We start from the raw sequence: 114,495 nt of genomic DNA, 5'->3' as shown, positions 1-114,495 counted from the left end.
GCGCGGGAGAAAATTCCCGGACCGCCCCGAAGTCGAGCAGGACGAGGCGCTGCGTGGCGATGTCGTATCGGTAGTTCGCAAAGTTGGGGTCGGTCTGCATCAGCCTGAATTCGAACAGTTCGCGGAGCACCAGAGCGATCAACAGCGTGACGATGCGGTCGCGCAGCGCCTGCGGCGCGGCTTCCAGATCGTCCAGGCTCGCACCCTCGACATACGACATGACAAGCACGGTCATGCGGGTCAGGTCGGGATAGACCTCGGGCAACACGTAGTCCGGGCTGTCGGCCAGCAGAGCCGCGAACCGCGCGAGGTTTCTGCTCTCGCGCTCATAGTCGGCCTCTTCGTGCAACTGCTGCTTGGCCTGTCTGAGCAACGGAGATAGATCCAGCCCTACCGGCAGAAGGCCGGATATCCGAAGCAACGACGAAACATTGTCGACATCGCTGTCAATGCTGCCGCGGACGCCGGGATACTGGATCTTGATCGCAAGCTCGCGGCCGTCCGTGGTCCGCGCGCGGTGCACCTGGCCGATCGAGGCCGCCGCGATCGGATCGAAGGAAAACGAAGCGAAACGCCGCTCCCAATCCCGGCCCCACTGGCGCTCGAGCGTCGCGCGCAACTGGCTGCGCGGCATCGGCTGCGCTTCCGATCGCAAACGCCCGAGAATATCGGCCAGTTCGCGGGGCAAGATCTCGCCGGCGTCCATCGACAGCAGTTGCCCCACCTTCATCGCCGCGCCGCGCAGATGCGCGAGCCGGTGCATCACCTTGAAGGCATTGGCAGGTGTCAGCAGCAGGTCGCCCAGGCTGGGACGTTTGCCGGCGACGAACTGCCTGGCGCCGTCGAGCACGATTCCGCCGGCGACATCCGAGGCCAGCGTGACCAGACGCGCCAGTCTGGAGACGCGCCCCGTGGGAACCGGCAGGCCTCGCGGTGGAAACTTGTCTGGCAAACCGTGCCTACCTCTCGCATGGGCCGTCCCCGCCCCGACTATCGCACCAAATGCCGGGTGTCTTGCGAAAATCAGCAACGCACAGGCATCCGGCCCTGACCTGACACTCGAACACCACTTCAGGGCGCATCGTCGGCATGCAGCGACCACGCCGATGCTCCGTTCGTTCCGGCTTAGAGGGATTCAAGCCGCCCGGCGGTTACCCCGGCTTCGACCGGCTGTTAGACGTCGCAGCCTGTTTCGCCCACTGGAAATAAGCCGACGTGACAACAGCCGAATTTTGCCGATCCGCCACGCGCCGCGGCAGACGACCTTTTCGCGCGACCTGGATGATCGGGGCCGCGCTGTGGCTTTGTGATTTCTCGACTGCCGCTTACGCCCAGTCCGACACCGTGCTGCCCGCCGTCACGGTCGATGCCCCAGGTCAGGCGCGACGGGCCGCGCGTGTGGCGGCGACCGTGAAGTTCTAAGGCACGACTTCGAATGTTCATCCCTTCAACGCATAAACGACCCGTCAAGGCCGCGCTGCTGCAGGTGCATTCGCTGATCGGCCTTGCCGTCGGACTGGTGCTGTCGTTGATCGGATTGACCGGCGCGATCATGAGCTTCGAAGACGAGATCGGGAACGCCCTGAACGCGGGGATCATGCAGGTCGAGCCGCGTCAGGCGCCACGGCTGACGCCGGAGCAACTGGTCGCGCGGCTACAGTCCACGCCGGAACTCGGCAAGGTTTCCGGCCTGACCATGTCGATCGATGCTTCGGCGGCGACGCGCATCCGCTTTGCGCGCGACGACGATGGCGCCCGTCCCGCATCGATCTATGTCGATCCCTATGACGGCCGCGTGCTCGGGGCACCGCGCGGCGAGCAGTTCTTTGCCACGGTGCGCCAGTTGCACCGCTGGCTGCTCATCCCCGGCGACGGCAAGGGCTATGGCAGACAGATCACCGGCATCGCCGCCATCGGCCTTGCGGTGTTGTTGATCTCCGGCCTCGTGTTGCGATGGCCGCGCCGGGCGCGCAGCATCAGAACATGGCTAAAGCCGAACCTCGCTTTGCAGGGCCGCAGCTTTCACTGGTCGCTGCATTCCGTCGTCGCGACATGGCTGTTGCCGATCTATCTGGTGATGGCGCTGACCGGCCTGTGGTATTCCTTCGACGGGTACCGCGACGCCGCGACATGGCTGTTGGCTCGCCCATTGGTTGCCGAAACCAGAATGAAGCCGAAAGGCGCGATGCGCGACCGCCCCGGCGACGCGGCGCCGCCATCGCTCGACCGGGCCTGGTCGGTATTTCTGCGCGAACAGGGCCACCGTTACGAGCGCGCGCAGTTGCAGCTTCCAAACGGCGCCGGCACGATCGTGCGGATCCGGTCCTGGGTCCGCAATGCCGGCGACGAAGGCCGCGACGAACTTCGCATCGATGCGGCATCGGGCCGGTTGGTGTCGGCGGAAATTTATGCCGACAAGACGCTGGGCGAGCGGGTGCTGGCGCGCGTGCTGGATATCCACCGCGGCAGCATCCTTGGATGGCCCGGCAAGCTACTGTTCATGCTCGCCGCCGCGCTGATGCCGTTGTTCATGGTCACCGGGTTTCTGCTGTATCTGTCGCGGCGAAAGCTCCGCCCGCAGAAGCGGCCCGCCATCGGGCGCCTCGTGCCGGGCGAATGATCGGGCGGCCAGCCTAGCCGTCGAACACCACTTCGGCTTCGCCCAGCCCGTCGAACCGCACCAGGCAGTGATCGTCGGGCTTGAGGAAGTCCATGCCGGTCCAGCTGCCGGTGGTGACGATCTGGCCGGCCTTGACGCCATCCGGCAACATGTTGGCGAGCGTGACCGCAGCGGCGAGCGGATCTCCGGTTGGATGGCCACCCCGCTTTTGGAAAACCTGCTCGCCGTTCACCAGCATGGTGATGCGCAGGTTCGGCAGATCGAGATGCGACCAGTCGGCGATCTCCTCGCCGAACACCAGCCCGCCATTGATGGTGCAGTCGGCAAGCTGCTCCAGACCCGGCCGGCCGCGCGGGTCGCGATAACGGCCCGACACGATCTCGATGGCCGGCGATACCGCAACGGACTGCGCCACCTGTCCGCGCGTGTACGGCCGGTCGGCGGCTGGCAGATCTCGGGTAAAACGGAAGGCGATCTCGCCCTCGACGCCGAGATGCGGCACCTCGGCCTCGGACATCTGCGCCGGGCTCGGGCGGATCATCGGCGCAAAGATCAGCCCGCGCGTCGGTTCGCCCGGCGCGCCGCCTATCTTGAAGCCGCCCACTTGCTGGCCGATAAGCGCAGCAACCCGATCCTGGATCGCATGCGCCTCGGCCACCGACGACGGCACCACCGGCAGCGCATCGATCAGAACCCCGCTCCGACGTGCCTCGGCGAGCAGCTGCGCTGCGGTTTCGATTTCGGATTCGGTCATGGCGTGGGCTCCCTTTGACGATGCCTTAGCGGATTCGGAGCTGGCCCGCGACGATACACAACAGCAACGAAAAGCCCGGCCTTCTTTCGAAGGCCGGGCTCCAATCTCGCACAGCCTTGCTCAGGCGCGTGTGCGCGAGCGGATCATGAAGCTGTCGAAGCTGTATTCCGCGACCTGCCACCAAGTGTACTGATCGCCGCGAAACGCCACCATGCTGTCGTACAGCTTCTTGAAGCCGGGATTGCTCGCGGCGGTTTCCGCATAGACCTCGTTGGCCGCCTTCAGCGACGCATCCATGACGACCGCCGGAAACGCGCGCAACTGCGTTCCGCCGGCCACCAGCCGCTTCAGCGCCGGCGGATTATAGGCGTCATAGCGCGCCTGCATGGTCTCGTTGGCGAGCGACGATGCCGTCCGGATGATCGACTTGTAGGCGGGCGGAAGCTGCTCCCATTTTGCGAGGTTGACGAGATTGTGCAGTGACGGCCCGCCCTCCCAGAAGCCCGGGTAATAATAGTGCTTGGCGACCTTCTGGAAGCCGAGCTTCTCGTCGTCATAGGGGCCGACCCATTCCGCGGCATCGATGGTGCCTTTCTCGAGCGAAGGGTAGATGTCACCGGCGGCGACCTGTTGCGGTACAACGCCAAGCTTGGTCAGCACGCGTCCGGCAAATCCGCCGATCCGCATCTTCAGGCCGCTGAGATCCGCGACCTCCTTGATCTCCTTGCGAAACCAGCCGCCCATCTGGCATCCGGTGTTGCCGGCGACGAAGCCGATGACGTTGTGGGGCTTGAGAAACTCGTTGAAGAGCTCGGCGGCGCCGCCGACCTGCAACCAAGAGGTCTGCATCCGGCTGTTCAGGCCGAACGGCACGGCGGTGCCGAAAGCAAAGGTCGGATCCTTGCCGACGTAATAATAGGTCGCCGTGTGGCACATCTCGACGGTGCCGTTGGAGACGGCATCCAGCGCCTGAAGCCCGGGCACGATCTCGCCGGCGGCGAACACCTGGATCTGAAACTTGTTGTCGGTGGCTTCGGCGACGGCTTTCGAAAACACCTCGGCTGCGCCGTAGATGGTGTCCAGGGATTTCGGAAAGCTCGACGTCAACCGCCACTTGAGCTCCGGCGACGATTGCGCAATGGCCGGTGCGGCGATGACGGCGCCTGCGGCCCCGAGACCCGCAGCCCTGATGAACTCACGACGCTTCATGATATTCTCCCTGGATGTGAATGTGCCGGTCGCCCTTCTTGTCGAGGGCGTTGCGACAGCATGATCCAGGTTCCATCGGGAATCCACGACGATTCGAACGACGCAACGCAAAAAACCCGGCCTCTCGCGAGGCCGGGCCTGTTTCGGTGTCTGGTTACGTCGCCGCTAGCCGCGGGTGCGCGAGCGGATCATGAAGCTGTCATAGGTGTATTCGGCGACCTGCCACCACAGATATTGATCGGAGCGGTAGGCCTGCATGGCGTCGATCGACTTCTTGAAGTCGGCGTTCTTCGCGGAGATCTCGCCCCACAATTCGTTGGTCGCCTTCAGGCAGGCATCCAGCACCTCGTTGGTGAAGGGGCGCAGTTGCGTGCCGCCGGCGACCAGGCGCTTCAGCGCGCCGGGGTTCTGCAGGTCGTAGCGTGCCGCCATCCAGCTATTGGCGTTGTTGCAGGCATTGGTGAGAATCGCCTGGTAGTTCTTCGGCAGCGAGTTGAACTTTTCCAGATTGGTGAAGGCATGCACCGTCGGGCCGCCTTCCCAGAAGCCGGGATAATAATAATACTTCGCGACCTTCTGGAAGCCGAGCTTCTCGTCGTCATAGGGGCCGACCCATTCGGCAGCGTCGATCGTGCCCTTCTCCAGCGACGGGTAGATGTCGCCGCCGGCGAGCTGCTGCGGCACCACGCCGACTTTCTGCAGCACCTGGCCGGCGATGCCGCCGATCCGCATCTTCAGGCCGGACAGGTCGGCGACGGTCTTGATCTCCTTGCGGAACCAGCCGCCCATCTGCGTGCCGGTGTTGCCGCACGGCATGCCGATGACGCCGAACTTCTTGTAGAACTCATTGGCAAGCTCGATGCCGCCGCCCTGGTACAACCAGGAATTCTGCTGGCGGGCGTTGAGGCCGAACGGCACCGAGGCGAAGATCGCGAAGGTCGGATCCTTGCCGACGTAGTAGTAGGACACGGTGTGGCACATCTCGACGGTGCCGTTGGAGACCGCATCCAGCGCCTGCAGGCCGGGGACGATTTCACCCGCCGCGAACACCTGGATCTGGAATTTGTTGTCGGTCATTTCGGCGACCTGCTTCGCCATCTGCTCGGCGCCGCCATAGATCGTATCGAGCGACTTCGGGAAGCTCGACGTCAGGCGCCATTTGACCTCGGGCATCGACTGCGCAATCGCAGGCGACGCCACCGCAGCTACCGCTGCTCCGGCCGTCGATACTTTCAAAAATTCACGGCGCTTCATTCAACTCTCCTGTTGCAGACGTTCTTCCCTAAATCCCCGGGAGCATGTTCAGCGGCTCAATCATCGTGCGATTCAGCCGAAGACGCTCTGGTAGGAGGGGTCTGTAGCATGGATCGTCGGCCGCGGAAAACGCGGCATGCACCCTCGCAGCCCCAATTAAACGAAAGTTCTATGCGGCATACACGACAAGGGCTTGTGGAGTACCGGATCAGGCGGCGGCGGTGACACCCTGCAACTGGTCGCGCACCTGGGCCGCGATGGAGCGGTAGATCGCAGCATGCGGACCGTCCGGCTCGCTGTTCACGACCGGAGTGCCGGCGTCCGACATCGCGCGGATCGACATGTGCAGCGGCACCTCGCCGAGGAACGGCACGCCGAGCCGTTCGGCCTCGTGCCGCGCGCCGCCGTGGCCGAAGATGTCGGAACGCGTGCCGCATTCCGGGCACTGGAAATAGCTCATGTTCTCGATGATCCCGAGCACCGGCACGTTGACCTTGGTAAACATCGCAAGTCCCCGGCGGGCATCGATCAGCGCCAGGTCCTGCGGCGTCGAAACGATCACCGCGCCTTTCAGCGGCACGTTCTGCGCCAGCGTGAGCTGCGCGTCGCCGGTGCCGGGCGGCATGTCGACGACCAGCACGTCGAGCGTGCCCCAGGCGACATCGCGCAGCATCTGGGTGATCGCCGACATCACCATCGGGCCGCGCCAGATCATCGCGGTCTCTTCCTCGACCAGGAAGCCAATCGACATGATCGACAGACCGAATTTCGCGATCGGGATCATCTTGCGATCATCGTTGAGAACCGGCTTGTCGCGAATGCCGGTGAGCCGCGGCACCGAGGGGCCGTAGATGTCGGCATCCAGCAGACCGACGCGAAGCCCGAGATCACGCAGCCCAAGCGCGAGGTTGAGCGAGGTGGTCGACTTGCCGACACCGCCCTTGCCGGACGCCACCGCGATGATCGAGGCGATGCCGGGGATCACGGCCTGCTGAGCCATCGGCGAACCGTTCGGATTGGCCGGCGGACGATGCGCCGACACCGGCTGCACGCCGGGCTTGGGGGCGTGGCTGTGCGGCGCCGGCGCGGCGGCGCCGGGCTTGCGCTCGGCGGTCAGCGCGACCATCGCGCCGGTGACGCCAGGAACCGCGCGCACGGCGGCCTCGGCCTGGGCCCGCACGCTCTCCCAGGCGCGAGCTTCGGCGGCATCGACATTGATCGAGAACATGACCTTGCCGTCCGTCACGGCAATCTCCGACAGCACATTGGCCTGCGGCAGCGCCACGCCGCGCGGCGACATCACCTTGGCCAGACCGTCTAGAACCTGCTGTTTTGTCACGCTCACTGGAACTCTCCCGGCCGTCGATTTCACACCGGAGACATAGAGCTATTCGGTGCCGAGTGCATGCTCATTCTCGCGCGGCCGGACGGCCATTATGCTGCATCGCACCACGTCATGCGGTCGGGACTTGCGGCACCGACTTCAGCCTCTATGCTGCCGCTCGAACTCCCCGCAGCCTTCGGTAGCGAAGGCGCCCTCCCCTCTCCCCACAGCACGTTCGGCGCTCAAGCCGACATATCAAAGGGCACGGACATGGCCAAAATTGCTTTCATCGGTCTCGGCGTCATGGGTTTCCCGATGGCGGGTCACCTGGTGGCCAAGGGCAAGCACGACGTCACCGTCTACAACCGCAATTCGGCCAAGGCCAAGGCGTGGGCGGACAAATTCGGCGGCAATACCGCACCAACCCCTAAGGCCGCCGCCGAAGGCCAGGATTTCGTCATGGCCTGCGTCGGCAATGACGATGATTTGCGCGCCGTGACCATCGGGCCGGACGGCGCCTTTGCCGGCATGGCCAAGGGCGCGATCTTCGTCGATCACACCACCGCCTCCGCCGAGGTCGCCCGCGAACTCGACGCCGCCGCGACCAAGGCCGGGTTCCACTTCATCGACGCCCCGGTGTCCGGCGGCCAGGCCGGTGCGGAGAACGGCGCGCTGACCGTGATGTGCGGCGGAACCGACGCCGCCTATGCCAAGGCCGCCCCGGTCATCGAATCCTACGCCAAGATGCAGAAGCTGCTCGGCCCCGCCGGCTCCGGCCAGCTCACCAAGATGGTCAACCAGATCTGCATCGCGGGCCTCGTCGAGGCTCTGTCCGAGGGCATTCATTTCGCCAAGAAGGCCGGGCTCGACGTCAATGCCGTGGTCGAGGTGATCTCGAAGGGTGCCGCGCAATCCTGGCAGATGGAGAACCGCTACAAGACCATGAACGACGGCAAGTTCGATTTCGGCTTCGCGGTCGAGTGGATGCGAAAGGACCTTTCGATCTGCTTGGCGGAGGCCCGCCGCAACGGCGCCAGCCTGCCGGTCACGGCCGTGGTCGACAACTTCTACTCGGAAGTCGAGACGATGGGCGGCAAGCGCTGGGATACGTCGAGCCTGCTGGCGCGGCTGCAGCGCTAGGCCCGGCGCTCGACGTTTCAGGCGGGGCCTGCCGCCCCGCCTGACTTCCATTCGTCATCAAAAATTAACTGAAATCCGGCGTTTGTTAAGGCACCTCTTAATGATTGTGCGGCACTGATAGAGACCGTGAAAACCCGCGCGTCCGGGTGCAGGATTTGTGTTGTTGTGATGAGTAAGCCCGCCAACAGGCCTGAAGTGGTCGATCTTCCGGCCGAAAGCCCGGTCGAGGCGCCGGTGCGCGACCGCCGCGTGGCGCAAAGGCGCGTGCGAGAGGCGCGCGACCGGTTAACGTCTACGTCCGGAACAAGGCCCGCGTTCGACCGCGAATTGCTGCGCCAATACGCCCAGACCCGGCTGTCGGCCTCCCTCGTCGTGACGCTGCTGGTGATCGGAACCGGCTTCCTGTTCGGCTTCTGGGCACAGCCGCTCGATGCCGCGATGTGGGCCTGCGGGATGTTCTGCATCCACGCCATGATCATCCACGCCTGCAAGCGTTACCTAGCCGAGCCGCCCTCGGCGCAGGGCGCGCGGCGCTGGCGGATGAAGTTCATCCTGTTCGACCTGCTCTACGGCATGTGCTGGACGGTGGTGCTGGTGCACCCGACCGGCGTCGATCTCGTCTCCAACTCGCTGATGATGTTCCTGATGCTGCTGGTGGTCGCGGTGTCCAGCATGCTGGCCGCCAGCCTGCCGATCGCCGCCTTCGCCGCCACCGCCCCGGTGACGCTCGGCGTCGCCTTCAATTTCGCGATGCGCGGCTCGCTCGACAATTACGTGCTGGCGGCATTGGCGATCGCCGCCGAAGGCTATTTCGCGCTGCTGGCGCACCGGTTGCACTCGACCACGCTGGCGACGCTGGAAGCGCGCGCCGAAAAGGACGCGCTGATCGGCGAACTCGAACAGGCCAAGGCGATCTCCGATGAAGCCCGCCACCGCGCCGAGGCCGCCAATGTCGCCAAGTCGCGCTTTCTCGCGCAGATGAGCCACGAGCTGCGCACCCCGCTGAACGCCATTCTCGGTTTCTCCGAAGTGATGAAGAGCGAGATCTTCGGCGGCCATGCGGTGCCGGTCTACAAGGACTATTCCGCCGACATCCATAATTCCGGCGTACATCTGCTCAATCTGATCAACGAGATCCTCGATCTCAGCCGCATCGAGGCCGGCCGCTACGAGCTCAATGAGGAAGCCGTCTCGCTGGTCCATGTCGTCGCCGATTGCCATCATTTGTTGAAGCTGCGCGCCTCCAGCCGCGGCATCACCATCCACGAAGTTTTCGAACTGGGCATGCCGCGGATCTGGGGCGACGAGCGCGCGGCGCGCCAGATCGTGCTGAACCTGCTGTCAAATGCGATCAAATTCACGCCGCAGGGCGGCGAGATCTGGCTGAAGGTCGGCTGGACCGCCTCGGGTGGGCAATATCTCTCCTGCAAGGACACCGGCTCGGGCATCGCCGAGGACGAGATCCCGATCGTGCTGGCCTCGTTCGGCCAGGGCTCGAATTCGATCAAATCCGCCGAACAGGGCGCCGGCCTCGGCCTGCCGATCGCGAAAAGCCTGATCGACATGCACGGCGGCACGTTCACGCTGAAATCCAAGCTGCGGGTCGGCACCGAGGTGATCATCACCTTCCCGCCGGAGCGCGTGATGTCGGCGCTGGCGCCGTTGACCGACGATGGCCCGCCGCTGCAGCCCGATTACACCGCCAATGCCGCTGACGAACGGCACCGTCCCCGTAACAAGCCGATCATGAGCGCCGGCACCGGACTTTAGACAAGGCTTGCGAAACCGCTGCAAACCGCTTCACTGTCGAACCATGAGCCAGGAAACGCTGTGCATCGCCGTCTGCATCATCGATCCCAAGACCAGACTCTGTCTGGGGTGCGGACGCACGCTCCCGGAGATCGGCAGCTGGTTCAAGATGCCAAGCGCCGAGCGGCAGGCCGTCATGGCGCAGCTCGACGCGCGCATGGCGGAGGCCGGGCTAGCGCCGTCCTCGACCTACGCCCCGAAGAAATCCGCCACGTCCTGAACGGTGCGCTTTGAGCCGGGTGATGCTGCTGATCGTGCTGGTCGCGGCCACCGCCGGCGCGGCCTGGGCCTATGGCGATCCGGTGCAGATCTCAAAAGCCGGCGCGCTGGTCTCCGACCTGCTGCGCAAGCAGATGCCGCCGCCGCCCCGCGCCGTCGAAGTGCCGCGCGGCAACACCGGCGAGTTCGGCCTGCAGGCCACGATCAACGGCGTCACCGCGCCGATGGTAATCGACACCGGCGCGACGTCGGTGGTGCTGACCTGGGAGACGGCCCGGGCGCTCGGCCTGCCCTTGGAACTGCTGGTCTACAATGTCGAGGTCGAAACCGCCGCCGGCCACACCCGCGCTGCCCGCCTGACGCTGGACCGCCTGGCCGTCGGCAAGCTGGTCGAACGCTCGGTCCCGGCGCTGGTGGTGCCGCGCGGCCAGATGAAGACCAACCTGCTCGGCATGAGCTTCCTCGACCGGCTGGAGAGCTGGGAAGTCCGGCCGGAAAAGCTGATGCTGCGGGGATATCCTTAAGCCGCGACCTCTTCCAGCGCGTCGACCTCGACCAGTGCGATCGCCTCGCGCAGCACCTCGATGCCGGCGCCGTGCTTCGTGGCATTCTCCGACAGATAGCGCCGAAACGCGCGCGCGCCGCGCACGCCGTGGAATGCGCCGACAAAATGCTTGGTCATCGAATGCAGCCGGGTGCCCTGCGCGAGCTGGTCGGCGATATACGGCATCATCGCCTCGAACACGTCTTTCATCGACGCAAAGGGTGCTGCCTCGCCGAACAGTTCGGGATCGACCGCCAAGAGCCGCCACGGCTCCTGATAGGCGGCGCGTCCCAGCATCACGCCATCGACGCGATCGAGATGCGCCTTGGCTTCCGTAACGCCAACGATGCCGCCATTGATCACCACCGGCATGTCCGGCAATGACGCCTTCAGCCGATAGACGCGGTCGTAATCCAGCGGCGGGATGTTGCGGTTCTCCTTCGGCGACAACCCGTTCAGCCAGGCCTTTCGCGCATGCACGACGAGGCCGTCGGCGCCGGCCGCGACCACCGCGCGCGCCAGCGTGTCGAGCGCCACTTCGGGATCCTGGTCATCGATGCCGATCCGGCATTTCACCGTGACCGGCACGCGCACCGCCGCCTTCATCGCCGCGACGCCCTGCGCCACCAGCTCCGGCTCGGCCATCAGGCAGGCGCCGAACCGGCCGTCCTTCACGCGATCCGAGGGGCAGCCGACATTGATGTTGATCTCGTCATAGCCAAAGTCTTCTCCGATCTTCGCGGCTTCCGCGAGATGCGCCGGATCGGAACCGCCGAGCTGCAGCGCCACCGGATGCTCGCTCGCGTCATAACCCAGCAGCCGCTGCCGGTCGCCATGAATGATCGCGCCGGTGGTCAGCATCTCCGTATAGAGCAGCGCCTGCCGCGTCATCAGCCGGTGAAACACGCGGCAGTGGCGGTCGGTCCAGTCCATCATGGGGGCGACGGAAAATTTTGAATTAGCGATCAATGACTTACACCATAACTGCGATCTTGCGACCGATTTGCCAGCCCATTGTAGCGGAATTCGGGACGCCGCGCGCCCCGTCACCGCAAGGCTCCTGCCCTGCCCGGCGCAACGTCCCGCTACGCCTCATCCGCAACCTTGAGCCCCGCGCCTTTCACCAGCGCAAAGATCGCCGGGATCACCATCAGCGTCAGCAGCGTCGAGGAGATCATGCCGCCGATCATCGGCACCGCGATGCGCTGCATGATCTCCGAGCCGGTGCCGGTGCTCCACAGGATCGGCAGCAGGCCCGCCATGATCGCCACCACCGTCATCATCTTCGGACGAACCCGCTCGACGGCGCCTTCCATCACTGCCTCATAGAGATCGCCGCGCGTCAGCGGACGGCCTTCGCTGGCGCGCTGCGCCTGGATCGCCGCCAAAGCATGGTTCAGATACATCAGCATGACCACGCCGGTCTCGGCGGCGACGCCGGCCAGCGCGATGAAGCCGACCGCGACCGCCACCGACAGGTTGAAGCCGAGCGCCCACATCAGCCAGAGCCCGCCGACCAGCGCGAACGGCAGCGACAGCATCACGATCAGCGTCTCCGCGATCGACCGGAAGTTCAGGTACAACAGCAGAAAGATCAGCAGCAGCGTCACCGGCACGACGATCTTCAGCCGCGCGGTGGCGCGTTCGAGATATTCGTACTGGCCGCTCCACGTCACGTAGTAGCCGGCCGGAAAGTTGATGCTGGCCTGCACGGCGCGCTGCGCGTCCGCGACGTAGCCGCCGAGGTCACGGTCGCGGATATCGACATAGATGTAGGTCGCGAGCTGTCCGTTCTCGGTGCGGATCGCGGTCGGTCCGCGCGTCGGCGCGATCTTCGCGACCTCGCCGAGCGGCACGGCACCGCCATTCGGCAGCGGCACCAGCACATCGCTGGCGATCGCCTGCGGGCTGTCGCGGAGATCGCGGGGATAGCGCATGTTGACGCCGAAGCGCTGGCGGCCTTCCACCGTGGTGGTCACGATCTGCCCGCCCAACGCCGTCGCGATCACATCCTGCACGTCCTGGATCATCAGGCCATAGCGCGCCAGCCCGTCGCGATCCGGCGTGATGTCGAGGTAATAGCCGCCGAGGCTGCGTTCGGCATAGGCCGACGACGTGCCGGGCACCACCTTCAGCACCTGCTCGATCTGCCGGGCGAGTCTGTCGAGTTCGACCAGGTCCGCCCCCATCACCTTGACGCCGACCGGCGTGCGGATGCCCGTCGACAGCATGTCGGTGCGCGCCTTGATCGGCATCGTCCAGGCGTTGGACACGCCGGGAAATTGCAGCGCCTTGTCCATCTGGGCGACCAGGCCGTCGATGTTCACGCCCGGCCGCCATTCCTGCTTCGGCTTGAGGTTGATGATGGTCTCGAACATCTCCGACGGCGCCGGATCGGTCGCGGTCGCGGCGCGTCCCGCCTTGCCGTAGACCGACGACACTTCCGGGAAAGACCGGATGATACGGTCCTGCATCTGCAGCAACTCGCCGGCCTTGGTGACCGAGATTCCCGGCAGCGTCGTCGGCATGTACAACAGGGTGCCCTCGTTGAGGTTCGGCATGAATTCAGTGCCGAGTCGGCTGGCCGGCCAGATGCTGCCCGCCAGTATCGCGATCGCGAGAGCCACGACGACGAGCTTCGCGCGCATCACGGCCTTGATGACGGGCCGATAGACCCAGATCAGGAATCGGTTGATCGGGTTCTTGTGCTCCGGAATGATCCTGCCGCGGACGAACAGCACCATCAACGCCGGCACCAAGGTCACCGACAGGATCGCCGCCGCCGCCATCGCAAAGGTCTTGGTGAAGGCCAGCGGGCTGAACAGCCGGCCCTCCTGCGATTCCAGCGTGAAGATCGGCATGAACGACACGGTGATGATCAGCAGGCTGAAGAACAGCGCCGGCCCCACCTCGGACGCCGCCTCGATCAGGATTTCGACGCGCGGTTTTCCCGGCGGTGCGCGTTCCAGATGCTTGTGGGCATTCTCGATCATCACGATGGCGGCGTCGATCATCGCGCCGATCGCGATCGCGATGCCGCCGAGGCTCATGATGTTGGAGCCGATGCCGAGCAGCTTCATCGCGGCGAAGGCCAAAAGCACGCCGACCGGCAGCATCAGGATCGCCACCAGCGCGCTGCGGACATGCAGCAGGAACACGATGCAGACCAGTGCGACGACGACGCTCTCTTCCAGCAGCGTGTACTTCAGCGTGGCAATCGCCGCGTTGATCAGGTTCGAGCGATCGTAGACCGCGACGATCTCGACGGATTTAGGCAGGCCGCTGGCGATCTCCGCAAATCGCTTCTTGACGTTGTCGATGACGTCGAGCGCGTTGACGCCGAAGCGCTGCAGCACGATGCCGCCGGCGACCTCGCCCTCGCCGTTCAGTTCGGTGATGCCGCGCCGCTCATCCGGGCCGAGCTCGACGCGCGCGACGTCGCGCAGCAGCACCGGCGTGCCGTTGTTGGTTTTCAGCACGACATTGCCGAGATCGTTGATCGATTTGAGATAGCCCTTGCCGCGGATGACATATTCGAATTCGGACAGTTCGACGGTGCGACCGCCGACATCGGCATTGCTGGCGCGGATCGCGTCGCGCATCTTCGGCATGGTGATGCCGAGATCGCGCATCCGCTGGGGATCGAGCACGACATTGTACTGTTTGACGAAGCCGCCGACCGAGGCGACCTCGGCGACGCCTTCCGCCTTGGCGAGCGCGAATTTCAGATTCCAGTCCTGCAGCGTGCGGGCGTCGGCGAGGTTCAGCTCCTTCGACATGATCGCGTATTGGTAGACCCAGCCGACGCCGGTGGCGTCCGGCCCCATGGTCGGCACAACGCCGGCCGGCAGCCGCGCCGCCGCGCCGTTGAGGAATTCCAGCACGCGCGAGCGCGCCCAGTAAATGTCGGTGCCGTCCTCGAAGATGACATAGACGAACGACACGCCGAAGAACGAGAAGCCACGCACAACCTTCGACTTCGGCACCGTCAGCATCGCCGTAGTCAGGGGATAGGTGACCTGGTCCTCGATCACCTGCGGCGCCTGCCCGGGATATTCGGTGTAGACGATCACCTGGGTGTCGGAGAGATCCGGAATGGCGTCGAGCGGCAGATGGGCCAGCGCGTAGATTCCGGCGGCGGCCGCGAAGCCGGTGCCGAACAGCACCAGCAACAGGTTGCGCGCCGACCAACTGATGATACGGGCGATCATTGCGCGCTTCCTTCGGAAAAGCCCTTCAGCGCGGCCTTCAGGTTGCTCTCCGCATCGATCAGAAAGTTCGCCGACACCACCACCGGCTCGCCATCGTCGATCCCCTCGCGGATCTCGACATAGCCGTCGCTGCGGCGACCCAGTGTGACAGCGCGCGGCTCGAAGCGGCCTTCCCCCTTGTCGACGAACACCGCCTGTCGGCTGCCGCTGTCGAGCACCGCACTCTCCGGAATGGCGACCACCGGATCGGGGCTACCGGAGCCGATCACCGCGTCGATATACATATCCGGCAGCAATGCCAGATCGGCATTCGCCAGTTCGATGCGGATACGTGCAGTACGGGTGTCGCGGTTGACCTGCGGATAGATCACGCTGATCACACCTGCGAATTCGCGCCCGGTGAAACTGCGCGCGCGCACATTAACGTGTTGTCCGACGGCGATGGCGCCGAGATCGCGCTCGGCGACATCGACCAGCGCCCACACCGCCGAAACATCGGCGATGCGGAACAACACGTCGCCGGGTTGCGCTCGCATCCCCTCGATCGCGTTGCGCTCCAGCACAATGCCGTCGCGCGGCGCGGTCCAGGCGATGGCGAGCGGGACCGCGCCGCTCTTCTCGATATCGACGATCACCGGCTCCGGTACGTCGAGATTGATCAGGCGCAGGCGGGATCCCCGGCCGTAGCCCGCTTCGCCGGCCGGCGTCTTCAATCTCAGCGTCGCGACATATTCGGCCGCCGCGGACGCGACCGCGGGGCTGTAGATGTCCATCAGCGGCTGGCCCTTGCGGACCCTGGTGCCGGTGGTGACATCGGCGACCTTCTGCACCCAGCTCTCCGAGCGCATCGAAATCACCGAAACGCGCCGTTCGTCGAGCTGGATGGTGCCGGGCGCGCGGATCACGGTCTGGATCACCCGCCGCGCCGCCGGCTCGGACTTGACGCCCGCCCGCTGGATCTTGCCCAGCGACAGCCGCACCACACCGTCGTCGGAATCCTCGCCGTCGAGCACCGGGATGTAGTCCATCCCCATCGAATCCTTCTTCGGCACCGGCGAGGTGTCCGCAAGCCCCATCGGATTGCGGTAGTATTTGATCTTGCGGTCGCCGGGGGGGGCAGCATGCGACGCTGGCGGTCTGGTCGGGCTCGGTTCGGGTTCGCTGGCGGCGAAGACGGGACGGTAGTCGCGCCCGTCCGCGGTGGTCTTCGGCACCGGCGAGTAGTCCGGCTTGCCGTCGGGATCTTCGTAATACAAAACCGCGCCGGCCTGCTGCGCGGCGGCGGGGGTGACGATGGCGGCGACGCGCGCAAAAGGACGCCACGCGTAGCCGCCACCCGCCACCGCGATCAACGCGGCGGCGGTGCAGGCGAGCAAGGCGCGGGTCATTTCTGCGCCGTGATGACGAGCTTGCTGTCGACCGAACCGGTCTCGCCCTGGATCTTCGCGCCCAGCGACAATTGCCAGCGGCCGGCCATGCCGAACGTCGCCTTGAACTTGTAGGTCCCCGGCTCCGCCCCCGGCACCGGCGCGATCTTGGTGGCCATTTCCGGCATGCCGTCCGTCGACATATCCAGACGTGTCGCGAAGACGACGGCGTCCGGCACCGGCTTGCCGGTCTTCGTGTTGACCAGCCTGACGGTGAAGACCCTGTCGGTCGTACCGGCCTTCACGGTCTGGTCGACAAGCTCGAACTTGTAGTCCTTGATGTCGGCGCGCGCCGTCGTTGCGATGCCGGCCATGGCGATAGCGAGCGCGAGCGGCATCGCCCGCGCGAAGTGAAACGCTTTCATGTGAAGTCCTCGAATGATCTGATCCGCCGCAAAGCGGCACGCGTCTCCACGCGGAAAGCGCGGAGCCGATGGCGTTAACCGGTCAGATCAGACGCGAGGGGGATGGTCGGGAGGGGGACGCGCGACGCCGTCCGCTAGCATGTCGTCCATGAACAGATGCGACGTCCGCACCGCGTGCCGAACCACCATCGCGGGCGCCGGCGAGGGGCCGGCCTGCACGGTCTTCATCACGCAGATCGCCATCAATTGGCAATCCGGGCAATTCTTGCTCTTCGGCTCGGACGGGCAGCACGGCATGTCCGCGGACATGGTGCCCGAAGACATGGTGTCCGAAGACATCGTCGACATGTCGTCCATCGCCATCGACGCCTGCATGGCCGCCGCAGGCGTCACCACGGGCCCCATCGCGAGACCGAAGGTCACGCAAAGAGCCAAAGCCAGGTTGATGAGCCGACGCAGCGCCATCCCCCATTATCCCACCAACGCGGGCACGGGGAAAGCACCTTGTGCTTGAAAAGTTCGCCACCTCCTCCGTCAGGCCTGACGCGTCGCCGTCGGCGTGGCCATGCCCTGCCATCGAAGGCGCCAGACGGCGCCCTGCCGCAGGTTCTGGACGAGGTCGGGCCGGAAGGCGACGAGGCAGGTGCCGCCGGCTTGGCGAACCGTCGGATAGACGATGCCGTTGCCAAAGGCAGGCGGTGCAAAGAACCGATCGCCAATCCGCAAATTGACGTGCGAACGGCCCGGTTGCGCAGGGCTGGGGGTCCGTCAGAGCCTGATAGTCATCGTTTTCACTTATATTTTGGTGATGCCATTTCCGACCTTGATACCGACACGACCGAGCAAGCGGATTTGCGCGGCGGCTGTTCGCCGTGGTTCAGCGCGACTTCGTTCGTGCGTCGTCCGTTCACGCAGGACACAATTTGCGACGTGCTGATCGTCGGCTGCGGCATCACCGGATCGCTGGTGGCCGAAGAACTGACGCGACAGGGGCTCGATATCGTCCTCATCGACCGCGAACTGCCGGGCCGCGGCAGCACCGCGGCCAGCACGGCGATGCTGCTGTGGGAGATCGATCGATCGCTGGTCGAATTGACCAACCTGTACGGCTTTGAGCGCGCTATGCGCGCCTATCGCGCCAGCTACGAGTCTGTACATGGGCTGAAGGCGCTGGTGCAGCGCCTCGCGCTGCCCTGCGAGATGCGCGACAAGGATTCGCTGTATCTGGCTGCCGGCGAGAGCGCCAAAGACCTGATCGAGGAGCAAGCGCTGCGGCAACGCGCCGGCCTGCCCGGCGCCTTTCTCGACCATCCCCGACTGCTGTCGGAATACGACATCGCCCGCGCCGGCGCGCTGCTGTCGCCGGGTTCTGCGGACGCCGATCCGTTGCAACTGGCGAGTGGACTGCTGAAGGTCGCGGTCGGCCGCGGCGCCCGGCTGTTCGAGGGCGAGGCGGTCGCCTATGATTCCTCAGCGCATACAATCGGCGTGCAGCTGAAGGACGGCGGCACCATCGAGGCGCGCCACGTCGTGCTCGCCACCGGCTATGTGATGCCGGACATCGTGCACACGAAAGTGCAGACGCCGTCGTCGAGCTGGGCGGTCGCCACCAGGCCGCAGCCCGGTAACATCTGGCGTGACGGCGCGCTGATCTGGGAAGACAGCAAGGACTATCTCTACGCCCGCTCGACCGCGACCGGCCGCATCATCATCGGCGGCGAGGACAGCGACGAGATCATCGATCCCAATACGCGCGACGCGCTGATCCCCGCCAAGACGCAAGCGCTGGTCAAGAAGCTCGCGGCCCTGTGGCCGCGCGCCGAGCTGGACATCGAATTCAGCTGGGCCGGCACCTTCGACACCACCAGCGACGGCCTGCCGCTGATCGGGCCGGTGCCGCAGCATCGGAGCATCTACGCGGCCTATGGCTATGGCGGCAACGGCATCACCTTCAGTTACATGGCAGCGCAACTGATCTGCGGCGCCATCGCCGGTGAACACGCCGCACTGCTCGACGACTTCGCGCTAGACCGCGACGGGACGTGAAGCCCGGTTGCGCCTGCATCCGGGCGTAAGATCAAAATCCGGCTTGCACCGCTTGCCAAAACCGCCGCCAATGGAGGCAGCAAAAGCCCCGATTTGCGCCAGCGCGTTACATTGACATCCAGCGACCGATTGTTAGCATACAAGCGATTTTCAGCCCACCTGCATGGGGTTTCCGATGAAGCCGGCACCGTTCACCCGCCACGTTCCGCGCACCGTCGACGAGGTCGTCGCCGCGCTGGCGGAGTTTGCGCCGCAGGACGGCCGCATCCTCGCCGGCGGTCAGAGCCTGGTGCCGATCATGGCGTTTCGCATGGCGCGGCCGGTGCATCTGATCGACATCAACGAGGTCGAGGGGCTCGACCGCGTCGCGATTGACGGCGACTACTTCTCGATCGGCGCTCGCGCCCGCCATGGTGCGTTCGCCAAGCCGGTCGTTGACGGCGTGCTGGGCAAGCTGCTGTCGTTCGTCTGCGGCCACATCGCGCATTATCCGATCCGCACGCGCGGCACCTTCTGCGGCAGCCTCGCGCATGCCGACCCGTCGTCGGAATGGTGCCTGGTGTCGGCAACGCTCGGCGCGAGACTGGTGGTCAAGAGCGTGCGGGGCGAGCGCATCGTTGCAATCGAGGATTTCCTCGAAGGCATCATGTCTACCTCGCTGGCCGAAGACGAATTCCTCGCAGAGGTGCGGCTTCCGCTGCTGCCGGACGATACGCAATTCGGCTTCTACGAATTCAGCCGCCGCGCGGGCGATTTCGCGATGGCCGCGGCGCTCGTGACGTATCGGCTGGTCGATGGCGTGATCGCGGACGCCCATGTCGGCATCGGCGGCGCCGAGGACCGCCCGCGGCGTATCGCTGAGGCCGAAGCCGTACTCAATGGCCAGCCGCCCTCGGTCGAACTGTTCGTCGCCGCCGGCGAAGCCGCGGCCCAGGCGGTCGATCCGCTGGAAGACATCCAGACCACGGCCGAATATCGTTGCGACCTTGTGCGCGCGGTGACGCGCCGCGCGCTGGAGCACGCTGCGGGATGACGGTGCACCAGAAGGGCTCCGGCACCAGCTGGGTCGGACGTTCGCTGCGGCGGGTTGAAGACCCTGCCCTCGTCACCGGACAGGGCCGGTTCACCGCGGACCTCCCGGCGGTGCACTGGGTCCGCTTCGTGCGCAGCCCTGTCGCGGCCGGGACCATTGAGAACATCGCCGCGCCGGACGGCGCCACCGTCATCACGGCGGCCGACCTCGTTGCGCTGAAGCCGATCCGGCCGATGCTGAGCAAGTTCGCTTATGTCCCGGTCGGCCAGCCGATCCTTGCCGATGGCGTGGTGCGCTTCACCGGCGAGCCGATCGTCGCGGTCTATGCGTCGGCCAAGGACCTTGCCGAAGACATTGCGGACCAGATCGAGGTCGAGATATCCGAGACGCCGGCGCTGGTCGATGGCATGGACGCGCTCGCCGACGGCGCGCCGCTGGTGCATGCCGAAGCTGCCGGCAATGTCATCGTCGAGGGCCGCATCACCACGCCGGGTTTTACCGAGGTCTGGAACAGCGCGCATACCATCGTCCGCGTCGATGGCCGCTCGCGCCGGCAGAACGCCACGCCGATGGAAGCCCGCGCCGGCCACGCCGCCTATGATGCCGCGACAGGAAGGGTCACGCTGACCTGCACGACGCAAATGCCGCATATGGTGCGCACCGCGATTTCCGATATTCTCGGCATGCCGGAATCCGATTTGCGCGTGATCGCACCGGATGTCGGCGGCGGCTTCGGCCAGAAGATGTCGCTCGGTCCGGAATTCGTGTTGCTGGTATGGCTTTCGCGAAAACTGCGCAGCTCGGTGGCGTGGACCGAGGACCGCCGCGAAAACCTGATCGCGAGCTATCACAGCCGCGACCAGCATATCGATATCGAAGGCGCGTTCGACGCGACCGGCAAACTGCTGGCGCTGCGCGGCGACATCGTCGCCAATATCGGCGCCTATTCCTGCTTCCCGACCACGTCGGGCGTCGAGCCGCTGATGGCGTTGGCCGAACTGCCCGGCCCCTATAACGTGCAGGCCTATGACTGCCGGTCGCGCGGCGTGCTGACCCACACCTGCCCGATGGCGCCGTATCGCGGCGTGTCGCGGCCGGTGATCACCTTTGCGCTGGAACGGCTGATGGACAAGGCCGCGGCGAAATTCTGCATCGAGCCGACCGAGCTTCGTCGCCGCAACCTGATCGATGAATTCCCTTACACCTCCGCCACCGGCCTCGTGTTTGACGACGGCTCCTACAGAGCGACGATGGAGATGGCGATTGCCGCCATCGACCTCACTGCATTCCGCGAACGCCAGAAAAAGGCGCGCGATGCCGGCCGCTATCTCGGCATCGGCTTTGCGACCTTCTCCGAGCGCACCGGCTACGGCACACCGGCTTTCGCCGCGCGCGGCATGGCGATCTCGCCGGGTTTCGAGACGGTGCATCTCACCATCGATCCCTCCGGCTTCATCGAGGCGCGGATCGGCTCGTCGCCGCACGGTCAGGGCCTACGCACCTCGCTGGCGCAGATCATCGCCGACGAGCTCGGCGTCGATCCTGCTATCATCAAGGTCGTGCATGGCGACACCGATCGCTCGCCCTATGGCTGGGGCACCTTTGCCAGCCGCTCGATGGTGCTGACCGGCGGCGCCAGCCTGATCGCCGCGCAAAAAATCCGCGCCAAGCTTATCAAGATGGCGAGCCACCTGCTCGAGGCATCGCCCGAGGACATCACGCTGCACTCCGGCGCCGCGCATGTCATCGGCACCGATCGCACGATCACCATCGCCGCGCTGTCGCGCGCCGCCTATCACTCGCTGCAGGTCTTCAACGGTACGATCGAGCCGGGCATGACCGAGACCGGCACCTACGATCCCTCCGGCACCTTCTCCAACGCCTGCCATGTCGCCATCGTCGAGGTCGATATCGAAACCGGGCGGGTCGAGGTGCAGAAATTTCTAGTCGCCGAGGACGCCGGCCTCATCATCAATCCGATGATCGCCGACGGCCAGGTGCATGGCGGCGTCGCGCAGGGCATCGGCAACGCCATTCTCGAAGAGATCATCTATGACGAGACCGGCAACATCATGAGCAGTACGCTCGCGGACTTCCTGCCGCCGACGTCGCATGAAATTCCCGAAATCGAGCTGCATCACATCGAGACGCTGACCGGCAACACCATCACCAGGGCCAAGGGCCTCGGCGAAGGCGGTGCGATCGGCGCGCCGGCAGCGGTGATCTCGGCGATCAACGACGCGCTCTCTTCCTTCGGCGTCTCGATCGACGAGATGCCGGCCACGCCGCAACGGATACGCGCGGCCCTGCGCAGCAGCGGAAAATCGACATGACCGACAAGACCAGTATCACGCTCACCATCAACGGCCGCGACCACGCCATCTCCGTGGAATCGCGCCGCACGCTGGCGGATGCGATCCGCGAGGAGTGCGGCCAGACCGGGACCCATATCGGCTGCGAGCACGGCATCTGCGGGGCCTGCACCGTATTGGTGGATGGCGAGCCGGTGCGCTCCTGCCTGATGTTCGCGCAGCAGGCCGCGGGCAAAGAGATCCGCACCATCGAAGGGCTTGCCCGCGGCGACGAGATGCATCCGATGCAGAAGGCCTTCATGGAGCACCATGGCCTGCAATGCGGCTTCTGCACGCCGGGCTTCCTGATGCTCGCGGTCGGCGTGCTGGAGAAGGAGCCGGACATTTCCGACGACGATCTGGTCGACGTACTGTCGTCGAACCTGTGCCGCTGCACCGGCTATCAGAACATCATCAAGGCGGTGCGCGCTGCCGCCATCGAGATGCGGCAGCCGTGAACGCCCCGGCCAAACCGAAGCTGATCGGCCAGTCGGTTACCCGCAAGGAAGACGGCCCGCTGCTGCGCGGCCAGGGCCTGTTCGCCGCCGACGTCAACTTCCCGAACCAGCTCTACATGCGCGTGGTGCGCTCGACCTATGCCCACGGCAACATCCTGTCGGTCGATCTGGCGCCGGCACTGGCGATCCCCGGCGTCGTGGCGGCGTGGTCCTTCGCGGAGGTCGCCGACGTGCCGCCGATCGATTTCCGCCTGACAAAACTCGAAGCGCTCGCCGCCTACCGCCAGACCATTCTGGCCAAAGACCGCGTGCGCTATGTCGGCGATCCCGTTGCCGTGGTGTTCGCCGAGAATGCCTATCTCGCCGAAGACGCCGCCGAACACGTCGTCGTCGAGATCGAGGAATTGCCCGTCATTCTCGAGGCCGATGGCCCGACCGGCGAATTCCGCGATGGTCTGCCGACCGAGCCCGCGGTGATCCGCAAGGGCTATGGCGACGTCGACGCGGCGTTTGCGAAAGCGCATGCCACCGTCAGCCTGTCGCTGTCGATCGGCCGGCACTCCGGCGTTCCCCTGGAAACGCGCGGCGCGATCGGGCGCTATAATGCGGTGAAAGACGTGCTGGAAATGTACGGCGCGGCGAAAGTGCCGCACTGGAATCGCGACCAGCTCGCGACAATGTTTGGCCGGCCACAGCTCTCCATGAACCTGTTCGAGGGCCATGTCGGCGGCGGCTTCGGCATCCGCGGCGAGCTGTATCCGGAAGACGTGCTGGTCTGCCTCGCCGCGCTGCGGCTCGGCCGTCCCGTCAAATGGATCGAGGACCGCCGCGAGCACCTGATTGCCGCCAATCATTCGCGGCAGCAGACCCACCACATCCGCGCCGCCATCGATAGCGAAGGCCACATCCTGGCGATCGACGACGAGTTCTATCACGACCAGGGCGGCTACATGCGCACCCATGCCGCCACCGTGCCGGATCTCGCCGCGGCGATGCTGCCGGGTCCCTACCGCGTGCCCGCCTATCGCGCCGCCGGCCATATCCGCCTCACCAACAAGACGCCCGGCGGCACCTACCGCGCCCCCGGCCGCTATGAAAGCACGTTTGTGCGCGAGCGATTGCTCGACGCGATCGCGGCCGAGATCGGCATCGACACTGTCGAGGTGCGCCGGCGCAATTTGATCGACAAGAGCGAGATGCCGGTGACGCGCGCGCTGGAAACGCTCGGCACCCACATCGTGCTGGATTCCGGCGACTATGCCGGGCTGCTCGACAAGGCGTTGAACGGCGTCAGCTGGGACGCCTTGCAGGCTGACATCAAGCAGCGCCGTGAAGCTGGCGAGTTGGTCGGCGCTGGCGTGGCGATGTTTGTCGAGAAGAGCGGGCTCGGCCCGTTCGACGACGTCCGCATCACGATCGATACGACGGGGCATGTCGAGGTCGTGACCGGTGCGGCGTCCGTCGGCCAGGGCGTCGAGACCGTGATCGCGCAGATCTGCGCCGACACGCTCGGCGTCGGCTATGACCAGATCAACGTGATCCACGGCCAGACCAACCGCATCGGGCGCGGCCTCGGCGCCTTTGCCTCGCGCGTCACCGTGATGACCGGTGAAGCGACGCGGCTCGCGGCGATCAAGCTGCGCGACAAGGTGCTGACCACCGCCGCCGAACTGATGCAGTTGCCATCAGGCGAGCTCGACATCGTCGACGGCCAGATCGTGCAGACCGGCAACGCAATCGGCCCGTCGGTCGGGCTCGGCCAGATCGCCGCAGCACTCGCACCGGGCTCGAAACTGCTCGGCGACGAGGCGCCCGGCCTGTCGGCCGAGGCTACCTTCGAGTCCGCGCACATGACCTATCCCTACGGCGTGCATGTCGCCGTGGTCAGCCTCGCGCGCGACACCGGCGGCATCGATATCGAGCGCTATCTCGTCGCTTACGATGTCGGTCGCGCCATTAACCCGATGCTGGTCGAGGGCCAGATCGTCGGCGGCGTGGCGCAGGGCATCGGCGGCGCGCTTTATGAGGAGTTCACCTATGACGACCGCGGCGAGCCGCTCGCCGTGACCTTTGCGGACTACCTGATGCCGACGGCGCGCGAAGTTCCTGACGTCGATGTGATCGTCTCCGAGGACGCGCCGAGCCCGCTCAATCCGATGGGCGTCAAAGGCGCCGGCGAAGGCGGCACCAACGCGGTGGGCGCGGCATTGGCCGCCGCGATCGACGACGCGCTTCAAATGCCCGGCGCGATCTCGCAGCTCCCGGTGTCGCCGCAGACAATCAGGGCGTTGTTGCGACCTTAGTTTCTGCGCGCCGCAGCCGGGTGGCGGAGGATCTCGCGGCAGGCCAGCCGATCCGCGCCGGTGGCACGGCGGATGAAGCGCCGATAAAAATCCGACTGTTTCGCCCGAAAGCCCGCCAGAGCCCCGGCGCCGAAGCGCCGTGCTGGCGTCCGCTTCAGCCGAAGAACGCCGTCAGCTCCGCGACGGTCTCCTCCGGACGCTCTTCCTGCAGCGTATGGCCGCAATCGAAGGCGCGGCCGGAGACGTGCAGCGCTTTCTCCCGCCACGTCTCGAGCACGTCGTACAGCGCGCCGACGGTGCCCTTGCCGCCCCAGATCGCCAGCAGCGGGGCGGTGACGCGGCGGTCGGTGTCGGCCTCGTCATGCTCGAGATCGATGGTCGCGGCCGCGCGATAGTCCTCGCAGATCGCGTGCCGCGTCGCCGGATCGTTGTAGCAGCGCAGATACTCCGCGAAGGCCGCGGGTTCGGTCGCGCCAGGCGTCTTGACCTGGCCATCAATGTGCGTGCGCAGGAAAAACTCCGGATCTGCGCCGATCATCCGCTCCGGCAACGGCGCCGGCTGGATCAGGAAGAACCACCAGAAGTAACGCGTCGCGAAGGCCTTGTCGGTGCGCGCATACATGGTGGCGGTCGGCGCGATATCGATCAGCGCGACGCGCGACACGGCTTCGGGAAAATCGAGCGCCATGCGATGCGCGACGCGCCCGCCGCGGTCGTGGCCGACCACGTCGAACTTGTCATGACCCAATGCCCGCATCACCGCGACCTGGTCGCGCGCCATGGCTCGCTTCGAATAGGCCGCATGGTCGGCGCCGCTTTCGGGCTTGCTGCTGTCGCCATAGCCGCGCAGGTCGGTCGCGACGACGGTGAAGCGCAGCATCAGCGCGCCCACCACCTTGCGCCAGGTCACATGGGTCTGCGGATGGCCGTGAAGCAGCAGGAGCGGCGGCCCGTCGCCGCCCACCGCGGCGCGGATTCGGACGCCGTCAGGCAAGGTCCCGTCGAGCAAACGAAAGCCCGCGAGGAACGGCGACGGGCCAAGGTCGGCAAAGGTCGCGCCGGATTCGGGAAGGGTCAGGCCAGCCATGAATTTTCCGCCAGGTAGAAGTGTTGAAGGGATGTGATGGCCGCGTTATGCTGCAGCGTCGCGCCGACCGCGTCGCGGCCGGGGACCACCGCCTGACTGCGACGAGCCGTCGGCAAGCTCGATGCCCTGCCCCGTCGGTTCGACCGTCAACTCGCACGCCGAGGCATCCGAGGCAAGATCGCCGATCCGGCGTACGAAAGCTTATTCCAGCTCGATGCCGAGCTGGCCGAGTCGAGCGCCATCGCGACAGGGAGCTTCCGTCAAATGCCGCGATTTTTGGCTTGCCTGCGGATCGGTCTTGCCGCGGCGGCGCTGGTGCTGCTTTCCGATGTGCGTAGCTCCAGCGCAGCGCCCGAGAAGAGCAATCTCGGTAAGGCCGAGGGTTATCCGGTCGCTCCTGCGCTCAGCAGAAGCCGCGAGGAACGTTACCGCGCCGGCTCTTTCAGCGCGCTCGATACGCTGGTCCCTCCTGCAGCCTGGCCCCCGCATCGATCCCGCTGCCATTGTCGATGCCAACGCCGGTCCGGCGATGCCAGCGGGACACATCTAGGCGCCGAACGTGACGCGCTGTTTCGAGGAATTGTCGCGCACTACGGCCGCTGTTGATTGCGAAGCGAAGCGCCGAGCGCATTGAAACCGATGGATCACCGCCTCGCTACGACCTGCGCGGAAGTATTCCGCGCTACGTGATCTTCTTCAACAACCGCACCAATGTCCGCTGCTCCTCCGCCGTCAGCGGTCGGAGCGTCTTGACGCTGATCTCGGCGGCGACGCGGATCGCGGCGTCCATCAGCTCGGTGCCCTGCTCGGTCAGCGACACCGCGCGCCGGCGGCGGTCGGTCGGATCGCTCCCGGTGGTGATAAAGCCCCGCAGGCCCAGCCGATCGACCACGCCCTTGATGGTGGCGGCGTCGAGATAGACGAGGCGCCCGAGATGGTTCTGCGAGCAGGGTCCGACCTCGTGCAGCTTGGCCATCACGGCGAACTGCGTCTGCGTAAGGTCCGCGATCATGTTGGCCATGAAGATCGAGGTGTGGCGTTGCATCGCCACCCGCATCAGGAAGCCGACCTGATAGTCGACGACATAGTCCGACGGCGGCTCCGCGCCCGGCAGGACCTTCAGCTTTCCCGGCTTCTGCATCGCACTACCCCTGACGACCCGCGAAGTATGTACGATCTTCGGTTGCATTAAAAGGCGAACCTATACTTTCACACCGTCAGGTAGGCCCGCTGGATCTCGATGTTGTCGGCCAGCGCACCCATGCTACCACTCCACTGGATCTGGCCCTTTTCGAGAATGTACGCCCTGTCCGATACCAGTTCGGCGAAATGAACGTTCTGTTCCGACAGCAGGATCGAAACGCCGGCCTTCTTCAGTTCGAGGATGGTGTTGGCCATCAGTTCGACGATCAGGGGGGCTACGCCTTCCGAGGGCTCGTCGAGCAGGATCAGGAGCGGATTGCCCATCAGCGTGCGCGCCACCGTGAGCATCTGCTGCTCGCCGCCGCTCATACGGCCACCCGGCCGGTGCGGCATCTCGCCTAGATTGGGAAACAGTTTAAGCAACTTGTCTTCAGTCCACACTGGCGCCGCAACGCCGTCACTGAATTTGCGCGGCGGCTGGCGGCCGATGTCGAGGTTTTCCATCACCGTGAGGTCGGAGAAGATGCGACGGTCTTCCGGCGTGAATCCCAGCCCCAGCCGCGCGATCTCGAAGGGTTGCTTGCCGGAGATGTCCGTGCCGTTGAACTGGATCTTGCCCGACGACTGCGCCATCAGGCCCATGATCGCCTTCATGGTGGTGGTCTTGCCGGCGCCGTTGCGGCCCATCAGCGCCACCACTTCGCCGCGCCCGACTTCGAGGTTCAACCCGTAAAGGATCTGCGCGGCACCATAGGAAGCGCCGAGATTATCCACCGTCAGCATCGGCGTGCTCATGAGGAAGCCTCCGCTTTGGCAAAGGTCTTGCCGGTGCCGAAATACACTTCGCGAACCTGCGGGTTGTCGCGAATGGATTTGGCGTCGCCGTCAGCAATCAGCCGTCCCCGCGCCAGCACGATGATGCGATCGGCAAAGGCGAAAACCACATCCATCGAGTGTTCGGTGAACAGCACCGAGATGCCGCGCTCGATCACCAGCCGCTTGACCAGCGCGATCAGATCGTTGCGTTCCTTCGGCGCCATGCCGGCGGTCGGCTCGTCCATCAAGAGCAGCCGCGGATCGTTGGCGAGCGCAATGGCGAGTTCGACGCGCTTGACGTCGCCATAGGCCAGTTCGCGACTCGGCCGGTCGGCGGCGTCGGCCATGCCGACCTGCGCCAACAGTTCGAGCGCGCGCTCGCGATGCAGCGACGCCGCCGGCTTCCACAATTTGTAGATCTGGTGGGCGTGCGAGATCAGCGCCATCTGCACGTTCTCGACGACGGTCATCGAATTGAAGGTGGCCGCGACCTGGAAGGTGCGGCCGATGCCGAGCCGCCAGATCTCGCGCGGCTTCCGGCCGATCAGCGAGGTGCCTTCGAACATGATGTCGCCGGAGTCGGGGGCGAGCTGGCCGTTGATCATGTTGAAGCAGGTCGACTTGCCGGCGCCGTTGGGCCCGATCAGCGCCAGAAACTCGCCGCGCTTGATATCGAACGACACGTCGTTGACGGCCTTGACGCCGCCGAACGATTTGCAGAGTTGGCGGATGCCGAGATCGCTCATGACGACACCTTCCGTCGCGACACGAGTTTCAGGAAGCCGCCGACGATGCCGCTCGGGAACGCCAGTACCAGCAACAGAATGACGCCGCCGAGCAGTGCGCGCCAGTATTCGGTGGAGCGCATGATGGTGTCCTGAAGAACGGCAAAAACAGAGGCGCCGACGATCGGACCGCTCAGGGTCTGGATGCCGCCAAGCAGCACCATCACCAGGCCATCGATCGAGCGGCTGACGCCGATCGTCTCCGGCGAGATCGAGCCCTTGGCGAAAGCGAACAGCCCGCCGGCGACGCCGCACACCGCGCCCGCAATCGCAAAAGCCAGCCAGTGCACGCGCTTGACGTCGAGGCCGATCGCCTCCGCGCGCAACGGAGAGTCCCGCCCTGCCCGCATCGCGTAGCCGAACGGCGCGAACAGGAATTTTCGCAGCAACAGCACGCCGGCCGCGGCCAGCGCCAGCGTCAGGAAATAAAACGGCCCGCGTGTGTCGAACGGCGCCGACGGCCAGATGCCGAGCACACCGTTGGAGCCGCCGGTCAGCGTCTCCCACTGGAACACCGCGGCCCAGACGATCTGCGCGAACGCCAGCGTCAGCATTGCCAGATAGACGCCGGACAGACGCACGGCGAACCAGCCGAACAGCAGCGCGCCGAGCAGCGCCAGCATCGGAGCGGCAGCCAGTGCCACGCCCATCGGCGCGGCAAAGAATTTCACCAGCAGCGCCGCCCCATAGGCGCCGAGGCCGAAATAGGCTGCGTGGCCGAACGAGTGCATGCCGCCGGGGCCCATGATGAAATGCAGGCTGGCGGCGAACAGCACGGCGATGAGCACGTCAATGCCGAGCACCAAAGTATAGGGCGAGTTCTTCGCCAGCAGCGGCAGGCAGACCAGCACGACCAGCAGCACGAGGCCGGCGATCTTGGTGGCCGGCGACGCCGGGCGCATCGGCTCTTCCGGCTCCGCGACGCTGCGCACCACCACCTGCTCGCGGCCGAGCAACCCGTAAGGCCGGAAGATCAGCACGGCGGCCATCACCAGGAATTCGGCCACCAGCGTCAGCTTGGAGAAGTTCACCGAAAAGCCGCCGAAATCAACGACGCCGAGACCGATGCACAGCGCCTTGACTTCGGCGATGATGACGGCGGCGAGATAGGCGCCGGAGATCGAGCCCATGCCGCCGACCACGACGACGACAAACGCGTCGCCGATCACGATCAAATCGGTCGCCAAAGTCGCCGGTTCGCGCGCGATCTGCAGCGCGCCGCCGAGACCGGCGAGCAGCGCGCCGAGCGCAAACACGCCGGTGAACAGCATGGCCTGGTTGACGCCGAGCGCGCCGACCATCTCGCGGTCCTGCGTGGCGGCGCGCATCAATCGCCCGAAGCGCGTCTTGGCCAATGCCAGATGCAGCATCCACAGCACGAACGGGCCGACAAAAATCAGAAAGATGTCATAGGTCGGCAGCCGCCTGCCGAGCAGTTCGACCGAGCCGGTAAGGCCTGGCGCGCGCGGGCCGAGCAGGTCTTCCGGTCCCCAGATCCACAACGTCGCGTCGTTGATGACCAGCACCAGCGCGAAGGTGGCGAGCAATTGAAACAGTTCGGGCGCGCGGTAGATCCGGCGCAGTAGCAGTATTTCGATGATCGCGCCGATCACGCCGACCAGCACTGCTGTGGCGACGATGCCGCCCCAGAAGCCGAGCGGACCGCCAAGTTTGGTTGCGATCGTGTAGGCGATGTAGGTCCCGATCATATAGAGGGACCCGTGCGCGATGTTGACGATCCGGGTGACGCCGAAGATCAGCGACAGCCCGGCCGCCACAAAGAACAGGCCGGACGCCGAAGACAATCCGTTGATCGCCTGGAAGAAGAAGGAACTGAGGGTCATCGTGGATCGACCTCTCCCCGCCTGCTGTCAGCGGAGAGAAACACCTTTTCATTTGGAGTTGTGTGAGCCATCAGGGCGGTATCGGCTTGTGGAATTCAGAACCTCTCCCCGTCATTGCGAGGAGCCTCTTGGCGACGAAGCAATCCAGTTCTTGCTGAGCCTGTGGCCTCTGGATTGCCGCGTCGCTTCGCTCCTCGCAATGACGAGCTTGTTGTCCTGTTCAACCCCATCACACTTTAATCAGTGGCGGGACGAAGCTTCTTCACTTCGGCATCGCTCGGCAGCACGCTGGCGCCATCGACATATTTGAAGTCGACCATGGTGCCCTTGCCGTTTTCCAGCGCGATCTTGCCGACATAAGCGCCCATCGTCGCTTGATGGTCGGAAGCCCGGTATTCGAACGGACCGAACGGGCTGCCGAGCTTGAGGCCCTCGAATGCCGCGATCAGCTTGTCGGTGTCGGTCGAGCCCGCCTTGGCGATGCCGGCGGCCAGCGACTTCATGGTGCTGTAGCCGACGATCGAGCCGAGGCGCGGATAGTCGTTATACTTCTTCTGATAGGCGTTCAGGAACGCCAGATATTCCGGGGTCTTGATCTTGTCCCAGGGATAGCCGGTGACGATCCAGCCGACCGGGGCTTCTTCCTTGACCGGATCGAGATATTCCGGTTCGCCCGACAGCAGGCTGACCACGGTGCGGTCCTTGAAGGTGCCGCGCGTAGTGCCTTCGCGCACCAGCTTGGAGAAGTCGGCGCCGAACAGCACGTTGAAGATCGCGTCCGGCTTGGCGTCGTCGATCGCCTGCGCCACGGCGCCGGCATCGACCTTGCCGAGCGGCGGCGCCTGCTCGGTGACGAATTCGACGTCGGGCTGCTTGGCCTTCAGCATTTCCTTAAAGGTCGCCGCCGCCGCCTGGCCGTATTCGAAGTTCGGATAGACCAGCGCCCAGCGCTTCTTCTTGGCGGCCAGCGCATCCGGCATCAGCATCGCGACCTGCATGTAGGTCGTGGCGCGCAGCCGGAACGTGTATTTGTTGCCGTTGGCCCAGGTGATCTTGTCGGTCAGAGGCTCGGCGGCGAGGAAGAACACTTTCTTCTTGCCGGCGAATTCGGTGACGGCGAGGCCGATATGCGAAAGAAACGTGCCGGCGAGGATGTTGACGCCCTCGCGCGTCACCAGCTCGTCCGCGACGCGCACCGCATCGCCCGGCGTCGAGCCGTCGTCGCGCGAGATCACTTCCAGCTTCTTGCCGAGCACGCCGCCGGCCGCATTGATCTCCTCGATCGCCAGTTCCCAGCCCTTCTTGTAAGGGTCGAGAAACGCGGTCTGGGTCTTGTAGCTGTTGAGCTCACCGATCTTGATCGTGCCCTGCGCGAAAGCCGCAGAACCGAGCGAGACCGCCAGCGAACCGGCGATGGCGAGTGAGCCGAAGATACGAGCCGTCATCATGATCGAACTCCGTTGTGATCGTCGATTTCAGGGATCGACGATTGCGATGAAATTATCCGTCGCCGTCCATTTCGCAAACAGAAGACCGGCCCCTGCGGCGTTACGTTCGGCCTGAACGCTGTTCGAATTAGTTTGTACGCAAATAGTCCGGCGCACCCGGTTTGTTGTCAAGACTGGTTGTGGTGCAAGGTGCCTAGCACATCACTGAATGTTTGATCACCACGAACGCGACGCGATGATGAAGTCGGTAGCCAAGAACTCGGCTCTTCCCTCTCCCCTTGTGGGAGAGGGTGGCCGCGCGCAGCGTGGACGGGTGAGGGGTGCCACAAACGCTGTCGCCTCGTCACCCCTCATCCGTCACGGCCTTCGGCCGTGCCACCTTCTCCCACAAGGGGAGAAGGAAGAACGACCGCGTCATTGTAGATGCGTGAAGACTACCGGTCGCGGAAGCGGTCCATCAGGGCCTTGTCCTGGCCGCCATCGATCTCGATCATCGTGCCGTTGGCCATCTGCACCAGCGGCGACGCCAGCATGACGACGAGGTTGGCGACTTCCTCCACTTCAGCGATGCGGCCGAGCGGAATCGAGGCCGGCGCCAGCTTGTCGGCTTCCTCATAGGAGATGCCCATGTCGCGCGACATCGCGCCGACCAGACCCGCCCAGCGCTCGGTGCGCACCGGACCGGGATTGACCGCGCAGAACGAGATGTTGTGGCGGCCGTACTGGCCGGCGAGCGACAGCGTCATGTTCTGGCCGGCGGCGTTGGCGGCACCCGGGGCGATTTCCCAGTAGGACGGCTTGACGCCGTCATTGCCGATCAGGTTAACGACGCGACCGCCGCCCTGCTTGACCATGATCGGCAGCGCGTAGCGCAGGCAGCGCACATAGCCCATGAATTTGAGCTGCATCGCCTGCTCCCAGTCTGCCTCGGTCAGCGTCTCGATGACGCCGCCCGGGGCGGAGCCGGCATTATTGATCATCAGATCCAGGCTGCCGAGCTCCTTGGCGGCCTTCTCGACAAAGTTCTTGGCTTCCGCGTCCTTGGTGAGATCCGCGGTGATCGCGACGACCGTGACGCCGTAGGCGTTGCGGATTTCCTCGGCGGTTTTTTCCAGCGGCTCCAGGCGGCGCGCGCAGATCGCGACGTTGACGCCCTCCTTCGCCAGCGTCATGGCGATCGCCCGGCCGATGCCCTCGCTGCCGCCGGTGACGAGAGCGCATTTGCCTTTGAGTTGCAGATCCATCTGGAGCTCCTTGTGTTGCAGGATAAAAGAAAGAGATCGGGTGATTAGCTCCCGGTGAATACCGGGGGTCGTTTTTCGGCAAAGGCCTTGCGGCCTTCGGCGTAGTCGGCGCTGGCATCGGCCGCGGCATAGAATGCCTCCGCCTGCGCCAAGAGATCGGCGTTGTCGGTCGTGATGGCGGAGATCGCCGCCTTTGCCGCCTTGATGGTCAGCGGCGCATTGCCGGCGATCTGTTTCGCCAGCGCCATCGCGCGCGCCTCCACCTCGCTGGCCGGCGCGATCAGATGCACGGCGCCGAGCGCGAAAGCGCGCGTCGCCGGCAGCCGGTCGGCAGTGAACAGCACCTGCCTTGTCGCGCCCGCGCCGAACACGCGGATGAAGCGCACGATGCCGCGCGGATCGTAGCCAAGCCCGAGTTTTGCCGCGGGCACCGCGAAGAAGGCATCGTCGGCAGCGACGCGAAGATCGCAGCTTGCCGCGACAGAAGACCCTGCCCCCATGCAGCCGCCAAAAATCAGTCCGATGGTCGGCTGCGGGATCGCCTCGATCGCCCGGCAGGTGTTTTCTACCAGATCGTCATAGGCCCGCGCCTGCCCCTCGCCCGAGCGCGCGGTGGCAAAGTCCGAAATGTCGGCGCCCGCGGAAAACATCTGCTCGCCGCCGCCGCGGATGATGACGACGCGCACGTCCTTTCGCGTCGGCACCTCGGCGGCGAAGGCCGCGAGCTTGTGCCACATCACGGTCGACATCGCGTTGCGCCGCGCCGGATTGGCGAGCCACAGCGTTGCGATACCGTCCGCTATATCGATCTGGATATCGCCGGGCGTTTTCATCTCAGGCCTGCTTGCGGTGCGACATCCAGGTGCCCGCCGCGGATGCGGCGAACAGCTCGGCAAGCGCCGCGTTGAACGCCGCCGGCTCTTCCGAGGTGATGGTGTGGCCGGAGCGCGGGATCACCAGCAGCCCTGCGGTCGGCACCGCGCGCTTCAGGAAGACCGAGGGATCAAGGCACCAGTCGTCCTCGTCACCGACGATGATCAATAGCGGCACCGAGAACGCCTTCAGTTGCGCCTCCATTTCCCACAGCATCGGTCGCTTGGCCTGCAGCTCGCGCATGGTGAGCGCGTGGCCGACGGGTGAATGGTCCGCCAGCATTTTTGCGAATTCGGCGAAGCCGCGCGGGTCCTTGTTCTTCTGCGTCTGCCTAGTTGCGCCATCGGCGTAGCGCGCCGCCGCGGTCGGGAAGTCCACCGTCTCGAACATTTTTGCGGTCTCGCGCGACGCGGCGCGGCCCTGCTCGACGAATACCGGATCGGGGCTCGAGCCATAGCCGCAGCTCGCCGCCGTCACCGATAGGCAGCGCTCGGGATAGTTGATGCCGACATGCAGCGCGGTGGAGGCGCCCATCGAGTGGCCGACGATGTGGGCCTTGTCGATACCGAGCGCATCGAGAATGGCGATGATATCATCGCGCGCGATATCCTGGCCGTAGCGCGAAGGGTCCGTCGGCACGTCCGACGGCAGATAGCCGCGCTGGCTCAGCGTGATGCAGCGATGCGAGCGCGTGAAGTAACGCATCTGCGGCTCCCAGGTGCGGTAATCTCCGGCATATTCATGCACGAAAACCACGGGACTCCCGAACCCCGCCTCTTCATAATAAAGCTGCGTTCCGTCGGGCGTCGTCACATGCGGCATGCAAGCCTCCTGCGCTCGAGCACATTTCGTTTGTGCACATACGAAAGCTAGAGCGGTTATTTGTTTGCTGCAAGAGAATTTAGTGAGTTATGTTTTGGCATATCGCTTGCTTGCAAACGAATATCGCCGCACCGTTTGATGCCTGAAAAGACTGTCTGCGCTGCACCGCAACGTTGCCTGAGGAGAAGTGCCGATGACTATTGTAACACGCCGTGCATTTACATTGGGCAGCGCATTGGCGCTCGCAGGCACTGCGCTCGCGACCCCGTCGCTGGCGCAGGCCAGGCCCAAAATAAAGGTCGGCAGCCTGACCCTGCCGGTGTTCGCGCCGATCATCATCAACATCATGAAGGCGAAAGGTTTTGACGCCAAGAACGGCTTCGACGCTGACGTCACGGTCTATCCAGGCTTCGCGGCCTATTATGCCGGCCTTGCCACCGGCGAAGTCGATACGCTGATCGGCGGACCCACCTATTTCCAGAAGCTGCGCCTCGAAGGCGTGCCGCTGCAGATCATCGCCACCGGCGCCACCTTGGCCGACCTCGTCATCATCACCAAGGACCCGGCGATCAAGGGCATCAGCAATCTCAAGGGCAAGCAGCTCGCCGCCGACATGGGCAGCGGCCAGTTCCAGATCCTCTCGATCATCGCGAAATCGCAGAAGATCGACATGGCCAAGGACATCACGGTGGTGAACGCCAATTTCGCGATCGCCCGCGCGCAGCTCGCTGCCGGCCGCGTCGAGGCCGCGATGATCATCGAGCCGATCGCTACCATGATGATCAAGGAAGACCCGTCGCTGAATATCATCTTTAATGCCAACGACGAATGGAAGACGCTGACGGGCTTTCCCGGCTGGGAGCTGGTCTATGCGATGCGCGAGGACGCCATCAAGAAAACGGCAGCCGCGCCAAAAATGTTTCTGGCAGCACTGGAAGACGTCAGCAAATTCCTGGTCAGCGATCCCGACGCCTGCGACAAGATTGCGACCGAGACCGTCAAGCTGCCGCCCGGCATCCTGAAGGAAGCCGTGCTCGCCAAACGCTGGGAGTTCGACGCCAAGCCCGCCTGGGGCGCCGAGCGCAAGGGCATCTGGGACACGTTCGAGCGTGCGGTCGCCGCCGGCTTCCATCCAAAACTGCCGGACGAAGCGATCATCTATGCCCCCTGATGACGTGCATGCCGACACGCCGTTCGAGGAGCCGCGTCGTTCGCTGATCTCCTCCAGCCTGCCCCGTGAGGCGATCGGGTCGATCGCCATCTTCCTGTGCCTGTGGCAGGCGATGTCGTATCTGGCGCCGACCCTGGGCATTCCCGCGTTCGCGATTCCCGGCCTCGGCCGGATCGCGCAGAGCCTGACCAAGATCACCTTTGTCGATGTCGCGGTGACGCTGGCCCGCGTGCTCGGCGCGCTGCTGCTGTCCTTCGTCATCGGGCTGGCTTTCGCCATCGTGATGTATCTCTCCGAGACTCTGGAGAAATATCTGCGGCCGATGGTGCGCGTGCTGATGGCGGTGCCGGTGGTGTCGTGGATTCTGTTTGCGGTGCTGTGGTTCAAGGGCGTCGAATTCCGCATCGCCTTCGTGCTGATCGTGGTCTGCGCGCCGGTGTTCACGGTGGACGCGCTCGACAATATGCGCGAGGTCTCGAAAGAGCTGCGGCAGATGATCCGGTCGTTTCGTCCGACGCCGCTGCAGTTTTTCCGCAAGCTGATGTTGCCGGCGATCACGCCGGGCCTGATCACCTCCTGGAAGATCACGCTCAGCCTCGCCATCCGCGTGGTGACGATCGCCGAACTGGTCGGCGCCGTCACCGGCATCGGCCATCAATTGTCAGTGGCGCAGGAGCTGTTTTCGGTGGCGGATGTATTCGCCTGGACTCTGGTGCTGGTGGTGCTGCTGTTCATTCTGGAAGCCCTGCTGGTCCGGCTCGAGACCCGCGTGCTGCGGTGGCGGGCATGACCGGCGCGTCGGCGGCGATCGAAATCGCCAACTTACGAAAAGTGTTTTGCCAGACCACCTCCGGGCAATCGGTGGTGGCGATCAACAAATTGACGCTGCGCATCGAGCCCGGCGAGATGGTCGCCATCGTCGGCCAGACCGGCTGCGGCAAGTCTACGCTGTTCGATCTGCTGATCGGACTGGAGTACCCGACCGAAGGCAGTATCAGCATCGGCGGCAAGACGCCCTATGACGACTTCAACGCATTCCGCGGCAAGATCGCGACCATCTTCCAGCAGGACAGGCTGTTTCCGTGGCGTTCCGCGCTCGACAATGTGAAACTGCCGCTCGAACTGATCGGCGTCGGTGAGGACGAGCAGGAAACGCGCGCGATGGACTGGCTGCGCCGGCTCGGGCTGGAGAAGTTTTCCAACGCCTACCCGCGCGAATTGTCCGGCGGCATGCGCCAGCGCGTCGCGATCGCGCGCGCCTTTGCCGTGCAGCCGGAGATCCTGCTGGCGGATGAATCGTTCAGCGCGCTGGATGAAGTCACGGCTGGCGAGCTGCGCAAAACCTTCGTGGCCTTGGCGCGGGAGTTCAACTCGACCGCGATCCTGATCACGCATCAGCTCGAAGAAGCCATGAGCGTCGGCGATCGCATCATCGTGTTCGGTAAATCGGCGGCGTTGCTGGCCGACGTCCGCGTCGCCGACTGGACGGAGGCGGATTATCCGCTGCTGCGCGCCGCGATCCAGAACACGCTGCAGGCGAATGCGATGGATGCAAGGTTGGCGCGAAGCTAGCGAAAAGCGCTGATCTTTTGCCCTCTCCCCTTGTGGGAGAGGGTGGATCGAACGCGAAGCGTTCGAGACGGGTGAGGGGGCGCCACGAACTCTGTCGCCAAGAAGCCCCCTCATCCGACCGCGCTACGCGCGGCCACCTTCTCTCACCTAGCGAAGCTTCGCTCCGCGCGGGGGAGAAGGAAGAAGCGCGCGGCTTCTACCTCTCCATGATCGCCTTGGCGGCATTGCCGAATGCTTCGACACTCGCATCGCCGGTATCCGTGAAGCACAAAATCCGGCACGGGCAGGATTCCAGCCCGTCATAGCGCCACGGAAACGCGCCGATCAGGCAGCGCTGGTTGAGCATCAGCTCGATATCGCCGCCGATATTCTCGGCATGTAGCAGGCCTTCCTGGAAGGCGTAGTTGTGGAACGGGAACATGTCGGCGGTGACGTGGCGGCCGGACAATTTATGCTTGTATTCGAAGCTGCCGAAGAACTCCGCTGGCGTCTTGCCATGGCGGCGGGTGAATTCCGCGGCGATGTCCGGCCGCATGTTGCGGATCGAGGTGTTCATGGAATGGTCGCAGGAGCCGGTGTCCATGCCGAACCACTTTATCTTTTTCTCGAGCATCCAGTGCAGGGTGTCGAGGTTAGGACCCGGATGATAGCAGAAGTACTTCACCAGATCCTGCTGCGGCTGGCCCTCATAATGCTTGTGCCAGCCGGTGTGCAAAATCAGGATGTCGCCCTCGCGGATGTCGGCGCCGGATTTCTCGATCATCTCCGGCGTGATCACCGACCAGTCATCGACCTGGTCCGAGATATCGACCACCACGCCCTTGTTGAACAAATAGTCCAGCGGCAGGGACGCCATGTCGCCCTTGCGGCCGTCGGTGGCGTGCATCGCGCCGTCGAAATGCGTGCCGGCATGCAGAGCGGTTTCGATCCGCTGCGCCACGATCATCTGGGTCTGAAGGTTTTGCGCATAATACATCTTGTTGCCGGCGTAGCCGACCCAGCCCGGCGTATGGATGTTCATGACATGCGAGAGATCGATGACTTTCATGGACGCTTCCCTGATCGGTGATAGCCGCGGATTTCTATAAAATGCAAACAATTTTAAGCACATTCAACTGGCCGGCAGCAAGGCCAGACGGCGGCAGGCGGTCCGGCCTTGCGCCGGGACGGCGGTCGTGCCGCACACCCGTTTTATTGACATCGCCAAACCCGCCGGATACCTCCCTTGCGTGGATCTGCCGTTACGGCGCCACCGCTGCGGAACCGCCGCGTCGATTGTGCCGGTCGCCGGCACCTCATCAGGATTGGCGTCGCCATGATGGATTTCGCCACCCGGGTCCACAATCACAATTACCGGCTCGATCCGATTATCCGGTCATTGCTGGATACCGACTTCTACAAATTCCTGATGCACCAGTTCATCTGGATGCTCTACGCCGACGTGCCGGTCACCTTCAGCCTCATCAACCGCACCAAAAAGGTCCGGCTGGCGCAGATCATTCCCGAGGCCGTGCTGCGTGCCCAGCTCGACCATGCGCGCACACTGCGATTTCGCGAGAACGAGCTGATCTGGCTGGCCGGCAACCGCTTCTACGGCCGCCGCGACATTTTCCGTCCCGAATATATCGAATATCTGCGCAGCTTCCGGTTGCCCGACTACCAGCTCGACACCATCGATGGCCAATATGTGCTGACCTTCGAGGGCCCGTGGGCCGAGGTCACGATGTGGGAAATTCATGCGCTGGCCATCGTTAGCGAGCTGCGCACCCGCAGCGCGATGTCGACGCTCGACAAGTTCGAGCTCGACATCCTCTACGCGCAGGCCAAGACCAAGATCTGGGGCAAGATCCAGCGCCTGCAGGCGCACCCCGACCTGCGGCTCGCGGAATTCGGCACCCGCCGCCGCCACAGCTACCTGTGGCAGGAATGGGTCACCGACGTGATGGCCAACGAGCTCGGCCGCACCTTCGTCGGCACCTCCAATGCCCTGCTCGCTTTCAAACATTCGTTCGAGGCGATCGGCACCAATTCGCACGAATTGCCGATGGTAGCGGCCTGCCTTGCGGACAGCGACGCGGATCTCAAACGCGCGCAATATGACGTGCTGGCGAAATGGCAGGAGGTCTATGACGGCGAGCTCCTGATTATCCTGCCCGACACTTTCGGCATGACGCAGTTCTTGCGCGACGCGCCGGAATGGGCCGGGCACTGGACCGGCATGCGGATGGACAGCAAGGAGCCGGTCGCCGCCGGCGAGGAGATCATCGCCTGGTATGCGTCGCGCGGCGAGGATCCGCGCAAGAAGCGCGCGATGTTCTCCGACGGGCTGGAGGTCGATTCGATGATCGACCTGCACCAGAAATTCCGCGGCCGGATCCGCGAAAGCTTCGGCTGGGGCACCATGGCCACCAACGACTTCCGCGGCGCCCACCCGCGCGGGCTGGACACGCTCGACCCGATCAGCCTGGTCTGCAAGGTGACCTCGGCGAACGGGCGTGCGGCGGTGAAGCTGTCGGACAACCCGGCGAAGACCACGGGCAGCCCCGCCGAGATCGAACGCTACACGCGGATCTTCGGCGAAGAGGGGTTTGCCAAGCAGGCGGTGGTGGTGTGATGTTCGTCATTCCGGGATGCCCATCAGCCGGCGTAGCCGGATGATGGGCATCCCGGAATCCCGAAATGTTTTGAACACGTCGGGATTCCGGGTTCGCTCGCGGCTGGCGCCCCTCGCGCCCCGGAATGACATGATAGTCTAAGAAGACGAAAAAAACGCCGCCCGGTTTCCCGGACGGCGTTTCCTTCGATTCGATGAAGTCAGCGTCGCTTACAGCAGACCCGCGCCGCGCGCCCACTTGTACTTGGCGCCCAGCACTTCCACCGGCAGTTCGGTCGAGTACGCATAGGCCGGGATGCCGTTCTGATAGAGATATTCCGCGGCCTCCTCGACCTCAACGTCGCCGGCGAGCGAGGCGACCATCGGCTTCTCGATGCCCAGCTTCTTCATCTCGTTCTTGATCTCGACCATGTTGCGCGCAAACACCATCGGCGGGGTGACGATGGTGTGCCAGTAGCCGAGGATCAGCGAATGCACGCGCTCATCCGTGAGGCCGAGCTTGACCGTGTTGACATAGGTGATCGGCGGCTCGCCGCCGGTGATGTCCACCGGGTTTCCAGCCGCGCCGAACGGCGGGATGAATTTGCGGAATGCGGCGTCGAGATCCGGCGGCATCGCCATCAGACCCATGCCGTTGTCCACCACCGCATCCGACAGCAGCACGCCCGAACCACCGGCGCCGGTGATGATCAGCACGTTCTCACCCTTCGGTGTCGGCAGCACCGGAATACCCCGGGCGAATTCGAGCAACTGCCGCAGCGAGCGGGCGCGGATCACGCCGGACTGCTTCAGCACGTCCTCGTAGATCTTGTCGTTGCCGGCCAGCGCGCCGGTATGCGACGACGCCGCCTTGGCGCCGGCCGAGGTGCGGCCCGCCTTCAGCACCACCACCGGCTTGATTTTTGAGACGCGCTTGGCCGCTTCGGCAAAGGCGCGACCGTCTTTCAAGTCTTCACAGTGTTGCGCGATGATCGTGGTGTTGGGGTCCTGCTCGAAGAACGCCAGCAGATCATCCTCGTCGATGTCGCTCTTGTTGCCGAGGCCGACGATCGCCGAGACGCCCATCTTGGCCGAGCGCGAGAAGCCGATGATCGCCATGCCGATGCCGCCGGACTGCGACGACAGCGCCGCCGAGCCCTTGACGTCATAGGCGGTGCAGAACGTCGCGCAGAGGTTCGCGGGGGTGTAGTAGAAGCCGTAGATGTTCGGCCCCATCAGGCGGACGTCGTACTTCTTGCCGATCTCGACGATCTCTTCCTGCAACTCGGGCTCGTTGGCTTCGGCAAAGCCCGACGGGATCAGCACGGCACCGGGAATTTTCTTCTCGCCGCATTCGATCAAGGCGCCGGCGACGAACTTCGCGGGGATCGCGAACACCGCGGTGTCGATCACGCCCGGAACGTCCTTGACGCTCTTGTAGGCCTTGCGGCCCATGATCTCGGTGGCCTTCGGGTGGATCGGATAGATCTCGCCCTTGTAGCCGCCGTTGATGAGGTTCTTCATCACCGAATTGCCGATCTTGCCGTCCTCGGCGGAGGCGCCGATCACGGCGACCGCCTGCGGCATCATGATGCGCTTCATCGCGGTGACGATTTCGGCGTTGGAGCGCGGCGCCGGGCGCGGTCTGTAGTCGAAGTCGACGACGATGCGGACGTCGGCGGCGATCGCATCCTTCTTGGTGGCGAACACCGGGTTGAGATCGAGCTCGACCATTTCCGGGAAGTCGGAGACCAGTTCGGAAACTTTTACGATGATGTCGGCCAGCGCCTCGCGGTTGGCGGGGTCGCCGCCGCGCACGCCCTTCAGCATCTCTGCGGCCTGGATGCCGTCGAGCATCGACATCGCATCGTCGTTGGTGGCGGGCGCAAGGCGGAAGGTGACGTCCTTCAAAACTTCGACCAGCACGCCGCCGAGGCCGAAGGCGACCAGCTTGCCGAACGAGCCGTCGGTGATCGAACCGATGATCACCTCGGTGCCGCCCATCAGCATCTGCTGCACCTGCACGCCTTCGATCTTGGCGTCGGCCTTGTACTTTTTGGCGTTGGCGAGAATCGTGTCGTAGGCCTTCAGCGCCTCTTCGGCGGTCTTGACGCCGACGATCACGCCGCCGGCTTCGGTCTTGTGCAGGATGTCCGGCGAGACGATCTTCATCACCACCGGGAAGCCCATGCTGCCGGCCAGCTTGGCGGCGTCGGCGGCCGAGGTGGCCACGCCTTCGCCGGGCACCGGAATGCCATAGGCGTCGCAGACCAGCTTGCCTTCCGGCGCGGTCAGGCTGGTGCGGCCGTCGGCCTTCACCGCATCGAGAACTTTGCGAACGGTGTCTTTCGCGGACGGCTGGGCAACCTGCTTGGCGAGATTCGTGGGGGACATGAGCTTCCTCTCCTTGACGACGTCTGTTTCGGATGCGACGTGGTTGATGGCATTTGGTATGCCAGAGAAAGCAAAGTCAAGCGCGTGTGCACTGCAAAAATGCGGCAATCGTAGTCAGCTTGACACCGTGGTATTTGGTATGCCAAAAATCTGGTACTAATTATTCTGTTATACGAACATCTCCCAATGGAGATGATTCATGCCCGCTCGAAAACCAATCAAGGCGCGGACGACGATGGCTGAGGCAGATATTGCGATCGTTCGGATCGCCCCGGAGACCAGCTTCAAGAACAAGGCCTATGATGCCTTGAAAGAAGCCATTCTCAAAATGGATATCTACACTTCGCCGGATCCGGTGATGCTCGACGAGCGCGCGCTGTCGGAACGTCTCGGCGTCAGCCGCACGCCGATCCGCGAAGCCATCGCGATGCTGGAACAGGACGGCTTCGTCAAGACGATGCCCCGCCGCGGCATCGTGGTGGTCCGTCGCACCAAGGTCGAGATCGTCGACATGATCCGCGCCTGGGCCGCACTCGAGAGCATGGCGGCACGCCTCATCACCACGACGGCGCGCAAGAAGGACATCTCGGCGCTGCGCGACTTCTTCAAGGATTTCGGCCCCGACCGGCTGCCGCAGGATCACGTCGAGGAATATTCCAAGGCCAATATCGCCTTCCACCAGGCGCTGATCTCGCTCAGCGAATCGCCGGTGCTGGTCGACATGACCAACGACATCCTGCTGCATGTCCGCGGCTACCGGCAGCTCACGATCGGCCGCACCGACCGCACCGAAGTATCCCTGCCCGAGCATCTGGCGATCATCGAGGCGCTCGAGGAGCGCAACACCGAACTCGCCGAAAAGCGCGCGCGCGATCACACGCTGGGGCTTGCCGCCTATGTCGAGGCGCACGGCCAGGAGCTGTTCACCAAGCCTGCCGAAATCAAGGCGTCCTGATTTCCGGTTTCATGCGAGAAGCCGCCCGACTCCATCGCAACATGCAAACAACAACAATGTCACTTCAAGAAAAGAACAGGGAGAACGCGGAATGACCGCTCTGGCACAGAACATCGCTGCAGTCGAAGCCGAGCCGGAACTGACGGATGGCTTTCATCTGATCATCGACGCGCTCAAGCTGAACGGCCTCAACACGATCTACGGCGTGCCTGGCATTCCGATCACCGACTTCGGCCGCATGGCGCAGGCCGAGGGCATCCGCGTGCTCTCCTTCCGCCACGAACAGGCCGCGGGCTACGCCGCCTCGATCGCCGGCTACCTCACCAAGAAGCCCGGCGTCTGCCTCACCGTGTCGGCCCCCGGCTTCCTCAACGGTCTGACCGCTTTGGCGCATGCCACCACCAACTGCTTCCCGATGATCCTGATCTCCGGTTCTTCCGAGCGCGAGATCGTCGACCTGCAGCAGGGCGACTATGAGGAGATGGACCAGCTCGCGATCGCCAAGCCGCTGTGCAAGGCTGCGTTCCGCGTGCTGCACGCCGCCGACATCGGCATTGGCGTGGCGCGCGCGATCCGCGCTGCGGTGTCCGGCCGCCCCGGCGGCGTCTATCTCGATCTGCCCGCCAAGCTGTTCGGCCAGGTGATCGACGCCGCGGCCGGCGAGAATTCGCTGGTCAAGGTGATCGACGCGGCGCCTGCGCAGATCCCCGGCCCGGACTCGATCAAGCGCGCGCTCGACGTGCTGAAATCGGCGAAGAAGCCACTGATCATTCTCGGCAAGGGTGCGGCCTACGCGCAGGCCGACGACGCCATCAAGGCGCTGGTCGAGACCTCCGGCATTCCGTTCCTGCCGATGAGCATGGCCAAGGGCCTGTTGCCCGACACCCATCCGCAGTGCGCGGGCGCGGCACGCTCCACCGTGCTGAAAGACTCCGACGTCGTGATGCTGATCGGCGCGCGGCTCAACTGGCTTTTGTCGCACGGCAAGGGCAAGAGCTGGGGCGATAGCCCGAAGAAGTTCATCCAGATCGACATCGAGCCGAAGGAAATGGATTCCAACGTCGAGATCGTCGCGCCCGTCGTCGGCGATATCGGCTCCTGCGTCGCCGCTTTGCTCGACGGCATCGGTAAGGGCTGGACCAAGCCGGCGGCCGACTGGACATCAGCGATCACCAAGAAGCGCGACGACAACATCGCCAAGATGGCGCCGCGGCTGATGAACAACAACTCGCCGATGGACTATCACGGCGCGCTGGGCGTGCTGCGCACCATCATCGCCGAACGCCCCGACGCCATGCTGGTCAACGAAGGCGCCAACACCCTCGACCTCGCCCGCGGCATCGTCGACATGTACAAGCCGCGCAAGCGCATCGACGTCGGCACTTGGGGCATCATGGGCATCGGCATGGGCTATTGCATCGCCGCCGCGATCGAAACCGGCAAGCCGGTGCTGGCGATCGAGGGCGACTCGGCGTTCGGCTTCTCCGGCATGGAGGTCGAAACGATCTGCCGCTACAATTTGCCGGTCTGCATCGTCGTGTTCAACAATGACGGCATCTATCGCGGCACCGACGTCAATCCGACCGGCGGCGACGATGTGGCTCCCACCGTGTTCGTCAAGGGTGCGCGCTACGACAAGATGATGGAAGCCTTCGGCGGCATCGGCGTCAACGTGACCTCGCCGGACGAGTTGAAGCGCGCCGTCAACGAAGCCATGGATTGCGGCAAGCCGACGCTGATCAACGCGGTGATCGATCCCGCGGCCGGCAGCGAGTCGGGCCGCATCGGCAATCTCAATCCGCAGAGCCTGCTCAAGAAGAAGAAATAACTTCCACGGACCGACGGGGTCGCAAGGCCCCGTCCCTTTCAATCCGCGCAAGCGGCACACCACGATACGGGAGCAAGACCATGACCCAGGCGCTAAAGGGCGTTCGCATTCTCGACTTCACCCACGTCCAGTCCGGACCGACCTGCACGCAGTTACTGGCGTGGTTCGGCGCCGACGTCATCAAGGTCGAGCGACCGGGCGTTGGCGACATCACGCGCGGCCAGTTGCAGGACGTCCCCAACGTCGACAGCCTGTATTTCACCATGCTGAACCACAACAAGCGCTCGATCACGCTGGACACCAAGAACCCGAAGGGCAAGGAAGTCCTGACCGCGCTGATCAAGAACTGCGACGTGCTGGTGGAGAACTTCGGCCCCGGCGTGCTCGACCGCATGGGCTTCCCGTTCGAGAAGATCCAGGCGATCAACCCGAAGATGATCGTCGCCTCGATCAAGGGCTTCGGCCCCGGTCCCTATGAGGACTGCAAGGTGTACGAGAACGTCGCGCAGTGCACCGGCGGTGCGGCCTCGACCACCGGCTTCCGCGACGGTCTCCCCCTCGTCACCGGCGCGCAGATCGGCGACTCGGGTACCGGCCTGCACCTCGCGCTCGGCATCGTCACCGCGCTGTACCAGCGCACCGTGACGGGCCGCGGCCAGAAGGTCACCGCCGCGATGCAGGACGGCGTGCTGAACCTGTCGCGCGTCAAGCTGCGCGACCAGCAGCGCCTCGCGCATGGCCCGCTGAAGGAATACAGCCAGTTCGGCGAAGGCATTCCGTTCGGCGATGCCGTGCCGCGCGCCGGCAATGATTCCGGCGGCGGTCAGCCCGGCCGCATCCTGAAGTGCAAGGGATGGCAGACCGATCCCAACGCCTACATCTACTTCATCGCGCAGGCGCCAGTGTGGGAGAAGATCTGCGACGTCATCAACGAGCCGGAGTGGAAGACCAATCCGGAATACACCAAGCCGGCGGCGCGCCTGAAGCACCTCAATTCGATCTTCGCCCGCATCGAAGAATGGACGATGACCAAGACCAAGTTCGAGGCGATGGAAATCCTCAACAAGGACGACATCCCGTGCGGCCCGATCCTGTCGATGAAGGAACTGGCCGAAGACCAGTCGCTGCGCGCGACCGGCACCGTGGTCGAGGTCGACCATCCAGAACGCGGCAAGTACCTGTCGGTCGGCAACCCGATCAAGATGTCGGATAGCCCGACTGTGGTGGAACGTTCGCCGCTGCTCGGCGAGCACACCGACGAGATCCTGCGCCAGGTGCTCGGCTTCAGCGACCACCAGGTCGCCGAGATCCACGACTCCGGCGCGCTCGATCCGCCGCGCAAGGTGGCCGCGGAGTAAGCGGCGGGGCTGACACTCCGTTGAAGACCAGAGGCCGCCTCCGGGCGGCCTTTTTGCGTCAGCCGCTCTACCCCCTCGATCGACATTGCGAGGAGCCCTTGCGACGAAGCAATCCAACTCTTTCCGCGCTCGCGGCATCTGCATTGCCGCGTCGCGGAGCCTGTCATCGGGCCGGCGAAGCCGGACCCGGTGGCTCCTCGCAATGACGGCGGGTAGTCACGTTCAGCAGCGAACAAAATGGAACTTTGATAAGGAAAACGTATCGATCGATTTTGCACTGCAAAATCATCTTCGCTGCCATGCAAACAAAGCCCTATTCGCTGGCATCTGGTATACGTAGATTAGCCCTCAGACGACCACGGCGCCCCGGCGCCAAACCTGAGGGATGACCATGTCCAACACTGCTTCGCTCGGCTTCACGCCGTCCACCTCGCTGTTCGGCCGCCTGATGGCGCAGATCGACCGGCTCTTGATGACCAGCGCTCGTATTTCGGCCCGCAACGGCGACCTGCCCCGCTTCGGTCTCTGACCCCCGATTTTTGGCCGGCGCGCTGGCGCGCCGCCGCTACGTTTCCTCCCAGACTGGCCCCGGATTTCCGGGGCCTTTTTTTTGCGTGCGCGTGGCGCTGCCATCGACTGCGACATTTCAGCCCGCGGCCGGATTGGCACCGGGTAATCTCTTGCAGGGTGGCATATCGCATACCAAACTGGCCGAAAGGTAATGCTTCGCGCTTAGATAGAAAGCATGCCGGGGAGGAGAATGGCCGACCGCCCTGACAGGGCCGAGGCCGCAATTGCCATGATGCATGCACCCGCCCTCACATTTTCGCCGATCGGCCAAACAACCAGCTTGTCGGCTCGCCGGCCCCGCGCCACGCAGACGTGTGGCGCCCTCTGGCGACCATCCGAACCTTTGAAGGAATGCCGCCGCTCGGTCACACCGATTGAAAGTCGACGCACGATCGACGCGATCAAAACGAATGGGAGAGAAACATGAAGCTTTATGCCTCTTGTCTAGCAGTTGGCGCGGTGGCGACATGTGTCGCGGCCCTGATCACCCCGGCCCAAGCGGCCTGGGAGCCGATGCGCCCGGTGGAATTCATCATCCCGGCCGGCACCGGCGGCGGCGCCGACCAGATGGCTCGCACCATTCAGGGCATCGTCACCAAGCATAATCTGATGAAGCAGCCGCTGGTGGTGATAAACAAGTCCGGCGGCGCCGGCGGCGAAGGCTTCCTCGACGTCAAGACCGCCAACAACAACCCGCACAAGATCATCATCACGCTGTCGAACCTGTTCACGACGCCGCTGGCCACCGGCATTCCCTTCAACTGGAAGGATCTTACCCCGGTCGCGATGCTGGCACTCGACGAGTTCGTGCTCTGGGTCAATGCCGAAAAGCCCTACAAGGACGTCAAGGAATTCGTCGCCGCGGTGAAGGCCGCGCCGGCAGGCACCATCAAGATGGGCGGCACCGGCTCCAAGCAGGAAGACCAGATCATCACCGTCGCGCTGGAGAAGGCCGTGGGCAGCAAGCTGACCTACATCCCCTACAAGGGCGGCGGCGAGGTCGCGGTGCAGCTGGTCGGCAACCACGTTGACGCCACCGTCAACAACCCGATCGAGGCGGTGGCGCAGTGGCGCGGCGGCAAGGTGCGGCCGCTCTGCGTGTTCGACGAGAAGCCGATGGATTATTCCGAACCGGTCGCCGACGGCAAGACCTGGAAGGACATCCCGACCTGCAAGTCGCAGGGCCTCGACATCGAATATGTCATGCTGCGCGGCATCTTCATGTCGCCCAAGGCCACCAAGGACCAGGTCGCCTATTACGTCGACCTGTTCCAGAAGGTGCGCGCCACGCCGGAGTGGCAGGACCTGATGAAGAACGGCGCCTTCAATACCACCTTCATGACCGGCGGCGATTACACCGAATGGGTCGAGAAGGAAGAGAAGCGCCACGAGACTTTGATGAAGGAAGCCGGCTTCCTCGCCCAGAGCAACTGACGGCGCGTCGCTGACAATCGACGGACATCTCCCCGGGCCTGCAAGTGCCAGGCCCGGGGCGCCCTGTGATCGCATCCAATCTCGTCCATCAGGAGCTCTCATGACAGCGCGTCCCTCCCGCCATGCGGGCCCTTCTCACAAGGCTGTGGAGTCCGGCGTCACGCTGACGATTGGCCTGCTCGGCGCCGTCGTCGTCTATGGCAGCATCAAGGCCGGCATTGGCTGGGGTGCGGAAGGCCCGCGCGCCGGCTTCTTCCCGTTCTATGTCGGGCTATTCATCATCGTCTCCAGCGCGGTCAATCTATGGCACACGATCCGCGACGACGACGGCGCGCTGTTCGCCGAATGGGGCCAGTTGCGCCAGGTGTTCAGCGTCATGATCCCGACCGCGATCTATGTCGCGGTGCTGCCCTATAGCGGCCTGTACCTCGCCTCCATGGTGTTCATCGCCGGGTTCATGCGCTGGCTCGGCAAGTATCAATGGCCCGCCATCGCCGCGATCGCGCTCGGCATGCCGATCGTGACCTATCTGATCTTCGAACGCTGGTTCCTGGTGCCGTTGCCGAAGGGGCCGATCGAACACTGGATCGGCCTGTAACCGTCGCAATCGTCAGAAGAATTCCGGGGAATTTTCGACATGGAAGAAATCGCCAATCTGTTTGCCGGCTTTGCCGTCGCCTTGCAGCCCTTCAATATCGCAGTGATGATCCTCGGCATCGTGCTCGGCGTGGTCATCGGCGTGTTGCCCGGCCTCGGCGGCGCCAACGGCGTGGCGATCCTGCTGCCGCTGACCTTCAGCATGCCGCCGACCTCCGCCATCATCATGCTGTCATGTATCTACTGGGGCGCCCTGTTCGGCGGCGCAATCACCTCGATCCTGTTCAACATCCCCGGCGAACCGTGGTCGGTCGCGACCACCTTCGACGGCTATCCGATGGCGCAGCAGGGCAAGGCCGCCGAAGCCCTCACCGCCGCCTTCACCTCGTCCTTCGTCGGCGCGCTGTTCGCCGTCATCATGATCACGCTGGTCGCGCCGCTGGTGGCGAGCTTCGCCCTGCAATTCGGGCCGGCGGAAAAATTCGCGGTATATTTTCTGGCCTTCTGCAGTTTCGTAGGCTTGAGTAAGGAGCCGCCGTTCAAGACCATCGCCGCGATGATGATCGGCTTTGCGCTGGCCGCCGTCGGCCTCGATTCCATCACCGGCCAGTTGCGCCTGACCTTCGGCTTCACCGAAATGCTGAACGGGTTCGACTTCCTGATCGCCGTGATCGGCCTGTTCGGCTTGGGCGAAATCTTCCTGACGATGGAGGAAGGCCTCAACTTCAAGGGCGGCAAGGCCAAGATCGATTTGCGCGTCGTGCTGAAAACCTGGAAGTCGCTGCCGCGCTACTGGATGACCTCGTTGCGTTCCTGCGTGATCGGCTGCTGGATGGGCATCACGCCGGCCGGCGCCACGCCCGCGTCGTTCATGAGCTACGGCATCGCCAAGCGCGTCTCCAAGCAGGGCAAGAACTTTGGCAAGGGCGAAATCGAAGGCGTGATAGCGCCGGAAACCGCCGCGCACGCGGCCGGCACCGCGGCGCTGCTGCCGATGCTGTCGCTGGGTGTCCCCGGCTCGCCGACCGCCGCGGTGCTGCTCGGCGGGTTGCTGATCTGGGGCCTGCAGCCCGGCCCCATGCTGTTCGTCGAACAGAAGGAGTTCGTCTGGGGCCTGATCGCCTCGATGTATCTCGGCAACCTCGTCGGCCTAATCGTGGTGCTGACCTGCGTGCCGCTGTTCGCCGCCATCCTGCGGGTGCCGTTCAGCATTATCGCGCCGCTCATCCTCGTGCTGTGTGCGATCGGCGCCTATTCCGTGCACAACTCGACCTTCGACGTGGTGATGATGCTGGTGTTCGGCGTGGTCGGCTACGCGCTGAAGAAGTGCAATTACCCGCTTGCGCCGCTGGTGCTGGCGATCGTGCTCGGCGACAAGGCGGAGGAAGCGTTCCGCCAGTCGCTGCTGGGGTCGCAGGGGTCGCTCGGGATCTTCTTCTCCAACGGGCTGGTCAGCACGATCATGATCCTGGGACTCATTGCACTGTTCTGGTCGGTGATCTCGAATGGCATCGCCCGCCTGAGGCCGGCGCAGCCGCAGGCCGCGCAATAGGCTTCCCAAACCGTTCTTTGCTACTTAACAAGCGACAGGCCGGCGGCCACCACCGCCGGCTTTGTCGTTTGTGTTGCAGCACAGCAATGCGAAATTTACTGCGACAAACCGTCAAAATACTGCTTGTGCACTGGCATATCATATACCAAACTGCCGGGAGTAGAGCGCTACAAAAAACAGAATGGCGCCTCGGGAGAAACTAATGACGGATGCAGTTCACGGAGTTACTCCAGCGACCGCGCGGGTCAGTGATGCGTATCGCTGGACACAATTGGCCATCGGCGTCGGCGCGATGGTGATGATTGCGAACTATCAATACGGCTGGACGTTTTTCGTCCCCGACATCCAGAAAAAATTCGGCTGGGACCGCGCCTCGATCCAGTGGGCGTTCACCCTGTTCGTGCTGTTCGAAACCTGGCTGGTCCCGATCGAGGGCTGGTTCGTCGACAAATACGGCCCGCGGCTCGTCGTGCTGATCGGCGGAATCCTGTGCGGCATCGGCTGGGCGATCAACGCGCAGGCCGAGACGCTGAACGGCTTCTATCTCGGCATGATCGTCGCAGGCATCGGGGCCGGCGGCGTCTACGGCACCTGCGTCGGCAACGCGCTGAAGTGGTTTCCCGACAAGCGCGGCCTCGCCTCCGGCATCACCGCCGCCGGCTTCGGCGCCGGCTCCGCACTGACCGTGGCGCCGATCCAGGCGATGATCGCCGGCTCCGGCTTCCAGACCGCGTTCCTGTATTTCGGTCTCGGCCAGGGCATCGTGATCGTCATCCTCGCGTTCTTCCTGTATGCGCCGAAGGCCGGCCAGACGCCGCCCGTGACGGTGAATCCCAACGTCATCCAGACCCGCCGCAACTACACGCCGACCGAAGTGATCCGCCATCCGATCTTCTGGCTGATGTATTTCATGTTCGTCATCGTCGGCGCCGGCGGCTTGATGATCACAGCCAACCTGAAGCCGATCGCGGCTGACTGGAAAATCGACAACGTTTCGGTGACGATCATGGCCATCACGATGACGGCCGTGACCTTCGCGGCTACCATCGACCGCGTGCTCAACGGCCTGACCCGGCCGTTCTTCGGCTGGATCTCGGACAAGATCGGGCGCGAGAACACCATGTTCATCGCCTTCGGCATGGAAGGTGCCGGCATTTACGCGCTCTACGTCTGGGGCCACGATCCGCTGTGGTTCGTGCTGCTGTCGGGCTTCGTGTTCTTTGCCTGGGGAGAGATCTATTCGCTGTTCCCCTCGACCTGCACCGACACCTTCGGCTCGAAGTTCGCCACCACCAATGCCGGCCTGCTCTACACCGCGAAGGGCACCGCGGCGCTGCTGGTGCCGGTTGCGAACTACATGCAGCAGTCGTCGAACTCCTGGGACAACGTGTTCCTGATCGCCGCCGGCGCCAACATCCTGGCCTCGCTGCTCGCACTGTTCGTGCTCAAGCCGTGGCGCAAGGTCGTCGTCGCGAGAGCGCAGGCGTAACGACTGCCACGACACACCGGCAAAAGCGCCCGTTCTCCGGAACGGGCGTTTTTTTGTGCTCTGGTTGCTTCCGCGATTCCGCTGTTCGCAGTGACGCTCCCAACTCTCCCGTGTCGTCCTCGCGAAAGCGGGGACGACACGGGAAGTCCAAGCGTCACTTCTGGCATGCCAGATAATGGGAATGCCGACTCACTGTCCAACGAGCTATGCAAACCCGTTAAGTCACGGTGATCACGTCAGTAATCCTGTCCTTTAAACCGCCCTACCTCGCAGAAGCTCCGCAACATTCCCGTTGACAACTGGCATTACGTATACCAACCTGAGCAGACAAGATTGGTCCCATACCAACTCATTCTCAGGGAGGCTGCCATGAACGTCGGAGATATTCTGCGCACGAAGAGTACCCGCCTCGCCACCGTCCGCATGAATGAGACGGTCGCGATCGCCGCCCAATTGCTGCGCACCGGCAATATCAGCGCGCTGGTCGTCAAGGACGTCTGCCGCACCGAAGGCAATACGGCCGTCGGCATGTTTTCCGAACGTGACGTGGTACGCGCGGTCGCCGAGCATGGCGCGGCCGGTCTCAATCTCAAGGTCGCCAACCTGATCTCGGTGCAGCAGCTGATATCCTGCCGCTCCGCCGACACGCTCGAGCACGTCCGGCACTTGATGAACGTCAACCACATCCGCCACGTCCCGGTGATCGACGACTACACGCTGATCGGCGTCATCAGTATCCGCGATATATCGACGGCGCTGGAGCATGACAGCGTGGAAGCGAAGCACGCCGCAGTGGCGTAGCCCCTCTCACTGTCGTTCCGGGGCGCGAGCGCATCAACGCGAGCGAACCCGGAACCTCGACATGAGACGATGAACATTTCGGGATTCCGGGCCTGCGCCATCCGGCTGCGCCGTCTGCCGCATCCCGGAATGACAGCCTAGGGCAACCGCCATTCACGCATGGCGCACCGCCTGCCCTCCCGATGGACATTCGCGTGCCGCGGCGGCATCCTCTCCCCAAAGAACAACGTGCGCCTCCGGCGCCGGAAAATTGGGGGAGACACCATGATCAGGACCCGCTTTACCGACCTCGTCGGCGTCGAACATCCGATCGTGCAGGGCGGCATGCAGTGGGTCGGGCGCGCCGAACTGGTCGCCGCCGTCGCCAATGCCGGCGCGCTCGGCATGATCACCGCGCTGACCCAGCCGACGCCGGAAGACCTGACGAAGGAAATCGCGCGCTGCCGCGACCTCACCGACAAGCCCTTTGGCGTCAACCTCACCATCCTGCCCTCGATCAAGCCGCCGCCCTATGCGGAATATCGCGCCGCGATCATCGAGAGCGGCATCAGGATCGTCGAGACCGCCGGCAACAAGCCGCAGGAACACGTCACCGAGTTCAAGAAGCACGACGTCATCGTCATCCACAAATGCACCAGCGTGCGCCACGCGCTGTCGGCCGAGCGGATGGGCGTCGATGCAATCTCGATCGACGGCTTCGAATGCGCCGGCCATCCCGGCGAGGACGACACGCCGGGCCTGATCCTGATCCCGGCCGCCGCCGACAGGATCAAGATTCCGATGATCGCCTCCGGCGGGTTCGGCGATGGCCGCGGCCTCGTCGCAGCGCTCGCGCTAGGGGCCGAGGGCATCAACATGGGCACCCGCTTCATGTGCACCAGGGAGAGCCCGATCCACCAGGCGGTGAAGGAGCGCATCGTCGCCAATGACGAGCGCGAGACCGATCTGATCTTCCGCACCATGCGCAACACCTCGCGCGTCGCCAGGAACGCGGTGAGCCAGCAGGTGGTGGCGCTGGAAAAACAGGGCGCCACCTTCGAGCAGGTCCGCGACCTCGTCGCCGGCTCGCGCGGCAAGCAGGTCTACGCCACCGGCGACGCCGAGGACGGCATCTGGTCCGCTGGCCAGGTGCAGGGGCTGATCCACGATATTCCCACCTGCGGCGAACTGGTGTCGCGCATCATCCGTGATGCCGAGGCCATCATCCGCTCGCGGCTGGAAGCCATGCTGTCCGGCGCGCAGCGCCAGGCCGCCGAATAACCACAGAAACGAGAATGAAGATGAAAGCCTATGTCTACGGCGCCAACGGCGCTGCGATCACCGATGTCGCCAAGCCCTCCCCCACCGGCACGCAAGTACTGGTCCGCGTCCGCGCCAATGGCCTCAACCGCGCCGACCTCGGCATGACCCGCGGCCATGTCCACGGCAGCGCCGGCGGCGCCGGCACCGTGCTCGGCATGGAATGGTCCGGCGAGGTCGCCGAACTCGGCCCGGACGCCCGGGGCGTCGAGGTCGGAGACCGCGTGATGGGCTCGGGGGCTGCCGCCTTTGCCGAGTACACGCTGGCGGATCACGGCCGGTTGTTCAAGATTCCGGCGGCGTCCAACATGAGTTTCGAACAGGCCGCCACCCTGCCCATCGCACTGACCACGATGCACAATGCGCTGATGACCAACGGCGCGCTGCAGCCCGGCCAGTCGGTGTTGATCCAGGGCGCCAGCTCCGGCGTCGGGTTGATGGCGCTGCAGATCGCCAAACTGAAGGGGGCGAAGACGGTGATCGGCTCCTCGACCAATGCGGAGCGCCGCGGCCGGCTGCGCGAATTCGGCGCCGATCTCGCGATCGACTCGAAGGACGCGGGCTGGGTCGACGAGGTGCTGAAGGCCACCCATGGTAACGGCGTCGATCTGATCGTCGACCAGATCTCGGGCCCGGTCGCCAACCAGAATTTGCAGGCGACCAAGGTGCTCGGCCGCATCGTCAATGTCGGCCGGCTCGGCGGCACGCATGGCGATTTCAACTTCGACCTGCACGCGGCGCGTCGCATCTCCTATATCGGCGTCACCTTCCGCACCCGCTCGGTGCAGGAGATCCGCGATATCTTTGACGCGGTGCGCGCCGACATCTGGCCGGCGGTGGAAGCGGGCACGCTGAAGCTGCCGATCGACAAGGTCTATCCGTTCGCCGAGATCGGCGCCGCGTTCGACCGCATGGATGCCAACCAGCATCTCGGCAAGATCGTGGTGACGCAATAGAGCCTTGCTTCACAGGTGGTATCGCGTCGGCAAGAACGCCGTGGCGATACCACCGCCTGGCCTATACGACCTTGCCGAACACCGCGCCGATCGCGGCCGTCAGGCCCATCGCGAAAGCGCCCCAGAAGGCGACGCGCAGCGTCGGACGCAGCAGGCCGGCGCCTCCCGCTTTGGCGCCGATGGCGCCGAGCAGGCACAGGAACAGCAACGCTCCGGCGAAGACGGCTGGAACCAGATAGGCGGCCGGTGCGATCAGCACCAGAAGCAGTGGCGCGGCGGCGCCGACCGTGAAGGTCGCGGCCGACGCCAGTGCGGCCTGGACCGGACGCGCCGTGCTGATCTCGGAAATGCCGAGTTCGTCGCGCGCGTGGGCGCCCAGCGCATCCTTGGTCATCAATTGTTTCGCGACGTCGCGGGCGAGACCGAGGTCGACGCCGCGCGCGACGTAGACCTGCGCCAATTCTTCCTGTTCGAACACCGGATTGGTGGAGAGTTCGAGACTCTCGCGCGCAAGGTCGGCCTTCTCGGTATCCGACTGCGAACTGACCGAGACATATTCACCGGCCGCCATCGACATCGCACCCGCGACCAGCCCGGCGACTCCGGTGAGCAGCACGTCGCTCTGGGCCGCGTTGGCCGACGCCACGCCGACGATCAGGCTCGCGGTCGAGATGATGCCGTCATTGGCCCCGAGCACGGCGGCGCGCAGCCAGCCGATGCGGGAAACGAGATGGTTCTCAGCGTGACTGCGGCTCATGGATGACCTCGTTCGCCTGCGTCAGCCGGCATGCTGATCGAATGATATCGATATTGAGCACATTCCTGGCGACCCGGGTTGACATTAATCAGATCAAGGACGCGCAGTCTTGCTAGCCTACCAGCCGAGCCCGGGCAACGTCGCGCGTCCGAGCCATCGACGTACGCGGAGAGGTTTCCATGAACGTCCAGCCTGCCGACGCCACGTCGGAGCCGCGGCATCTGCTGCAATCCCTGACATTGACCCATGCGGTGCTCTACGGCCTCGGCGTCACCATCGGGGCTGGAATTTACGTCCTGGTCGGCGCGGCGGCCGGGCGCAGCGGCATGCACGCGCCGCTGGCCTTCGTCGGCGCCGCCCTGATGATGTCCTTCACCGCTGCGTCGTTCGCCGAACTGGGCACGCGGATGCCGGTCAGCGCCAGCGAGGCGGCCTATGTGCAGTCCGCCTTCCAGCGCAACTGGCTCAGCCTGACGGTCGGGCTTCTGGTCGTGGCAGCGGCCACCGTATCGGCGGCCACCATCAGCGCCGGCAGTGCCGGCTATATTGCGGTCTTCGTGCCGCTCCCGGCGGGCTGGATCATCGCCGGCGTCGTGCTGGCGATGGGCGCGGTGGGCTGCCTCGCCACGGTGCACTCGGTGACCTTCGCCGGCCTGATGACGATCATCGAGGTGGGCGGTCTGGTCCTGATCATCATGGCCGGCATGACGCGCGGCACCGAAGTGATCGACCGGCTGCCCGAAATGTGGCCCGCGGCACGGGACGCTGCAGCCTGGGCGGGCGTGGCCGGCACCTCGCTGACCGCGGTGTTTGCGTTCATCGGCTTCGAGCATCTGGTCAACGTGGCCGAAGAGATGAAGCAGCCGGGGCGAACCCTGCCGCGCGCGCTGTTTCTGACGCTCGGCCTGACCGCGCTGATCTATGGCGCCATCGTCTGGATTGCGGTGATCGCCGTGCCACCGGCCGAGCTCGCCCGCTCAATGGCGCCGCTGGCGCTGGTATTCGAACGCCTGACTGGCTTCCCGCTGGTGACGATGAGCGCCATCGCCGTCGTGGCGACGCTGAACGGCGTGATCGTTCATGTGATCATGATCGGGCGGGTGCTCTACGGGCTGGCCAGCCAGGGCAACCTTCCGAAAATTCTCACGCAGCTCAACCCGGTCACGCGCACGCCCGTGCTGGCCACGGCGATCGGCGTCAGCGTTATCCTGATCCTGGCCCTCACCGTTCCCCTCGTCGGCCTCGCCGATTTGACGTCGCGACTGACGCTGGTGATTTTCGCCGTCGTCAATGCCGCGCTGATCCGGATCAAGCTTCGCGGCGATCCGGTGCCGGAAGGCGCGTTCACCTGCGCGCGGTGGGTGCCGTTCGCGGGCCTGATCTCCAGCATCGCCTTGCTGCTCGCCGACCAGTTCGCGGGGTGATCGCGACTATTAAACCGCAACGCGATTCCGGCATCATCGCGCGCAAATGGCGCCTTTCGAATCGCGCCGTTCCTGTTTCGGACTCATGCAAGATCAAACTTTCTTTGGGGATAGAATTTATTTCGCGTTAACGTTTCGTTGACTCTCGACACCCCTCGCAAAGTGGATTCATATCACTTCATGATTCGAGGCGGCGGGGCAGTCTTTTCGAGCATGTGCGACGATACATTCCGAGGGGACTAGAGGCATGGCGCGTTCACACGCGACGAGCGCGTGCGGCCAATCCGATTCGATCAAAGGATTGGCGCAGTCGATCGCGAAACCGGCATATCACCGGCTGCTGATTGCGGAGCCCGCGCTGCGCCGCGCCGTCCCCACCCTGATCATCGCTTTTCTCATCACCATCTTCTTCGGCGCCTTCGTGCAGGTCGTCGACCAGAGCCGGCAGAAGCAGAACGCGATGAAGCGCGATCTGTCAGCGTTGGCCGACCTGCTGGGTGAGCGCCTCGAACGTAGCGCCAGCGTGCGCCTCGACCGGCCGGGCGCCGTCGAACGGCTGCAGGCATTGCTGCCGGGCCTGATCCCCGCCTGGGGCATCGCGTCCGGCCGCCATGTCATCGTGCTCGGCGCCGACCAGAGCATTCTCGCCCGCGTGCCGATCGAAGTGCCGGTCAGCGACACGCAGCGTATTCTCGACGTGCTGAGCGTGACGCAGTCGGTCACCGCGAGCCAGCGTGCCGACGTCATCGATGTCAAGCTGCCCGGCGGCAGCCATGCGCTCGCCACCCAGCGCATCGTCAAATCGCTGCCGGGGCAACTCGTCATCATCCAGGAAAACAACGAGGCGATCTGGCGCTCGGAATCGGCGCTGTCGATCACGCTGTCGGCCACCACTGGCTTCGTCGTGCTGATCCTCGGCTTCGCGTTCCACTGGCAGTCGACCCGCGCCCGCGAAGGCGACGCCATCAACGACGCCGTGCGCGGCCGCATCGACACCGCGCTGAACCGCGGACGCTGCGGGCTGTGGGACTGGGACCTGTCGCGCGGCCGCATCTTCTGGTCGCAGTCGATGTTCACCATGCTGGGACTCGACAGCCGCAGCGACCTTCTGACGTTCGGCGAGGTCAACGCGCTGGTGAAATCCGACGACATCGACCTGTTCGCGATCGCCGACCGGCTGATCTCCTCGAAGCTCGACTATATCGACCAGACCTTCCGCATGCAGCATGCCAACGGCCACTGGATCTGGCTGCAGCTGCGCTGCGAGCTGACGCTCGGCCACAGCGAGGGCAAGGGCGACGGCGGCCAGCACCTGATCGGCATCGCCGTCGACATCACCGAGCAGAAGAGCCTCGCCGAACGCACCGTGGAAGCCGACGTGCGGCTGCGCGACGCCATCGAGACCATCCCCGAAGCCTTCGTGCTGTGGGACGCCGAGGATCGCCTGGTGCTGTGCAATTCGCACTTCCAGCGCCTGCACAAATTGCCCGACACCGCGGTGGCACCCGGCACTTCCTACGAGACCGTGCTGGAAGTGGGCTCGATGCCGGAAGTGCGCTCGCGGCTGGCCGAGAGCAGCGCGCACGCGCCGGGCGCACGCACCTTCGAGGCGCAGATCGAGAACGGCAACTGGCTGCATATCTCGGAACGCCGCACCAAGGACGGCGGCTACGTCTCGGTCGGCACCGACATCACACGCATCAAGGAGCACGAGCAGCGACTGGTCGACAAAGAGATGCGGCTGACCGCCACCGTCATCGACCTCAAGCAGTCGCAGACCGCGCTGGAGCAGCAGGCGCTCGAACTCGCCGACCTCGCGCAGAAATATTCCGACGAGAAGAACCGCGCCGAGGAAGCCAACCAGACCAAGTCGAAATTTCTGGCCAACATGAGCCACGAGCTACGCACGCCGCTCAACGCCATCATTGGTTTCTCGGAAATCATGGGCAGCGGCATGTTCGGCACGCTCGGCTCCGACAAGTACCAGGAATACTGCACCGACATTCTGACCAGCGGGCACTACCTGCTCGAAGTCATTAACGACATTCTCGACATGTCGAAGATCGAGGCTGGTCGCATGAAGCTCGACCTGGAGCCGCTCGATCTGGCGCAGACGCTGGCGGAGTCGCTGCGCGTGGTGTCGGGCCGCGCCGACGACAAGAACCTGACACTCTCCGCCGACATCCAGGAAGACACGCCGGTGGTCGCCGACCGCCGCGCCATCAAGCAGATCCTCGTCAACCTGTTGTCCAACGCGGTGAAGTTCACGCCGGATGGCGGCCGCATCACGGTACGCAGCCGCGTGCTGCGCGACTCGGTGGTGCTGATGATCGCAGATTCAGGCATCGGCATCGCGCCGCATTCGCTGCGCCGGCTCGGCCGGCCGTTCGAGCAGGTCGAGAGCCAGCTCACCAAGACCTATCACGGCTCCGGCCTGGGGCTGGCGATCGCCAAGTCGCTGACCAGCCTGCATGGCGGCACGATGAAGCTGCGCTCCCGGCTCGGCATCGGCACCGTCGTCTGCGTCTCGCTGCCCCGCCAGGGCGCGAAGAAGCCGGGCAAGGTTTCGGCGGCGGCGTAAGCCATTTCTCCACCCTCGCCCCGCAAGTGCTGGGAGAGGGAAGGAAGCGCACCGCAGCCCTACCCCTCGCCCACCACGATCATCCGGAACACCCGCCGCACTTCGCCCTGAGTTTCGCGCAACTGCGCTTCCAGCGAGGAGAAGTCCGGTGCGTCGCCGGCGCGGGTCAGGATGCGCAACAGGTCGGCGCCGGCGCTCTCCGGTTTGAACTTGCTGCTGACGCACAGCCGGAGGATCTGCGTGAGGTCGTGATACAGCCGCGCCGCCGGGCGCAGCACGTCGGCAGCCGCCGGCGGCAACACGCCGAGGCGCGCGGCATTCTCCAGCACCTGCTGAGTCGAGACGCTGAGAAGCGCAGGCGTCTCGGCGGCGTGCACCAGTTGCAGATATTGCGCGATGAATTCGATATCGACCATGCCGCCGGCGACATATTTGAGGTCCCAGATATCGCCGTCGCCCTTTTCCTCGGCGATGGCGTCGCGCATTTCGGCGACGTCGGTGGCGATCACCGCAGCGACGCGCGAGCGCGTCAGCACGTCACGGATCACACCCTCGATCCGGGCGCGGAATTCCGGCAGCGCCGAGATCACCCGCGCGCGAGTCAGCGCCATGTGCTCCCAGGTCCAGGCCTCGCTCTGCTGGTAGTCGGCGAAAGAATCGATCCGCGATGCCAGCGGACCGGCGCGGCCCGACGGGCGCAGCCGCATGTCGACATCGTACAAGACGCCGTAATTGGTCTTGATGCGGAACGCCGAGATCAGCCGCTGCGTCAGCCGCGCGAAATATTGCGAGCCGTGCAGCGGGCGCGGCCCGTCGGAGTCCGGCGCCTCGCTGTCGAAATCATAGATCAGGATCAGGTCGAGATCGGACGATGCCGTCATCTCGCGGCTGCCGAGCTTGCCCATCGCCAGGATCGCGGTCTGCTGACCCTTGACGCGGCCGTGCTGGGTGGCGAACTGATCGACCACCAGACCGTGCAGCGTATGCGCGATGCCCTCCGCAACGTCGGCAAAGGCGAGACTCGCCTGCGGCGCCGTGACCGTGCCGGACAGGATGCGGGTGCCGATCAGGAACAGGCTCTCCTGCCCGAACAATCGCAGCCGGTCGAGAAATTCCTCGTAGGAATTGGCGTCCTGCAGGGTGGCCGCTAAGCGCAGCGACAGTTCATGCTGGTCGGGCATCGCGCCGAAGAAGCGCGGATCGATCAGCCCGTCCAAGATCTGCGGCTGCCGCGCCAGCATGTCGCCGAGCCGGGGGGCGGCGCCGAGCACGAGAGCCACCAGCGCCACCAGGTCGCGGTTCTGGCTGAGTAGCGAAATGAGCCGGCCGCCGCGGTGCAGCGCCTGCAGCAGCTGGTCGAAGGCGATCAGCGCGTTGTCCGGCTCTTCGGCCTTGACGAGGCCGGCGATCAGCGCCGGGATGAAGTCGATCAGCGCCTGCCGCGTCGTCTCGATCTTCAGCACGCGGTACTCGCCGGCGGTCCAGTGCTGCAGCGTTTCCGCCACCATCAGCGGCTTCTTGAAACCGAGTTTTGCGAGATGGTCGAGCAGTCGCGGGTCGGTCGGCCCGGTGCTGTAGTCGATGTCCGGCAACTGCATGTCGCCGGCCGGGTCGCCCTCGAACAGCCGGCTGTAATGGCCCTGCACGCAATCGAGCCGCTTCAGCAATTCGCGCGCGAACGAGGCGCGGTCGGTATGGCCGAAAAAGCGCGCGAAGCGCTCCATCGCCTCGGCGCTGTCCGGCAGCGTATGGGTCTGCTCGTCGGCGACCATCTGCAAGCGGTGCTCGACGCCTCGAAGGAAGCCGTAGGCCTCGGTCAGTTCGTCGCGGGCCGCAAAGGTGATCCAGTTACTCTCCGCCAGGATCGCCAGGGCCTCGAGCGTCGGGCGCACGCGCAGTTCCGGATGCCGGCCGCCGGCGATCAATTGCTGGGTCTGCGCGAAAAACTCGATCTCGCGGATGCCGCCGCGGCCGATCTTGACGTTGTGGCCCTCGACAGAGATCTCGCTCTGGCCGCGAAAGGTCTGCATCTGCCGCTTCATGTCGTGGACGTCGGCGAGCGCGGCAAAGTCGAGATGCTTGCGCCACACGAACGGCGCGATCTCCGACAGCAGCAACGCGCCCGCTGCCTCGTCGCCGGCGCACAGCCGCGCCTTGATCATCGCCGCGCGCTCCCAGGTGCGTCCCTCGCGCTCGTAGTAGTGCAGCGCCGAGGCGGTCGAGACCGCCACCGGCGTCGAGGCCGGATCGGGGCGCAGCCGCAGATCGACGCGGAACACGTAGCCGTCGCCGGTGCGCTGCTGCAGCAGCCGCGACAGGCCCTGCGCGACGCGAACGAAGAACGGCTGGGGCTCGACGTCGGGGCCAAGCGCATGCGCCTCGAGATCGAAGAACACGATCAGGTCGATGTCGCTGGAATAGTTCAGCTCGCCGGCGCCCATCTTGCCCATCGCCAGCACGATCAACCCGCTGCCGGCTTCCGGCTGTTCGGTGTCGCGCGGCAGCAGCCGGCCGCGCGCCGCCTCCTGGCACAGCAGATAGCGCAAGGCGGATTGCACGGCGATGTCGGCGAGGTCGGTCAGCGCCCGGGTCACCCGCATCACCGGCCAGAGGCCGCCGATGTCGCACAAGGCGATCAGCAGCGCGGCCTCGGCCTTCAGCCGCCGCAGCGACTGCATCACACGCGCATCGTCGCCGCTTGCGGCAACGTCACGCGCGGTCTGCGCGATCAGCGCGGCGAGATGGGCGTCGGGTTCGCAGCGCAGCAGCCGCAGCGTACGCGCGGGATCGGCGCGGATCAGGTCGAACAGATACGGAGACGCTTCGGCAATGCCGAGCAGGATCGCGCGGGCGACGGGGAATGACACGACGGCGGCACGCAACTCTTCGGCCTGCGCCGGCTCGATGTCATCGAGCCAGGCCGCAAACCGTTGCTCGGCGGCATCGGGTGCAGACAGTTGAGGTGCGCTGACGAAATGCGCGGCCAGATGGAACTGGCCGGCATCGTCTGTCGCGGATGAATTCATGCCTGCTTCTGTGGCACATTCGATGTTTGGGCCGCAAGGCCTTCGCGGACGACGATGGGCAACACCAGCGTGGCGCGCAGGCCGGGATGGCCGTCGCCGAGTTCGAGCGCGCCACCATGCAGGGTCGCGACCGCAGACGCCAGGCTGAGGCCGAGCCCCGATCCCGGCTGGGTGCGGCTGGCCTCCAGCCGAACGAAACGCTCGACCGCGTGCTTGCGATCGGCCTCGGGAATGCCCGGCCCATGATCGGTGACGCTGAGCCGCACCTCGTCGCCGTCGCGCTGCGCCTCGATCAGAATTTCATGCGCGCCGGGAACCGGAGCCGAATTGGTACCGGGCGGCTGGGCGGCATCCGGCCGGCCGTATTTGATGGCATTCTCGACCAGATTGGCGAGCGCCTGACTGACCAGTTCGCGGTTGCCATGCAGCCGCGCCGGCGACGCCTTGACGTTCAGCGTCAGCCCGGAATCCTCGGCCAGTGGCTCGTAGAGTTCCTGAATGCCTTCGGCGACTTCGGCGACGTCGAAATCGTCCATGTTTCCACGCGCCTGGCCGGACTCGGCGCGCGCGATCATCAGCAGCGCGTTGAAGGTGCGGATCAGCCCGTCGGACTCCTCGATGGTACGCTCCAGCGCCGCGCGGTATTCCGCCTCGTTGCCGGACCGCGCCAGCGCCTCCTCGGCGCGGTTTCGCAACCGCGTCAGCGGCGTCTTCAGATCATGCGCGATGTTATCGGAGACTTCCTTCAGCCCGGTCATCAGCGTCTCGATCCGCGCCAGCATCGCGTTGAGGTTTTCAGCCAGCCGGTCGAGCTCGTCGCCGGAGCGCCCTACCGGCAGCCGGCCGGACAGGTCGCCGGCCATGATGCCCTGCGTGGTGGCGGTCATGGCGTCGATCCGGCGCAGCACGCGGCGCGCCACGAAGATACCGCCGCCCAGGCCCAGCACGACGACGATCAGCACCGACCATTGCGCGGCATTGGCGACGATGCCGAACAGCCGCCGCCGTTCCTCAAGGTCGTGACCGATCAAGAGCCGAAAGCCGCTGCTCAATTGTTCGACCCGCACCAAAGCGTGGTGGTTCATCGTCTCCTGGTCGTCGAGCCGGCGGTACATCGTTTCGGACCAGCCGGTCGAGGCCATCACGCCCGGCTCCAGCGAGGCGACATTGCCGGCGATCGACTGCCCGGCCGGCGTGGTGACCAGATAGAGATTGGCGCCGGGCCGTAGCGCGCGGTTCTCGATCGCGAACACGATACCGCGCAGGCCGCGGCGGCCGAACAGGTCGCTGAGCTCGCTGATCTCCGCATCGACCGTGGTGGTGATCTGCTCATTGATCAGCCGCCGCGTGTTCCAGGCAAAATAGCCCAGCAGCGACGCCGCAAACAGCGCGAACAGCAGCAGATAGGCCAGCGTCAGGCGAAACGCCGTGGTGCGAATGAGTTTACCGAATGCCGTCACGAACAACTCTCAGGGACTATGCGGCCGGCGGCGCCGGGCGCTCGGTCATACTACCAGCCGGCCGCTGCAACCGACAGGGCGGGATTATGAGAGGTTGGTAATGTGCGGCCGAGCCGGTGATGGGTTAAAGCGGACGCCCAGACTGTCCGCACATCGGACAGCTAAGCGGAGCGCTCCGCGATCACCACCTGATACATGCCGTTGAAGCGCGTGCGCTTGCTCCAGCGGAAGCCGCCCGCGACCGGTCCGGCGTATTGCTCGATCTCCTTCGACCACATCGCCAGCGCAAACGGTTCGAGCCAGGTGAACACCTGATGCATTAGCGGTTTCAGCGGATGCCAGCGGTTCGGCTTGTGATAATCGACGAAGATGACCCGCCCCCCTGGCCTCACCAGCTTCAGCATCGCCGGGACGATCTGCAGCTTGACGTCGTCGGGCACCTCATGGAGCAGGAAGAAGCACGTCACGACGTCGAACTCCCTTTGCTCGGGGTCGGCGGCATCGCCGCGCGCGACATTGGCTTGCGACAGGCCCAGCAGCTTGTCGCGCGTCAGCTCGACCTGCAGCGGTGCGATATCGCGCACTTCAAGACGGCCGCGGCGGCCGATCTGTTCGGCGATCTGGCGGGAGAAGTTGCCGTAGACGGCTGCCGGCTGGAAAATCCGGTCGCCGGGCTTCACCGCCGCCAGCACGTCGTCGATCAGGCGCTGCGCGTTGCCCCACAGAATGGCCTGAACCACGACTTGCCGATCGAGGATATGGGTGAGCCACGGCGTCAGATAGGCCCAGGTGTAGACATCGCGCAGATAGGCGGGAACAGGCTTGGCGGCCAGTTCTCCGGAAGTGATATCAAGCACGTCTAGGTCCCCCTGGGGAATGGATAGGATGGCAAGGCCGTTCAAAATCCGATGCCCAGCAGGACGACGGCCGTCGCCAGCGTCAGCACGGCAGCGACGCCGTACGTCATCAGTCGCAGTATGGAGAGAGGGCCGGCGCGCATGTCCTTGAGGGTCAGGAATATCCGCTCCGCGCCATGCCAGAAGAACAGCGCGATCACCGCCAGCAGCACGAGCTTGGCGAACGGATTCTGCGCGAATGCCAATACGTGGTCATAGTCCGCAAAATTGGCTGGCAGTCCCCAGCCGCGCGGCATCATGAATCCGGTGATGACGATCAGCGCCGGGCCGAACAGCGCCGACAGCATGCCGCCGGCGCCGAACAGCAGCCAGAACACCGGGGCGTTGGTACGTTTCGGCGCGGGCCGAACAAGGGTGGTCTGTTTCACGACAGCGCTCCGATGATGATGACCACGACAAGCAGGCCGATCGAACAGGCGACCGCGAAAGCCAGTGCCACCGCGGTCATGGTCGATGGCGCAACGAGGTGGCCGCCGAGGATCAGTTTCGGCATCGTCTTCGGCAGGATCTGGAACCAGGTCATGACATGCCAGAGCATCACGGCGAGCAGCACCAGATGCAGCAGCAACGCGCCATTGCTGGTGGCCCACTGGCGATAGGCCTCAAAGGCCGCGGGGCCGCGCCACAGACAGACGAGGCCTGCGAGCAGGATCGCGCCATAAAGTGCGACGCCGACGCCGGTCAGTTCGCGCAGCGTATAGGCGCGATAGGGCTTCTGCGCCCACCAGTTACGCGGCTGGACGCGGTGATACGGACGACGCTCGCTCATGACGGGGCTCCCGATCGCACCGCGTGCAGGAAGAAGTCGAGCGCGCTGTTGGTCTTGTTCTGGTTGACGGCATTGGCGGGATCGACCGACTTCGGGCAGACGTCCGAGCAGATGCCGACCGCGGTGCACGACCACACGCCGTCCTCGCCATGGATCTGGTCGAGCCGCAACTGCTTGCCGCCGTCGCGCGAGTCGCTGTTGTAGCGTTGCAGCATGGCCATCGCGCCCGGCCCGATGAAGTCGGGATTGGCGCCGAATTGCGGGCACGCCGCGTAGCACAGCATGCAGTTGATGCAGTCGCTGAAGGATTCATAGGCAGCCATCTGCGCCGGCGTCTGCAGATAGGCGCCGTCCTCGATCCGCTTCTCGGCCTTCGGAATGATGAAGGGATAGATGCTCTCGATCTTCTTGACGAAATCGCCGACCGACACCACGAGGTCGCGCTCGATCGGGAAGTTCTGCAACGGCTCGACGGTCGCCACGCCGCCGGGCAGATCGCGCACGAAGGTGTTGCAGGCCAGCATCGGCTCGCCGTTCACCATCATGCCGCAGCTGCCGCAGATCGCCATCCGGCACGACCAGCGGAACGACAGCGTGCCGTCCTGGGTGTCCTTGATGGTCTGCAGCGCCTGCAGCACCGACATGTCGTCGGTGTACGGCACCTTGTAGCTGACGAACACCGGCTCCTCGTCGGAGGCCGGACGATAGCGCAGCACGCGCAGTTCGATCGTCTTGGTGGGGGTGATGGTGTCAGACATTCGCAGCGTCCTTGGAATCGGGGGCGCGCGGCGCGTTTACAGGCACTCCCTTTTGTGCAGCTTCTTCGTGCTCGCCGGCCGCGCCATAGGCGCGCTGCCCGGGCGGCGACTTGGTGATCTTCACCGCCTGGTAGGTGATCGCGGGCGCGGCATCGCCTTGATAGTGCGCCAGGCTGTGGCGCAGGAAGTTGGCGTCGTCGCGCGTCTCATAGCCGTCGAGCCGCTGGTGCGCGCCGCGTGACTCGGTGCGGGCCACCGCCGAATGCGCCATCGCCTGCGCGACGTCGAGCTGGAAGCCGAGTTCGATGGCGGTCACCCAGTCGGTATTCCAGGCGCGCGACTTGTCTTCCAGCGTGACGCCGGCATAGCGTTGCTTGAGTTCGCCGAGCTTGTCGCAGGTCTCCTGCATTTCCGGCCCGAGCCGATAGATGCCGCAGCCCTTCTCCATGCTGGCGCCCATTTCGGCGCGCAGCTTCGCGTGATGCTCGCCCTGCCCCTTCTGGTCGAGCAGCGCCAAGGCCTTGGCCTCGACGGCTCCGGCGAGATCGGAGCGGCGCGCCGCCGAGCTGCCGCGCGCAAAGAGCGCGGCCTGTTCGCCGGCGACGCGGCCGAACACGGAGAGTTCGGCCAGCGAGTTGGAGCCGAGCCGGTTGGCGCCGTGAATGCCGACGCTGGAGCATTCGCCGGCGGCATACAGCCCGGCCAGCGGCGAGGCGGTGTTGATGTCGACCTCGATGCCGCCCATCGTGTAGTGCACGGCCGGGCGCACCGGGATCGGCGCCTCCGCCGGATCGACGCCCATGAATTTCTCCGCCAGTTCGGCGATCAGCGGCAGCCGCTCCAGAATCTTGGCGCGGCCGAGATGGCGCAGGTCCAGCATCACCGCTTCGCCCTGCGGCGTCGTCACGGTGTTGCCCTTGCGCTGCTCGTGCCAGAACGCCTGGCTGAGCCGGTCGCGCGGGCCGAGCTCCATATATTTGTTACGCGGCTTGGGATCCGCCGGCCCGAGGCCGTAATCCTCAAGATAGCGCCGGCCGTCCTTGTTGAGCAGGAAGCCGCCCTCGCCTCGGCACGCCTCGGTAATGAGAATGCCGGTGCCCGGCAGGCAGGTCGGGTGATACTGCACGAACTCCATGTCGCGCAGCGGCACGCCGTGGCGATAGGCCATCGCCATGCCGTCGCCGGTGACGATGCCGCCATTGGTGTTCTGCCGGAACGCACGCCCTGCCCCGCCCGTGGCGACGACGACCGCGCGGGCATGGATGGTAGTGAATTCACCGGTCGCCAGCGACAGCATCACAGCGCCGTGGATGCGGCCGTCCTCCACCAGAAGATCGACGCAGAAGAATTCGTCGAACCGCTTGATCGAGGGAAACCGCGTCGAGGTCTGGAACAGGGTGTGCAGGATGTGGAAGCCGCTGCGATCGGCGGCGAACCAGGTGCGCTCTATCTTCATGCCGCCGAACGCACGGACATTGATATTACCGTCCGGCTTTCGGCTCCACGGGCAGCCCCAATGTTCGAGCTGCACCATCTCGCGCGTGCAATGCTCGACGAAGTACTCGACAACGTCCTGCTCGCACAGCCAGTCGCCGCCGGAAACGGTGTCGTTGAAATGATTGTCGAGCGTGTCGTGGGCTTGCACCACGCCGGCCGAGCCGCCCTCCGCCGCCACCGTGTGGCTGCGCATCGGATACACTTTGGAGACCAGCGCGACGGTCAGTTCGGGCGCGGATTCGGCCGCGGCGATCGCCGCCCGCAGGCCGGCGCCGCCGGCGCCGAGGATCAGGACATCGGCGTCAAAATGGTGCATTTGTCTTCCGATCGATGAGAACGCAGGGCCGGCGCGGCGCCGGCAGGGGAATTGCCCGGCAAGAGGTATCCGGCATGATGTGGCAGGTACCGTCGCTCGCGCCCGAAGGCTGGAACGACTCGTGGTCACCACGCGAGGAGTGCACGTTCATCTGGTTCCTGTAGCGTCGGAATGTCTGCTGCCCTGCACAATCATAAGCACGCTAGCGGTCATGCCGATTGATCTCGCTCAACACGCCGCGCATGACGCATTAGGGGAACGCGGCCTGACGCCCGGCGTTTGCCTGAAGCCTGCGCGTTCGTCGGCAGCCATCGCCGCGCCGTAGACCACGATCGCCGCCAATGGTTGAATGCTTTCAGGAGAATCCACGATGAAGCGCGTCACCACAGCCCTGGTTCTGGGCCTTTCGCTGGGAGCGGCCCTGCCCGCGGAGGCCAGGGACACGCCGCTGGCCGGCTATCGCTGGAAGAATCGCGTGCTGGTGGTGGTGGCGCCGAGCCGCCAGGACGGCAATCTGGTCGCGCAGCGCCGCATCTTCGAGCAGAATGCAAAGGGCATGGCAGAGCGCCAGATCGTGCTGATCGAAGCCGCCGGCGACGACGAGCGCGCGCGCGGAATTCGCGCTCAGCTCGGCGCAGACGACAAGGCGTTTAAAGTTTTGCTGGTCGGCAAGGATGGCAACACGGCGGCATCCTCGACAAAGCCGTTCAGCGCCGCGGAATTGTTCGGGAAGGTAGACGCCATGCCAATGCGCCGCGACGAGATGCGGCGCTAGAACGGCTTTGGTGGCAAGATAGCCGCGTCAGACCAGCGCGGCTTCAATACAGGCGACGCCCTACTTCACGCCGTCCCGGATCATATAGCCCGCGCCGCGGATGGTGTGCAGCAGCGGGCGTTCAAAACCCTTGTCGATCTTGCTGCGCAGCCGCGAGATGTGAACGTCGATGACGTTGGTCTGCGGGTCGAAATGATAGTCCCAGACGTTCTCCAGCAGCATGGTGCGGGTCACGACCTGGCCGGCGTGCTTCATCAGATATTCGAGCAACCGGAACTCGCGCGGCTGCAGCGTCAGTTCTTCGGTGCCGCGGGTGACGCGATGCGACAGGCGGTCGAGTTCGAGGTCGCCGACGCGGTAGCTGGTCTCTTCGGTGGGGCCGCCATTGCGCCGTGACAGCACCTCGACGCGCGCCAGCAGCTCGGCAAAGGCATAGGGCTTCGGCAGGTAGTCATCGCCGCCGGCGCGCAGGCCCTTGATGCGGTCATCGACCTGGCCGAGCGCCGACAGGATCAGCGCCGGGGTGTGATTGCCCTTCTCGCGCAAGCCGCCGATCACCGACAGCCCGTCGCGCTTGGGCAGCATGCGATCGACCACCAGCACGTCGTAGTCACCGCTGTCGGCCAGCGCAAAGCCTTCGTCGCCATCGCTGGCGTGGTCGGCGATGTGGCCGACCTCGCGAAACGCCTTGACCAGGTAGTCGGCGGATTCGCGGTCGTCTTCGATGATGAGCAATCGCATCTGGCGAGGGGATTCCGTTGCGGTGTCAGGCGGTGTCTTGGACAACTCGGTCAACATGGCGCGCACCGGGCTTTCATGCAAGGCGGCGGGATGCCTCTTGCGTCGTCCCGCAAACGAGGAAGGAAACAGGCGGTGAAGCTGGGGGAAACTTCACCGCCCGCTGATGCCTTCCGCACGAAGGGGGCGCTTCGCGCGGAAGGGGTTGGACGGGAACGAGCTTGTGGCCCGCTCCCTGGGAAAGTGCCGTCGGCGGGGGCGACATGCGTCCGGCACTCTCCGTTAGTGATGCCTAATTCGGATCAGCCTTTGGCGAGCGGGACCGCGACGAAGCGCGAGGAACCGCCGGAGCGAACCCGGATCAGCACGCTGTTCTTGTTGTCGTTACGCGCGGCGACGATCGCCTCGCGCACGTCACCGGGGCTGGTGACATTCTTGCCGGCGACTTCGAGAATGACGTCGCCTTCCTTGAAGCCACGCTCCGCCGCGGGGCTCTTCGGATCGACCTCGGTCACCACGACGCCATCGCGGCCGGCGCCGGCGACACTGCTCGACGGGGCCACCGTCAGGCCGAGCCGCGGCTCATTGGTGCCGCGGGACGAGTTGCCGCGATCGCCCTGGTCGAGATCGGCCTTGGCTTCCACCGTGTTCGGCAGCTGGCCCAGCGTCAGGGTCAGAACCTTGTCCTGGCCCTTCTGCAGCACGTTGATCTTGACCGAATTGCCCGGCGCGAAGCCGCCGATGGTGCGGGCGAGTTCACGGGCATCCTTGACCGGGGTGCCATTCACCGCGGTGATGACGTCACCCGACTGGATGCCGGCCTTCGCCGCCGGACCATCGGCCTGCGGCTCCGCCACCAGCGCGCCTTCGGCCTTCTTCAGGCCGAGGCTGTCGGCGATGTCCTGCGTCACCGGCTGGATCTGCACGCCGATCCAGCCGCGGCTGACGCTGCCCTTGTCCTTGAGCTGGGTGATCACTGTCTGCACGGTGGAGGCGGGAATCGAGAACGCGATGCCGACGCTGCCGCCGGACGGCGAGTAGATCGCCGTGTTGACGCCCATCACTTCGCCGGAGGTGTCGAACGCGGGGCCGCCGGAATTGCCCTTGTTCACCGCGGCGTCGATCTGGATGAAATCATCATACGGGCCGGAGCCGATGTCGCGACCACTGGCCGAGACGATGCCGGAGGTCACGGTGCCGCCGAGGCCGAACGGATTGCCGACCGCCAGTACCCAGTCGCCGATCCGCGGCTTGGTTTCCGACAATTTGGCGAACGGGAAGTTGCTGCCGCCCTCGACCTTGATCAGCGCGAGGTCGGTGCGCGGGTCGGTGCCGATCACCTTGGCGGTGTAGGTCTGGCCGCCATCGGTGGTGACCTCGACCTTGTCGGCGCCGTCGACGACATGGTTGTTGGTCACGGCAAAGCCGTCCGCCGAGACGAAGAAGCCGGAGCCCTGGCCGCTGACGACACCGCCACGGCCGCCGCCGCGCGGGGCGCCGCGCATACCCGGCGGCATGCCGTCCTGGCCGAAGCGCTTGAAGAAACGCTCCATCGGCGAACCCGGCTGGAACGGCGAATCCTCATTGCCGCCATTGCCGTCCTCGCGCGACGACACCTTCTCCTTCATGTTGACCTTGACCGAGATCACCGACGGTTTGACGCGCTCGACGATGTCGGCAAAGCCGACCGGAGCCGCAGCCTGCGCCTTGACCTGCTTGTCGACCTGCGCATGCGCTGCGGTCGAAAAGACGTCGTGCGGCGCCGGGCTCAGGCCATAGGCGGCAACGCCGAGGCCGGCCACCACGGAGGCCATCAGCGCAATTTTTCGCGCAGCGAACAGCGGGCGGCGGACCGGCTTGTAGGAAGGCATCTGGTTGAAATCGGGCGTCTGGTCGGTCATCGAAAATCTCCGGATAGAAGGTGCGGGGGGCAAGGGCACCGTGTGATCCGAAGATGGGACTTGCCACCTTACCGCGCACTGGCGAGGGCATTAAGCTTTGGTAATGCAGCGCGGCAGGCGTGCGGCGGGAGGTCGCAGACGCTCCCGCCGGAATTCCTGATTTCCGTGCGGGAAGCAGATTTTCGCAGGCTGATCTCGCAAGACTAGCTGCGCAGCCCCGGTGCTTCCTGGCCGCTCCTAGCTACATATTCCGTATACCCACCGCCGTACTGGTGGATGCCGTCGGGCGTCAGCTCCAGCACGCGGTTGGAGAGGGCGGCGAGGAAGTGGCGGTCATGCGAGACGAACAGCATGGTGCCCTCATATTGCGACAACGCCGTGATCAGCATTTCCTTGGTGGCGAGATCGAGATGGTTGGTCGGCTCGTCGAGCACCAGAAAATTCGGCGGATCGAACAGCATCAGCGCCATCACAAGCCGCGCCTTCTCGCCGCCTGACAATACGCGGCAGCGCTTCTCGACGTCGTCGCCGGAAAAGCCGAAGCAGCCGGCCAGCGCACGCAAGGAGCCCTGCCCGGCCTGCGGAAACGCATCTTCCAGCGACTGGAACACGGTGCGCTCGCCGTCCAGCAGCTCCATGGCGTGCTGCGCGAAATAGCCCATCTTGACGCTGCCGCCGAGCGCCACCTGGCCGTCATCGGGCACGGTCGTCCCGGTCACCAGCTTCAACAGCGTCGACTTGCCGGCACCGTTGATCCCCATCACCGCCCAGCGCTCGCGGCGGCGGATCGAGAAGTCCAGTCCTTCATAAATCGTGCGGCTACCATAGCCCTTGTGGACGTTCTTCAGGCTGACGACGTCCTCGCCAGAGCGCGGCGCCGGCAGGAAGTCGAACGACACCGCCTGCCGTCGCTTCGGCGGCACCACGCGCTCGATCTTGTCGAGCTTCTTGACGCGGCTCTGCACCTGGGCGGCATGGGAGGCGCGCGCCTTGAAGCGCTCGATGAAGGAGATCTCCTTCGCCAGCATCGCCTGCTGGCGCTCAAACTGCGCCTGCTGCTGCTTTTCGGCCAGCGCGCGCTGCTGCTCGTAGAACTCGTAGTTGCCGCCATAGGTGGTCAGCCCGCCGCCGTCGATCTCGACCACCTTGTTGATGATGCGGTTGATGAACTCGCGGTCATGCGAGGTCATCAAGAGCGCGCCTTCATAACCTTTCAGGAACTGTTCGAGCCAGATCAGGCTTTCGAGATCGAGATGGTTGGAAGGCTCGTCGAGCAGCATCACGTCGGGCCGCCGCAGCAGGATCTGCGCCAGCGCCACACGCATCTTCCAGCCGCCGGACAATTTGCCGACGTCGCCGTCCATCATCTCCTGGCTGAACGAAAGACCCGACAACACTTCGCGGGCGCGGCCTTCCAGCGCATAGCCATCGAGCTCCTCGAAGCGCGCCTGCACCTCGCCGTAGCGTTCGATGATGGCGTCCATCTCGTCGATCCTGTCGGGATCGCCCATCGCCGTTTCCAGCGCCTTCAGCTCGGTGGCGACCTCGCTGACCGGGCCCACGCCGTTCATCACCTCGGCGACCGCGCTGCGGCCTTCCATCTCGCCGACGTCCTGGCTGAAATAGCCGATCGAGACATTGCGCTCGACCACGACCTGGCCCTCGTCGGGCAGCTCGCGGCCGGTAATCATGCGGAACAAAGTGGTCTTGCCGGCGCCGTTGGGGCCGACCAGCCCGATCTTCTCGCCCTTCAGCAGTGCCGCGGAGGCCTCGATGAACAGGATCTGATGGCCATTCTGCTTGGAGATATTGTCGAGACGGATCATATGGGGGCGTGCCTTGGCGGTATTCGGGAGAAGGTTTGGGCCGCCTTATGGCACATTGCGGCTGCGAAGGGGGATCAGATTGGTGGCAGCCCCCGGCGCGCGGCGCGGGATCAGGGCTTGTCGGCGCCCGACCCGGCCAGCACCCGCTCCAGGCGGGCTTCCTCGTCGGCGGTGAGCGTCAGCGGCGTCATGGAAAGCGTGCCTTGGGGGTCGGGCCGGGACAGCGTTCGGCCGCCTTATGGCACAGGATAGCCGCTGCCTCGCCTGCGAGCGCGCCCGAATGGCCGATCCTTCACACCATCGGCCATGAGTACGTTCGCTTGTCCGCCAGAGGCGCACAGCACGCAGCCAAGGAGCTTTCTTCCCAGCTTGGCTGAGATTATCGGTTGAATGACGGCTGCTTTTTTCACACCCAAGGGTCGCAGAATGCCGCAACGTATTGACCTGCTCGCCGCGATCGCCAGCATGGCAGCAGAGGCCGCACCGGACAGGATAGCGCGGATCGCCATCGACGGCGTCGACGGCGCAGGGAAGACAACCTTTGCAGACGAGCTTGCCGATATCGTGCGCGATCTAGACAGGCCCGTCATCAGGGCGTCCGTCGATCGCTTTCACAACCCGAAGGAGGTTCGCTATGCGCAAGGCAGGCAGTCCCCGATCGGATTTTTCGAGGATTCGTATAACTATACTTTATTGAAGCAATATCTTCTGACCCCGCTCGGTCCCAGCGGCAGCGGCCGATACTGCGTCGCGGCGTTCGATCTCCACTCTGACACAGGCGTCCCATTCGCCGCGCAGGACGCTCCTCCTGGATCGATTCTGTTACTGGACGGCATCTTTCTGCATCGGCCGGAGTTACGCCGCTGTTGGGACGCGTCGATCTTCCTGCGTGTCGATTTTGCGGTCTCAATTGCACGCAACGCGATCAGGGACGGCACCTCCCCGGATCCGTTGGCCGCCTCCAATCGTAGATACGTGGAAGGGCAAAGGATCTATTTGAGCACATGCGCGCCGGAGACCCATGCCACCGTGGTCGTGGACAACAACGATCTTGCAGCGCCCGCGATCGTAGATCCAGCATCCAGGGAGCGTGGTGCGACCTAGGACTGCTTTTCCGCCTCGCCGCCCAGCACCCGCTCCAGGCGGGCTTCCTCGTCGGCGGTGAGCGTCAGCGGCGTACCGTCGGCGCCGGTCTCGACCACGGGGCGGCGCCGGTAGCTGCGCCACAGCGCCACGCCGCCACCCAGCAGCAGCACCGGGGTCAGCAGCCACAGCAACAGCGTCTGCAGTTCGAAGCGCGGCTTCAGCAACACGAACTCGCCGTAGCGCGCGACCAGGAAATCCATCACCTGGCTGTTGCTGTCACCGGCGGTGATCCGCTCGCGTACCAGCAGGCGCAGGTCGCGCGCCAAAGGCGCATCGGAATCGTCGATCGACTGGTTCTGGCACACCATGCAGCGCAGCTCGCGCGACAATTCGCGGGCGCGGGATTCCTGCGCGGGATTGGCGAGGATCTCGTCGGGCTGCACGGCGTAAGCGGGGGCCGCGAACGCGATGGATAGCAACAGCAGGACTTGACAAAAATATCGCATAATGCGATTTTTCTGCCCATGCCTTCGGTCGTCTTTGAGCCGCCCGCGAGACGGCAATGGATGAAGCTGCCCCAGCAGTTGCGCGAGCGCATTCTGGCCAAGCTCGAGGTTTTTGCGCGAACCGGACAAGGCGACGTGAAAAAGCTGAAAGGACAAGATGGTGCACGGCTCCGGGTGGGAGATTATCGCGTCATCTTCTATCAGGAATTCGACGAGATTGTTGTCATTGCCGTTGGCCATCGACGAGAAATTTACGACTGAGGTGAAGCAATGAAAGTCGAATTCAGGAAAACGCCCTCCGGCGAGGTCGCGATCATTCCCCGCGCGGAGTACGAGCGCCTGATGGTCCTGTCGAACGAAGCCGAGGAGGACATCGGGACCGCAAGGCTCGTTGCGAAGGCGAAGCGGGACAAGGGAGTGCGCCTGCCGCTTTCGGTCGTTCAGCAATTGGCCAATGGCGAGAACCCGATCCGGGTGCTGCGGCAGTTTCGCGGCATGACGCAGGCTGATCTGGCCACCGCCGAAGGCGTGCAGATCACGCAGAACTATCTGTCCGACCTCGAAACCGGCAAGCGGAAAGGCCCGATCGCCCTGCATCGTAAACTCGCGAAGGCGCTCGACGTGCCGCTGGATTGTCTGGATCCCATTGCAGTCACCGACCAAGAGGCAGAGCCGGAACGTTTTGCTCGCCGCAAATCAGTGATCGCGGGCATGAAGCGGTTGCGAGGGCAGCGCTGACTCTCACTCCGCCGGCTGCAGCGCGCGCGAGGCTTTCGCGGGCTTCGGCGCGCCGACGCGCAGGCGGCGATCCGACAGCGACAGCAGCCCGCCGAACGCCATCAGCAGCGGGCCGAACCAGATCAACAGCACCATCGGCTTGTGATAGATCCGAACCGCAAGGCCGCCATCGGCCGCGGTATCGCCGAGCGAGATGTAGATCTGGCTGAAGCCGCGCGACAGCAGCGCTGCTTCGGTGGTCGAGGATTGCCGCGCGGTAAAGTTGCGCTTCGACGGCGACAGCGTGCCGATTACGTCGCCGTTCAGCCGAATCGTGAAATGCGCCAGCATCTCCTGGAAATTCTCGGCGCGCCGTTGCGTGATGTCGTCGAGCCGCAACTCATAGCCGGCGAGTTTCGCGGTGTCGGTCGGCTTCAGCGTGCCGATATATTCGCTGTTCCAGGTCGTTTCGCAGACGATGCCGATCAACGCCACGCCAACCCCGGCATGGGCGAAGGCCGTGCCCCAGGTCGAGCGCGGCAGGCCGCGGGCGCGGCGCCATGTCGTGCCGAGGGGCGCCCGGAACAGGCTGACGCGCTCGGCGATATCGGTGACGGCGCCGGCGATCACGAATACCGCAAGGCCGATCGCCAGCGGCGCCAGCGCCGCGCCGCCCGAGGTCCAGGCCCACACCATCGCCACCGCGACGAGGGCGGCGATGCCGGCGGCCATCAGCCGCTGCGCGACGCCGGCGAGATCGCCGCGCTTCCACGCCAGCAGCGGCCCAAACGGCACCGCCAATAGCAGCGGCACGAACAGCGGGCCGAAGGTCAGGTTGAAGAACGGCGCGCCGACCGAGATCTTGGCGCCGGTGATCATCTCCAGCGCCAGCGGATACAGCGTGCCGACGAACACCGTGGCGCAGGCAGTGGTGAGGAACAGGTTGTTCAGCACCAATGCGCCCTCGCGCGAGATCGGCGCGAACAGTCCGCCCTGCTTCAGCGCGTGCGCCCGCCACATGTACAGCATCAGGCTGCCGCCGATGAAGAAGCACAGGATCATCAGGATGAACACGCCGCGCGTCGGATCGGTGGCAAAAGCATGCACCGAGGTCAGCACGCCGGAGCGCACCAGGAAAGTGCCGAGCAGCGACAGCGAGAACGTCAGGATCGCCAGCAAGATGGTCCAGACCTTGAGCGCATTGCGCTTCTCCATCACCACCGCGGAATGCAGCAGCGCGGTGCCGGCCAGCCACGGCATCAAGGAGGCGTTCTCGACCGGGTCCCAGAACCACCAGCCGCCCCAGCCGAGTTCATAATAGGCCCAGTACGAGCCCATCGCGATGCCGAGCGTGAGGAACACCCACGCCACCAGCGTCCACGGCCGCACCCAGCGCGCCCAGGCGGCGTCGATGCGGCCTTCCATCAAAGCGGCGACGGCGAAGGAGAACGAGATCGAGAAGCCGACATAGCCGAGATAGAGCATCGGCGGATGCACCGCGAGGCCGATATCCTGCAGCACCGGATTGAGGTCGCGGCCCTCGATCGGCGGATTGGCTAGGCGCAAAAACGGGTTCGAGGTCATCAGGATGAACAGATAGAACGCGCTGGCGATCCAGCCCTGCACTGCCAGCACATTGGCGCGCAGCGTCAGCGGCAGGTTGTTGCCGAAGGCGGCGACGAGGCCGCCGAACAGCGCCAGGATCGAGACCCACAGCAGCATCGAGCCTTCGTGGTTCCCCCATACGCCGGTGATCTTGTAGAGCAGCGGCTTTGACGAATGCGAGTTCTCGACGACGTTGGCGACGGAGAAATCCGACGTGATGTACAGCGCCGTCAGCGCGGCGAACGACAGCCCGACGAACAGCAGCTGCGCCAGCGCGGTCGAGCGGCCGACGTTCATCAGCGCGGGATCGCGCAATTGCGTGCCGAGGATCGGCACCGTCGACTGGATCAGCGCCAGCGCCAGCGCCAGCACCAATGCGTAGTGACCTGCTTCGGCGATCATCGCGTGATACTCGCAGGCGCGTTCGGCGCGCTCGTCGCGACCGGCTTGCCGCCCTCGCCTTCCTGCCACCTTCCCTGCTTCTTCAGCGCGTCGGCGACTTCCTTCGGCATGTAGTTCTCGTCATGCTTGGCCAGCACGGTATCGGCCCTGAACACACCGGACGCATCCAGCGCGCCTTCGGTGACCACGCCCTGCCCCTCGCGGAACAGGTCGGGCAGGATGCCCTTGTAGGTCACCGGCAACGTCGCGCCGCCGTCCGACACCTTGAAACTGATCGCCAGATTGTCGCCGCGCACCAGGGAGCCCTGCTCGACCATGCCGCCGAGCCGGAAGCGCTTGCCGACCGGCGGCTGCTTTTCCATCGCCATGGTCGGCGTCGAGAAGAACACGATGGAGGAACTGAGCGCGTTGAGCACCAGCCCGGCGGCGATCGCCAGAACCACCAGCGCGCCCCCGATCATCGTCAATCGTCGTTGCTTGCGAGTCATGATTGCCTCTCAAGAAGCATGATGTCATCCGAAAACCGCTGCACACTTTTCGGCATCATGCTTACCCGTCAAATCCGAAGCTCTTGAGCCCGTCGTTGAGCTGCTGCAGCTTGCCGGCGTCGGTGCCGACCGCCTGGCGTGCCTCGATCAGCGCGCCCTTCGCCTTGTCGCGATCGCCCAGCACAATATAGGCACGCACCAGCCGCAACCATCCCTCGACGTCGCTGCCATCCTGCTTCAGGCGCGTGGCGAGGCGATCGACCATGCCCAGCACCATCGCGTTGCGGTCGCCCGCTTCCATGCCCTGCGCCGCAGCCATCGTCTCGCTGGACAGCGCCGGCAGCGCGGGGCCGCCGACCCGCGCCAGCGCGGCCTGCACCGTCGTGCGCCACGGCGCGTCCGCCGGCGCCTTGGCGAGCATGCCGCCCCAGATCGCGGCGGCGTCCTGATTGCGGCCATCCTGCTCGGCGGCAAGCCCGAGGAAGTAGCGCGCCTTGACCTCATTGGCGTCTTGCGCCACCGCGCGTTCGAATTCGGCCTTGGCGTCGGCGGTGATCACGCCATTGGCGGCGGCCGCGATGGCCTCGCCGAGATCGGCACGGCGGCCGGGGCTGTCGCCGGCATGGGCGATGGCGTTGCGGTAGGCGGCGACCGCCTCGTCGAAACGACCGAGCTTGACCAGCACCGGCGCCAGCACGTTCCAGCCGCGGCCGTCGGTCGGGTTCTGTTCGAGATGCGCCTGCACCTGCGCCACCAGATTATCGAGCGGCTGCGCCACGGTAGGCGTCTGGCTGCGCGACGCCAGCGGGACGTCAGGCATATCGGGCGAGCCGAGCCGTCCATAAAACGCCACGGCGATCAGCGGCAGTCCGATCAGCGCAACCAGCGCGACAGCGCGGCGAAAGATCGGGCGGTTCTTGGCGGGAACCGCGCGTTCGGCCTCGTCGGCGGCGAGCAGCCTGCGGCTGATCTCGACCCGGGCGGCGGTGGCTTCATTCGGGCCGATCAGCCCGATCTCCGCATCGCGGCCGACCTCGGCCAACTGGTCCTTGTAGACCGCGGCCTCGGTGCCGCCGGCCGTCGAGCGCGCCCGGCCGAGCGGCCACAGCACGGCAAAGATCGCCGCGGCGGTCATCAGCGCGAACACAAACCACAGCGTCATCGACAGTTTCCGTCCCGGTGTCACCGCCTCAAAGCGGTCGTCACGGGTCGGGTTACACCATTTCTGAACCGGCCGCGCAATTGACATTTACGGCACTGCGTGAGGGAAAAGTTGATGTGAATCAACGTGTAGGGCCCAGGCGGCGGGTTCGGCAGAGACCTCTGATGAAGTTCAAGCAGCAGGCGGCGCTTCGATGAACGCCGAGAACCGGGAACACCGTCGCGGAATTCACGGTCCGATTGGCTACTTGTTGCGGAGCAGAAGCTTCAGGATGCCGTCCGCGCGCGTTCCAAAGGGCGGTCGCATCATTTTCGCGATGTTCCATCGGGGTTGGCGGAACAGGACGCGCTCGTGCGAAAATGAATCGAAACCCGCCTTGCCATGATAGCGCCCCCAGCCGGAAGGGCCGATCCCGCCGAACGGCAACGCGCTGATGCCGGCGTACAGGACCGTTTCGTTGATACTGACGGCTCCCGATTGCGTCCGCGAGATCAGCGCGTCAAGGCGATCGTTGACCTCACCGAACCAGTAGATGACGAGCGCCGACGGCAGCCCGCGAATGGTCGCCGTGGCTTCCTCGATGTCGTCATAGGCGATCACGGGAAGCAGCGGCCCGAAGATCTCTTCCTGCATGACGGCGCTGTCGGGCGACGGCGCGTCGATCACTTTCGGCGTATGGCGCGGCGCCGCCACCGCCGCATCGAACAACGGAATGACGCGCTGGTTGTTCTCCAGATCGTGCTGGCGCGACAGCGCCCGGTCGGACCCGATCGCGGAATAATCGCCGTTTTCCGGCTGAGGATACAGGCTGGCTGCAGCGCGCCGCAGCGCGGCGATCAATGCATCCTTGCTCTCGCGCGGCACCAGGACATAGTCAGGTGCCACGCAGGTCTGCCCGGCATTGATCAACTTGCCCGCCATGATCGACTGAGCAGCCATGTCGAGATCCGCGCTGCGGTCGATGACCACCGGCGACTTGCCGCCCAGTTCCAGAATGACGGGCGTCATCTGCCGTGCCGCGGCCTGCGCCACGACGGCGCCGACGCGCGACGAGCCGGTGAACAACAGCAAATCCAGCGGCAGCTCGGTCACGGCCCGGGCCACCTCGGCATCGCCCGTCACCACCGCCACGACCGACGGATCGAAGGTCTTGCCGAGATGGGATGCGATGAGGTCGGCGGTGCGCGGCGTCAGTTCGGACGGCTTGATCAACGTCCGGCATCCGGCCGACAGCGCACCGATCAACGGCATCAAGGTCAGTTGCAGCGGATAGTTGGAGGGCGCCACGATTCCGGCGACGCCTCGCGGTTGCGGCCGGATTTCACCGGCAGCGGGCCAGAACGGAAAACCGAGCCGGATCTTTTTCGCCGCGGCCCAGCGCTTCAGCCTGGGCAGCGTATCGTCGATGGCCGACAGCACGACCACGACTTCCGTGAGCAACGTCTCGTGCCGCGACCGTCCGCGGAAATCCGCATCGATGGCGGCGACATAGGCATCGGCGTGATCGATGAGGCTTCGCCGCAACGCCTTCAGCGCGCCGCGACGCTGGTCGAGCGTCAGGCCTCCGTCGAGCAGGAACGCGGCGCGCAGGCCGTCGAAGGCGGGCTGGACAGCGGGGGCCGAGGTCGATTGGGCGATCATGTCTGTCACGCTGTCGGTTGATAGGATCGGCCGCGCCACTCGACCGATTTTCCACGGTAATAGCCTATCAGGGCATTCCACTGGATGGCGAGCGTCAGGATAACCCCGAGCGGATGCAGCAGCACGGCCCGCGCGGGCTCCCCGCATTTGACGGCCTGGGCGATACGCGCGGCGGTCTGCAGGCCGACGAGCCCGGCCAGCAGCGGCAACGGCGCGACGGGCGCACCCAGCAATCCGGCGACAAGCAGCACCGACGGCAGCAACCAGCCGCCGATCAGCAGCGTGCTCCAGACCGGCAGGGCGACCGGCTTGGCCATGCCTTCCGTCGCATTCTTGGAAAACCCGCTCCACACGGCGGCGGCGGTATCATACATGCGGCAGGTTGCAAGCGGCGTTGCATCGACAAGATCGGTGCGAAAGCCGGAGCGGCGGAAATGCCGCGCCAGTTGCAGCCCGTCATGCATGGCCAGAGCCACGGCGGCATGGCCCCCACAGGCACGATAGGCCTGGGCGCGCACCATCATCAACTGGCCGCAGGCCGCCGTGAGGGCTTCGTTCGCGGGCATCGCGCGCATGAAAAAAATCGGCAGATAGCCATAGATCAGGCCGTTGATCATCGGCACCACCGCGCTTTCGACGATGCCGACGACGCGCTGGCGCGGCACGCCGCTGACCAGATCGACATCGGCGTTCGTGAGCGCCGCGGCCGCATCCGGCGCCAGCGTGACGTCGGCATCGACGAACAGCAGGAAGTCGGACTGCGCGTGGGACGCAAGCAGATGGCAGGCGTGCGGTTTGCCCTTCCAGTTCAGCGGCAGCGGCGGCGCTGTTACCAGCCGGAGTCGGGCATCGCCCGAGGCGCGCTTGGCCACGATAGCGGCGGTGCTGTCGGTCGATCCGTCATCGAGCACGATCACCTCGATCGTCGCGCCGCGGCTGGCCAGCGCCGCATCGATGCAGGCCAGAATCGTGCGCTCTTCATTGCGGGCCGGGATCAGGATGGCGACCGACGGGACTTTCCCGGAAGCGCGCGGGCGGCGCAGCAACAGGCAGTTGGCAAATGTATTGCAGACCGGAATGAGGCCGAGACACAGGGCCAGCACGACGAGGGCGGTCATCACTTGTCTGCTCCGTGTTCGGCATGAAAACGTCGGCCCTGCACCATCGCCCGCAGACGGCGCCAGGCGTCGTAGAACGGGTTGACGCCCATCGTGCCCTCGAGCCAGAGGTCGAAGGCGTTTGCATCGCGCGCGATCGACGCGGCCCCCAATCGGTCCATGGTGCGTTCGAGCGCGGCTTCCAGCCGCGCCAGTCGCTCGGACACTGGCAGCGCGCCGAGCATATCGCCATCGACCGCCTCGCCGAACTGCAACAGCATCTCCGGCTGCTTTTCAAGCCACAGCGGATATTCGATCGCCAGCGGAACGAAGGTCACGCCGGCGACGTGGTCCGGAAGGTGGGCGATGCCAGCGCCGCACGCCAATGGCCGTTCACGCGGATCGGCAAAGCGCCCTTGCGCGGCGACGATGAGCAACCCGTCGGGGAGCGCCAGCACCGCCTTGCTTGTGGCGATGAAATCGGCGGCGCCGCGCCTTGTGTTCTGCGCCACGCCGAACGAACCGATCTTGCCGAGGAAACCGTACTGGTCGAGCATCCCGGCATCGACCGGCGTGTAGACGCGGTGTTGCGGAAACAGATGTTTCGCCAGCAAGACATAGACCACGCCATCCCACCAGGACGGATGGTTGCTGTAGATCACGATCCGAGCCGTCGCGGCTGTGGGCGGCGGCATCGCGCGGGCGATGCGCGCGGCGTGAAAGCCGCTTTTGAAAGTCCGCTCGAATATCCAGCCGAACAGCCGGAAGACGGGCACCGACCGTTGGGCAATGGCGAGCGCGGCGCGATCGTCCGCGCTGCGCTTCAACATGGTCACGTCGCGGGGACCGCGCGGCGGTCGGCATCCAGCGCGTCCGCCGCGATCCAGCCGGACATCATCACCATCGGCATGCCCGGCCCCGGATGCGCGGCGCCACCGGCCAGATACAGGTTCTGCACGAAACGGCTGCGATTGCCCGGCTTGAACGCGCCGGTGAACTTGCCATGGCTGGCAAGGCCGTAGATGGCGCCGTTCAGCACCTTGTAGCGGTCATGGATGTCCTGCGGCGTGAGGTGCCGCTCGAACACGATGCGGTCCTCGATATCCGTCAACCCGGCGGTGCGCTTCAGCTTGTCGAGAATGACCTGACGATATTTCGGGAACATCTCCGACCAGTTGTGATGCGGCCGCAGATACGGCGTGTGCACCAGCACGTAAAGCGCCTCGCCGCCTTCCGGCGCCACGCTCGGATCAGACTGCGCCGGCGCCGCAATATAGCAGGTCGGGTCCGGTGCCGGCTCGCCGCGCTTGTAGATGGCGTCGAACTCCTCATGGGCATCGTCGGAAAACACGAAGTCATGATGCAGCAGGTGATCGTAACGCTTGTTGAGGCCGAGATAGAGCACCACGCCCGAGCACGCCGGCTCATAGCCCGCATTGTTATAGTGCTTGGCCGCATTGCCGCCGACCAGCTCGTCATAGGTGCGGATCGAATCCATGTTGGAGATCACGGCAGAGGCCGCAATGCGCTCGCCACCGGCCAGCACGATGCCCTGAACGGCATCGCCCTCGATCACGATCTTCTCGACCTCGCGGCCGGTGTGATAGGCCACGCCGAGTTTCTCGCCGAGCTTCTTCAGAGCCTCGGCGACCGCGCGGGTGCCGCCGACCGGATACCAGACGCCGCCGCTGGTCTGCATATGGGCGATCGAGCACAGCACCGCGGGCGATGCGAACGGCGACGAGCCGACATACTGCACGAAATGATCGAGCATCTGCGACACTCGTTCGTCCGGGATCATCCCGCGAATGGTGCCCGCAACCGACCGTCCCATCCGCAGCGACAGCACATCGCGCAACGTCGCCGGATTCATGCTCTCGCGGATATTCATGGTGTCGCGGATGTCTTCGACCGATTTCCAGAAGAAGAACCGTTCCGAGACGTCATGCAGATGCTCGGAGACGCGCAGGAATTTTTCGTAGCCTTCGGCCAGCCCCTTTTTGCCGGAGAAAGCCTCGGCCTTCTTTCCCATCGCCGGCACGTCCTCGATCAGATCGAGCACGTCGCCTTCATTGAAGAAACAGCGCCACTGCGGATCGAGCCGGATCAGCGGCAGCCAGTCCTCCATCGACTCGCCGGCCTCGGCAAAGATGCGCTTGAGAACGCTCGGCACAGTGAGGATGGTCGGCCCCATGTCGAACCGGAAGCCCTCTTCCTCCAGCACCGCGGCCTTGCCACCGAGCCAGGAATTCTTGTCGTAGACGGCCACGCGATGGCCGCGCGCCGCGGCCACGACCGCGGCGGCGAGGCCGCCCAGTCCGGAGCCGATCACGACGATCGGATGCTCGTTCGTTTTGTTGATGACGGTCTTGTCCATTTTCGTCCCAATGCCCCGTCGCAGCTAACCGTTTCCGGCGGCAACCTTGTCCTGAAGTTGTTCCAGCGGGCGCGGCGCTTCTGCGGCCGACGGGATGCGGTCCGCCAAACCGAGATCCGTCAACACAAGATCGCTGGAGATCCTCGCGCTCTCATAGATCACCGGCAAGCCCGATCCGGGATGGGTGCCGCCACCCACGAGATAGACGCCCTCGACATCATCGAAGCGGTTATGCGGGCGGAAATACAGCATCTGGTCGAGGCCGTGCGCCAGATTGAAGGTCGCGCCGCGAAACACCGACACCTGATCACGCCAGTCGTTCGGCGTGAAGATCTTCTCGTAGCGGATCCGGCTGCGCAAATCGGTCAGGCCCAGGCCTTCCAGCCGGTCGATCACCGTATTGCGGAACGACTGCGTCTCCTTGCTCCAGTCGATGCCGCCGCAATGGCCGACCGGCACCAGCACGTAAAGCGAGGCGTTGCCGTCCTTCGCAAAGGACGGATCGGTTCGGCCGGGATTGCAGACATAGATCGACGGATGGCTGGGCACCACCGCAGCCTCTTCGATCTCGGCGATGTTGGCGGCGTAATCCTCGGCGAGAAAGATCGTGTGATGGTCGAGCTGATCGTACTGACCTTCGATGCCGAGATAGAGCATGTAGGTCGAGCAGGAATACTTCGCACTTTCGATCTTCTTGTCCGACCAGCGCTTGCGCAGCCGGTCGGGGATCAGGGTCGAGGCGGCATGGGCGAAGTCGGCGTTCATGATCGAGGCATCGGCGCGGGTGAAACCCGACTTCGTCTTGACGCCGAGCGCCCGCTTGCCTTCGAAAACGATTTCGCTCACCGGCTCGCCCAGCCTGATGTCGACACCGAGGTCGCGTGCCGCACGCGCCATGCCTTCGCTGACGGCGCCGCAGCCGCCGACCGGATGCCACACGCCGAACTCGAATTCGAGAAAGGCGAGAAACGTGAACAGGTTCGGGCAGCGGAACGGCGACATGCCGAGATATTTGGTCTGGAATGAAAACGCCAGTCGCACGCGGGGATCGCGGAAGAAGCGCTGCAACTCGTCATCGACCGACGACAGCGGCACGATGAAGCGCAGCGCCGACACGACGCTGGGAGCGAGATAATCGAGCAGGCTCAGAAACGGGCGCTTCAGCACCGGTACGAAAGCCGCGAGCTTCTTGCGGTTGGCCTCAATGAAGCGGCGGATCTGGCGCGCATCGTGAGGGTCGAGCTTGCCGATCTCGCGCTCGAGATCGTCCATGTGTCCGGAAATATGCACATCCGGACCGTTCTCGAATGCCAGGCGATAGCTCGGATCGACGCGTGTCATCTCTACGTAGTCCTGCATGCGCAGTCCGCAGCGCGTAAACAGCGACTCCAGAATCTGCGGGTACAGGAAGAACGTCGGACCCATGTCGAAGCGGAAACCGTCCTCGGCAAACACCTTGGTGCGGCCGCCGACCTCGGTGTCCTTTTCGAACAGCGTCACCTTGGTGCCGGCCGCGGCCAGCAGCATGGCGGTCGCCAGACCACCGGGACCGGCGCCGATCACGACTGCGTCTTTTTGACGCTCACCTCGCGCAGCCGTCATCGGTCGATTCCACGCCTGTTTGCCAGGCGCTGCTCGTGGACTTGATGTCGAAGTTCGATTCGTATGATCACTGTCTCGTCTCGATGCACACCCCTATGACACCGACAGTGAGCGCACATCACCGTGGTGGACACAATGCTTGCACATTGCAGGCCAACATTGGATCTTTTGCAGCCGCCAGACAAGCAGCCCCATAATTTCAACGCTGGAGCGACAGACTCGATGCCCCTACTCCTATACGGTCTCCCAACTGCACTGGTTTCAATTTTTCTTCTGGCGGGCACGCCGGCCATCGCCGGCGAGGTCAATGTCACCGTATCAGGCGTGGTCGCCAACGGGACCTACGTTTTTGCCGCACTTTGTACGTCGAGCCTCGATCCCGACACCTGTCAAAAAGGTGATCGAAAGATTGCGACCGGACCGAATGTTCGCTTCACGTTCGAGAACGTACCGCCGGGTCGACTGGCTGTTGCGGCCTATCAGGATCTCGATGGCAGCGGATCCATCGAGCGTACCAATCTAGGCTTGCCGCGCGAGCCGTTCGGTTTTTCGAACGATGCCGGACGCGCGCGGCGGCCCACCTTCGAGGCGGCGGCGTTCAACGTCGGTTCGGGCACCAGCAACGTCAATGTCCGGCTACGGACACTATCTCAGGCGGCCGGCGCCCAGGAATAACGTGTCCGTCGAATCGAAAACACGATTGCGACAGCCAGGCCCGACGCGGCAATGGCGATCAGGACGCCCCACGCCTGAAGCACGGCGCCGGTCGAGCCGCCCGAGCGGACGGAAGCTTCGAAGGCCTGGATCATCCAGGCATTCGGCGTGAACCAGCCGATCTCCTGCATCCAGGGCGGCATCAGATAGCGCGGCACCATGCTGCCGCCGATGGCCGACACCAGCAGCACCGCGAAGGTCGTCGCACTTTCAGATTGTTTGCGGCTTTTGCAGACCGCGACAATGCCAAGTCCGATGGCGGCTGCGGCCGATGCAGCAATGAGGCAGGTCCCGAGCCAGAATGCCAGCCGCGACAAATCGAAGGTCGCGCCGAACAAGAACCACGCCACCGCAAACACGATCAGGGCCTGGATCGTGCCCTGCACGATGAGGAAAGCAAACTTGCCCGTCACCACGGCGGCCATGCCGCCGCGTCCCATCGTGAGCCGCTGCGAGATGCCGCTGTCGCGCTCGTCGATCAGCGTCAGCGCGCCGTGGCTGGCGGCGAACAGCAGGAAGACCGCCACGACGGCACCCGCATAATACAGCACGTTGCCCTGCCGGGCACCGGGTTCGGTCGATTGGGTCTCGACGATTCGCGCGAAGGAGAAGCCAGATTCGGATTTTTCCGCCTGCTGTTTCTTGAAGGCGGCATCCAGAAATTCGCGTTCGTCCTTGGCGATGGCTCCCGATGCTTCGACATCGGCGAGGATGCGGGCCAGCGCGACGTTGGGGAGTTTCTCGTTCAATGTCCGCTGCGCCTGCCCGATCATGATGGCGGCAGCCAGCGGCCGCGTCGCATCCTCGATGACGAGGATGGGCGGCGGGCCCTGGTCCGGTCGGCGCGCCAGATCGCCACGAAGGATCAGGCCGACATCGACATTTCCGCGACGAACGTCATCGATCATGGCTGCTTCGCTACCAGCCGTCGACTGTACGATCCGGAGCGACGGCTCGGCGTCGATTGCGGCGACGAATCTGAGCGTATTCTCGGTTTTTGCCAGATCGAGCAGCCCGACCTTCAGCTTCAGCTCCTTGCCGGTCGCGCCCGAAAAAATCGCAGCGAACACGACGAACAGCGCCGCCGGAAGTACGAACGTCATCAGCAGGGCCGTTCGGTCGCGCAAAGCGGCTAGCGCCATGACCCAGCTCGACGCGAAAATCATGCGGATCATGCTTCAGCCTTTACAAGAAGCGTGTAGGCGTCCGAGAGATTGGGCTCGCGCACGCGCATTTCGACGATTCGCAAACCGGCCTCGGCCATGGCGTCGGACAGCGGCCCGACATCGGTGTAGTTGCGTTTCTGCAGGACGACCCAGCGCGTGGGGCCATAGCATACCGCGCCATGCGCGACCAGAAACGCGGCCTGGTGTTCATTCGCAGCGTCTTGCAAAAGTAGCTCCACGGGTCGCTGCCCGGCAAAAATCGTATCCATCAGATCGCCGGGCGACTCGTCGCGGAGGATGCGTCCTCCGGCAAGAACGATGATGCGATCCGCAAGATGCTCCACCACGTCGAAATCGTGCGTGACCACCAGAATGGCGCAGCCGGCATCGCGAACACGCCGCATCACATCTTGAACGACCCGTTTGGCGTCGGCATCCAGACCGGCGGTTGGTTCATCGAGGATCATGAGTTTCGGTGAACTCATCAGCGCGACCGCGATGTTGACGCGACGCCGATAGCCACCGGACAATCGGGATACCCGCGTATCCGTGACCTGTGTGCAGCCGGCCATGTCCAGCGCGTTGGACGCGCCGATGCCGGCGTCGCGACGCGATGCGCCATCCATCATCGAGAACGCCACGCAGTTCTCGCGGGCCGTAAGCCACGGATAGAGCGCAATCTCTTGTGGCACGAGACTGGTTTCCGTCTTGTTGCACCGGACAAGGCCAGTGCGGGCCAACAAGGTGCCGGTCAGAACGCGAATGAGCGTCGATTTCCCGGCACCATTGGGGCCGGCAAGGGCGGTGACTTCACCGGCGCACATGCGTAGCGAAACATCTTTTAAAACGTCACCTGATTGATACCCGGCGAAAATATGCGCAAGTTCGGCAACCGATGTGCTCTCACGTTGTGACTTCAACATTCGGTAGAATGGCCTTCCTTGCATGGCGGTACGGCGCCATCATATCAGCTTCGTCTGGTCCCGGAAATCGGCAGAACGGCAATAGACCTGCACAAGACGAATTCGGCGCGCGGCCAATCAGCCTGTCTTCTTTGGTTTGCGCTCGACCACGGCCATCGCGTTGTCCGCGGCGCGGCTCATCAGCGCGGCGTATTCGGCGCCGAACAGCAATTCGCAGAACCGGATCGCGGCCTTGGCCTGCGCCTGGCGATAGGCGCGGATGCGGGCCTCGCCGGCGCGCAGCGACTGCACCAGCGCCTCGGTGGATTTCTCGACATATTGCTGCAGGTCGGAATAGGTCCGCAGCGTTACCTCGTTGATCGCCAGCTCCGAGGCGTAGGTACGGCACACCGCGACGAAATTGATCAGCGCGACGGTCTCGTCGACATCCGCGGGGTCGATACGGGCGGTTGGCGAAATGTCCTTGTCGGCGCGCTGGCGCAGCAGCCGGCGCACCCTGCCCGGCACGCTCTCGATCTCGGATTGCAGCGTGCTGGAGATTTCGACCCGGATCGCCGCCATCTGCCGGCCCCACACCGAATCGTTGCGCATGTCGAGTTCGGTGCGCAGGCCGCGCACGCCGTCATGGGCGGTTTTCAGCAGTTCAGGGGCGGTGTCGAACTTGCCGCGCCGGATGTCGGTGCGCAGCTGATGCGCAACCCGTGTCAGCTCGGCCAGGGCCATCGTCACGGCGACGCCGTAGGGCGTGGCGGCGACGCGGATCTCGTCGTCGGAGGCGGCGATCTTGACCGCGAGGCGGATGATCTGCCACGGCGACGCCATCCGCTGCATCACCAGAGACAGCGAAAACGGCAATACCTGCGGCGTCACCAGCACCGGCACGTTCAGCGCCCCATTGACTGAGGCGCTCTGGGAATCGGTGAAGGTCCGCAGCAGGCTGGGCAGCTTGGCGGCAAAGGCGTCGAGCGCCTCGCGGGCACGCAGCACGGCGCCAAGCGCCGGCAGGTCCTCGACCGCATGCGGCGGACCGATCCGCGCGGTGCCGCGGCCGTTCGGGCCGGGCGTCGTGACCTGGGTGATCAGGGCGGCGGCGGCCTGCTGGAATTTGCGCACCGCGCGTTCGATCTCGGAGGCGGTGGGCTCGGGCTGCGCCTGCATCACGGCCTCGAACGCCTGCACGGCGTCCACGGCGTCGCGCTCCAGCCATTGCCAGATCGGCAGCAGCGAGGCGCGGCGGATCTCCCCCGGCCGCCCCGCGGCGGTGCCCTCGATCAGGAACGGTTCGATCGATTTGAAGATCAGCCGGGTGGGATCCTCGACCCGGGCCCGCACCGCATCGGGCGAGCCGCGCACCACGCCGCGCAACTGGTCGAGCACGAAATTGGCGACCTTGACGTCCTCGCCGCGGGCAATGGCGCGCTCATACTCGCGCATCAGCAGTGCCTGCGACTGCGACGGCAGTTGGGCCAGATAGTCCCGGAGGCGATCGATCGACGTCTTGCTCATGCAGTTCTGAATCCATGCTCTCGGCAGGTAACGGGCCGAAAACAGCCACCGGACGTTCTAGCAGCGCCGGCGTTAAGAACCGGTTGAGGACGACCCGTCAGCCGGCCGCCGTCCAGCCGCCTTCGAGACTGCGGCAGGCGGTGCCGCGCGCGGACCTGATGTCGCCGCTGACCGTGATCGTATGCGAAAAGCCGCGGCACTGCGCGCCTTTCTGGTCGTAGGCGGGACCGGCCACGATATTGCCGTAGCGGCCCGAGGCCGGGTTGCGCCACGGCACCGGCGCGCCCGGCGCGCCGCGGTCAAGCGCGGCGATCTGCGCCTCATAGGCCAGCCGGCGGTCCTCGTCATTGAGGGCTGCTCCGAATTTGGCGCCGATCAGCCCGCCAAACGCCGCATTGGTCACGGCGGCGGCGGCCTCGGCCTCGCTGGCCAGCCCGACCGCGTTCTTGGTGCTGCTGTAGGCGCTTTTCAGCGCGCCCGTCCCCAGCCCGGCGCCGCCCTCGGAACCGGTGAGGTCGCAGCCGCCCAGCGCCAGTCCGGCGGCGAGCAGCGCAAACGCATGAAATTTAGGCATGGACGCAGACCTCGAACGCAACAACGGGCAGCAAAGATCAAAGACGTTACGAACCGGATAATTCGGGCGGGAACGGGGCAACCGGACCAGGCGCAGGCGCGGCCTTCGTCGGTCCAGGCCTTGATCGATTTCCGGGCGACGCCCGCCGCGCGCCGCACAACGCCGCTTTTAAAATGGATATAATCATTTTATTCTTGTCAAAGGACCGTTGTCCATCGGCTTTCCGGCCGGCCCGCAGCGACCCGGCCTGCCACGAAGGAACCTGAGTTGTGAGCCCGACCATTTCGGCGAATACGCCCGATGACGTCGCCGAGACCACGGCGAGCACGCTGGCGGCGATCGGCGAGCGGATCCGCGAGCTTCGCCAGGCCCGCAACATGACGCTGCAATCGCTGGCCGACATCACCCGGCTCAGCGTCTCGATGATCAGCCTGGTCGAGCGCGGCAAGGCCTCGCCATCGATCGGGTCGCTGATCTCGGTCGCCAGCGCGCTCGGCATCACGATGTCGGAGCTGATGGCCAGCGAGCCGTCGTCGGAAGACGAGCTGGTGGTGCGGGTGGGACAGCAGCGCGGCGTCGAGACCGCGCAGCATGTGATCCGCAAGCTGATCCGCGAGGACCGCAGCCGCGGCGTCTCCATCGCCATCAACGAATACCAGCCCGACACCGGCAGCGCCGACATCGCGGTCAGCCATTCCGGCTTCGAATATGGCTATGTGCTGGAAGGCACGCTGACCGTCGAGATCGAGGGCACGGCCCACGTCCTCAAGCCGGGCGACCTGATCTCCTATCATTCGCGCCGCGCGCACAGGATCTGGAATTTCGGCCGCCGCAAGGTGCGCGCGCTGTGGTTCAATCTGGACAAGGCTTAGCGCAACGAGCTTCGTTGCCGCGTCCGGCGCGAACTATTTCGCCGAACTCATTTCGGCCCTTCGGGCCCATGACGACGGCTGCGAGGGTTCGGGCACCGGGTTCCCGGCCTGCCGGGCCGCCATCTGCCAGGCCACGATGGCATCCCGCAACTCGCCGACCGCCTCCTCCTGGGTATCGCCGAACGCCGAGCATCCCGGAAGATCCGGCGCGATGGCGATGAAACCTTCGTCTTCCTCGCTGTAGAAGACGTGCGCCGGGTATCGTTGCGCTTCTGTCACGAGTTGCTCTCTGCTTCGCTGGCGTCGGGCTTCCAGTACTTTTCGATCATACCCTGCAACTGCCGGGCTTGATATGGCTTGATGACGCCGTTCCGGTTCTGAAAATTCAGGAGTTCGGCCTCGCCGGGCCGCGAATAGGCGTTGTGATCACCTTTTTGGCCCTTGGCGACGAAGCCCAGCCACTCCGCAACCTTGCAGGCGTCGGCATAGCGAACATTCTTCGCATTGCTCCGGATCGACACAATGAGCTTATCGCGTGTGGTCACTGTCTGCGATCCACCTTCCGGCGCCCACGACCGGTGAAGTTCAGGGGAACCATAGCGCAGGATCGGTATCTGCGAACACCGCCCTTTTACACCCCCGGCAGCACCAGCTCGGCGCGCAGGCCGCCGATCGGGGCGGTGCCGAGGGTCAGGCTGCCGCCATAGAGCGCGGCGAGGTCGACCACGATCGACAGGCCGAGGCCCGAGCCCGGCTTGGTCTCGTCGAGCCGCTGGCCACGGCGAGAGACCTGCGCACGTTCCGCCGCCGACAATCCGCGGCCGTCATCATCGACGATGATGCGTAGTCTTGGCGCGACATCGGTCGCGCTTTGCCGTTCCACCAGCACCTCGATGAAAACGCGGCTGTCCGCCCATTTGCAGGCATTGTCGACGAGGTTGCCGGCCATCTCCTCGAGGTCCTGCTTCTCGCCGCGAAATCGGGCGGTGGCGTCGGCCTCGACGTCGATGGCGATGCCGCGGTCGCGGTGGATCTTTTCCATCGTGCGGCGCAGCGCCTCGATGGTCGGCGCCACCTCGGTCACGGTGCCGACAATGGTCAGCCGTGCGGCGATCCGCGCCCGCTCCAGGTGATGCGCCACCTGGTCGCGCATCACGTCGGCCTGCTCAAGCACCTTGGCCGCCAACGGATCGCCGCTGCGGCTCGCGGCCTCGTTCACGATCACCGACAGCGGCGTCTTGATGGCATGGGCGAGATTGCCGACATGAGTGCGGGCGCGCTCGACGATGGCGCGGTTGGCGTCGATCAGCGCGTTGGTCTCGCGCGCCAGCGTCGCGATCTCGACCGGGAAGTCGCCCTCCAGCCGCTCGGCGCGGCCGGAGCGGATGTCGGCGATGGCGTCGGAGATGCGTTTCAGCGGCGCGAGGCCGAAGCGGACCTGGAAGATCGTGGTCAGCACCAGCACGATCGAGAGGGCTGCAAAGGTGCCGGCGAGATACCAGTCGAAGGTCCGCGTCTCCTCGACGATCTCGGTGGCGTCGCCGGCGACGCTTACGCGGAATTTGCCGTCGGCGCCGAGATCGACCGGCCGCTCGACCATGCGCAGCCGCTGGTCCTCGGGGCCATCGACATAGCCCTGCCGGATGCCGGACGACGTCAATTCGACGCCCTGGTCCTCGAGCTTCGGCAGCTTCTTGTCCCACAGCGAGCGCGACGCTTTCTTCTCAGCTTTGGGATCGTCGACCGGCGCGATTTCCCAGTACCAGCCGGACAAAGGCAGCTCGAACAGGGGCTCGCCGAGCGACTGCATTTCGTGGTCGGGGGTGTCGGGGGCTGCGACCTCGGCGACCAGCGTGCGCAGATACAGATTGAGCCTGCGGTCGAAGGCGCGCTCGGTCGCCGAGCGGTACACCGAGGACAGGATGATCCCGGTGATCACCAGGATCACCACCACCCAGGCGGTCGCCGACAGGAACAGCCGGGTGGCGAGCGAGGAGCCGCGCATCACGCGGCTACGCCGACACAGCCACGACGCGCCGGCCGCGCCTCCTTCACCCTCCCCTGGAGGGGGAGGGTCGAGGGCGCCGTCAGGCGCGGTCGGGGTGGGGTGACGGCGGTGCGGTGGCGTGAAGGTGCTGCGTCCATCACGGACGCTGTCACCCCACCCCGGTGCCCATCATGCTTCGCATGCCGGGCACCGACCCTCCCCCTCCAGGGGAGGGTCAAGATCAGCGCCGTGAGATGGTTGCGACCGATCGCTCCCGATGAGGAGACGTGAAGAGCTCCTCGCCCCGTCATCATTCACTCGCCACCGGCGGCGTCAGCAGATAGCCGAGGCCGCGTACGGTCTGGATGATGTCGACGTCGAGCTTCTTGCGGATGCGGCCGACGAACACCTCGATGGTGTTGCTGTCGCGGTCGAAATCCTGGTCGTAGAGATGCTCGACCAGCTCGGTGCGCGAGATCACCCGCCCGGTGTGGTGCATCAGATAGGCCAGCAGGCGATATTCGTGGGATGTCATCTTGATCGTCGCGCCATTGACGCTGACGCGCCCGGTCCGCGTATCCAGCACCACCGGCCCGCAGGTCAGCTCGGATTGCGCGTGGCCGGCGGTGCGGCGCAGCAGCGCGCGGATCCGCGCCAGCACTTCTTCGAGGTGAAACGGCTTGGCGACATAGTCGTCGGCGCCGGCATCGAAGCCCTGCACCTTGTCGCTCCAGCGGTCGCGCGCGGTGAGGATCAGAACTGGCATCGCGCGCTTGTTGCGGCGCCAGGCTTCCAGCACCGCGATGCCGTCCATCTTGGGCAGCCCGATGTCCAGAACCACCGCGTCGTAAGGCTCGTTGTCGCCGAGGAACAGCCCCTCCTCGCCGTCGAAGGCGCGATCGACGACATAGCCGGCCTCGACCAGCGCGGTGGTGAGCTGGCGGTTCAGATCGGGATCATCCTCGACGACAAGCAGGCGCAAAACGAAATCCTCTCGGGCGACATCACGGCCGCCAGCATGCGCCTGAAAGCCGTGAACGGCGAATGAACGGCGGCGCCTGCCCAAATTACTTTTTCTTCACCACCGCCTTGACCACCCGCTCGATCATGCCGGGGGCGTCCTGGCCGGTCAGGGCGCTGACCTTTTCGCGGGTTCGGCCGCTGATATAGACGCCTAGCACGCCGAACCGGAACCCCCAATAGGTCACCAGCAGCGCGGTGGCGTTGACCAAAGCGTTGATGGTCTGGATGTCTCCGGTCCAGAACTCGTGCATCAGCACGGCCCAGAGGGCGGCGCATTCGAGCGTCAGCTCGAACGCATAGGCCGGGCGCCACCATTTCTGCACCGGATCGTCGCTGGCGATCTCGGCGCGCATGGTCTGTTGCGTCTCGGAGATCGCGACGCGCTGCGTCTCCGCCTCGGCCTGGATCATCTGCGCCCACTGCGCCTCCGCCTCGGCCAGCCGGGCCGGGTCTACCGCCGGCAGCTGCGCCTGCACCGCCGCCGGCGTCGCCACCGCCGAGCCGATCGCCTTGGCGAGAATCTCGCCGGCCACGCCGCCGAGTGGCCCGCCGAGCGCGGTGCCGAGTACCGGCGCGCCCAATCCGATCACCTGTCTGGCCAGATCACCCCATTCCATATTCATGCCCTCCGAAAGGCCGCGGTGAGCGCGGCGATGATGCGGGATATTGTTGAAGACGCAGCGGCGGCGGGTGCGTCCGCCGGCAAAGCCGGCGCCGCGGGCATCGCCGGCGCCAGCGGCGGCGACGAGGCCAGCACCACCGGCGCATCGCCGAGCGCAGCCTTCCACTTGCCGAGCCACGCCTTGCGCTGCGAAAGGCCGATGGTGCCGCCGTTCAGCCGTCGGGTGACGTTCAGCACATCATCGGCTTTTGCGAATGGCAGGCAGCCGCGATTGACGAAATCGGACACGCCGCACAGCAGGAAAAAGCGCGGGTCGATCAGCCATTCGGGATGCGCCACGACATCGAGGCCGGTGGACTTGCTGACCCGCTGATAGCCCTCGCGCCCGGTGGTCTGCGAGGCGCCGCGGCCGCGAAACGTCCAGCCGTCGTCGGAGCCGGTGCGGTTGCCCATCCGGCCGTTGTAGACCTTGTTGGCCAGCGCGCGCGGATTGCCGGCATAGGGCTGCGCGCTGGCCATGGTCGGAAACCGCGACGGCCACACCTGCATCATGCGGCCGGCGCTATAGTTCAGGTTTTCCACCACGTCGCGGCCGGCGCCGCATTCGTGGGAGATCTGCGCCATCACATGCGCGACCAGCAGCGGCGACGAGATGCCGTAGCGCGCGAACACCGCGGGCGCAGATGCGATCATGCCGGCGCGCAGCACCGGCACTTTCGCGTCGCCATTGGGCCACAGGCGCGTCAAGGCGGCGCCGAAGGACGCATCTTGCATGGTCGTTCTCCAGGGTTGACGGAACGATGGCTGGGGATCGCGCAAGGCCACTCAGGCGATGCGGTGACCGTAAAAACTGTTCTGCGCCGCCGCGATATAGCCGTCGTTGGTTTCCATCATCGCGAACACCGCGATCGTATCGCCGGCGGCAAGCTTGAGCAGCGCCTGCGACTGCAGCATCGTCTTGTTGCTCACCACGCTGCCGGCGGTCTGCACCCTGGCGTCGTCGAGCAATTCGGTGCCGTTCTTGTAGAGCGTCGCGGTGACGGTCGAAGGCACCGTGGCGTTGGCCTTGAACATCAAACGGAAGCCGAGCAGATAATATCCGGCCGTCGGTGCCACGAACTGATTGTTCGCGGTATCGAACGCGCTCTGGTCGTTGTGCCGGGCGCTGTTGAACGAGATCCTGGTGAAGGTGTTGGCGGCGCAATATTTGTCGAAGTTCAGATAGGCGAGAAATTTCGGCGACTGCTGCAGCGTAACCTGGCCGTTCGACTTGTCGATCGACAGCGCCGTGAAGAAGCCCGATCCATCCGGCGACACTTTGACGGTGAAATTATCGTCACCGAGATTGCCGAACAGCGCGCGCGTCGAGAACCCGTCCTGAAAGATCACGCCGACATCACGTTCCGCAGCCGCCTTGTTCAGCGTCAGGCGCATATCGCCGCTGCCCGGCGTCACATCGTCCTGTGACAGCAGCACGGCATCGGATTTCACGCTGAGCCGGTTACCGGCGTTCGCACGGGTGTTGATGCCGACATGCGCAGCGTTGTCGAGCGCCAGACTGCGCAGGTCGCGCCAGATAGCGCCGTCGAACACCATCATCACGGCATCCGCCACCGACCACACGCACCAGCCGCGCTTCGGCGCGAGAAACGCCCACGCGCCGTCCTGGAAACTGGCGATGGCGTGGCCCTGCCCGGCCCACGCCCCGCCCGCCGCCGCCGCCACGACATGGCGCTGGCCTTCGGCGGGCGACACCGGCGGCGTGCTGCGGATCATGTCGAGCACGGCGATCTGGATCGCGGCGTCGAGTATCCGCAGCGCCTCATTATGCGTGACATGCTTCTGCGCCTGGCCGCCCTCGATGAAGGGCAGCCCGAGATTGGGAGTGTCGGTCATGTGGATATCCCTGCAGCGAACGTCTGTTTTTCACCCTCCCCTGGAGGGGGAGGGTCGAGCGCGCCATCAGGCGTGCTCGGGGTGGGGTGAAGGCGGTGCGATGGGGCAACCGACGTGAGGCCGTCGCGGACGCTGTCACCCCACCCCGGCGCCCATCATGCTTCGCATGTCGGGCGCCGACCCTCCCCCTCCAGGGGAGGGTCAAATCACAGCGACAGCGATACTACACTTGCAGCGTCACCTCCGCGACCTGCCCCGCGCCGACCGTGGCGGAGAGCTGTGCGACACGAATGTGCAGCGCGGTTTGCGGCGCGCCGAAATCGGCGAGCTCGTGGGCCGTCGCGTATATCGCCTGCGATGTCGCGACCTCGAACGTCCGCACCACGCTGCCGCCGGACAGGATCTGCAGCCGATACGCTTCGGCAGCTTCGCCGAGCGGCACCTCGATGCCCCAGCCGTCGCCGTCCTGCCTGCTGCGGCGGATCCACGAAACATGCACGCCGTCGGCCTGCCGGATGGCGCGGAGATGCGCCGGCGCCCAGGGTTTCAGCGCGGTGGCGTCCGGCGTCACCGTCAGCGCCACCGCGCTGGCATCGTCATGGCTGCGACCGCAGGCGACAATGCGCAGCCGCATCGCGCGGTCGAGCCGGTCGAGCCCCACAGCAATCGGCACCAGCCGTGAATCGAGCATCACGAAGGCCGCGCCCGCCGGCAGCACCGCGACCATCGCGGGCTCCGAACCCGCCTGCCCGCGCAGCAGAAGCGACAGCAGCCAGGTCTGGCTGCCGACCAGCTCGGCCTGCGCGAATTGCAGCACTTCCCAGCCGCCGTCGGGATGGCGCAGCGCCGCGGCATTGCCGCCCGCCAGCACGCGCGCCTCGCTCAGCGACGTCAGCGCGCCGCCGTACAATCGCACGCGAACACGATTGCCGCGGTCCCAGCGCGCCACCGGCCCGGCCGGCAGCGCGTCCAGCGTCTCACCGAGCACGGAAGGCGCCGTCGCCGTGGCGGCGATCTGATAGCTCGCCTGATCCGGCGACCGCCAGATCGCGACCGTGCCCGGCCACGGCCTGGCGAACACCGCCAGCCGCGTCAGCACGTCGGGTTGCGCGGGATCGATCGGCGGCAGATTGAGCGCATGGACGGCGACCTGCCCGAGCGCGGCGGGGATCGAAGGCCGGCGGATGTCCGGCACGGCCAGCGGCACCGCAAACACCTCCGGGTCGATGCTGCGCGCCGTGACCGCGCGCGATTGCGTATCGACGAGGCCGTCGATCTCGAACAGCCGGCGCCGTCCCTTCAGCGTCAGCGCCACGACATCGCCCGGCGCCAGTTTCAGCGCGTTCATGCCGAGGCCGAATTCCGCGCGCTCGCGGCCGGCCCACATATCCTGCAGCCAGATCTCGGCGCGCCTTGTCGCCGCCGCCTCGTCGGTGATGATCGCGAGGTCGGCGTGCAGCATCCGGCTGGCGCCGCCGGTCAGTTTTCGCGAGGTCACCGCCGCGCGGCGATAGTCGCCCAGCGGATCGCTGAAGCCGAGCGAGACCTGGCGCGGCAGCTCGGTCTCCTGCGCGCGGGTCAGCCGCGACAGCGCCACCTTTCCGGCATCGACCAGATCGTCCTCGGCGATTTCCATCACGGCCATGCCACCGCGCGGCACGAAGCGCAGCGTGCCGTCGGCGGCGGTGGCGTTGAACGCGTAAGCGCTGGCCAGCGGCTCGATCATCGCGCGCGGCGTCATCGGGCGGTCCACCACATAGCCGTCGCAACTGTCGCGCAACGCCGAGGCATCGACGCCGCCGACACCGGCGTCCGCCAGCAGCGCCGCGACCAGCGCATCGAGCGGCGCGCCGCCGAGCCGGCCACTCAGCCAGTGCCCGGCGTGCCAGTTGGCGGCGTCGCCCCAGATGTCATCGGCGGCCGGAAACACCGGGAACGGCCGGGCGTCCCAGGTCCACAGATGGATCGCGGAGACCTCGACCATCCGCCCGCCATAGATTGGCGAGACCGGATTGTCGGTCGCATCGGCGCCGAACGCGGGATCGAAGGCCTGCAGCACCGCCTCAAGATAGCGCCGCTGCATCAGATCGTCGCGCGCGCCATCGGAGAAATACGGCGCGAAATTCTCCGAGGATTTCGGATCGGGAAACACGCTGGGCTGGTTGGCGCCCTTGTCGACCGCGGGACAGCCGAGTTCGGTGAGCCAGATCGGCTTGCTGCCCGGCACCCAGCCGGTCGGCGCGCCCAGTTCGACGCCGCCGGCGCGCTCGACATGCAGGTTCGACCACCAGCTCCACAGATCCTTGACGCGGTAGGTCCAGGGCTTGCCGAGCCCGTCGGTGATATCGACGCGGTCCTGCGCGTCGCGCGCCTCGTCATCGGAATAGTACCAGTCATAGGCCTCGCAGCGGCGGACATTGCCGCGCAAAAAGCCGCGGTCATAGATCGAGGTCGCCTGCTGCGAATCCAGATGGCCGGCCTCGTCGCGCCAGTCGGCCAATGGCGCATAGTAATCGATGCCGACCGCGCCGATCGCGGGCGAGGCCCACAGCGGATCGAGCGGAAACCGCACGTCGCCGTCGAAAACATCGGCGCCATATTCGGTCCAGTCCGCGCCGTAAGTCACCAGCGCGCCGGGCAGCGTCGCCTTGACCTCGGCCGCCAGCGACACCAGCGCATCGACCGCCGGATAGAAGCCGCCGGCGCGCAGCCGCGTCAGCGCCTTCAGCTCCGAGCCGATCAGGAAGGCATCGACCCCGCCGGCGGCGGCGCAGAGCTGCGCATAATGCAGCACCAGCCGGCGATAGTTCCAGATGCCGCCGCTGAAGAAATTCGCCACCTGCGCGGCAACCGCCGCGGTGCCCTGCGGCGAGCCCGGCCGTCCCGGTGCGGGATCGCAGGTGATGCGACCACGCCACGGATAGGTCGGCTGCGACGCCGCGCCGCTATAGGGGTCGGTGAGCGCATTGCCGGCGGCGATGTCCATCATCACGAACGGATACAGCGTCACTTTCAGCCCGCGCGCTTTCAGCTCGGCGATCAGATGCGTCACGCTGGCATCCGACGGCGTACCGCCGAACGCCGCGCGACCCTCGATCTGCGATACCAGATAGGCCGATGCGCGCGTCACGCCATCGACCGACCAGGCCAGCGGACTGGTGGTCTTGGCGGCATTGTCGATCCCCGGCCGCACGACGCAATGGCCGGCGCGGAGATCGGACCCGAACCACGCCACCACGAGCGCCACGCGCTCGAGGTTCGGACAGACGCCCTGCAACTCGTCAAGCGCCGCCACCACATCGGAGCGCGCATGCGCGACATGGCGGTTCTCCGGCGCCGACTGGCCGGGTCCCGTCACCTGCACCACGGCCGACGGCTCGTAGCCGAATTCGGTACTGCCGGGGATCAGCGTGACGGCGCGCGTCATGTTTTCCAGCAGGCCGATCGGGCGCACCACCTCGAACGACAATTGCGGAATCCGGTTGCCGAAACTTGCCAGCGCGAGGCGCTCGAACACGACATAGGCCAGCCCGCGATAGGCCGGCGCATTGCCGGCGCCTTCTTTCGCCACGATCAGCCCGTCAGGTGGCTGGGTCTCGTCGCCGCGATAGACGCGGAGATTGATGCCATCGAGATCGAGCGGCTTGCCGTCGGCCCAAATCCGACTGACGCGGCCGATGCGGCCCTCGCACAGCCCGACGGCGAAATTGGCGAAGTACGTATAGTCCGTCGTCGTGCCCGTCGAACTGGCGCCGGCCGCGGCAAAGCCCTTGCCGCCGCTGTCGTCCGCGTTCTCCGTCGTCGTCGCGACTTCTTCGAGCTGCGTCGCCCAGATCACCTGGCCGCTCAACCGCGCGCGGCCATAGACGCGCGGGATCGGCGCGCCTTCGGTCGAGGCCATCACGTCGAGATCGGCGAGCCGTGGCCCGGTCGTGCTGCGATCGCCGCCGCCGCTGCCGAACAAGGCCTGGTCGAGCATGTTGCCGGCCACCGCGCCTGCGATGCGTCCGGCGATCGCGCCGATCGGCCCGAACACCGCGCCGAGCGCGCCGCCTGCCGATGAAAGTACGAGCGCTGCCATCAGCCTACTCCGGGAAATGCAAAGGCAAAGGCCAGCCGCCGCCGCCACCACGGCGCCAGCGCTACCTCGCAGACCGACGCGCCGTCATGCGCGTGCACCATGGTGGCCTCGCCGGTCGCGATCGCCGCGTGCTTGGCGACCAGCCCCGCGCGCCAGCGGAACAGCAGGATGTCGCCGGCACCGAACGTATCGAGCGCAACCGGCACGAGATGCCGCAACGCCGCCTCCGCCAGCGCTTCCTCGCCTGATGCTTCCGCCCAGTCCGGCGCATAAGGCGGCGGCGCTTCCGGCTCACAGCCGACGCAGCCCCGCCACACCCCGCGCACCAGACCGAGACAATCGCAGCCTGTGCCCTTCAGCGACGCCTGATGCCGGTAGCGCGTGCCGATCCAGTCGCGCGCCTCGGCGACAATGGCGGCGCGGGTGAGCGGATGGGGCATGGGAAATCTCTGATCGAAGTGTGGATTTCTTCCCTCTCCCCTTGTGGGAGAGGGTGGATCGAACGCGAAGCGTTCGAGACGGGTGAGGGGTAGCCACAGTCTCCGACTGTGCAGCCCCCTCATCCGACCGCGCTGCGCGCGGCCACCTTCTCCCACAAGGGGAGAAGGAAGAGGCCGCGACTTTCGCGCATTGTGCGGCTTAGCTATTCGCTGGTGATTATTTGGTGACACTCACCCCACGCTCTTCGGCAGCACCAGTGACGCGCCGCTGTCGCTGACGGTGCCGGCATTGGGATAGCTGAGGACGAAACCGTTGCCGGGATGGATCCGCATTGAAGCGTCGGGATCATCACAAAGCGAAAGTGCACCAAGCTATGGACGCCGACAAGCCGGCATGACTTTGACGTTGTCCAGTTTTGAGATGAAAGCGACCAAGTCGAGCCGTCGGAAAATGTCCGGTATCTTGCATACAGCGGCTGGCAGATTGCCGGGCTGTCTGGTCGCGTTTGACTCAAAACAGACATCGGCAATTACGGACCGCCGCTTGCGACAACGCCAATGTGCTCTTCGAGTTGACGAATACGCGTCGTGTTGTTGGATTGAACGCGGTGCAGCCGCTTGGCTGCGCGTGACACCGCCTTCGCGCACCACGGCAGCAAATATCTGACGATCCGACAGATCCACCTGTTCGGCGATATCTCATCAAGAGATGTTTTTGATCCTTATTATTCATTTCATACGATGAGTAGCATTGGGTATAGCCTGATCTGAGACGACGGCATCATCAGAATAAAAAGGACATCCCATGATCGTCACGGTATTTCGCTCCCGGATGAAGCCCGGTGCCCAGGACGAGTATGGTCCGATGGCAAAACGCATGAGCGAACTGGCGAGAACAATCCCCGGCTACATATCGCACAAGGGTTTCGTTGCGGACGATGGGGAGCGGGTGACGATCGTCGAGTTCGAGACCGAGGAAGCGCTTCATCAATGGCGTATTGATCCCGAGCACGGCAAGGCAAAGAGGCGTGGCGTAGAGTCCTTTTTCAGCGAATTCAAATACCAGATTTGCAGCGTTATTCGGGAGCGGATGTGGACAGCAAAGGCGCCCCGCTGCGCTTGAATGATCATCAATCGAAAGCAAGGGAGGCGATCGGAATGGAAATTTCAGCCGTAGTGCTGGCGCGCGCCGACAGTTTATTTCAACAATAGTCTATGTAGGTTGTTGGCACACAGCGGCTGGCGGATTGCCGGGCTGTCTGGTCGCGTTTGATCCAAGGCGGTCCTAGCTCGCTAGAGTCAGAACACATCGATAGTTGGGAACCGAGCGTCCCCTGTGATGCAATCCCAAAGGTAGATTGCAAGACCGATGTCACCGGTCCAAAGCGAATACCGACCGCGGCCAGCAACCATCTGAGCACCGCGATACTGGAAGATGGCAGTCATGGCAAACCGGCGCGCGCGGTCGAGCCAAATCTGATCATTCGTGCGTCGGTAGAGCTTGAGGAATGCGTAGCCATTTCCACCCGTGCCGTGGCAAAGGTTCGAGCCCTTTGTTAGCGGTCCGGCGGTCCAAGCAAAGCGCCCGCCATCCAACAGAAGCGCGTCGAATTCCGGCGTAGCGAAGGGCGCGTCAGCAAAGGTCGTAACCATTCCCGGCGCGCCGTGACAGTGCTGGCATATGAACAGTCGCTTCTCGCGCTTGCTTCTCGGACCCCATGTTGCTCCAATTTCGTACCGCCATGCATTCGCTTCAAGCGTCTTCGGCACAAATTCGGCCACGTGCGCTCGCTGCGCCGCCGTCAACCAATTCCATCCGAGCAATAAAGGGATGACGTTGCCGGCGAAGCCGTGAACTGGCCCGAGAAAGCGGTCTTTCGCACCGTAAAGATCCTGGGTCCAAAGTGGACCTTGCGGCGTGTCCTCCAGTTCGGCAAATAGCCGCGCTGCCTGCACTTGAAAGAGGCCGCGCCATCGCTCTTCCTCCGTCAACTTGCCCATGTGGACTGCCGCAACCATCGACCCCGGCATACCCCACATGAGTTCTCGGATTGGCAGTCCATCATTTGATTCGGCGCGCCTATAAACCAGGTCGGCGAGGCTCGATGTCGGCTCAAGGCGCATTGCGAGAAGTGCCGCCCCCATGTCGCCGCGAAGCAGTGAGCCATGCTTCTCGTAACCAGTCGGCGAACTGGCTTGGTGGTCGATAACTGTCCGATCTATCAGCTCTGGCAGCACAGAGCGAAAGTCTTCGGCGACACGGGTAGCCCCTATCCGATGTAAGTAATCGAGTGCCCAAATGACACCCGCCGCGCCCTTGTAGAAGCTGGGGTCGCCATCTCCCACCCCGTCGTCACTGGGGTGAGCCGGCCAGAAGGTGTCGGGATGGAAATGGGTGACCGCATCGGCCGCAATTTCTTCGATCGCCACCCGAACATCCGATTCGTTCCAAGCGTCCTGTACAAGCGGACGATGACGTCCAGGGGTAATCATTGCGTAGGGGCTCCTGAGCGCTATCCATCTGTATTTCAGATGAGGCAAGTAAGGATCGCACGATTGAACGAAAGCTATTCCAAAGCGTGCCGCTCGGCAAACCGACTGCACCATCTGAAATGGTTCAACGCGGCGCAGCAATGAGGAGTCAATGTCTCCCTCTGGCACTTTTCGGACCTGAGGCGATCTCCAATTTAAGGCTGCAATACGGCGGATAGCGGACCTGCCTCAAGCTCCCACACAAGCGCGCAATTTATGAGTACACGCCTAGAGACCCCTCATCCGACGCGGACTTCGTCCGCGCCACCTTCTCCCACAAGGGGAGAAGGAGGAGGCCGCGACTTTCGCGCATGATGCCGCTTGGCTCTTCGCTGGTGATTATGTGGTGAAACTCACCCCACGCTCTTCGGCAACACCAGCGACGCGCCGCTGTCGCTGACGGTGCCGGCGTTGGGATAGCTGAGGACGAAGTCGTTGCCGGGGATATGCGGGAAGCCGCGAAAATTGTCGGCGTTGGCGAAGCGGTCGCGGCAGGTCGCCAGCAGCTTGTCGCAGCCGGCGGTGAGCGTGAAGGCGTCGCCGATCGCGACTGGCTCGGGCATCGCCTGCCACAGCGTCAGCCGTACCTCGCCGTCGATGTTTCGATGCAGCTTGATCTCGATCGACAGCCCGGCATTGCCGCCGCTGACCCAGCTCAATCGGCCGGCGCTGAACCAGCGGTCGGCAAAGCCGTCGAGCCCCGTGGCGGTGAACAGCGACGTGCCCTCGACCGCCTGCACGCTGCCGCTGCCGCGATAGGCCGCGCTGGCGAGATCGACGCGGCACCGGGCATCGCCGAGATCGGCGCCGCATTTCGCGGTGTAGAGCCGGCCGCTCTCCTGCGACAGCAGATCGGCCTGCCCACGCAATTCGGCGGTGAAGGCGGTGCCCTCGCGCCTGACCTCGCCGAGCCTTCCGCGCGCCACCAGAAGCTTCAACGTCACGTCGCTCCAGTCGACCAGCCAGGCCTCGATTCCGGCGGCGTCATAGCGCCCGGCGGCGAGATCGGCCTCGGTCAGCACGTCGTCATCGAGCGCGCCGGCCACCTCGCCGCCATCGACCGACAGATCGAAGCGCTGCGAGGCCTCCGACGCGCCAAAGCCGGTGCCGGCGCGATAGGTCACGCCGTCGATGACCAGATCGCGATCATGGTCGGTAAAACCCAGCACGCCGCCATCGCGGCGCGACAGCTTCCACAGCTGCGCCAGCGTGGTGACGCCGGAGTCCAGTCTGGCCTGCAGTGCTGCGGGAACGCTTCTCATGGCCCTTCCTTTCTTACCCTCCCCTGGAGGGGGAGGGTCGACGAGCCAGACGCGAAGCGTCTTGCGAGACGGGGTGGGGTGGGCCGCGAGCGCAACTATCAAACGTGTCACCCCACCCCGCTCATCCCAATGCTGCGCATCGCGATGAGCGACCCTCCCCCTCCAGGGGAGGGTGAAAGATCATGGCCGGATCTCCACGATCGGAATTTTCGGGATCGCCCCGGCGGTGAAGGCGGACAGATCGACTTCGAGATAGTCGGTGTCGAACCGCACCGGCACATCGAACAGGAAACCGGCGGTGATTGATGCGCCCGCCGGCGGCCGGTGCAGGGTCGCGAAGGTCACCATGCCGGTCGTCACATCGACACCGAAGCGGTCGCTTGCGACTTCCACGCCGCCGACCGCGACGCGCACGCTGCCGCTCACCGGCTTGGCAATCGGCCGCGCATAGGGCGCCGGTCCCTCGCCATAGCTTTTCAGCAATTGATAGGTCGCGGTGGTGCCGTCGCCGGCGCCGATGCCCTGGTCGAATGGCGACGGCGGCTGCCCAGGCTGCGCCGACGAATGGTCGAGCCGGTCGCGCCAGCGAAAGCCATGAAGCTGGCCACGGCGTTCCTCGAAGAACGCCACCACGCTTTGCAGCGCACCGAGCGTCTTGATGCCGTAGCCGGCGTCATAGCGTCGCCGCGAATGCGCCCAGCGCGCATTGCGCTGCTCGCGCCCGGAGCCGAACGACACGATCTCGGTGCGCCGCTCCGGCCCGCCGGCGCTCTTCATGGTGATGTCGAGCGGAAACAGGATCTCGTGGAAGGCGGTCATGATGATTTCCATGAAGAAGGCCGTCATCCTGAGGCGCTCGCTCGAAGAGCGAGCCTCGAAGGATGCGACCACAAACGCTGGCGTCTGCGGCACATCCTTCGAGGCCGTCGCATGTGCGACGGCACCTCAGGATGACGGCGGAGTTTGTTGCAACACCGGGATCACAAACTCCGCTGCCCCCTCGCCACCGCGCGCGCGATCTGGCCGGTGAGGTAGCTCTCCGAGCGGCGAAAACTCTCGGCATCGGGCGTCGCGATCGAGATATGGATATTGTTGCCGCCGCCACCGCCGGCGACGCCGAGCCGGCCGTCGGCGCCGCGCTGCAGCGGCATGATCGCCTCGGGCCCGGCCTCGCCGGCGAGGCCCACGCCGCCATCACCCAACGGAAAGTAACTGGGCGCGCCGATCACGCCGCCGGCGGCGAACAGCCGCATGTTTGTCGACGGCGTGCCGGACAGCCCCGACGTCAGCGCCTGCAACCCGCCGCCCAGCGCGCTCTCCAGCGGCCTGAACGCCGCCTTGACGGCCAGATCCGACAATTTCAGCGCCAGCGATTTCAAGACGTCCTCGAACGCCTTGCCGCCGGTGACCGAACTGGCAAAGGCCTGCGTCATCACTTTGGAAAAGCCGCTCACCGCCGCGGTCAGATCCAGCGTCTTGCCACGCAGGCTGTCGAGCGTGCCGGAGGCCGACCAGTCGCTGCTATCACTCATGGCGCACTCCCTGGTCCGGAAAGCGTTGCATCAATTGTTCGAGCCCGCCGCGATCGATCGGCGTCACGGCGGCGCCGCGCACGCCGATCACCGCCTGCGAAAGCTCGCGCGGCGTCATCTGCCAGAACGCGTCAGGCGAAAGCCTGAGCACGCCGAAGCCGAACTGCATCGCCTCGTCCCACGGAAACGGCTTCATGACGTTGTCCGCTCCGTGAAGGTCGCCGCGATCAGCTCGGCCGCGATGCCGACGAAGCCGGCCGCGCCGCCCACCGCGGTCATCGCCGCCACCTCGTCGTCGCCGATCGCTTCGCCGGCGCCGCGCAGACCGGCGCCGAGGATGCGGATCAGATCGCGCGCCGACAATTTTCCCGAGCCGAAGCGTTCGGTCAGCGCCACCAGGTCGCCGGCGCCGAACGCCGCCTCCAGCTCGGCCAGCGCGCCGAGCGTCAGCACCAGCGTATGCCGGCGCCCGCCGAGCACGGCTTCGATTTCACCGCGATGGGAATTCGGCATGTGGATCTCCTGTTTACCCTCCCCTCGAGGGGGAGGGTCGACGAGCCAGACGCGAAGCGTCTTGCGAGACGGGGTGGGGTGAGCCACGCGCGCAACTATCGAAAGTGTCACCCCACCCCGCTCATCTCGATGCTACGCATCGCGATGAACGACCCTCCCCCTCCAGGGGAGGGTGAGATCACAGCGCCGCAAAATTCAGCGCGCCGGCGCTTTCGAGGGCGACGTCGAAAATCACCTCGCCATTATGCTCGCCGGAAAACTCCAGGCTGGCGATCTGGAACAGGCCCTGGATGGCGCCGAAATCCGGCACCATGACCTGGCAGTCGAGGATCGCGCCGTCGAAGAACGCCTGCCGCGCCATCGCGTCCGACGCGCCGTCCCGGAACAGCCCGCGGCCGGACACCGAGGCGCGGCGCACGCCGGCGCCGGCCAGCAGCTCGCGCCAGCGATCGACGGATTCGGCGTGCGTGATGTCGACCAGCTCGGCGTTGAAGGCGATCCGCCGGCTGCGCAATCCGGCGACGGTGACATAGCCCGCGCCGCTATCGATCTTGACCAAAAGGTCCTTGCCCTTCTGTGCGCCCATGATGTGCTCCGTTAAATCGAGGGTTCGGTGACGGCGCGAAACCGCACCAGAGAATGATAGGTGCGGCCGTCGGCCTCGCGGCGGATGTCGGCGATGGCAAAGCGCAGCGTCACGAGGCGATGACCGGCGGGCGCCAGCGGCGCGTCGTCGAGCGCGGCGAGCAACGCGCCGGTGATGACATGGGCCTCCTTGTGGCCGCCCTGCCGCGACCAGGCGTGCAGCGTAAGCTGATGCTCCTGGGCCGGCGCGTCGTCGCCCGAAATATCCGTGAGGCGGGCGTCGCCGAGCGTCACATAGGGAAAGGCCGCGTCGCGCGGCGGCGCGTCATGGACATGCGGCCCGCCGAGCGCGGCGGCAAGTCCTGTGTCCGAGACGAGCGCGGCATGGATCGCGGCGCGCAGCGCGACATGGGCAGCAGGCATGGTGAACTCCCTGGGACTAGTCGATGCGCCACTCGGCCTCGATCTCGACGAAGCGGCCGTCGTCGATGTCGCGGAACGACACGATGCGATAAAGTCGCGCGCCGTCGCGCAGCCGGTGCTGCAAGCTCAGCGCCACGCCCCCGCGCAGCACGACGCGCACGCGCACGCTCGCGCCATCCGCATCGGCCTCGACGTCGCGCCGCGCGGCGATCGGCATTACCGCGGCCCATAGCGTGGCCTGCGGCGCGTAGCTGCGGCTGACGCCGCCCTGCCCGTCCTCGAGCTCGACCGGCGCCTCGATCATGAGCCGCGTCTTCAATCGCCCGGCGTCGATCATAGCGACACCCCCCGATACGGGCCGAGCAGCGCGGCGACGCCGGCCGGCAGCAGCGCAGCGTTGCCGCCGATCGCCACCACGCCGCGAAAATCGTACCAATGCGCCACCAGCATTCGCAGCGCCTGGCAAAGCTGTGCCGGCACGTCGGCGCCCTCGTTGCCGTAGCCGAGCTCGACATCGAGCTCGATGCCGGCCGCAGCCCGGCCCGGCGCCGGCCATGCCCAGCCGGGCGACGCGACCGCATCCGCCGCGACGTCGACCACGAAGCGCTGCACGTCGAGCGCATGCGAAACGCCGGCCGCGTCATACACCCGTGCCGCCACCACGCGGCGCAGCGGCCCGGCGCGCAGGATGAGGCGGCCATCCTTCGGCCAGCCATCGCGCACGACGCGCCAGGTCTGCGTCAGCAGCGCGCGCCGCGTCAGCGCCTCGATCTGGCCGCGCGCCGCCGCGATCAGCGCCGCGATCACCGCGTCGTCGTCCTCATGTTCGACGCGCAAAAACGCCTTCGCCTCAGCGAGCGACAACGGCTCGCCGGCTGGCGGCACAAGGATGATCGGCATGGTCGCTCCTGTGGACGGGGTGAGTTGACAGATCGCGCGCGGACGGGCTCACATCCGCCGATGAAGCCGCCGCTCAAAACATGCATTGCTGCACTGGTCGCGCTCGCGCTGATCGCGCCCGCCTCCGCGATGGTCGGCGGCGCGCCGGAGAGCAGCAGCGGCATCGCCGCCTCGGTGATCACGATCGTCGGCTCGCGCGGCAATTTCTGTTCCGGCGCGCTGATCGCGCCTGACCTGGTGCTGACCGCGGCGCATTGCCTGCACGGCAACACCGACACCAAGATCGTGCTGTATGACGCCAGCCGCGCGCCAAGCTTGCGCGACGTCCGCCGCGTGGCGCTGCATCCGCAGTTCAACCCGCAGGGCATCCAGGCGCGCCGCGCCAGCGCCGACGTGGCCTTGCTGCAACTGAGCCAGCCTTTATCGAAGCCGGTGGCTGCGCTCGGCGTGCCGCTGGAGCCGATCGCCGCCGGTCAATCCTTCACGATCGCCGGCATCGGCGTCACCCGGCCGGGCGACGGCAAGAGCGGCGGCACGGTGCGCGCGGCATCGTTGATCTCCACCAGCCAGCCCGGCCGGCTGCAGATCAGACTGGTCGATCCGGCGAGTGGCGGGCTTGGCGCCTGCACCGGCGATTCCGGCGCGCCGGTCGTGCAGCCGCAATCCGGCCGCGCGACCATCATCGGCGTGGTGTCATGGTCGACGGGTCCGAACAACACCGCCGGCTGCGGCGGCCTCACCGGCGTGACCCCGCTGACGCTGTACCGCGACTGGGTGGTGCAGACGGCGCGCGGCTGGGGCGCGGGGCTGTAGGCATCGACACCGTTTGACCCATATCAACGCAAGGTTGTGGATCAAACGGTTATTCTTCTTCGACTGAGGCAAGATGTCGGAGGAAATAATGACCGATTCCACCCAACCGGACTCCACTCCGCAGCCTGGCTCGCCCAAGCCTTCGCGCAAGGCCCGCAAGCCTTCGACGGCCAAGGCAGCACCGGAAAAGCGCATGCCGTTCCACACCCGCGCAGACGAGGAACCCGACGTCTATCATGACCATGCCTGCCCGGCCGGCAAACGCATCCTCGCCACCAACTATGAGGAAGGCACCGGCGGACGGCAGCGCTGCAGCATCTGCGCCAAATACGGCTATGAGCAATATGCAACGTGGATGGCGGCAAATCTTCGGGAGCGCGAGGCCGATGTTGCCAAGCGCACAAAAAAGCTCAACGACGTTCTTGCCGACATTCAGAAGCTGGAAGACGAAATCAAGCAACTGAAGGCCGACAAGAAGCCACTCGGCGATCGGGCATCAAGGCTGATACGGTTGAACGAGACCGCCGAGCGCTTCACTGGCGAGATCAACAAAAAAGCGCTCTTCCTGAACGAGCGCAGGGAATTGTCGAAAAACTACACCGAGGCCTATTCGGGCGTAACTGCGAAGCACCCGCTCGAACACGTCGAACTGCTCGCCGACGTCGGTATGAATGAAGCCCGCGACCGATCTGCGCATGCCAAGAAGTGCGTGATGTACGGATGGCTGAATTTCAACGGCGGCCTAGCCACCTTCCCGTCCAATCCCAAGCAAATCAGCGACTGGTCCTTGCACGAGAGCCGATTTCGCGACAGCCCCGACGATTACAGCCGCGCCAGCTACATCGCCAGCCTGACCGATTCATTGCACGCAGCCGATGCGCGTCTCGCCGACAGCGATCCGGCAGCTCACGATCCGGTCCATGGCGCAACCAACTGGTATAGTCCCAAGGCGCTCAGAAGTATGGGACTGCAGCCACCGGACTGGAGCAAGAAATTCAAGCGGGTGAAGGTGGAGGGGATCGACGACGACGATTTCATTTTCATGATCGATCCTGCCAAGGACGGCAAACAATATCTCTACCGGCCGGACGGCACGGCGCGACCATAGCGTTGGTGCAGCAACGCTCCGGCGCCGCGAAAAACGTCGGGGTGGTGTCATGGTAAACCGGGGCGAATAATACCGCCGGCTGCGGCGGCCTCGCCGGCGTGACGCCGCCGACGCTGTACCGCGATTGGGTGGTGCAGACGGCAAGAGGCTGAGGCGCGGGGCTGTGAGGGCCTGCGCAAATTTTGGGCAAGTGCCTCGACGATTCACCACGCTCAGAGAGTTCCATTGCAACGACGCGGGACGCGCTCTTACCTTGGATCAACCAAGGGGGGTGGCGATGGCGAAACCCGGCGAAGTTGCCGACTACATCCACGAGATGTGCCTTCATCTGGCCGGCATGGCCAAGAACTCCAACATGCACACTCTGTGCTACCTCCTGCAATTGAGCGCGCTGGAAGCGGCGGATTTGTCGGGTCTTCCCCGCCCTCAAAAAACGCGACGCAAGCAACCGTTGAGACGGCTGCTCTCCTGATCACCGGCTGATATCCGATGTAGGGACGCCGCATGGCGTCCGATGCCGCAGCCGGTGCGATAGAAGGGCGGGCGTCGTTTTCGGCATGCTTACAACAGCCGTATCCGCGGCCCGCCGAAAGTCCGCTTCGACATCATCGCGGTGATCGCCCAGACCAGCGCGTCGAGCCGGTCCGGCGAGCGGCCGGACGACAGGCCGTTCAGGCCGAAGTCGCACATCTCGTCTTCCAGCTCCGGGAAGGCGCCGACATGCTTCACCCTGCCCTGCTCGTACAACGCCGCCACCGGCTCGGCGCGCAGATATTTGCCGCGCGTGGCGTGCACCTCGCGCAGCGGCACCTCACTATCGACCTCGCGCAGCACCGCGCGGACCATCTCGCCGCCCATATTGACCTCGGCCACCAGCGTGTCGGCGTGCAATCGCCGATACAGCGCCACGGCCTTGTGCGCCCAGGCGGCCGGCGACAGGCCACGCGCGGAGGCGTCCTCCAGCACGAAGTACATATCGTTCTCGGTGCGTCCGGCGGCGACGATGCCGCAGGCATCCGCGCCGGGTTTTGACGAGCCCGGCGGATCGATCGCCACCACGATGCGCGGCAGATCAGGCGCGGCGTCCACCCGGCAGGCCTCGATCCGCGCCCGCGACCACAGCGCGTCCGGCCGGTCCTCGATCAACTCGCCTGACAGTTCCTGCCGGCCCATTCGCGTGCCGGCATAGCGGCCGACCACGGCGTCGAGAAACGCCGGCGCCAGGAACGCCGCATTGGCCTGCGTCGGCGCCCGCGTCACCCGCGTGCGTGGGTCGGTCAGCAGCCGCTTGATGATCGGCAAAGGCCGCGGCGTCGTGGTGATGAGCTGGCGCGGCCGGTCGCCGAGCCGCAGCCCGAATTGCAGCGTGTCGAACGCCGCTTCCGCATAGCGCCATTTCGCCAGCTCGTCGCACCACGCCGCCTCGAATTGCGGACCGCGCAGCGCGTCCGGCTCCTCCGCGGAATACACATTGGCGATCGCGCCGTTCGGCCATTCCAGCCGCTTGCGCGTCGCGGTCCATTGCGGCCGCTCGGCGCGCGGCGAGACGTTCAAAATGCCGGACTCGCCCTCGATCATCACGTCGCGGGCGTCCGACCAGCTCTCGCCGACCAGCGCGAGGCGGCCATGCGCGCGATGGGCGAATGGCGGAAGGCCGAGCGCCATCGCCCGCAGCCATTCGGCGCCGGTGCGCGTCTTGCCGGCGCCGCGACCGCCGAGGCTCAGCCAGGTCGTCCACGGCCCGCCATTGTTGCCGGTCTCGGCATGTTCCTGATGCCGATGCGCCAGCGCCGCGAAATCATGCTGCAGGCGAAGCTGGGCCTGGAGGTTCGCCTGCGCCAGCCAGTCCGTCGTCAGCCCGGCTTGCGACAAACGCCTCAATGCGGCGCGCAAGCGC

Annotated in this window: 105 protein-coding genes and 1 pseudogene (3 of these 106 only partly in view); 38 read left to right on the top strand and 68 right to left on the bottom strand. The window is 65.1% G+C overall.

Annotated elements, in window-relative coordinates; translation table 11 throughout:
• Window positions 1-850, bottom strand: the 5' portion of a protein-coding gene (locus FIU28_RS11460) for an ABC1 kinase family protein (protein WP_246660947.1). Its footprint begins 368 nt before the window's first position; only the first 850 of its 1,218 coding nucleotides appear in the window; it begins with the start codon at window positions 848-850; its stop codon lies beyond the left edge, outside the window.
• 585 nt (window positions 851-1,435) lie between these two features.
• On the opposite strand from FIU28_RS11460, the gene FIU28_RS11450 reads away from it, so the two are divergent.
• Window positions 1,436-2,620, top strand: coding sequence for a PepSY-associated TM helix domain-containing protein (locus tag FIU28_RS11450; protein WP_143573089.1), 1,185 nt, complete (start codon window positions 1,436-1,438; stop codon window positions 2,618-2,620).
• Between the two features lie 13 nt (window positions 2,621-2,633).
• On the opposite strand, the gene FIU28_RS11445 is transcribed toward FIU28_RS11450, so the two are convergent.
• The 4 genes from FIU28_RS11445 to FIU28_RS11430 all read right to left on the bottom strand — a co-directional run bounded on the left by FIU28_RS11445 (window position 2,634) and on the right by FIU28_RS11430 (window position 7,182).
• Window positions 2,634-3,374, bottom strand: a complete 741-nt coding sequence (locus FIU28_RS11445; protein WP_143573088.1) for a 2-keto-4-pentenoate hydratase — start codon at window positions 3,372-3,374, stop codon at window positions 2,634-2,636.
• A 120-nt stretch (window positions 3,375-3,494) separates the two neighbouring features.
• Window positions 3,495-4,583 (bottom strand): TRAP transporter substrate-binding protein, encoded by a 1,089-nt coding sequence (locus FIU28_RS11440; RefSeq protein WP_143573087.1) that lies wholly within the window; start codon window positions 4,581-4,583, stop codon window positions 3,495-3,497.
• 165 nt (window positions 4,584-4,748) lie between these two features.
• On the bottom strand, window positions 4,749-5,837 hold the full coding sequence (locus FIU28_RS11435; protein ID WP_143573086.1) for a TRAP transporter substrate-binding protein: 1,089 nt from the start codon (window positions 5,835-5,837) through the stop codon (window positions 4,749-4,751).
• Between the two features lie 208 nt (window positions 5,838-6,045).
• Entirely contained in the window at window positions 6,046-7,182 is a 1,137-nt protein-coding gene (locus FIU28_RS11430) for an Mrp/NBP35 family ATP-binding protein (protein WP_143573085.1), read from the bottom strand.
• A 249-nt stretch (window positions 7,183-7,431) separates the two neighbouring features.
• On the opposite strand from FIU28_RS11430, the gene FIU28_RS11425 reads away from it, so the two are divergent.
• The 4 genes from FIU28_RS11425 to FIU28_RS11410 all read left to right on the top strand — a co-directional run bounded on the left by FIU28_RS11425 (window position 7,432) and on the right by FIU28_RS11410 (window position 10,853).
• Window positions 7,432-8,301 (top strand): NAD(P)-dependent oxidoreductase, encoded by an 870-nt coding sequence (locus FIU28_RS11425; RefSeq protein ID WP_143573084.1) that lies wholly within the window; start codon window positions 7,432-7,434, stop codon window positions 8,299-8,301.
• Window positions 8,302-8,469: 168 nt separating this feature from the next.
• The gene (locus FIU28_RS11420; RefSeq protein WP_143573083.1) at window positions 8,470-10,071 is read left to right on the top strand and encodes a sensor histidine kinase; all 1,602 of its coding nucleotides are present in this window, start codon (window positions 8,470-8,472) and stop codon (window positions 10,069-10,071) included.
• Window positions 10,072-10,114: 43 nt separating this feature from the next.
• Entirely contained in the window at window positions 10,115-10,330 is a 216-nt protein-coding gene (locus FIU28_RS11415) for a DUF1289 domain-containing protein (RefSeq protein ID WP_143573082.1), read from the top strand.
• 10 nt (window positions 10,331-10,340) lie between these two features.
• A complete protein-coding gene (locus tag FIU28_RS11410) occupies window positions 10,341-10,853 on the top strand; it encodes a TIGR02281 family clan AA aspartic protease (protein WP_143573081.1) in 513 nt (170 codons plus the stop codon).
• Here FIU28_RS11410 and dusA read toward each other — a convergent pair.
• The 6 genes from dusA to FIU28_RS11380 form a co-directional block, all read right to left on the bottom strand.
• Window positions 10,850-11,842 (bottom strand): tRNA dihydrouridine(20/20a) synthase DusA, encoded by a 993-nt coding sequence (gene dusA, locus FIU28_RS11405; RefSeq protein ID WP_256365930.1) that lies wholly within the window; start codon window positions 11,840-11,842, stop codon window positions 10,850-10,852. The genes FIU28_RS11410 and dusA overlap by 4 nt on opposite strands.
• Window positions 11,843-11,958: 116 nt before the next feature.
• Window positions 11,959-15,084 carry an efflux RND transporter permease subunit gene (locus tag FIU28_RS11400; RefSeq protein WP_143573079.1) on the bottom strand — a complete coding sequence of 1,042 codons (3,126 nt, stop codon included), beginning with the start codon at window positions 15,082-15,084 and terminating at the stop codon, window positions 11,959-11,961.
• Window positions 15,081-16,472: an efflux RND transporter periplasmic adaptor subunit gene (locus tag FIU28_RS11395; RefSeq protein WP_143573078.1), complete on the bottom strand. Its 1,392-nt coding sequence runs from the start codon at window positions 16,470-16,472 to the stop codon at window positions 15,081-15,083. Before FIU28_RS11395 ends, FIU28_RS11400 begins: the two co-directional genes overlap by 4 nt.
• The gene (locus FIU28_RS11390; protein WP_143573077.1) at window positions 16,469-16,876 is read right to left on the bottom strand and encodes a FixH family protein; all 408 of its coding nucleotides are present in this window, start codon (window positions 16,874-16,876) and stop codon (window positions 16,469-16,471) included. The genes FIU28_RS11395 and FIU28_RS11390 overlap by 4 nt, the downstream gene beginning before the upstream one ends.
• Before the next feature lie 87 nt (window positions 16,877-16,963).
• Window positions 16,964-17,341: a hypothetical protein gene (locus FIU28_RS11385; protein WP_143573076.1), complete on the bottom strand. Its 378-nt coding sequence runs from the start codon at window positions 17,339-17,341 to the stop codon at window positions 16,964-16,966.
• Window positions 17,342-17,410: 69 nt separating this feature from the next.
• Window positions 17,411-17,602, bottom strand: coding sequence for an RES family NAD+ phosphorylase (locus FIU28_RS11380; RefSeq protein ID WP_168204660.1), 192 nt, complete (start codon window positions 17,600-17,602; stop codon window positions 17,411-17,413).
• A 126-nt stretch (window positions 17,603-17,728) separates the two neighbouring features.
• On the opposite strand from FIU28_RS11380, the gene FIU28_RS11375 reads away from it, so the two are divergent.
• The 5 genes from FIU28_RS11375 to FIU28_RS11355 all read left to right on the top strand — a co-directional run bounded on the left by FIU28_RS11375 (window position 17,729) and on the right by FIU28_RS11355 (window position 25,067).
• Window positions 17,729-18,922: an NAD(P)/FAD-dependent oxidoreductase gene (locus FIU28_RS11375; protein WP_441351654.1), complete on the top strand. Its 1,194-nt coding sequence runs from the start codon at window positions 17,729-17,731 to the stop codon at window positions 18,920-18,922.
• 175 nt (window positions 18,923-19,097) lie between these two features.
• A complete protein-coding gene (locus FIU28_RS11370; protein ID WP_168202920.1) occupies window positions 19,098-19,955 on the top strand; it encodes an FAD binding domain-containing protein in 858 nt (285 codons plus the stop codon).
• Window positions 19,952-22,288, top strand: coding sequence for a xanthine dehydrogenase family protein molybdopterin-binding subunit (locus FIU28_RS11365; RefSeq protein WP_143573073.1), 2,337 nt, complete (start codon window positions 19,952-19,954; stop codon window positions 22,286-22,288). The genes FIU28_RS11370 and FIU28_RS11365 overlap by 4 nt, the downstream gene beginning before the upstream one ends.
• On the top strand, window positions 22,285-22,764 hold the full coding sequence (locus FIU28_RS11360) for a (2Fe-2S)-binding protein (protein ID WP_143573072.1): 480 nt from the start codon (window positions 22,285-22,287) through the stop codon (window positions 22,762-22,764). Before FIU28_RS11365 ends, FIU28_RS11360 begins: the two co-directional genes overlap by 4 nt.
• Window positions 22,761-25,067 carry a xanthine dehydrogenase family protein molybdopterin-binding subunit gene (locus tag FIU28_RS11355; RefSeq protein ID WP_143573071.1) on the top strand — a complete coding sequence of 769 codons (2,307 nt, stop codon included), beginning with the start codon at window positions 22,761-22,763 and terminating at the stop codon, window positions 25,065-25,067. The genes FIU28_RS11360 and FIU28_RS11355 overlap by 4 nt, the downstream gene beginning before the upstream one ends.
• A gap of 154 nt (window positions 25,068-25,221) precedes the next feature.
• Here the strand turns inward: FIU28_RS11355 and FIU28_RS11350 are convergent, their stop codons facing one another.
• The 9 genes from FIU28_RS11350 to FIU28_RS11305 form a co-directional block, all read right to left on the bottom strand.
• Window positions 25,222-26,154: an alpha/beta fold hydrolase gene (locus FIU28_RS11350; RefSeq protein ID WP_143573070.1), complete on the bottom strand. Its 933-nt coding sequence runs from the start codon at window positions 26,152-26,154 to the stop codon at window positions 25,222-25,224.
• A 682-nt stretch (window positions 26,155-26,836) separates the two neighbouring features.
• Complete coding sequence (locus FIU28_RS11340; RefSeq protein ID WP_143573068.1) at window positions 26,837-27,295, bottom strand: MarR family winged helix-turn-helix transcriptional regulator; 459 nt, start codon at window positions 27,293-27,295, stop codon at window positions 26,837-26,839.
• 68 nt (window positions 27,296-27,363) lie between these two features.
• A complete protein-coding gene (locus FIU28_RS11335; RefSeq protein WP_143573067.1) occupies window positions 27,364-28,092 on the bottom strand; it encodes an ABC transporter ATP-binding protein in 729 nt (242 codons plus the stop codon).
• Entirely contained in the window at window positions 28,089-28,859 is a 771-nt protein-coding gene (locus tag FIU28_RS11330) for an ABC transporter ATP-binding protein (protein WP_143573066.1), read from the bottom strand. Before FIU28_RS11330 ends, FIU28_RS11335 begins: the two co-directional genes overlap by 4 nt.
• Entirely contained in the window at window positions 28,856-30,742 is a 1,887-nt protein-coding gene (locus FIU28_RS11325; protein WP_143573065.1) for an ABC transporter permease, read from the bottom strand. The genes FIU28_RS11330 and FIU28_RS11325 overlap by 4 nt, the downstream gene beginning before the upstream one ends.
• 236 nt (window positions 30,743-30,978) lie before the next feature.
• Complete coding sequence (locus tag FIU28_RS11320; protein ID WP_210245499.1) at window positions 30,979-32,190, bottom strand: ABC transporter substrate-binding protein; 1,212 nt, start codon at window positions 32,188-32,190, stop codon at window positions 30,979-30,981.
• Between the two features lie 434 nt (window positions 32,191-32,624).
• Entirely contained in the window at window positions 32,625-33,434 is an 810-nt protein-coding gene (locus FIU28_RS11315; RefSeq protein ID WP_143573064.1) for an SDR family NAD(P)-dependent oxidoreductase, read from the bottom strand.
• Window positions 33,435-33,478: 44 nt separating this feature from the next.
• Window positions 33,479-34,267: an enoyl-CoA hydratase-related protein gene (locus FIU28_RS11310; RefSeq protein WP_143573063.1), complete on the bottom strand. Its 789-nt coding sequence runs from the start codon at window positions 34,265-34,267 to the stop codon at window positions 33,479-33,481.
• Window position 34,268: 1 nt separating this feature from the next.
• Entirely contained in the window at window positions 34,269-35,129 is an 861-nt protein-coding gene (locus tag FIU28_RS11305; RefSeq protein ID WP_143573062.1) for an alpha/beta fold hydrolase, read from the bottom strand.
• Window positions 35,130-35,322: 193 nt separating this feature from the next.
• Between FIU28_RS11305 and FIU28_RS11300 the strand changes: the two genes are divergently transcribed.
• From FIU28_RS11300 to FIU28_RS11290, 3 genes are read left to right on the top strand one after another with little or no spacing between them, the layout of a single operon-like run.
• Complete coding sequence (locus FIU28_RS11300) at window positions 35,323-36,300, top strand: ABC transporter substrate-binding protein (RefSeq protein WP_143573061.1); 978 nt, start codon at window positions 35,323-35,325, stop codon at window positions 36,298-36,300.
• Complete coding sequence (locus FIU28_RS11295) at window positions 36,290-37,090, top strand: ABC transporter permease (RefSeq protein WP_143573060.1); 801 nt, start codon at window positions 36,290-36,292, stop codon at window positions 37,088-37,090. Before FIU28_RS11300 ends, FIU28_RS11295 begins: the two co-directional genes overlap by 11 nt.
• A complete protein-coding gene (locus FIU28_RS11290; RefSeq protein WP_143573059.1) occupies window positions 37,087-37,872 on the top strand; it encodes an ABC transporter ATP-binding protein in 786 nt (261 codons plus the stop codon). Before FIU28_RS11295 ends, FIU28_RS11290 begins: the two co-directional genes overlap by 4 nt.
• Before the next feature lie 196 nt (window positions 37,873-38,068).
• On the opposite strand, the gene FIU28_RS11285 is transcribed toward FIU28_RS11290, so the two are convergent.
• A complete protein-coding gene (locus FIU28_RS11285; RefSeq protein WP_168202919.1) occupies window positions 38,069-38,920 on the bottom strand; it encodes a cyclase family protein in 852 nt (283 codons plus the stop codon).
• Between the two features lie 267 nt (window positions 38,921-39,187).
• Here FIU28_RS11285 and pncB point away from each other — a divergent pair, with 267 nt between their 5' ends.
• Window positions 39,188-40,486, top strand: a complete 1,299-nt coding sequence (gene pncB, locus FIU28_RS11280) for a nicotinate phosphoribosyltransferase (RefSeq protein WP_143573057.1) — start codon at window positions 39,188-39,190, stop codon at window positions 40,484-40,486.
• Between the two features lie 210 nt (window positions 40,487-40,696).
• On the opposite strand, the gene FIU28_RS11275 is transcribed toward pncB, so the two are convergent.
• On the bottom strand, window positions 40,697-42,859 hold the full coding sequence (locus tag FIU28_RS11275; protein ID WP_143573056.1) for an acetate--CoA ligase family protein: 2,163 nt from the start codon (window positions 42,857-42,859) through the stop codon (window positions 40,697-40,699).
• A gap of 199 nt (window positions 42,860-43,058) precedes the next feature.
• Between FIU28_RS11275 and FIU28_RS11270 the strand changes: the two genes are divergently transcribed.
• From FIU28_RS11270 to FIU28_RS11225, 11 genes are all read left to right on the top strand, one after another.
• Window positions 43,059-43,814, top strand: a complete 756-nt coding sequence (locus FIU28_RS11270) for a GntR family transcriptional regulator (protein ID WP_143573055.1) — start codon at window positions 43,059-43,061, stop codon at window positions 43,812-43,814.
• 91 nt (window positions 43,815-43,905) lie between these two features.
• Window positions 43,906-45,642: an oxalyl-CoA decarboxylase gene (gene oxc, locus FIU28_RS11265; RefSeq protein ID WP_143573054.1), complete on the top strand. Its 1,737-nt coding sequence runs from the start codon at window positions 43,906-43,908 to the stop codon at window positions 45,640-45,642.
• Window positions 45,643-45,722: 80 nt separating this feature from the next.
• A complete protein-coding gene (gene frc / locus FIU28_RS11260; protein WP_143573053.1) occupies window positions 45,723-47,000 on the top strand; it encodes a formyl-CoA transferase in 1,278 nt (425 codons plus the stop codon).
• A gap of 391 nt (window positions 47,001-47,391) precedes the next feature.
• Window positions 47,392-47,529, top strand: coding sequence for a hypothetical protein (locus FIU28_RS26400; RefSeq protein WP_168202918.1), 138 nt, complete (start codon window positions 47,392-47,394; stop codon window positions 47,527-47,529).
• Between the two features lie 464 nt (window positions 47,530-47,993).
• Window positions 47,994-49,004, top strand: coding sequence for a Bug family tripartite tricarboxylate transporter substrate binding protein (locus tag FIU28_RS11255; RefSeq protein ID WP_143573052.1), 1,011 nt, complete (start codon window positions 47,994-47,996; stop codon window positions 49,002-49,004).
• A gap of 100 nt (window positions 49,005-49,104) precedes the next feature.
• On the top strand, window positions 49,105-49,602 hold the full coding sequence (locus FIU28_RS11250; RefSeq protein WP_143573051.1) for a tripartite tricarboxylate transporter TctB family protein: 498 nt from the start codon (window positions 49,105-49,107) through the stop codon (window positions 49,600-49,602).
• Between the two features lie 39 nt (window positions 49,603-49,641).
• Entirely contained in the window at window positions 49,642-51,153 is a 1,512-nt protein-coding gene (locus FIU28_RS11245) for a tripartite tricarboxylate transporter permease (protein WP_143573050.1), read from the top strand.
• A 202-nt stretch (window positions 51,154-51,355) separates the two neighbouring features.
• Window positions 51,356-52,642 carry an oxalate/formate MFS antiporter gene (gene oxlT / locus FIU28_RS11240; RefSeq protein ID WP_143573049.1) on the top strand — a complete coding sequence of 429 codons (1,287 nt, stop codon included), beginning with the start codon at window positions 51,356-51,358 and terminating at the stop codon, window positions 52,640-52,642.
• A gap of 369 nt (window positions 52,643-53,011) precedes the next feature.
• Window positions 53,012-53,443, top strand: coding sequence for a CBS domain-containing protein (locus FIU28_RS11235; RefSeq protein WP_143573048.1), 432 nt, complete (start codon window positions 53,012-53,014; stop codon window positions 53,441-53,443).
• A 264-nt stretch (window positions 53,444-53,707) separates the two neighbouring features.
• Window positions 53,708-54,703: an NAD(P)H-dependent flavin oxidoreductase gene (locus FIU28_RS11230; RefSeq protein WP_143573047.1), complete on the top strand. Its 996-nt coding sequence runs from the start codon at window positions 53,708-53,710 to the stop codon at window positions 54,701-54,703.
• Between the two features lie 20 nt (window positions 54,704-54,723).
• Window positions 54,724-55,698, top strand: coding sequence for a zinc-binding dehydrogenase (locus tag FIU28_RS11225; RefSeq protein WP_143576145.1), 975 nt, complete (start codon window positions 54,724-54,726; stop codon window positions 55,696-55,698).
• A gap of 61 nt (window positions 55,699-55,759) precedes the next feature.
• Here the strand turns inward: FIU28_RS11225 and FIU28_RS11220 are convergent, their stop codons facing one another.
• A complete protein-coding gene (locus FIU28_RS11220; protein ID WP_143573046.1) occupies window positions 55,760-56,455 on the bottom strand; it encodes a VIT1/CCC1 transporter family protein in 696 nt (231 codons plus the stop codon).
• A gap of 179 nt (window positions 56,456-56,634) precedes the next feature.
• Here FIU28_RS11220 and FIU28_RS11215 point away from each other — a divergent pair, with 179 nt between their 5' ends.
• Both FIU28_RS11215 and FIU28_RS11210 read left to right on the top strand, forming a co-directional pair.
• Complete coding sequence (locus tag FIU28_RS11215) at window positions 56,635-57,879, top strand: APC family permease (RefSeq protein ID WP_143573045.1); 1,245 nt, start codon at window positions 56,635-56,637, stop codon at window positions 57,877-57,879.
• Between the two features lie 247 nt (window positions 57,880-58,126).
• Entirely contained in the window at window positions 58,127-60,460 is a 2,334-nt protein-coding gene (locus FIU28_RS11210) for a PAS domain-containing sensor histidine kinase (RefSeq protein ID WP_143573044.1), read from the top strand.
• 59 nt (window positions 60,461-60,519) lie between these two features.
• Here the strand turns inward: FIU28_RS11210 and FIU28_RS11205 are convergent, their stop codons facing one another.
• The 7 genes from FIU28_RS11205 to frdA all read right to left on the bottom strand — a co-directional run bounded on the left by FIU28_RS11205 (window position 60,520) and on the right by frdA (window position 69,203).
• Window positions 60,520-63,486 (bottom strand): bifunctional [glutamine synthetase] adenylyltransferase/[glutamine synthetase]-adenylyl-L-tyrosine phosphorylase, encoded by a 2,967-nt coding sequence (locus tag FIU28_RS11205; protein WP_143573043.1) that lies wholly within the window; start codon window positions 63,484-63,486, stop codon window positions 60,520-60,522.
• Window positions 63,483-64,946: a sensor histidine kinase gene (locus tag FIU28_RS11200; protein ID WP_143573042.1), complete on the bottom strand. Its 1,464-nt coding sequence runs from the start codon at window positions 64,944-64,946 to the stop codon at window positions 63,483-63,485. The genes FIU28_RS11205 and FIU28_RS11200 overlap by 4 nt, the downstream gene beginning before the upstream one ends.
• A 161-nt stretch (window positions 64,947-65,107) precedes the next feature.
• A complete protein-coding gene (gene rquA / locus FIU28_RS11195; RefSeq protein ID WP_143573041.1) occupies window positions 65,108-65,803 on the bottom strand; it encodes a rhodoquinone biosynthesis methyltransferase RquA in 696 nt (231 codons plus the stop codon).
• Between the two features lie 41 nt (window positions 65,804-65,844).
• Window positions 65,845-66,231: a fumarate reductase subunit FrdD gene (gene frdD, locus FIU28_RS11190; RefSeq protein WP_143573040.1), complete on the bottom strand. Its 387-nt coding sequence runs from the start codon at window positions 66,229-66,231 to the stop codon at window positions 65,845-65,847.
• Complete coding sequence (locus FIU28_RS11185) at window positions 66,228-66,632, bottom strand: fumarate reductase subunit C (protein ID WP_143573039.1); 405 nt, start codon at window positions 66,630-66,632, stop codon at window positions 66,228-66,230. Before FIU28_RS11185 ends, frdD begins: the two co-directional genes overlap by 4 nt.
• Window positions 66,629-67,390, bottom strand: coding sequence for a succinate dehydrogenase/fumarate reductase iron-sulfur subunit (locus FIU28_RS11180; RefSeq protein WP_143573038.1), 762 nt, complete (start codon window positions 67,388-67,390; stop codon window positions 66,629-66,631). The genes FIU28_RS11185 and FIU28_RS11180 overlap by 4 nt, the downstream gene beginning before the upstream one ends.
• Window positions 67,383-69,203 carry a fumarate reductase (quinol) flavoprotein subunit gene (gene frdA, locus FIU28_RS11175; protein ID WP_143573037.1) on the bottom strand — a complete coding sequence of 607 codons (1,821 nt, stop codon included), beginning with the start codon at window positions 69,201-69,203 and terminating at the stop codon, window positions 67,383-67,385. Before frdA ends, FIU28_RS11180 begins: the two co-directional genes overlap by 8 nt.
• Before the next feature lie 370 nt (window positions 69,204-69,573).
• Here frdA and FIU28_RS11170 point away from each other — a divergent pair, with 370 nt between their 5' ends.
• Window positions 69,574-69,978, top strand: coding sequence for a DUF4174 domain-containing protein (locus FIU28_RS11170; RefSeq protein WP_143573036.1), 405 nt, complete (start codon window positions 69,574-69,576; stop codon window positions 69,976-69,978).
• 60 nt (window positions 69,979-70,038) lie between these two features.
• Here the strand turns inward: FIU28_RS11170 and FIU28_RS11165 are convergent, their stop codons facing one another.
• The 3 genes from FIU28_RS11165 to FIU28_RS11155 all read right to left on the bottom strand — a co-directional run bounded on the left by FIU28_RS11165 (window position 70,039) and on the right by FIU28_RS11155 (window position 74,443).
• A complete protein-coding gene (locus tag FIU28_RS11165; RefSeq protein ID WP_210245498.1) occupies window positions 70,039-70,719 on the bottom strand; it encodes a response regulator transcription factor in 681 nt (226 codons plus the stop codon).
• A gap of 299 nt (window positions 70,720-71,018) precedes the next feature.
• Entirely contained in the window at window positions 71,019-72,617 is a 1,599-nt protein-coding gene (locus FIU28_RS11160) for a Do family serine endopeptidase (RefSeq protein ID WP_143573035.1), read from the bottom strand.
• Between the two features lie 203 nt (window positions 72,618-72,820).
• Window positions 72,821-74,443, bottom strand: a complete 1,623-nt coding sequence (locus FIU28_RS11155) for an ABC-F family ATP-binding cassette domain-containing protein (protein WP_143573034.1) — start codon at window positions 74,441-74,443, stop codon at window positions 72,821-72,823.
• Window positions 74,444-74,869: 426 nt separating this feature from the next.
• Here FIU28_RS11155 and FIU28_RS11150 point away from each other — a divergent pair, with 426 nt between their 5' ends.
• Window positions 74,870-75,547 (top strand): uridine kinase, encoded by a 678-nt coding sequence (locus FIU28_RS11150; RefSeq protein WP_143573033.1) that lies wholly within the window; start codon window positions 74,870-74,872, stop codon window positions 75,545-75,547.
• Here FIU28_RS11150 and FIU28_RS11145 read toward each other — a convergent pair.
• Window positions 75,544-76,035: a cytochrome c-type biogenesis protein gene (locus FIU28_RS11145; RefSeq protein WP_143573032.1), complete on the bottom strand. Its 492-nt coding sequence runs from the start codon at window positions 76,033-76,035 to the stop codon at window positions 75,544-75,546. The two genes, FIU28_RS11150 and FIU28_RS11145, sit on opposite strands and share 4 nt — an antisense overlap.
• 60 nt (window positions 76,036-76,095) lie before the next feature.
• Here FIU28_RS11145 and FIU28_RS11140 point away from each other — a divergent pair, with 60 nt between their 5' ends.
• On the top strand, window positions 76,096-76,296 hold the full coding sequence (locus tag FIU28_RS11140; RefSeq protein ID WP_246660946.1) for a type II toxin-antitoxin system RelE/ParE family toxin: 201 nt from the start codon (window positions 76,096-76,098) through the stop codon (window positions 76,294-76,296).
• A 9-nt stretch (window positions 76,297-76,305) separates the two neighbouring features.
• Window positions 76,306-76,773: a helix-turn-helix transcriptional regulator gene (locus FIU28_RS11135; RefSeq protein WP_143573030.1), complete on the top strand. Its 468-nt coding sequence runs from the start codon at window positions 76,306-76,308 to the stop codon at window positions 76,771-76,773.
• A gap of 3 nt (window positions 76,774-76,776) precedes the next feature.
• Here FIU28_RS11135 and FIU28_RS11130 read toward each other — a convergent pair whose 3' ends face one another.
• From FIU28_RS11130 to crtI, 8 genes are all read right to left on the bottom strand, one after another.
• On the bottom strand, window positions 76,777-78,759 hold the full coding sequence (locus tag FIU28_RS11130) for a heme lyase CcmF/NrfE family subunit (protein WP_143573029.1): 1,983 nt from the start codon (window positions 78,757-78,759) through the stop codon (window positions 76,777-76,779).
• Complete coding sequence (ccmE, locus tag FIU28_RS11125) at window positions 78,756-79,247, bottom strand: cytochrome c maturation protein CcmE (protein ID WP_143573028.1); 492 nt, start codon at window positions 79,245-79,247, stop codon at window positions 78,756-78,758. The genes FIU28_RS11130 and ccmE overlap by 4 nt, the downstream gene beginning before the upstream one ends.
• A 61-nt stretch (window positions 79,248-79,308) precedes the next feature.
• A complete protein-coding gene (gene ccmI / locus FIU28_RS11120) occupies window positions 79,309-80,409 on the bottom strand; it encodes a c-type cytochrome biogenesis protein CcmI (protein ID WP_143573027.1) in 1,101 nt (366 codons plus the stop codon).
• A gap of 243 nt (window positions 80,410-80,652) precedes the next feature.
• Window positions 80,653-82,050: an aldehyde dehydrogenase family protein gene (locus tag FIU28_RS11115; protein ID WP_143573026.1), complete on the bottom strand. Its 1,398-nt coding sequence runs from the start codon at window positions 82,048-82,050 to the stop codon at window positions 80,653-80,655.
• 5 nt (window positions 82,051-82,055) lie between these two features.
• Window positions 82,056-83,168, bottom strand: a complete 1,113-nt coding sequence (locus tag FIU28_RS11110) for a glycosyltransferase (protein WP_143573025.1) — start codon at window positions 83,166-83,168, stop codon at window positions 82,056-82,058.
• Window positions 83,168-83,977 (bottom strand): lysophospholipid acyltransferase family protein, encoded by an 810-nt coding sequence (locus tag FIU28_RS11105; RefSeq protein ID WP_143573024.1) that lies wholly within the window; start codon window positions 83,975-83,977, stop codon window positions 83,168-83,170. The genes FIU28_RS11110 and FIU28_RS11105 overlap by 1 nt, the downstream gene beginning before the upstream one ends.
• Before the next feature lie 2 nt (window positions 83,978-83,979).
• A complete protein-coding gene (locus tag FIU28_RS11100; protein WP_143573023.1) occupies window positions 83,980-85,524 on the bottom strand; it encodes a phytoene desaturase family protein in 1,545 nt (514 codons plus the stop codon).
• Window positions 85,525-85,548: 24 nt separating this feature from the next.
• Entirely contained in the window at window positions 85,549-87,126 is a 1,578-nt protein-coding gene (gene crtI, locus FIU28_RS11095) for a phytoene desaturase family protein (protein ID WP_143573022.1), read from the bottom strand.
• Between the two features lie 159 nt (window positions 87,127-87,285).
• Between crtI and FIU28_RS11090 the strand changes: the two genes are divergently transcribed.
• Complete coding sequence (locus FIU28_RS11090; RefSeq protein ID WP_246660945.1) at window positions 87,286-87,801, top strand: DUF2141 domain-containing protein; 516 nt, start codon at window positions 87,286-87,288, stop codon at window positions 87,799-87,801.
• Here FIU28_RS11090 and FIU28_RS11085 read toward each other — a convergent pair.
• The 4 genes from FIU28_RS11085 to FIU28_RS11070 form a co-directional block, all read right to left on the bottom strand.
• A complete protein-coding gene (locus FIU28_RS11085) occupies window positions 87,777-89,015 on the bottom strand; it encodes an ABC transporter permease (RefSeq protein ID WP_368039344.1) in 1,239 nt (412 codons plus the stop codon). The two genes, FIU28_RS11090 and FIU28_RS11085, sit on opposite strands and share 25 nt — an antisense overlap.
• Window positions 89,012-89,929 (bottom strand): ABC transporter ATP-binding protein, encoded by a 918-nt coding sequence (locus FIU28_RS11080; RefSeq protein WP_168202917.1) that lies wholly within the window; start codon window positions 89,927-89,929, stop codon window positions 89,012-89,014. The genes FIU28_RS11085 and FIU28_RS11080 overlap by 4 nt, the downstream gene beginning before the upstream one ends.
• Window positions 89,930-90,046: 117 nt before the next feature.
• Window positions 90,047-91,435, bottom strand: a complete 1,389-nt coding sequence (locus tag FIU28_RS11075; RefSeq protein WP_143573020.1) for a hypothetical protein — start codon at window positions 91,433-91,435, stop codon at window positions 90,047-90,049.
• A gap of 97 nt (window positions 91,436-91,532) precedes the next feature.
• Window positions 91,533-92,009, bottom strand: coding sequence for an RT0821/Lpp0805 family surface protein (locus tag FIU28_RS11070; protein WP_143573019.1), 477 nt, complete (start codon window positions 92,007-92,009; stop codon window positions 91,533-91,535).
• A 269-nt stretch (window positions 92,010-92,278) separates the two neighbouring features.
• Between FIU28_RS11070 and FIU28_RS11065 the strand changes: the two genes are divergently transcribed.
• Entirely contained in the window at window positions 92,279-92,881 is a 603-nt protein-coding gene (locus tag FIU28_RS11065; protein ID WP_143573018.1) for a helix-turn-helix domain-containing protein, read from the top strand.
• 33 nt (window positions 92,882-92,914) lie between these two features.
• Here FIU28_RS11065 and FIU28_RS11060 read toward each other — a convergent pair whose 3' ends face one another.
• The 10 genes from FIU28_RS11060 to FIU28_RS27340 form a co-directional block, all read right to left on the bottom strand.
• Window positions 92,915-93,160 carry a type II toxin-antitoxin system HicB family antitoxin gene (locus tag FIU28_RS11060; RefSeq protein WP_143573017.1) on the bottom strand — a complete coding sequence of 82 codons (246 nt, stop codon included), beginning with the start codon at window positions 93,158-93,160 and terminating at the stop codon, window positions 92,915-92,917.
• A complete protein-coding gene (locus FIU28_RS11055) occupies window positions 93,157-93,426 on the bottom strand; it encodes a type II toxin-antitoxin system HicA family toxin (RefSeq protein WP_143573016.1) in 270 nt (89 codons plus the stop codon). Before FIU28_RS11055 ends, FIU28_RS11060 begins: the two co-directional genes overlap by 4 nt.
• A gap of 86 nt (window positions 93,427-93,512) precedes the next feature.
• Window positions 93,513-94,886 (bottom strand): sensor histidine kinase, encoded by a 1,374-nt coding sequence (locus FIU28_RS11050; RefSeq protein WP_143576141.1) that lies wholly within the window; start codon window positions 94,884-94,886, stop codon window positions 93,513-93,515.
• Window positions 94,887-95,178: 292 nt separating this feature from the next.
• Window positions 95,179-95,850: a response regulator transcription factor gene (locus FIU28_RS11045; protein WP_143573015.1), complete on the bottom strand. Its 672-nt coding sequence runs from the start codon at window positions 95,848-95,850 to the stop codon at window positions 95,179-95,181.
• Window positions 95,851-95,935: 85 nt separating this feature from the next.
• On the bottom strand, window positions 95,936-96,508 hold the full coding sequence (locus FIU28_RS11040) for a 3TM-type holin (protein WP_143573014.1): 573 nt from the start codon (window positions 96,506-96,508) through the stop codon (window positions 95,936-95,938).
• A gap of 2 nt (window positions 96,509-96,510) precedes the next feature.
• Window positions 96,511-97,287, bottom strand: a complete 777-nt coding sequence (locus FIU28_RS11035; protein ID WP_143573013.1) for a glycoside hydrolase family 19 protein — start codon at window positions 97,285-97,287, stop codon at window positions 96,511-96,513.
• Between the two features lie 51 nt (window positions 97,288-97,338).
• Window positions 97,339-98,409: a DUF2793 domain-containing protein gene (locus FIU28_RS26395; protein WP_168202916.1), complete on the bottom strand. Its 1,071-nt coding sequence runs from the start codon at window positions 98,407-98,409 to the stop codon at window positions 97,339-97,341.
• 223 nt (window positions 98,410-98,632) lie between these two features.
• On the bottom strand, window positions 98,633-102,490 hold the full coding sequence (locus FIU28_RS11025; RefSeq protein ID WP_143573012.1) for a baseplate multidomain protein megatron: 3,858 nt from the start codon (window positions 102,488-102,490) through the stop codon (window positions 98,633-98,635).
• Window positions 102,490-102,930: an NlpC/P60 family protein gene (locus FIU28_RS11020; RefSeq protein WP_143573011.1), complete on the bottom strand. Its 441-nt coding sequence runs from the start codon at window positions 102,928-102,930 to the stop codon at window positions 102,490-102,492. Before FIU28_RS11020 ends, FIU28_RS11025 begins: the two co-directional genes overlap by 1 nt.
• A 530-nt stretch (window positions 102,931-103,460) precedes the next feature.
• On the bottom strand, window positions 103,461-103,565 hold the full coding sequence (locus FIU28_RS27340; RefSeq protein WP_368039343.1) for a helix-turn-helix domain-containing protein: 105 nt from the start codon (window positions 103,563-103,565) through the stop codon (window positions 103,461-103,463).
• Between the two features lie 170 nt (window positions 103,566-103,735).
• Between FIU28_RS27340 and FIU28_RS11010 the strand changes: the two genes are divergently transcribed.
• Window positions 103,736-104,053, top strand: coding sequence for an antibiotic biosynthesis monooxygenase family protein (locus FIU28_RS11010; RefSeq protein ID WP_143573010.1), 318 nt, complete (start codon window positions 103,736-103,738; stop codon window positions 104,051-104,053).
• 176 nt (window positions 104,054-104,229) lie between these two features.
• Here the strand turns inward: FIU28_RS11010 and FIU28_RS11005 are convergent, their stop codons facing one another.
• The 10 genes from FIU28_RS11005 to FIU28_RS10960 form a co-directional block, all read right to left on the bottom strand.
• Window positions 104,230-105,360 carry a lanthionine synthetase C family protein gene (locus FIU28_RS11005; RefSeq protein ID WP_246660944.1) on the bottom strand — a complete coding sequence of 377 codons (1,131 nt, stop codon included), beginning with the start codon at window positions 105,358-105,360 and terminating at the stop codon, window positions 104,230-104,232.
• A gap of 455 nt (window positions 105,361-105,815) precedes the next feature.
• Window positions 105,816-106,724 (bottom strand): DUF2163 domain-containing protein, encoded by a 909-nt coding sequence (locus FIU28_RS11000; RefSeq protein WP_143573008.1) that lies wholly within the window; start codon window positions 106,722-106,724, stop codon window positions 105,816-105,818.
• A gap of 180 nt (window positions 106,725-106,904) precedes the next feature.
• The gene (locus tag FIU28_RS10995; RefSeq protein WP_143573007.1) at window positions 106,905-107,543 is read right to left on the bottom strand and encodes a DUF2460 domain-containing protein; all 639 of its coding nucleotides are present in this window, start codon (window positions 107,541-107,543) and stop codon (window positions 106,905-106,907) included.
• 161 nt (window positions 107,544-107,704) lie between these two features.
• A complete protein-coding gene (locus FIU28_RS10990; protein ID WP_143573006.1) occupies window positions 107,705-108,256 on the bottom strand; it encodes a phage tail tape measure protein in 552 nt (183 codons plus the stop codon).
• Window positions 108,249-108,452 (bottom strand): rcc01693 family protein, encoded by a 204-nt coding sequence (locus FIU28_RS10985; RefSeq protein WP_143573005.1) that lies wholly within the window; start codon window positions 108,450-108,452, stop codon window positions 108,249-108,251. Before FIU28_RS10985 ends, FIU28_RS10990 begins: the two co-directional genes overlap by 8 nt.
• Complete coding sequence (locus FIU28_RS10980; protein WP_143573004.1) at window positions 108,449-108,769, bottom strand: gene transfer agent family protein; 321 nt, start codon at window positions 108,767-108,769, stop codon at window positions 108,449-108,451. The genes FIU28_RS10985 and FIU28_RS10980 overlap by 4 nt, the downstream gene beginning before the upstream one ends.
• Before the next feature lie 178 nt (window positions 108,770-108,947).
• Window positions 108,948-109,355 carry a phage major tail protein, TP901-1 family gene (locus FIU28_RS10975; RefSeq protein ID WP_143573003.1) on the bottom strand — a complete coding sequence of 136 codons (408 nt, stop codon included), beginning with the start codon at window positions 109,353-109,355 and terminating at the stop codon, window positions 108,948-108,950.
• 11 nt (window positions 109,356-109,366) lie between these two features.
• A complete protein-coding gene (locus tag FIU28_RS10970) occupies window positions 109,367-109,777 on the bottom strand; it encodes a DUF3168 domain-containing protein (RefSeq protein WP_143573002.1) in 411 nt (136 codons plus the stop codon).
• Window positions 109,778-109,793: 16 nt separating this feature from the next.
• The gene (locus tag FIU28_RS10965; protein ID WP_143573001.1) at window positions 109,794-110,114 is read right to left on the bottom strand and encodes a head-tail adaptor protein; all 321 of its coding nucleotides are present in this window, start codon (window positions 110,112-110,114) and stop codon (window positions 109,794-109,796) included.
• The gene (locus FIU28_RS10960; protein ID WP_143573000.1) at window positions 110,111-110,677 is read right to left on the bottom strand and encodes a head-tail connector protein; all 567 of its coding nucleotides are present in this window, start codon (window positions 110,675-110,677) and stop codon (window positions 110,111-110,113) included. The genes FIU28_RS10965 and FIU28_RS10960 overlap by 4 nt, the downstream gene beginning before the upstream one ends.
• A gap of 60 nt (window positions 110,678-110,737) precedes the next feature.
• Between FIU28_RS10960 and FIU28_RS10955 the strand changes: the two genes are divergently transcribed.
• From FIU28_RS10955 to FIU28_RS10940, 4 genes and pseudogenes are all read left to right on the top strand, one after another.
• On the top strand, window positions 110,738-111,490 hold the full coding sequence (locus FIU28_RS10955; protein ID WP_246660943.1) for a S1 family peptidase: 753 nt from the start codon (window positions 110,738-110,740) through the stop codon (window positions 111,488-111,490).
• Between the two features lie 88 nt (window positions 111,491-111,578).
• Entirely contained in the window at window positions 111,579-112,598 is a 1,020-nt protein-coding gene (locus tag FIU28_RS10950; protein ID WP_143572999.1) for a hypothetical protein, read from the top strand.
• A gap of 35 nt (window positions 112,599-112,633) precedes the next feature.
• A pseudogene (locus tag FIU28_RS26945) lies at window positions 112,634-112,750 on the top strand (S1 family peptidase); the annotation flags it as partial.
• A gap of 125 nt (window positions 112,751-112,875) precedes the next feature.
• Window positions 112,876-113,070, top strand: coding sequence for a hypothetical protein (locus FIU28_RS10940; protein ID WP_143572998.1), 195 nt, complete (start codon window positions 112,876-112,878; stop codon window positions 113,068-113,070).
• An 89-nt stretch (window positions 113,071-113,159) separates the two neighbouring features.
• On the opposite strand, the gene FIU28_RS10935 is transcribed toward FIU28_RS10940, so the two are convergent.
• Window positions 113,160-114,495: the 3' portion of a DNA-packaging protein gene (locus tag FIU28_RS10935; RefSeq protein WP_143576139.1), read on the bottom strand. Its footprint extends 14 nt past the window's final position; 1,336 of the gene's 1,350 nt are visible here — the last part of the coding sequence; the start codon falls outside the window, past its right edge; the stop codon is at window positions 113,160-113,162.
• On the bottom strand, window positions 114,397-114,495 hold the end of the coding sequence (locus FIU28_RS10930; protein WP_143572997.1) for a hypothetical protein. The gene runs 531 nt beyond the window's last position; the window shows 99 of its 630 coding nt (coding positions 532-630); its start codon lies beyond the right edge, outside the window — the gene reads right to left on this strand; it ends in the stop codon at window positions 114,397-114,399. The genes FIU28_RS10935 and FIU28_RS10930 overlap by 113 nt, the downstream gene beginning before the upstream one ends.

Origin of the sequence: Tardiphaga sp. vice154 (assembly GCF_007018645.1) — a bacterium.
GTDB lineage: Bacteria > Pseudomonadota > Alphaproteobacteria > Rhizobiales > Xanthobacteraceae > Tardiphaga.
Note: the sequence above shows the minus strand (reverse complement) of the source record. Positions and strands in the feature narration are given on the sequence as shown.

Coding starts and splice junctions, on each gene's coding strand:
- FIU28_RS11450 (WP_143573089.1), top strand. CDS start 1,436: ATGTTCATCCCTTCAACGCATAAACGACCCGTCAAGGCCGCGCTGCTG.
- FIU28_RS11445 (WP_143573088.1), bottom strand. CDS start 3,374: ATGACCGAATCCGAAATCGAAACCGCAGCGCAGCTGCTCGCCGAGGCA.
- FIU28_RS11440 (WP_143573087.1), bottom strand. CDS start 4,583: ATGAAGCGTCGTGAGTTCATCAGGGCTGCGGGTCTCGGGGCCGCAGGC.
- FIU28_RS11435 (WP_143573086.1), bottom strand. CDS start 5,837: ATGAAGCGCCGTGAATTTTTGAAAGTATCGACGGCCGGAGCAGCGGTA.
- FIU28_RS11425 (WP_143573084.1), top strand. CDS start 7,432: ATGGCCAAAATTGCTTTCATCGGTCTCGGCGTCATGGGTTTCCCGATG.
- FIU28_RS11420 (WP_143573083.1), top strand. CDS start 8,470: ATGAGTAAGCCCGCCAACAGGCCTGAAGTGGTCGATCTTCCGGCCGAA.
- FIU28_RS11415 (WP_143573082.1), top strand. CDS start 10,115: ATGAGCCAGGAAACGCTGTGCATCGCCGTCTGCATCATCGATCCCAAG.
- FIU28_RS11400 (WP_143573079.1), bottom strand. CDS start 15,084: ATGATCGCCCGTATCATCAGTTGGTCGGCGCGCAACCTGTTGCTGGTG.
- FIU28_RS11395 (WP_143573078.1), bottom strand. CDS start 16,472: ATGACCCGCGCCTTGCTCGCCTGCACCGCCGCCGCGTTGATCGCGGTG.
- FIU28_RS11390 (WP_143573077.1), bottom strand. CDS start 16,876: ATGAAAGCGTTTCACTTCGCGCGGGCGATGCCGCTCGCGCTCGCTATC.
- FIU28_RS11385 (WP_143573076.1), bottom strand. CDS start 17,341: ATGGCGCTGCGTCGGCTCATCAACCTGGCTTTGGCTCTTTGCGTGACC.
- FIU28_RS11370 (WP_168202920.1), top strand. CDS start 19,098: ATGAAGCCGGCACCGTTCACCCGCCACGTTCCGCGCACCGTCGACGAG.
- FIU28_RS11365 (WP_143573073.1), top strand. CDS start 19,952: ATGACGGTGCACCAGAAGGGCTCCGGCACCAGCTGGGTCGGACGTTCG.
- FIU28_RS11360 (WP_143573072.1), top strand. CDS start 22,285: ATGACCGACAAGACCAGTATCACGCTCACCATCAACGGCCGCGACCAC.
- FIU28_RS11350 (WP_143573070.1), bottom strand. CDS start 26,154: ATGGCTGGCCTGACCCTTCCCGAATCCGGCGCGACCTTTGCCGACCTT.
- FIU28_RS11340 (WP_143573068.1), bottom strand. CDS start 27,295: ATGCAGAAGCCGGGAAAGCTGAAGGTCCTGCCGGGCGCGGAGCCGCCG.
- FIU28_RS11335 (WP_143573067.1), bottom strand. CDS start 28,092: ATGAGCACGCCGATGCTGACGGTGGATAATCTCGGCGCTTCCTATGGT.
- FIU28_RS11330 (WP_143573066.1), bottom strand. CDS start 28,859: ATGAGCGATCTCGGCATCCGCCAACTCTGCAAATCGTTCGGCGGCGTC.
- FIU28_RS11325 (WP_143573065.1), bottom strand. CDS start 30,742: ATGACCCTCAGTTCCTTCTTCTTCCAGGCGATCAACGGATTGTCTTCG.
- FIU28_RS11320 (WP_210245499.1), bottom strand. CDS start 32,190: ATGATGACGGCTCGTATCTTCGGCTCACTCGCCATCGCCGGTTCGCTG.
- FIU28_RS11315 (WP_143573064.1), bottom strand. CDS start 33,434: ATGGATCTGCAACTCAAAGGCAAATGCGCTCTCGTCACCGGCGGCAGC.
- FIU28_RS11310 (WP_143573063.1), bottom strand. CDS start 34,267: ATGAAAACGCCCGGCGATATCCAGATCGATATAGCGGACGGTATCGCA.
- FIU28_RS11305 (WP_143573062.1), bottom strand. CDS start 35,129: ATGCCGCATGTGACGACGCCCGACGGAACGCAGCTTTATTATGAAGAG.
- FIU28_RS11300 (WP_143573061.1), top strand. CDS start 35,323: ATGACTATTGTAACACGCCGTGCATTTACATTGGGCAGCGCATTGGCG.
- FIU28_RS11295 (WP_143573060.1), top strand. CDS start 36,290: ATGCCCCCTGATGACGTGCATGCCGACACGCCGTTCGAGGAGCCGCGT.
- FIU28_RS11290 (WP_143573059.1), top strand. CDS start 37,087: ATGACCGGCGCGTCGGCGGCGATCGAAATCGCCAACTTACGAAAAGTG.
- FIU28_RS11285 (WP_168202919.1), bottom strand. CDS start 38,920: ATGAAAGTCATCGATCTCTCGCATGTCATGAACATCCATACGCCGGGC.
- pncB (WP_143573057.1), top strand. CDS start 39,188: ATGATGGATTTCGCCACCCGGGTCCACAATCACAATTACCGGCTCGAT.
- FIU28_RS11275 (WP_143573056.1), bottom strand. CDS start 42,859: ATGTCCCCCACGAATCTCGCCAAGCAGGTTGCCCAGCCGTCCGCGAAA.
- FIU28_RS11270 (WP_143573055.1), top strand. CDS start 43,059: ATGCCCGCTCGAAAACCAATCAAGGCGCGGACGACGATGGCTGAGGCA.
- oxc (WP_143573054.1), top strand. CDS start 43,906: ATGACCGCTCTGGCACAGAACATCGCTGCAGTCGAAGCCGAGCCGGAA.
- frc (WP_143573053.1), top strand. CDS start 45,723: ATGACCCAGGCGCTAAAGGGCGTTCGCATTCTCGACTTCACCCACGTC.
- FIU28_RS26400 (WP_168202918.1), top strand. CDS start 47,392: ATGTCCAACACTGCTTCGCTCGGCTTCACGCCGTCCACCTCGCTGTTC.
- FIU28_RS11255 (WP_143573052.1), top strand. CDS start 47,994: ATGAAGCTTTATGCCTCTTGTCTAGCAGTTGGCGCGGTGGCGACATGT.
- FIU28_RS11250 (WP_143573051.1), top strand. CDS start 49,105: ATGACAGCGCGTCCCTCCCGCCATGCGGGCCCTTCTCACAAGGCTGTG.
- FIU28_RS11245 (WP_143573050.1), top strand. CDS start 49,642: ATGGAAGAAATCGCCAATCTGTTTGCCGGCTTTGCCGTCGCCTTGCAG.
- oxlT (WP_143573049.1), top strand. CDS start 51,356: ATGACGGATGCAGTTCACGGAGTTACTCCAGCGACCGCGCGGGTCAGT.
- FIU28_RS11235 (WP_143573048.1), top strand. CDS start 53,012: ATGAACGTCGGAGATATTCTGCGCACGAAGAGTACCCGCCTCGCCACC.
- FIU28_RS11230 (WP_143573047.1), top strand. CDS start 53,708: ATGATCAGGACCCGCTTTACCGACCTCGTCGGCGTCGAACATCCGATC.
- FIU28_RS11225 (WP_143576145.1), top strand. CDS start 54,724: ATGAAAGCCTATGTCTACGGCGCCAACGGCGCTGCGATCACCGATGTC.
- FIU28_RS11220 (WP_143573046.1), bottom strand. CDS start 56,455: ATGAGCCGCAGTCACGCTGAGAACCATCTCGTTTCCCGCATCGGCTGG.
- FIU28_RS11215 (WP_143573045.1), top strand. CDS start 56,635: ATGAACGTCCAGCCTGCCGACGCCACGTCGGAGCCGCGGCATCTGCTG.
- FIU28_RS11210 (WP_143573044.1), top strand. CDS start 58,127: ATGGCGCGTTCACACGCGACGAGCGCGTGCGGCCAATCCGATTCGATC.
- FIU28_RS11205 (WP_143573043.1), bottom strand. CDS start 63,486: ATGAATTCATCCGCGACAGACGATGCCGGCCAGTTCCATCTGGCCGCG.
- FIU28_RS11185 (WP_143573039.1), bottom strand. CDS start 66,632: ATGAGCGAGCGTCGTCCGTATCACCGCGTCCAGCCGCGTAACTGGTGG.
- FIU28_RS11180 (WP_143573038.1), bottom strand. CDS start 67,390: ATGTCTGACACCATCACCCCCACCAAGACGATCGAACTGCGCGTGCTG.
- frdA (WP_143573037.1), bottom strand. CDS start 69,203: ATGCACCATTTTGACGCCGATGTCCTGATCCTCGGCGCCGGCGGCGCC.
- FIU28_RS11170 (WP_143573036.1), top strand. CDS start 69,574: ATGAAGCGCGTCACCACAGCCCTGGTTCTGGGCCTTTCGCTGGGAGCG.
- FIU28_RS11165 (WP_210245498.1), bottom strand. CDS start 70,719: ATGCGATTGCTCATCATCGAAGACGACCGCGAATCCGCCGACTACCTG.
- FIU28_RS11160 (WP_143573035.1), bottom strand. CDS start 72,617: ATGACCGACCAGACGCCCGATTTCAACCAGATGCCTTCCTACAAGCCG.
- FIU28_RS11155 (WP_143573034.1), bottom strand. CDS start 74,443: ATGATCCGTCTCGACAATATCTCCAAGCAGAATGGCCATCAGATCCTG.
- FIU28_RS11150 (WP_143573033.1), top strand. CDS start 74,870: ATGCCGCAACGTATTGACCTGCTCGCCGCGATCGCCAGCATGGCAGCA.
- FIU28_RS11145 (WP_143573032.1), bottom strand. CDS start 76,035: ATGCGATATTTTTGTCAAGTCCTGCTGTTGCTATCCATCGCGTTCGCG.
- FIU28_RS11140 (WP_246660946.1), top strand. CDS start 76,096: ATGAAGCTGCCCCAGCAGTTGCGCGAGCGCATTCTGGCCAAGCTCGAG.
- FIU28_RS11135 (WP_143573030.1), top strand. CDS start 76,306: ATGAAAGTCGAATTCAGGAAAACGCCCTCCGGCGAGGTCGCGATCATT.
- FIU28_RS11130 (WP_143573029.1), bottom strand. CDS start 78,759: ATGATCGCCGAAGCAGGTCACTACGCATTGGTGCTGGCGCTGGCGCTG.
- ccmE (WP_143573028.1), bottom strand. CDS start 79,247: ATGACTCGCAAGCAACGACGATTGACGATGATCGGGGGCGCGCTGGTG.
- ccmI (WP_143573027.1), bottom strand. CDS start 80,409: ATGACGCTGTGGTTTGTGTTCGCGCTGATGACCGCCGCGGCGATCTTT.
- FIU28_RS11115 (WP_143573026.1), bottom strand. CDS start 82,050: ATGATCGCCCAATCGACCTCGGCCCCCGCTGTCCAGCCCGCCTTCGAC.
- FIU28_RS11110 (WP_143573025.1), bottom strand. CDS start 83,168: ATGACCGCCCTCGTCGTGCTGGCCCTGTGTCTCGGCCTCATTCCGGTC.
- FIU28_RS11105 (WP_143573024.1), bottom strand. CDS start 83,977: ATGTTGAAGCGCAGCGCGGACGATCGCGCCGCGCTCGCCATTGCCCAA.
- FIU28_RS11100 (WP_143573023.1), bottom strand. CDS start 85,524: ATGGACAAGACCGTCATCAACAAAACGAACGAGCATCCGATCGTCGTG.
- crtI (WP_143573022.1), bottom strand. CDS start 87,126: ATGACGGCTGCGCGAGGTGAGCGTCAAAAAGACGCAGTCGTGATCGGC.
- FIU28_RS11085 (WP_368039344.1), bottom strand. CDS start 89,015: ATGATCCGCATGATTTTCGCGTCGAGCTGGGTCATGGCGCTAGCCGCT.
- FIU28_RS11080 (WP_168202917.1), bottom strand. CDS start 89,929: ATGTTGAAGTCACAACGTGAGAGCACATCGGTTGCCGAACTTGCGCAT.
- FIU28_RS11075 (WP_143573020.1), bottom strand. CDS start 91,435: ATGAGCAAGACGTCGATCGATCGCCTCCGGGACTATCTGGCCCAACTG.
- FIU28_RS11070 (WP_143573019.1), bottom strand. CDS start 92,009: ATGCCTAAATTTCATGCGTTTGCGCTGCTCGCCGCCGGACTGGCGCTG.
- FIU28_RS11050 (WP_143576141.1), bottom strand. CDS start 94,886: ATGCGCGGCTCCTCGCTCGCCACCCGGCTGTTCCTGTCGGCGACCGCC.
- FIU28_RS11040 (WP_143573014.1), bottom strand. CDS start 96,508: ATGGAATGGGGTGATCTGGCCAGACAGGTGATCGGATTGGGCGCGCCG.
- FIU28_RS11035 (WP_143573013.1), bottom strand. CDS start 97,287: ATGCAAGATGCGTCCTTCGGCGCCGCCTTGACGCGCCTGTGGCCCAAT.
- FIU28_RS26395 (WP_168202916.1), bottom strand. CDS start 98,409: ATGACCGACACTCCCAATCTCGGGCTGCCCTTCATCGAGGGCGGCCAG.
- FIU28_RS11025 (WP_143573012.1), bottom strand. CDS start 102,490: ATGGCAGCGCTCGTACTTTCATCGGCAGGCGGCGCGCTCGGCGCGGTG.
- FIU28_RS11020 (WP_143573011.1), bottom strand. CDS start 102,930: ATGCCCCATCCGCTCACCCGCGCCGCCATTGTCGCCGAGGCGCGCGAC.
- FIU28_RS11010 (WP_143573010.1), top strand. CDS start 103,736: ATGATCGTCACGGTATTTCGCTCCCGGATGAAGCCCGGTGCCCAGGAC.
- FIU28_RS11000 (WP_143573008.1), bottom strand. CDS start 106,724: ATGAGAAGCGTTCCCGCAGCACTGCAGGCCAGACTGGACTCCGGCGTC.
- FIU28_RS10995 (WP_143573007.1), bottom strand. CDS start 107,543: ATGACCGCCTTCCACGAGATCCTGTTTCCGCTCGACATCACCATGAAG.
- FIU28_RS10990 (WP_143573006.1), bottom strand. CDS start 108,256: ATGAGTGATAGCAGCGACTGGTCGGCCTCCGGCACGCTCGACAGCCTG.
- FIU28_RS10985 (WP_143573005.1), bottom strand. CDS start 108,452: ATGAAGCCGTTTCCGTGGGACGAGGCGATGCAGTTCGGCTTCGGCGTG.
- FIU28_RS10980 (WP_143573004.1), bottom strand. CDS start 108,769: ATGCCGAATTCCCATCGCGGTGAAATCGAAGCCGTGCTCGGCGGGCGC.
- FIU28_RS10975 (WP_143573003.1), bottom strand. CDS start 109,355: ATGGGCGCACAGAAGGGCAAGGACCTTTTGGTCAAGATCGATAGCGGC.
- FIU28_RS10970 (WP_143573002.1), bottom strand. CDS start 109,777: ATGCCTGCTGCCCATGTCGCGCTGCGCGCCGCGATCCATGCCGCGCTC.
- FIU28_RS10965 (WP_143573001.1), bottom strand. CDS start 110,114: ATGATCGACGCCGGGCGATTGAAGACGCGGCTCATGATCGAGGCGCCG.
- FIU28_RS10960 (WP_143573000.1), bottom strand. CDS start 110,677: ATGCCGATCATCCTTGTGCCGCCAGCCGGCGAGCCGTTGTCGCTCGCT.
- FIU28_RS10955 (WP_246660943.1), top strand. CDS start 110,738: ATGAAGCCGCCGCTCAAAACATGCATTGCTGCACTGGTCGCGCTCGCG.
- FIU28_RS10950 (WP_143572999.1), top strand. CDS start 111,579: ATGACCGATTCCACCCAACCGGACTCCACTCCGCAGCCTGGCTCGCCC.
- FIU28_RS10940 (WP_143572998.1), top strand. CDS start 112,876: ATGGCGAAACCCGGCGAAGTTGCCGACTACATCCACGAGATGTGCCTT.